At 37.0% G+C, this 95,715-nt stretch carries 86 protein-coding genes and 1 riboswitch (1 of these 87 only partly in view); of the genes, 48 read left to right on the forward strand and 38 right to left on the reverse strand.

Going from position 1 to position 95,715, the window contains the following annotated elements; all coding sequences use genetic code 11:
* From NZ923_05395 to NZ923_05425, 7 genes are all read left to right on the forward strand, one after another.
* Positions 1-1,838, forward strand: the 3' portion of a protein-coding gene (locus NZ923_05395) for a hypothetical protein (GenBank protein MCS7229453.1). The gene continues 1,093 nt to the left of window position 1, outside the view; only the last 1,838 of its 2,931 coding nucleotides appear in the window; its start codon lies beyond the left edge, outside the window; its stop codon occupies positions 1,836-1,838.
* Positions 1,839-1,846: 8 nt separating this feature from the next.
* Entirely contained in the window at positions 1,847-4,891 is a 3,045-nt protein-coding gene (locus tag NZ923_05400) for a BamA/TamA family outer membrane protein (protein MCS7229454.1), read from the forward strand.
* A 21-nt stretch (positions 4,892-4,912) separates the two neighbouring features.
* Positions 4,913-5,767, forward strand: coding sequence for a DUF5683 domain-containing protein (locus NZ923_05405; GenBank protein ID MCS7229455.1), 855 nt, complete (start codon positions 4,913-4,915; stop codon positions 5,765-5,767).
* A 1-nt stretch (position 5,768) separates the two neighbouring features.
* A complete protein-coding gene (locus NZ923_05410) occupies positions 5,769-6,656 on the forward strand; it encodes an alkaline phosphatase family protein (GenBank protein ID MCS7229456.1) in 888 nt (295 codons plus the stop codon).
* A gap of 155 nt (positions 6,657-6,811) precedes the next feature.
* Positions 6,812-9,505 carry a TonB-dependent receptor gene (locus NZ923_05415; GenBank protein ID MCS7229457.1) on the forward strand — a complete coding sequence of 898 codons (2,694 nt, stop codon included), beginning with the start codon at positions 6,812-6,814 and terminating at the stop codon, positions 9,503-9,505.
* 108 nt (positions 9,506-9,613) lie between these two features.
* Positions 9,614-11,203 (forward strand): T9SS type A sorting domain-containing protein, encoded by a 1,590-nt coding sequence (locus tag NZ923_05420; GenBank protein ID MCS7229458.1) that lies wholly within the window; start codon positions 9,614-9,616, stop codon positions 11,201-11,203.
* A gap of 81 nt (positions 11,204-11,284) precedes the next feature.
* Positions 11,285-11,455: a hypothetical protein gene (locus NZ923_05425; protein ID MCS7229459.1), complete on the forward strand. Its 171-nt coding sequence runs from the start codon at positions 11,285-11,287 to the stop codon at positions 11,453-11,455.
* Between the two features lie 8 nt (positions 11,456-11,463).
* Here NZ923_05425 and NZ923_05430 read toward each other — a convergent pair whose 3' ends face one another.
* The 11 genes from NZ923_05430 to rpmE all read right to left on the reverse strand — a co-directional run bounded on the left by NZ923_05430 (position 11,464) and on the right by rpmE (position 23,417).
* On the reverse strand, positions 11,464-12,369 hold the full coding sequence (locus tag NZ923_05430) for an aldo/keto reductase (GenBank protein ID MCS7229460.1): 906 nt from the start codon (positions 12,367-12,369) through the stop codon (positions 11,464-11,466).
* Positions 12,366-12,884: a hypothetical protein gene (locus tag NZ923_05435; GenBank protein ID MCS7229461.1), complete on the reverse strand. Its 519-nt coding sequence runs from the start codon at positions 12,882-12,884 to the stop codon at positions 12,366-12,368. The genes NZ923_05430 and NZ923_05435 overlap by 4 nt, the downstream gene beginning before the upstream one ends.
* Positions 12,885-12,924: 40 nt before the next feature.
* Positions 12,925-14,187 carry an asparagine synthetase B gene (locus tag NZ923_05440; GenBank protein ID MCS7229462.1) on the reverse strand — a complete coding sequence of 421 codons (1,263 nt, stop codon included), beginning with the start codon at positions 14,185-14,187 and terminating at the stop codon, positions 12,925-12,927.
* Positions 14,187-16,010 (reverse strand): tetratricopeptide repeat protein, encoded by a 1,824-nt coding sequence (locus NZ923_05445; GenBank protein ID MCS7229463.1) that lies wholly within the window; start codon positions 16,008-16,010, stop codon positions 14,187-14,189. The genes NZ923_05440 and NZ923_05445 overlap by 1 nt, the downstream gene beginning before the upstream one ends.
* Positions 16,011-16,013: 3 nt before the next feature.
* A complete protein-coding gene (locus NZ923_05450; GenBank protein MCS7229464.1) occupies positions 16,014-18,266 on the reverse strand; it encodes a PBP1A family penicillin-binding protein in 2,253 nt (750 codons plus the stop codon).
* On the reverse strand, positions 18,235-18,993 hold the full coding sequence (locus NZ923_05455; protein MCS7229465.1) for a UDP-2,3-diacylglucosamine diphosphatase: 759 nt from the start codon (positions 18,991-18,993) through the stop codon (positions 18,235-18,237). The genes NZ923_05450 and NZ923_05455 overlap by 32 nt, the downstream gene beginning before the upstream one ends.
* Positions 18,994-19,048: 55 nt before the next feature.
* Positions 19,049-19,957, reverse strand: coding sequence for a bifunctional methylenetetrahydrofolate dehydrogenase/methenyltetrahydrofolate cyclohydrolase FolD (gene folD, locus NZ923_05460; protein MCS7229466.1), 909 nt, complete (start codon positions 19,955-19,957; stop codon positions 19,049-19,051).
* Positions 19,920-20,774 (reverse strand): TIGR00282 family metallophosphoesterase, encoded by an 855-nt coding sequence (locus NZ923_05465; GenBank protein MCS7229467.1) that lies wholly within the window; start codon positions 20,772-20,774, stop codon positions 19,920-19,922. The genes folD and NZ923_05465 overlap by 38 nt, the downstream gene beginning before the upstream one ends.
* A gap of 188 nt (positions 20,775-20,962) precedes the next feature.
* Positions 20,963-22,282: a GlmU family protein gene (locus tag NZ923_05470; protein ID MCS7229468.1), complete on the reverse strand. Its 1,320-nt coding sequence runs from the start codon at positions 22,280-22,282 to the stop codon at positions 20,963-20,965.
* Positions 22,283-22,298: 16 nt separating this feature from the next.
* The gene (gene nagB, locus NZ923_05475; protein ID MCS7229469.1) at positions 22,299-23,081 is read right to left on the reverse strand and encodes a glucosamine-6-phosphate deaminase; all 783 of its coding nucleotides are present in this window, start codon (positions 23,079-23,081) and stop codon (positions 22,299-22,301) included.
* Positions 23,082-23,192: 111 nt separating this feature from the next.
* Positions 23,193-23,417 (reverse strand): 50S ribosomal protein L31, encoded by a 225-nt coding sequence (gene rpmE, locus NZ923_05480; protein ID MCS7229470.1) that lies wholly within the window; start codon positions 23,415-23,417, stop codon positions 23,193-23,195.
* A gap of 178 nt (positions 23,418-23,595) precedes the next feature.
* On the opposite strand from rpmE, the gene NZ923_05485 reads away from it, so the two are divergent.
* A complete protein-coding gene (locus tag NZ923_05485) occupies positions 23,596-24,057 on the forward strand; it encodes an SRPBCC family protein (protein ID MCS7229471.1) in 462 nt (153 codons plus the stop codon).
* 35 nt (positions 24,058-24,092) lie between these two features.
* Here NZ923_05485 and NZ923_05490 read toward each other — a convergent pair whose 3' ends face one another.
* From NZ923_05490 to murA, 5 genes are read right to left on the reverse strand one after another with little or no spacing between them, the layout of a single operon-like run.
* Positions 24,093-25,382, reverse strand: coding sequence for an efflux RND transporter periplasmic adaptor subunit (locus tag NZ923_05490; protein ID MCS7229472.1), 1,290 nt, complete (start codon positions 25,380-25,382; stop codon positions 24,093-24,095).
* A gap of 6 nt (positions 25,383-25,388) precedes the next feature.
* A complete protein-coding gene (locus NZ923_05495) occupies positions 25,389-25,745 on the reverse strand; it encodes a hypothetical protein (GenBank protein MCS7229473.1) in 357 nt (118 codons plus the stop codon).
* Positions 25,742-26,194, reverse strand: coding sequence for a zf-HC2 domain-containing protein (locus NZ923_05500; GenBank protein MCS7229474.1), 453 nt, complete (start codon positions 26,192-26,194; stop codon positions 25,742-25,744). The genes NZ923_05495 and NZ923_05500 overlap by 4 nt, the downstream gene beginning before the upstream one ends.
* The gene (locus NZ923_05505; GenBank protein ID MCS7229475.1) at positions 26,191-26,772 is read right to left on the reverse strand and encodes a sigma-70 family RNA polymerase sigma factor; all 582 of its coding nucleotides are present in this window, start codon (positions 26,770-26,772) and stop codon (positions 26,191-26,193) included. The genes NZ923_05500 and NZ923_05505 overlap by 4 nt, the downstream gene beginning before the upstream one ends.
* Before the next feature lie 38 nt (positions 26,773-26,810).
* Positions 26,811-28,073, reverse strand: a complete 1,263-nt coding sequence (murA, locus tag NZ923_05510) for a UDP-N-acetylglucosamine 1-carboxyvinyltransferase (GenBank protein MCS7229476.1) — start codon at positions 28,071-28,073, stop codon at positions 26,811-26,813.
* 135 nt (positions 28,074-28,208) lie between these two features.
* Here murA and NZ923_05515 point away from each other — a divergent pair, with 135 nt between their 5' ends.
* The 22 genes from NZ923_05515 to NZ923_05620 all read left to right on the forward strand — a co-directional run bounded on the left by NZ923_05515 (position 28,209) and on the right by NZ923_05620 (position 54,288).
* The gene (locus NZ923_05515) at positions 28,209-30,935 is read left to right on the forward strand and encodes a TIGR03960 family B12-binding radical SAM protein (GenBank protein ID MCS7229477.1); all 2,727 of its coding nucleotides are present in this window, start codon (positions 28,209-28,211) and stop codon (positions 30,933-30,935) included.
* Positions 30,877-32,523, forward strand: coding sequence for an Rne/Rng family ribonuclease (locus NZ923_05520; GenBank protein MCS7229478.1), 1,647 nt, complete (start codon positions 30,877-30,879; stop codon positions 32,521-32,523). Before NZ923_05515 ends, NZ923_05520 begins: the two co-directional genes overlap by 59 nt.
* Before the next feature lie 13 nt (positions 32,524-32,536).
* Positions 32,537-33,208 carry a fructose-6-phosphate aldolase gene (gene fsa / locus NZ923_05525; protein MCS7229479.1) on the forward strand — a complete coding sequence of 224 codons (672 nt, stop codon included), beginning with the start codon at positions 32,537-32,539 and terminating at the stop codon, positions 33,206-33,208.
* Between the two features lie 22 nt (positions 33,209-33,230).
* Entirely contained in the window at positions 33,231-34,322 is a 1,092-nt protein-coding gene (gene gcvT, locus NZ923_05530) for a glycine cleavage system aminomethyltransferase GcvT (protein MCS7229480.1), read from the forward strand.
* A gap of 13 nt (positions 34,323-34,335) precedes the next feature.
* Positions 34,336-35,073 (forward strand): 2-phosphosulfolactate phosphatase, encoded by a 738-nt coding sequence (locus NZ923_05535; GenBank protein MCS7229481.1) that lies wholly within the window; start codon positions 34,336-34,338, stop codon positions 35,071-35,073.
* Between the two features lie 118 nt (positions 35,074-35,191).
* Positions 35,192-35,884, forward strand: coding sequence for a tetratricopeptide repeat protein (locus NZ923_05540; GenBank protein ID MCS7229482.1), 693 nt, complete (start codon positions 35,192-35,194; stop codon positions 35,882-35,884).
* Between the two features lie 155 nt (positions 35,885-36,039).
* Positions 36,040-36,351, forward strand: coding sequence for a hypothetical protein (locus tag NZ923_05545; protein ID MCS7229483.1), 312 nt, complete (start codon positions 36,040-36,042; stop codon positions 36,349-36,351).
* A gap of 273 nt (positions 36,352-36,624) precedes the next feature.
* The gene (locus tag NZ923_05550; GenBank protein MCS7229484.1) at positions 36,625-37,074 is read left to right on the forward strand and encodes a hypothetical protein; all 450 of its coding nucleotides are present in this window, start codon (positions 36,625-36,627) and stop codon (positions 37,072-37,074) included.
* A 153-nt stretch (positions 37,075-37,227) separates the two neighbouring features.
* A complete protein-coding gene (locus NZ923_05555) occupies positions 37,228-38,535 on the forward strand; it encodes a type II secretion system F family protein (GenBank protein MCS7229485.1) in 1,308 nt (435 codons plus the stop codon).
* Positions 38,536-38,559: 24 nt separating this feature from the next.
* Positions 38,560-40,347, forward strand: coding sequence for an ATPase, T2SS/T4P/T4SS family (locus NZ923_05560; GenBank protein MCS7229486.1), 1,788 nt, complete (start codon positions 38,560-38,562; stop codon positions 40,345-40,347).
* A 19-nt stretch (positions 40,348-40,366) separates the two neighbouring features.
* Positions 40,367-40,918 carry a hypothetical protein gene (locus NZ923_05565; GenBank protein MCS7229487.1) on the forward strand — a complete coding sequence of 184 codons (552 nt, stop codon included), beginning with the start codon at positions 40,367-40,369 and terminating at the stop codon, positions 40,916-40,918.
* Between the two features lie 13 nt (positions 40,919-40,931).
* The gene (locus tag NZ923_05570) at positions 40,932-41,624 is read left to right on the forward strand and encodes a hypothetical protein (GenBank protein MCS7229488.1); all 693 of its coding nucleotides are present in this window, start codon (positions 40,932-40,934) and stop codon (positions 41,622-41,624) included.
* 14 nt (positions 41,625-41,638) lie between these two features.
* Positions 41,639-42,991 carry a DUF4900 domain-containing protein gene (locus NZ923_05575; GenBank protein ID MCS7229489.1) on the forward strand — a complete coding sequence of 451 codons (1,353 nt, stop codon included), beginning with the start codon at positions 41,639-41,641 and terminating at the stop codon, positions 42,989-42,991.
* A gap of 24 nt (positions 42,992-43,015) precedes the next feature.
* Positions 43,016-44,260 (forward strand): PilT/PilU family type 4a pilus ATPase, encoded by a 1,245-nt coding sequence (locus tag NZ923_05580; protein MCS7229490.1) that lies wholly within the window; start codon positions 43,016-43,018, stop codon positions 44,258-44,260.
* 30 nt (positions 44,261-44,290) lie between these two features.
* Positions 44,291-45,892 (forward strand): hypothetical protein, encoded by a 1,602-nt coding sequence (locus NZ923_05585; protein MCS7229491.1) that lies wholly within the window; start codon positions 44,291-44,293, stop codon positions 45,890-45,892.
* Positions 45,893-45,906: 14 nt separating this feature from the next.
* Positions 45,907-46,788, forward strand: coding sequence for a hypothetical protein (locus NZ923_05590; GenBank protein ID MCS7229492.1), 882 nt, complete (start codon positions 45,907-45,909; stop codon positions 46,786-46,788).
* Between the two features lie 12 nt (positions 46,789-46,800).
* Positions 46,801-48,027 carry a type II and III secretion system protein gene (locus NZ923_05595; GenBank protein ID MCS7229493.1) on the forward strand — a complete coding sequence of 409 codons (1,227 nt, stop codon included), beginning with the start codon at positions 46,801-46,803 and terminating at the stop codon, positions 48,025-48,027.
* A gap of 14 nt (positions 48,028-48,041) precedes the next feature.
* Positions 48,042-49,418: an Ig-like domain-containing protein gene (locus tag NZ923_05600; GenBank protein MCS7229494.1), complete on the forward strand. Its 1,377-nt coding sequence runs from the start codon at positions 48,042-48,044 to the stop codon at positions 49,416-49,418.
* Between the two features lie 30 nt (positions 49,419-49,448).
* Positions 49,449-49,817: a response regulator gene (locus tag NZ923_05605; GenBank protein MCS7229495.1), complete on the forward strand. Its 369-nt coding sequence runs from the start codon at positions 49,449-49,451 to the stop codon at positions 49,815-49,817.
* Between the two features lie 97 nt (positions 49,818-49,914).
* Positions 49,915-50,661: an NAD-dependent deacylase gene (locus NZ923_05610; protein ID MCS7229496.1), complete on the forward strand. Its 747-nt coding sequence runs from the start codon at positions 49,915-49,917 to the stop codon at positions 50,659-50,661.
* A gap of 54 nt (positions 50,662-50,715) precedes the next feature.
* A riboswitch (cobalamin riboswitch) is annotated at positions 50,716-50,930 on the forward strand.
* 131 nt (positions 50,931-51,061) lie between these two features.
* Positions 51,062-53,245: a TonB-dependent receptor gene (locus NZ923_05615; GenBank protein MCS7229497.1), complete on the forward strand. Its 2,184-nt coding sequence runs from the start codon at positions 51,062-51,064 to the stop codon at positions 53,243-53,245.
* A complete protein-coding gene (locus NZ923_05620; protein MCS7229498.1) occupies positions 53,242-54,288 on the forward strand; it encodes a YncE family protein in 1,047 nt (348 codons plus the stop codon). Before NZ923_05615 ends, NZ923_05620 begins: the two co-directional genes overlap by 4 nt.
* 31 nt (positions 54,289-54,319) lie before the next feature.
* On the opposite strand, the gene NZ923_05625 is transcribed toward NZ923_05620, so the two are convergent.
* Both NZ923_05625 and NZ923_05630 read right to left on the reverse strand, forming a co-directional pair.
* Positions 54,320-55,099, reverse strand: a complete 780-nt coding sequence (locus NZ923_05625) for an enoyl-CoA hydratase-related protein (GenBank protein ID MCS7229499.1) — start codon at positions 55,097-55,099, stop codon at positions 54,320-54,322.
* 25 nt (positions 55,100-55,124) lie between these two features.
* Positions 55,125-56,198: a glucose-1-phosphate thymidylyltransferase gene (locus NZ923_05630; protein MCS7229500.1), complete on the reverse strand. Its 1,074-nt coding sequence runs from the start codon at positions 56,196-56,198 to the stop codon at positions 55,125-55,127.
* A gap of 233 nt (positions 56,199-56,431) precedes the next feature.
* Between NZ923_05630 and NZ923_05635 the strand changes: the two genes are divergently transcribed.
* The 4 genes from NZ923_05635 (at position 56,432) to NZ923_05650 (ending at position 60,167) form a co-directional block, all read left to right on the forward strand.
* The gene (locus NZ923_05635; GenBank protein MCS7229501.1) at positions 56,432-57,259 is read left to right on the forward strand and encodes an ABC transporter ATP-binding protein; all 828 of its coding nucleotides are present in this window, start codon (positions 56,432-56,434) and stop codon (positions 57,257-57,259) included.
* The gene (locus NZ923_05640) at positions 57,256-58,362 is read left to right on the forward strand and encodes a leucine dehydrogenase (protein ID MCS7229502.1); all 1,107 of its coding nucleotides are present in this window, start codon (positions 57,256-57,258) and stop codon (positions 58,360-58,362) included. Before NZ923_05635 ends, NZ923_05640 begins: the two co-directional genes overlap by 4 nt.
* Positions 58,363-58,455: 93 nt before the next feature.
* A complete protein-coding gene (nusB, locus tag NZ923_05645; protein ID MCS7229503.1) occupies positions 58,456-58,929 on the forward strand; it encodes a transcription antitermination factor NusB in 474 nt (157 codons plus the stop codon).
* 2 nt (positions 58,930-58,931) lie between these two features.
* Complete coding sequence (locus NZ923_05650) at positions 58,932-60,167, forward strand: MFS transporter (GenBank protein ID MCS7229504.1); 1,236 nt, start codon at positions 58,932-58,934, stop codon at positions 60,165-60,167.
* Positions 60,168-60,210: 43 nt separating this feature from the next.
* On the opposite strand, the gene purM is transcribed toward NZ923_05650, so the two are convergent.
* The 5 genes from purM to NZ923_05675 form a co-directional block, all read right to left on the reverse strand.
* On the reverse strand, positions 60,211-61,218 hold the full coding sequence (purM, locus tag NZ923_05655) for a phosphoribosylformylglycinamidine cyclo-ligase (protein MCS7229505.1): 1,008 nt from the start codon (positions 61,216-61,218) through the stop codon (positions 60,211-60,213).
* Positions 61,219-61,275: 57 nt separating this feature from the next.
* Positions 61,276-61,563 (reverse strand): ferredoxin family protein, encoded by a 288-nt coding sequence (locus tag NZ923_05660; GenBank protein ID MCS7229506.1) that lies wholly within the window; start codon positions 61,561-61,563, stop codon positions 61,276-61,278.
* An 81-nt stretch (positions 61,564-61,644) separates the two neighbouring features.
* Entirely contained in the window at positions 61,645-62,676 is a 1,032-nt protein-coding gene (locus NZ923_05665) for a spermidine/putrescine ABC transporter substrate-binding protein (GenBank protein ID MCS7229507.1), read from the reverse strand.
* Entirely contained in the window at positions 62,673-63,422 is a 750-nt protein-coding gene (locus NZ923_05670) for an ABC transporter permease (GenBank protein MCS7229508.1), read from the reverse strand. The genes NZ923_05665 and NZ923_05670 overlap by 4 nt, the downstream gene beginning before the upstream one ends.
* Positions 63,423-63,436: 14 nt before the next feature.
* A complete protein-coding gene (locus NZ923_05675) occupies positions 63,437-63,772 on the reverse strand; it encodes a divalent-cation tolerance protein CutA (GenBank protein ID MCS7229509.1) in 336 nt (111 codons plus the stop codon).
* A gap of 163 nt (positions 63,773-63,935) precedes the next feature.
* On the opposite strand from NZ923_05675, the gene gap reads away from it, so the two are divergent.
* From gap to NZ923_05745, 14 genes are all read left to right on the forward strand, one after another.
* The gene (gene gap / locus NZ923_05680; GenBank protein MCS7229510.1) at positions 63,936-64,949 is read left to right on the forward strand and encodes a type I glyceraldehyde-3-phosphate dehydrogenase; all 1,014 of its coding nucleotides are present in this window, start codon (positions 63,936-63,938) and stop codon (positions 64,947-64,949) included.
* 82 nt (positions 64,950-65,031) lie between these two features.
* A complete protein-coding gene (locus NZ923_05685; protein MCS7229511.1) occupies positions 65,032-65,748 on the forward strand; it encodes a hypothetical protein in 717 nt (238 codons plus the stop codon).
* A gap of 16 nt (positions 65,749-65,764) precedes the next feature.
* Positions 65,765-66,955, forward strand: a complete 1,191-nt coding sequence (locus NZ923_05690; GenBank protein ID MCS7229512.1) for a phosphoglycerate kinase — start codon at positions 65,765-65,767, stop codon at positions 66,953-66,955.
* Between the two features lie 135 nt (positions 66,956-67,090).
* The gene (locus tag NZ923_05695; protein MCS7229513.1) at positions 67,091-67,936 is read left to right on the forward strand and encodes a rhomboid family intramembrane serine protease; all 846 of its coding nucleotides are present in this window, start codon (positions 67,091-67,093) and stop codon (positions 67,934-67,936) included.
* A gap of 24 nt (positions 67,937-67,960) precedes the next feature.
* Positions 67,961-69,025, forward strand: a complete 1,065-nt coding sequence (gene ispG, locus NZ923_05700) for a flavodoxin-dependent (E)-4-hydroxy-3-methylbut-2-enyl-diphosphate synthase (protein MCS7229514.1) — start codon at positions 67,961-67,963, stop codon at positions 69,023-69,025.
* Between the two features lie 101 nt (positions 69,026-69,126).
* Complete coding sequence (locus NZ923_05705; GenBank protein ID MCS7229515.1) at positions 69,127-71,094, forward strand: 2-oxoacid:acceptor oxidoreductase family protein; 1,968 nt, start codon at positions 69,127-69,129, stop codon at positions 71,092-71,094.
* Positions 71,095-71,114: 20 nt separating this feature from the next.
* Positions 71,115-72,722, forward strand: a complete 1,608-nt coding sequence (locus NZ923_05710) for a thiamine pyrophosphate-dependent enzyme (GenBank protein ID MCS7229516.1) — start codon at positions 71,115-71,117, stop codon at positions 72,720-72,722.
* A gap of 99 nt (positions 72,723-72,821) precedes the next feature.
* Positions 72,822-74,552, forward strand: a complete 1,731-nt coding sequence (locus tag NZ923_05715) for a diguanylate cyclase (protein MCS7229517.1) — start codon at positions 72,822-72,824, stop codon at positions 74,550-74,552.
* Positions 74,553-74,572: 20 nt separating this feature from the next.
* On the forward strand, positions 74,573-74,776 hold the full coding sequence (locus NZ923_05720; protein ID MCS7229518.1) for a hypothetical protein: 204 nt from the start codon (positions 74,573-74,575) through the stop codon (positions 74,774-74,776).
* A 67-nt stretch (positions 74,777-74,843) separates the two neighbouring features.
* Positions 74,844-75,116, forward strand: coding sequence for a EutN/CcmL family microcompartment protein (locus NZ923_05725; protein MCS7229519.1), 273 nt, complete (start codon positions 74,844-74,846; stop codon positions 75,114-75,116).
* 19 nt (positions 75,117-75,135) lie between these two features.
* Positions 75,136-75,405 (forward strand): EutN/CcmL family microcompartment protein, encoded by a 270-nt coding sequence (locus tag NZ923_05730; GenBank protein ID MCS7229520.1) that lies wholly within the window; start codon positions 75,136-75,138, stop codon positions 75,403-75,405.
* A gap of 27 nt (positions 75,406-75,432) precedes the next feature.
* Positions 75,433-76,290, forward strand: a complete 858-nt coding sequence (locus NZ923_05735; GenBank protein ID MCS7229521.1) for an RNA polymerase sigma factor RpoD/SigA — start codon at positions 75,433-75,435, stop codon at positions 76,288-76,290.
* Between the two features lie 100 nt (positions 76,291-76,390).
* On the forward strand, positions 76,391-76,909 hold the full coding sequence (locus NZ923_05740; GenBank protein ID MCS7229522.1) for a C40 family peptidase: 519 nt from the start codon (positions 76,391-76,393) through the stop codon (positions 76,907-76,909).
* The gene (locus NZ923_05745; GenBank protein MCS7229523.1) at positions 76,906-77,694 is read left to right on the forward strand and encodes an ABC transporter ATP-binding protein; all 789 of its coding nucleotides are present in this window, start codon (positions 76,906-76,908) and stop codon (positions 77,692-77,694) included. Before NZ923_05740 ends, NZ923_05745 begins: the two co-directional genes overlap by 4 nt.
* Before the next feature lie 8 nt (positions 77,695-77,702).
* Here the strand turns inward: NZ923_05745 and NZ923_05750 are convergent, their stop codons facing one another.
* The 15 genes from NZ923_05750 to ruvB all read right to left on the reverse strand — a co-directional run bounded on the left by NZ923_05750 (position 77,703) and on the right by ruvB (position 95,240).
* Entirely contained in the window at positions 77,703-78,488 is a 786-nt protein-coding gene (locus NZ923_05750) for a biotin--[acetyl-CoA-carboxylase] ligase (GenBank protein MCS7229524.1), read from the reverse strand.
* A gap of 15 nt (positions 78,489-78,503) precedes the next feature.
* Positions 78,504-80,672: a CHASE2 domain-containing protein gene (locus NZ923_05755; protein MCS7229525.1), complete on the reverse strand. Its 2,169-nt coding sequence runs from the start codon at positions 80,670-80,672 to the stop codon at positions 78,504-78,506.
* A gap of 81 nt (positions 80,673-80,753) precedes the next feature.
* Entirely contained in the window at positions 80,754-83,306 is a 2,553-nt protein-coding gene (locus NZ923_05760) for a tetratricopeptide repeat protein (protein ID MCS7229526.1), read from the reverse strand.
* 130 nt (positions 83,307-83,436) lie between these two features.
* Positions 83,437-83,835, reverse strand: coding sequence for a transcriptional repressor (locus NZ923_05765; protein MCS7229527.1), 399 nt, complete (start codon positions 83,833-83,835; stop codon positions 83,437-83,439).
* 20 nt (positions 83,836-83,855) lie between these two features.
* Positions 83,856-84,446 (reverse strand): DUF3501 family protein, encoded by a 591-nt coding sequence (locus NZ923_05770; protein MCS7229528.1) that lies wholly within the window; start codon positions 84,444-84,446, stop codon positions 83,856-83,858.
* Positions 84,447-84,510: 64 nt separating this feature from the next.
* Positions 84,511-84,984, reverse strand: a complete 474-nt coding sequence (locus NZ923_05775) for a DNA starvation/stationary phase protection protein (GenBank protein MCS7229529.1) — start codon at positions 84,982-84,984, stop codon at positions 84,511-84,513.
* A 16-nt stretch (positions 84,985-85,000) separates the two neighbouring features.
* Positions 85,001-86,284, reverse strand: a complete 1,284-nt coding sequence (locus NZ923_05780; protein MCS7229530.1) for an anaerobic glycerol-3-phosphate dehydrogenase subunit C — start codon at positions 86,282-86,284, stop codon at positions 85,001-85,003.
* A gap of 77 nt (positions 86,285-86,361) precedes the next feature.
* On the reverse strand, positions 86,362-86,799 hold the full coding sequence (locus NZ923_05785) for a rubrerythrin family protein (protein ID MCS7229531.1): 438 nt from the start codon (positions 86,797-86,799) through the stop codon (positions 86,362-86,364).
* Between the two features lie 152 nt (positions 86,800-86,951).
* Positions 86,952-89,633, reverse strand: coding sequence for an aconitate hydratase AcnA (gene acnA / locus NZ923_05790; protein ID MCS7229532.1), 2,682 nt, complete (start codon positions 89,631-89,633; stop codon positions 86,952-86,954).
* Positions 89,634-89,765: 132 nt separating this feature from the next.
* Complete coding sequence (locus tag NZ923_05795) at positions 89,766-90,755, reverse strand: D-glycerate dehydrogenase (protein ID MCS7229533.1); 990 nt, start codon at positions 90,753-90,755, stop codon at positions 89,766-89,768.
* A gap of 26 nt (positions 90,756-90,781) precedes the next feature.
* Complete coding sequence (locus tag NZ923_05800; GenBank protein ID MCS7229534.1) at positions 90,782-91,345, reverse strand: macro domain-containing protein; 564 nt, start codon at positions 91,343-91,345, stop codon at positions 90,782-90,784.
* A gap of 101 nt (positions 91,346-91,446) precedes the next feature.
* Positions 91,447-92,076: a DNA-3-methyladenine glycosylase gene (locus NZ923_05805; GenBank protein ID MCS7229535.1), complete on the reverse strand. Its 630-nt coding sequence runs from the start codon at positions 92,074-92,076 to the stop codon at positions 91,447-91,449.
* Positions 92,077-92,081: 5 nt separating this feature from the next.
* Positions 92,082-93,698, reverse strand: a complete 1,617-nt coding sequence (locus NZ923_05810; GenBank protein MCS7229536.1) for an acetaldehyde dehydrogenase (acetylating) — start codon at positions 93,696-93,698, stop codon at positions 92,082-92,084.
* A 33-nt stretch (positions 93,699-93,731) separates the two neighbouring features.
* The gene (locus NZ923_05815; protein ID MCS7229537.1) at positions 93,732-94,178 is read right to left on the reverse strand and encodes a DNA-binding protein; all 447 of its coding nucleotides are present in this window, start codon (positions 94,176-94,178) and stop codon (positions 93,732-93,734) included.
* A gap of 15 nt (positions 94,179-94,193) precedes the next feature.
* Positions 94,194-95,240, reverse strand: a complete 1,047-nt coding sequence (gene ruvB, locus NZ923_05820; protein ID MCS7229538.1) for a Holliday junction branch migration DNA helicase RuvB — start codon at positions 95,238-95,240, stop codon at positions 94,194-94,196.
* Positions 95,241-95,715 lie beyond the last annotated feature (475 nt).

A 95,715-nucleotide genomic window follows, 5' to 3' on the forward strand; every position in this document is an offset into this window, starting at 1 on the left:
ATTCTGTCTACGGTGTTTTGATTGATGTTGACGAGCCAGATTGGGCTTTGCCTGGTTCGGGAATTTTAATCTGGTATATTGACGAAAATGTGATTGATGAAAATTTGAAAACAAATTCAATCAATAATGATGTGAAACGGCTTGGCGTGAAGCTCGTTGAAGCAGATGGACCACAGGTGATTTTTGGCGATGAGATCGGCTGGGAATTTGATATGTGGTTCCGTGGAAATTCGGCACCTACTTATAGAAACGAATTTTCCATAAGCGCATACCCTTGGAATCCAACCAACAATTTATCAAACTTCAATTTTAAAATTTACGATTTCAGCTTGCCATCACCTCTAATGACATTTAAACTTGGGATATCTGATTCACTAATTCTTTCAACTTCAACCTTTCCAAAACGAGCACCTGGATTATCGGAAAGATCTTTTATTACAATTGCAAACATAGCTAACGATTCTCAAAGTGAGATAATTTTAAACTCAGCATCTGGAATTTTTGCTTTCAATTTTAATGGGGCATCTTTAACATTAAACGAAAGTGGATATTACTCAAACATTAAAAGCGATTTCGCTTGTGCTGTGTTTGATGTTGAGGGTGATGGAATTGGGGATGTGATAGGAATTGATGGTAGAAGAGTTTATGCTCTCAGGACAAATGATTTTAATTTTGACGGTTTCGCTGATGTCGTGTGGAGCTTTAGCAACGAGGTTTCAATTTCAACGCCACCTGCGATTTTTCAAAATAAAATAGCTTTTGGTGATAGCAGTGGAAATCTTGTCATTTTAAACAAAAATGGGACATTAAATAAGAAAATAAAAATAGCGGATGATCTGATCGTTTCTTTAATTGTAAGCGATTCAATGTGGGTTGCGGTTTCAAAACGGAAAATAAAGACGGAAATGAACGAATGGAACTTCAATGTTAATTTTATCTCTTCTGCTGGAATTGATCTGAAAAGAAATGGTCTGATTGAAATAGTCGTAGGTTTTTCTGAAAGCGGAGATGTAATCATACTTAATACGGTGACCGGTGAAGTTAGACAAGCGAAAGTTCATCCTTTGCCAAGAACTTACAGTAGCCCAGCGATCGCCGATCTAAATCTTGATGGTTTTCCTGATATTGTTATAACTTCTGGAAATAAAATTTGGGCTTTTAATCACTTTGGATCAACGCTTGTAAACTTTCCGATAGAGGTTAAAAATGTAAGCAGTTTATCATCTCCTGTTATTGTTAATTTCGTTGGTGATACTTTACCAGAGATAATCGTTGGAACCGATGTGGGATTGATTTATGCTTTTGATGTATATGGCAAGGTAGTTTCTATGTTTCCAATTTCTATAAGTAATTCGTGTCTTTCATCCCCGGCAGTTTATTATGAAAGCAACATAGTTTATTTACTTGCCCCAAGTATAGATGGATATCTTTATGCGTGGATTGTGAAGCCTAATACATATTCAGTCAACATCTTGTGGTCAAGCTATTTGCGCGACGAAAAACATTCAAACTATTCTTCAAAGTCTTTTGAGTTAACTTCATTTCCTTCTATGAAAATTCTTGATGATAAAGTAGTTTACAACTGGCCGAACCCAGTTTATGATGATTTCACTCATATTCGTGTTAAAACATTTAGGGACGCAAGAGTAAACATCAAGATTTTTGATGTCGCTGGTTTTAAAGTTGATGAGATCAACACGAGCGTAAGCGCAAACTTTGAATCAGACATAAAGTGGAGTGTAAAAAATGTTCAGCCGGGCATTTACTATGCAAGAGTTGAAGCAATCGCCGATGGAAGAAGCGAGGTAAAAATAATAAAAATTGCAGTGGTGAGATGAAATTTTTTGTGAAGATAAATTTACTGTTGTTATTTTGTTTTATCACTATCTCTTCATTTGCGCAAGATGAGGAATACATTCATCCTGAACTTGAATGGTACACTATTGAAACAGAACATTTTCTAATTCATTTTCATAAAGGAGCGGAGAGAACCGCTAAAGTCGTTGCAAAAATTGCTGAAGAAATATATGAACCGATAACCTCACTCTATGAGCATAAGCCAGATCAAAAAGTTAACATAATCATAAAGGACTATGACGATTTCTCAAACGGCGTGACTTATTTTTATGACAATAGAATTGAAATATGGGCAAGTGCTCTTGACTTTGAGCTTCGGGGTGTACATAACTGGTTAAGGGATGTTGTCACTCATGAGTTCACTCACAACATTCAAATGCAAGTTGCGATGAAGTTTGGCAGAAGAATTCCAGCGGTTTACTTTCAATGGCTTGGCTATGAAAAGGAAAATAGACCTGATGTGCTTTATGGTTTCCCAAATGTAATTGTATCTCATCCGATTGCTGGGATAAATGTCCCTGCATGGTTTGCTGAAGGAACTGCTCAATTTAATCATCCCGACTTAAATTATGACTACTGGGATACGCATAGAGATATGATCTTGAGAATGCAAGTTGTTGATAATAAACTTTTATCCTGGGATGATTTAAATTATTTTGGAAAGACAAGCTTGGGAAATGAATCGGTCTATAATTCGGGCTTTTCCTTGGTTGAATTCATCGCTAAAAATTACGGCGTTGATAAACTTAAAGAGATCTCAACGAACTTGAAATCTCCACTTCGCTTGACTATTGATCAAGCTGTGAAGAAATCGCTTGGGATAGACGGTGTTGAACTTTATAACCTTTGGAAGGAACATATCAAGGAAAAATATAGAAATCAGATTGAAGCAATTGGGGAAAAAGTTGAAGGAAGAATTATCATAAGCGAGGGTTTTGCTAATTTTTATCCTAAGTTCTCTGCCAGTGGTAAAATCGTGGCGTATGTTTCAAATAAGGGAAGTGACTATTTTTCTCCTTCCGCAATTTACATTTATAATCTTGAAACCGGAAAAGAGGAGAAGCTTATCAGCGGGGTTTCATCATCCATCGCTTGGTCTTCGGATGGTAAGAAGATTTTTTATTCAAAAAAGACGAGAAGAAATAAAAATTGGCGAAGTTTGTATGATATTTTTGTTTACGACTTTGAGCTAAAAAAAGAAAAAAGGTTAACATACGGATTTAGAGCAAATAATCCTGCTGTTTCACCGGATGGAAGAACGATCGCATTTGTTCTCTATTCGGATGGAACTGCGAACATAGGGATCGCAAAGATTGATGAACCAGCAAAGGTGAAAATGTTAACTGAATTTAAAAACGGAGAACAGATCTATAACCTCTGTTTTTCTCCAGATGGAAAGAAAATTTTATTTGACTACTCACTTAAAAACAATCGCGACATCGGTATTATTGACATTGAAACGCTTGAGTTTAAACCAATTATCGCAACGAGAAGTGATGAGAGAAATCCAACTTTTTCTGAAAATGGGATGAAAATTTACTTTTCTTCCGATAGAAGCGGTATTTTTAACATTTATGAATTTGATGTTTTAACTGGGGAAACTTATCAAGTTACGAATGTCATCGGTGGGGCTTTCATGCCGAGCGTAAGAGATGGCAAATTGGTCTATTCAATTTACACTTCGGATGGCTTTAAAATTGCGTATTTTCAAAAGATAGAGAGAATTAAACCTCTGAAAGATGTAAATTTGCTCGCCTACGAAAATAATCTTGGGGAAATTTCACAAATTTCAAATTCAAATGAATATGATGATACGATTCTGCCAGAGTTTGAGATCAAAGAATATAAAAATGTTTACACTTCACTTTCATTTTATCCTGTTTTTCGGTTTGATAACTACAACCGGCATGAAAAGGGGATAGATCATTTGAAATTTGGGCTTTACACATATTCAACTGATGTGGTTGGTAAGTATAGTTTCTTCGCAGGTGCACTTGTGAATAGAAAACTTGAGCGTGATTTGTTTTTGCAGCTTGAGTTTAACGATAAATTTCCAATTCTTTATCAACTTGGACTTAAACCTAAATTTTCTGTTGAAGCATATAATGTGACGAGAAGAACGAAATTTATCCTTGAACTTGGGCTGAATTTAATTCCAGTTGATGTAATTTATCACTTAACAGAAGTTGATCTCTCTTTTAGTTGGAAAATTTTTCTGCCGTCTTTGAACTTGCGAAGCGGATTCACATTTTCAAGATATTCCGCTGAAATAAAAAGCTTCGTCATACCAGAGACGAAAGCACATGTCCCGTCCTCCGATGATGTGTATTTTATAGGTCGCGTTTTCTATTTGGATTTTCTCTTTAAAAGCATAAAGCCACGGGTCAACGCAGATATAAATCCAGTTGGTAGAAAAATTAATCTGCGTTTGAATTATGAACTTAACAAATTAAATCCTGATGGAACTTACGAATTTAAAGACGGGATTCTCGTCCCGGTCTATAAGAGGTTTAATTTTTTGAGATTTGAGGTCGGTTGGAATGAGTATTTAAGCCTGCCTTTCAAGAATCACACATTAGGTCTTGTGGTAAGATATGGAACTATCTTAGGAAGACCTGTCAATGAGTTTTTCAATTTTTATGGTGGTGGATTAATCGGGATGCGTGGATATTCATTTTATTCTCTCGGTGGGAATGAGATCTTCACAGCAAAATTAGTTTACAGATTTCCGATCGTTGATAATTTCTCACATCAAATTTTACACTTCGGTTTTCAAAGGGTTTATGCTGGAGTGTTTTTTGATTTTGGAAATGCCTGGGATGAAAGAGCGCGCTTAAAGGATTTCAAAAGAGACGCAGGAATTGAATTAAGAATTGATGGAAACTCTTTTTATCTTTTCCCGATGAAAATTTTTGCAAGCGTTGCTTATGGTTTTGATAAGTTTGATAAAACCATAAGCAAGGTTAAATATAATTTCGGTCGTGAGGTTAGATTTTATTTTGGCGTCGTTTTTGATTTTGATTCAATTGAATAAAAATCAAAGATTGTTTAGAGCATGGCTAAAAAGTTAGTTTTTTTGCTTATCATTTTCATTTGCGCTGTGTATTCGCAGGAAATAGAACTTACAACTGGTCAACTTGGGCTTGATTTTTCTGTTTTTTCATACAAAGGCGAAGATAAATTGGAGCAAAAAAGATATTCACCTCTGAAGGCGGGATTGATGTCTGCTTTGGTGCCAGGAAGTGGAGAGTTCTACACGAAAAGTTATCTTAAATCAGCCTTATTTTTCACCGCGGAGGTAGTTTTATGGGTTGTCTATTTCAACTATACGAAAAAAGGGGATGAGCAAACGCGATGGTATAGGCAATACGCCGATGAAAATTGGAGCGTGGTTGATTATGCATTATGGATGAACGAATGGATGAGAAGATATGGTGGACAAGATGCGCCGATGATTTCAATAAATCCAAATGAAAATTTAAAACCTTGGCAAAGAGTTGATTGGTCAAGATTGAACGAGGCAGAAAGATATATAAGCATTCGCGCAGGTGGATTCTCACATACGCTTCCATCCTATGGCGAACAACAATACTATGAATTGATTGGAAAATATCATCAATATTCACCTGGCTGGAATGATTTTGATCGGAATTTCGTACCGAGAGATGTTTCTGAACTAAAACCAACTCCAAAGTTTAAATTTTATTCACGGGAAAGAGGAAAAGCAAATGATTTTTATTCAGTTGCAAGTATATCTGCTTTCGTTATAGTTGCGAATCATATTTTAAGTGCAGTTGATGCGTCAATGACAGCGATATTGAAAAATCGTGAGTTGAGCTCTAATTTAGGTTTTGAGTATAATTTGGATATCGGATTGATCGCAAAATTAAAATTAAGTTTTGAGTTTTAAAATGTCTGTTGCTCTTTTATTTTTTGATGGAATAGGCATAGGTGAGAACGATCCGGAGAAAAATCCGTTTGCGAGATTTAGATCAAAATTCTTTCGTGCGTTTACGAATGAAGATAATCACACAGCAGAATATGACGGCATAATTGTTCCAACTGATGCAACTATGAACATCACAGGCTATCCACAGAGTGCAACTGGGCAGACGACAATTTTCACTGGTGTAAACGCGTCCGAGATAATGCAAGGACATATTAACGGCTTTCCGACGCCTACTTTGAGAAAGATTCTTCTATCAGAAAGTATATTTTTGAAGCTAAAGAAACTTGGCAAAAGAGTGACATTTGCGAATGCTTACTCAAGACATTATTTTGAACTTCGTGGGGAAAAGCTTTCAGCTTCCACTTACGCTGTCTTGGCTTCGCAAGTTCCATTTAGATGGTATGATATTGAATTAAAAGAAGGCAAAGCAGTGCCAGCTGATTTAACAGGGGAATTTATGAAAAAGTTTTATCCGGATGTTAAAATAATAACTCCTGAAGAATCTGGAAAAATAATCGCAAGATTGATTGACGAATATGATTTTGTTATGTATGAATTCCCATTCACGGATGAAGCAGGACATAATCAGGATTTTGAACTTGCTTTGGAATATATCAGCAGAATTGAACGATTTCTTGATTCGCTGTTAACAACACTTGACCTGTGCAAACATCTTGTGATATTGACGAGCGACCATGGAAACATTGAGGATCTTTCCGTTAAAACCCACACGCTGAACAAAGTTCCAACCATCATCTGGGGAAAGGGGAAAGAGAAGGTCGCAAGCGAGATAAAATCACTCCTTGATATAACGCCTGCGATAATCAAATATCTCACCGACCGATTTTAGGTCCGCTAGAATTGTTAAAGTTTTGTTAAGTTTTTGCTTTGATTGTGAATTTCAAGGGAAAAAGATTTACAAATTTTTAACATTAATTTCATCTTTACTTTAAACTAGCCGTTTAATTTGGGGGTGAGCATTAAAATAAAGAGCTTGCGCAAATTATGCTTAAAAAGTTATTAATTCTTTCCCTGCTTTTAATAAATCTCCTGCAAAGTCAATATCAGATCTCCGGAAAAGTTTACGATTCAAACACGAATGAACCGCTTGCTGGGGCAAATGTATTTGTGAAGGAATTGAATACTGGAACAACAACAAATTTTGATGGCGAGTTTACGCTCAGGTTAAATACCAGGGGAAAATTCAATTTAAAGATAAGCTATGTTGGTTACAAATCTGTTGACACACTGATAGATCTTAACAGGAGCGGAATAGTGCTAAGCATCGGAATGAAACCTGATGTCGTTAAGCTTGGCGAAGTTGAAGTTAGCGGCTCTGTTGAAAAAAATGGGATTTCTTTGAAAAATTATGTTGCAGCAAAGCAATTGAGCAGAGGGATATTTGACGGATTAAGTTATGAGCAAATTAAATTAACAATTGCCTCAACCTCATCTGAACTCATGAATAAAATCGTTGGGGTTTCAGTAAAGCAGGGGAAATTTGTAAATGTGCGGGGGGTTTATGAAAGATATAATTTAGCTACGCTTAATGGTTCGTTTTTACCAAGCCCGGAACCAGATCAAAAAGCTTTCACATTTGATTTAATCCCAGCTGGTTTAATTCAAGAAGTTAAAGTCATAAAAACATTTTCACCAGAGCTTCCAGGAAACTTTGGAGGTGGAATAGTTGATATTAAAACGATAGAATTTTCCGAAGCGTTATCTAATTCTTTAAATTTGTCAGTTGCAGGAATTCCGGATGCTACTTTCAGAAGGTTCTTTGTTTATGGGATGAACAGATTGAATGCATTTGGACCTTCAAATATAACCACGGGGCTTCCTTCAAGTTTACCTGAAGATTTAAGCAAATTACCGCACGAGCAAAGGATACTCTTTGCGAAAGATATCAAGAACCTCTGGAACAGAAATACATTTTATTATATCCCGAATTTCAGAATGAACTTTTTAAGCATGGGGAAAATTCCGTTTGGCGGATTAAGTTATTCGTTTGGAGTTATATATAGCGGCGAATCATCTAAAAGAAACCTTGAGGTTTATGAGTATGAATGGGATGGCTCAAAACGATTTGAGTATACTGGAGATAGAATTTCGCGGGCATCTCAATTAACGGGATATTTTGATTTGAAAACGAAATTTTCTGAACAGATCGTAGGTTTTAGAGGGATGATCGTTGGTATATACGAAGATGAATCGGCAAATTTAAGAGGTTTTCAGTACACTGATCAATGGGCTGAACAAAATCAAATGTCAATAAAGTTTAATCAAAGAAATCTTTACTTTTGGCAACTGTATGGGGAACATTTATTTGGTGATGTGAAAATTAATTGGCAAGGTTCTACATCATCCATCTTGAACACTGAACCAGATTCAAGACGCCTCGTATATCAGCGAGATATTGATAATCCAAATTCAAGGTTTTCTATTTTGCTTGGACCGCAAGCCAGTTTCAAAAATGGGGGGATTTTGTACTCATATCTTAAAGATAATTTGAATGAGGTCAAAGCAGATGTAAAATTTCCTATTTTGGGTATAGATTTAAGAAGCGGTGTTAATTTCTGGGAGACCAAGCGTAATTTCAAATTCCGATTGATTGGAGTTGTAGTGACTCCGTTTATGAATTATCAAATGTATTATCTGCCACCTGATTCCATATTCTTGCCTGAAAACTTCAAACGAGATGGTTTTTCATTAGATGAATATGTTTCGGGAACAAATAGATATAAGGCTTACGATAGGGTTTTAGCATATTACCTTCTTGCTGAAATACCGTTTAGAATCGGAAATCAAAGATTTAACTTCGCATCTGGCCTTAGAGTTGAAAATTCATCTCAAAACATCTATACGAGAGATTTTACAAATACTAAAGATGAGATAATAATTCGGAAACATTACGAGATCTTCCCATCAGTTGAGTTAAAGTATTCTCCGACGCATATGATAAATGTTAAACTTTCATATAGTCAAACTGTTAACAGACCTGAGTTAAGAGAAATTGCTCCGTTTGCATATTATGACTTCTATTCGCAAACTACAATCGTAGGGAATCCACAGATTCAAAGGGCGTTGATTTTCAACTACGATTTGAGGGCAGAGATTTTCAGCTTGGGTGAGGACATGTTATCCATTGGGGTTTTTCATAAGCATATAAAGTCGCCGATAGAGAAAGTGATAATTACAGGGGTTGCGCTTGGGAAGTTAAGAACATTTATGAATGGTAAATTCGCAAAGGTCTCTGGCCTTGAAGTTGAGTTTATAAAAGATCTAAAATTTTTAAAGGTTGTTGGTAATGTTTCAGTTCTTAAATCAAGTGTTGATGTTGAAAAAACTGAAACAACTGTAGAGCGCAAGGGTAGAAGCCTACAGGGACAGCCCCCGTACCTTGTTAATTTGCTTTTGGTGCACGAAAAGCCAGAATCAAGATTTAGCGCAAGCATATCATATAATCTCACTGGGCCGAGAATTCACGATGTAGCAACTGAATATACCGAAGATATAATTGAAATAGCAAGACATCAAGTTGATTTCAGATTTGGGTATAGACTGAATAGAATAATTAGCCTTAGTTTAAGTGGCAAAAACATCACTGCGTCACCGATCGTATTGAAGCAAGGCAAGGAGATAAATCAAAAGATAACAACAGTAGCAAGCATTTCTTTCGGCGTGAACGTTAAGTTTTAGGCAAAATAAAAATTAAAAACAAAATGGAGAGAACAAAATATGTTGTTACGCTTTAACAGATTGATTGCTTTAATCATATTTAATTTGCTTATTTTTCAGTTAATTGCTATGGCGCAACCGCCGGCAAATGTTGTAGTGATTCAAGGAAGAATTACGAGGGATTCTACACTTACCGCCGATAAGCAATATCTTTTGCGTGGATTTGTTACAGTAGAGCGAGGTGCAACATTAAGAATTGAACCTGGAACAGTTATATATGGTGATAAAGAGACAAAAGGAACATTGATAGTTAAAAGAGGTGGAAAGATAATTGCGAACGGAACAAAGGACAAACCGATAGTATTTACAAGTGCGCAACCTGTTGGAAGGAGGGCAGCAGGTGATTGGGGAGGGATTATAATACTTGGTGAAGCTCCGGTTAATACTCCAACGGGAACTGCAGTAATTGAAGGTGGAATACCACCGGAGGATGGAACATATGGAGGTACAAATCCAGATGATAGCAGTGGAGTTTTTAGATATGTAAGAATTGAATTCCCAGGTATAGCATACACACCTGATAATGAGATAAACGGGTTAACTATGGGTGGTGTTGGTAGGAAAACTTTAATTGAATATGTACAAGTTAGCTTCTCTGGCGATGATGCTTTTGAATGGTTTGGTGGTAATGTGAACGCTAAATATTTAATCTCATACAAAAATCTTGACGATGATTTTGATTCAGACCTTGGTTGGAATGGTAAAGTTCAATTTGCAATTGCCTTGAGAGATCCGGCTATTGCTGATATAAGTGGTAGCAATGGCTTTGAGTCGGATAATGATCCAACTGGTTCATTTAATAATCCCAGAACTTCGCCGATATTTAGCAATGTCACCTTAGTTGGTCCGATGCCGGATACAAACTTTACAGGTTATAATGCTAACTATAGAAGGGGGCTTCACTTAAGACGCGCAACCCTAACAAACTTGTATAACGGTGTTATAATAGGATGGCCAACTGGGATATTTCTTGATGGTTCAGCGGTTGCAAGAGCAGCTCAAAATGATACTCTTCAAATAAGAAATACTGTTATCGCAGGCATAAGAGCAGCAAGCCAAGTTACAACCAATGTTTCTGGTTTTGATGCAAGAGCTTGGTTCTTAACTTCTGGATATGCAAATCGTATTTATCCGATCGTTGATTCAATAAGAATGTGTGCTGCATTTGATCTCGCAAATCCGCGCCCATTGCCCTGTCCCGGATCACCGCTAATTGGAATGGCAAGCTTCGCAAATCCAAGATTACAAGATCCTTTCTTCACGAATGTTAATTGGGTTGGTGCTTTCGGACCAGATGCAGCTCAAAGATGGGACATTGGTTGGACAAATTATGACCCGCAAAATACGGACTATTCAAGATTTCTAAAAGTTTACGAGAAAGTCTCTGATCTTCCTACGCAATTTGAATTGAAGCAAAATTATCCTAATCCATTCAATCCAGAAACAGTGATAGAATTTAGTATTCCAAAGAGTGGTAGGGTAAGCCTTGTAGTTTATAATGCTATAGGTCAAGAAGTCGCAAGGTTAATTGATGAAAATCTTGAATCTGGTTCTTACAAAGTGAAATTTAATGGGGGGAACTTGCCAAGCGGGATTTATATCTACAAGTTAAGCGCTGAGGGAAGATCAATTTCAAGAAAAATGGTTCTTGTTAAATAAAAAATTAATAGGGGCAGGAAAGCACACACATCCTGCCCCACAATTTTAAATTAAGTGAAAACTAAAGAAGGAAATTAAAAAATGGAGCAAAAAATTAGCGTTATTCTCGTGGTAGTGTTTCTTGTCTTAACGCTTGCTTCAGTTTTTCTTTCTGCTGTAAATAAAATTTTCTTACTTCTTGGTCTTTCAATGGGTATTTCAATGCTTTATTCACTGCTTGCGATCATTTCAAGCAGGCAAAGCCAAGAATAAGGTAGATTTTATAAGTTTTTCCACCAAAGTATAGAAGTTGATGTGCTGTTTTTAGTTTTCTCTATAAATCGTTCCATTTCTGATTTAGTCATTGGAACAAAATTTTTAGCAATTTCAACATTTTGCTTTAATTCGTCTATCGTTTTCACTCCGACAATAGCTGTGCTTATTGGAAGAGAAAAAACATATCTTAAACTTTCGGAGACGAAATTCGTAAATCTTCCGTCCGATAAAACTTTCATTGCAATTACGCCGATGTTTTTCCTTTTAGCAATTGGGAAAATTACTTCACCAAAATCATTTAGAAGTTTATCTACGGAGCTCAAGGGGACAAGCACAGTTTCAAAATCAAATCTGTTAAGTGCTTCTTTTATTACTTCAGGTCTTGTATGACCTGTGATTCCGATGTGTTTACAAAGCCCTTCCTCTTTCGCTCTGATCACAGCATATAGAGAACCGTTCTTTGATGTGATTTTGTTAAGTTCGTAAATTGTATTTACAGAATGAATTTGTAGAATATCAACATAGTCGGTTTTTAACCTTTCAATGCTTGTGTTAATTTCGCGCCATGAATCATCTTTATCTCTTTGCAAAGTTTTCGTTGCAAGTATAACTTCATTTCTTCTTGTTTTCATTACCTCTCCAACTTTTTCCTCAGCGTTTCCGTATGTGCTTGCGGTGTCAATATAGTTTATACCAAGATCAATCGCAGTTTCAATAATTTTAACTGCTTGTTTGAAGTTTCTCATCCCTCCTATTTGAGCACAGCCGAGACCAAGGATTGTGACTTCAAGACCTGTTCTGCCAAGTTTCCTTTTTTCTATTTCGGATTTATTATCATTTATCCCGACCAACCCGAGACCGATAATTGATGCGCTTGTTTTCTTAAGAAATTCTCTCCTTGTGAGTTTCATGGCATTATCTCCTTGGATTCTTCAAATTTTAATTCTTCTTCTCCAATTGCTTTTCCAAATACGAAACCTTCGCTATCAAACTTAAGCTCGGCAAGTTGTTTAATCATCTCCTCAATTTTCATTGTTCTATCCTCAAATTTTTCTTCTATTTTGGCAACTCTTTCTTCAAGTAGTGTTATTCTTTTGTCAAGTCGTATGATAATTTCATCAAGTTTCTCAATTCTCTCCTCAAGTAAAGTTATTCTTTGATCAAGCTTTACGATGACTTCCTCAAGCTTTGTGATCCTTTTTTCAAGTTTCTCAATCCTTTCTTCAAGTAGTGTAATTCTTTGATCAAGTTTTACAACAATTTCTTCAGGTCGTGTGAGCCTATCTTCAACAGGCGAAAGGCGTTGTTCCATCTTAACTATCAAATCGCAAAGTAAGTTAAATTCCTTACGGCTAACTTTTATATTTTTAACTCTTTGTTCAATTATTTCATTAATCAGCCTTATGTCCTCGGCAGTTAATCGCATGACTTTTTGAGATTTGGCTTACCAAAAAAATTTTCAATCTTTATGTTTTTAACTTTTTCTTTTTTGCTGCAGGGAATAAGATATTGTTCAAGATCAATCTATAACCAGGCGAGTTTTTATGAAGTGAAAGATCAGTTGGTGGATCACCAACAGCGTGTTGATAATCTTCTGGATCATGACCACCAAGAAATGTGAAGGTTCCACGTCCATAATTACCGTGGATATACTTTACTTCGTCAGTTCCTTCTTTTTCGGCAAGAATGACGACCGATTTTTTTATCAATTTTCTATTAAAAGATGTCGTTTGTCCCATAAAATTGCGAATTACATTAACATGATTTTGAGTTAGCATCGTCGGAACGGGATCATACTTTGCTGAAAATTCAAAAAGTGTGAAATAATCGGTTGATGGATCACGAAGAGGTGGTGGATCGCTTGGAGGAAGATCAATATCGGAATATTCGTATCTGTATGGGTTCATTTCAAGTTTAAAGTTTTCAAAAGCAAGTGTTTTTGAGTAATCAAGTTTTTGTTGACAATCGGGATCTGGAGGATCGCCGTCGTACATGACATCGCAGATGTCTGTATTTTCAGCTGCAAGTGCGATATCAAGCGCATCTGTTGCAGAGCACATAGCAAATACAAAACCACCTGAAGCTATGTATTCCTTAATTCCGCGAGCGACAGCTTTCTTAAGTTCAGAAACTTTTTTAAATCCGAGTCGTTTGGCTTCTCTCTCATACATCATTTGTTCCTCAATATACCATTGTGTTCTTCCAAACGAAGCATAAAACTTCCCATATTGACCAGTGAAATCTTCATGGTGCAGATGTAGCCAATCATACTCATAAACTTTCCCATTTAAAATTTCTTCGTCCCAAATTTTATCATATGGAATTTCTGCATATTCAAGCGCAAGGGTCACGGCATCATCCCAAGGTCTAAAGTTTGGGGGAACATATACGGCAATTTTAGGGGCTTTTTCAAGGCGAACGACATCCATATTGTTATTTTCGTCTTGAATCTGCGCATAGATTTGCATTGCCTCTAAAGATGAGATCACATCAAAAGCAACACCACGAATCCTACATTCGTTTGCGATCACATCGTGATAATCCATCATAAATGAACCACCACGATAATTTAAAAGCCAATCAACATCAACACCATGCTTTAGCGCGAAATATGCTATGCCATATGCTTTGAGATGGTCGGTTTGTTTTAAATCCATATATATCAAAATTTTGTCCTGTCCAGATAAAAATTGGTAAAGAAAAACGATCAAGATCAAAATCTTTCGCATCATTGTATCTCGCCTCTTAATTCTCTAATTCTTTTTCTCGCTTCGCTCACAAATATAGAATTTGGAAATTTTGAAATAAGTTTCGTGTATGAGTTAATTGCGAGATCGGGCTTTCCAAGTTTCTGATAAATCAATCCCATTTCCATCAATGCGTCGTCTGTGTAAATGCTTTCAGGATATTCGTTCATCAAAACCTCAATGTATTTCAACGCTTCGTCAAGTTTTTTTATAGATTGATATGTTTTTGAAATCGTAAAAATGGCATCGTCACTTATTTGACAATTTTTACATTTTGATATTATGCTTTCAAGGATGGAAATTGCTTCACCAAATTTCTTCTGTCTTATTTTTAATTCAGCTATCGCAAACATTTTGAGATATTCGTCGGCGGGGAAGCGATTTGATTGAATCTTCATCATAAGTTCAATAGCGTCGTTTGAAAAGTCAGATGAAGTAGATTTTGAAACTTCTTCAAGAGTTTTGATTGCGGAATTAAAATTTCCATCGTAATAGTCAAGTTGAGCAAGCAAAAATTTAACTCTGAGGGTATCCTGAAAGTTTTTGATTTTTAACAAGTGAAGATATTTCTCTCTTGCTAAATTTAAGTCGCCTTTCAAAGTAAATATCTCGCCGAGCTTTAATATCGCATCTTTGCCGATGTAGAGCATGAATTTTTTTTCAATCTCTTCAAAATATCTCTGGGCTTGGTCAAGGTCAAAATAAATGTCAAGCTTTATAAGCCCGAGGCGAAACAAAGAATTGGCCTCATACTTAGTTCCAGCGTATTCGTTTGAAATCTTAATGTATTCGTTTTCAACTTTTTTTAGTTCAGAGAAGAAAACTGAGTCGGGTTTTTCAAGTGTGGAAAATTTTAATCTAAGCATTTCTTCGTTTGAGCGAACAAATCCAAATTTCGCTTCAGGTAAAATTTTTGAATTGGGATAACTTTCAATTATCGTTGCATAGGCTTTGCTGGCTATATGATAAATTCCTTGACTGAACATATCTTGTGCAAAATTTAGCAAAATCTCACCGTTTGCGAATGTAATTTTATCAAGTTGCTTTTGGACTTCAAGAGCTTTTTGATAATCCTTCGCTTCTATCAAAATCCACGAGTAAAGTTCAACTATACCGATGTTTTGTTTTGAAATTCTCGCTTCAGATTCAAGAATAGGCAAAATTTGTTTTTGAACATCTGCTCTGTCAATGTAGGAGGACATTCTATGTTTAACGCTTGGGATCATGCTTGGTGTCCTTCGTAAAACCTTGATGTATTCTTCCACTGCTTTATCAAATCTCATCGTAAATTCGTAAAGCATTGCTATTTCAAGTGAATATAGTTCGGGGACTCCTGAGATCTTTTGAGCGGTTGCAAGGTATTCAATGGCTTTATCGTAAAGTCGGTTTTGAATCAAATAATCCGCTATCATTCTATAAACTCCTGGATTATTCTTGTAAGTTTTGACGGTTCTATCCCATATTTCAATTGCTTCTTTTTCTTTTCCAGATTTGAAATAAGCATCTCCAAGTTTTCCTCTAATATCAATATCATCTGGATGGGTTGTTAACCATGATTGTGCAAGTTTAATGGCTTTGTCATAATTTTTGGTTTGAATGTTTAAGCGAACGAGGGCTTCAAGGTAAACTCTGTTTTCTGGGTTTTGTGAGTAGAGTTCTTCGTAAATTTTTAAAGCTCTTTCGTATTCACCGCCCCTTTCAAAAGATTGAGCAAGTCGTAATAAATTAAGTTCGCTTTGAGTTTGTGCGATGGCAAAATTAATTATTAAAAACAGGCAAATTGGCTTCAAAAAATTTATCTTCATAACTTAAAACATAATCCTTGGTTTTTGTTCGGAGGTATGGATATCGCATTCCTTCGTCGGGAGGTATTTCCTGATGAAAAGATCTGTTATCTTTTGGGGGCAATATGGAGTGGCAAGTTTTTGAGATTCAGCACAAATAGTTGCAGATACGACATCTGGAGGTTGTTCAAAATCAAGAATTGGCATATTTATCTCTGGATCGTCATAGACATATTTCATAAATCTGCCCCACAAAGGTGCTGCAGCTCTTCCACCTTGACCGAATGTTCCGCCGAAGGTTATTCTTCTATCGTCAAATCCAAGCCATACGCCAGCTACGAGATTTGGAGTATAACCAATAAACCAAGCATCGGCGAAATCTTGAGTTGTTCCAGTTTTGCCAGCGCAAGGTAAATGGAAGAACTGTCTAACTCTTGTTCCAGTTCCTGAATTAACTACATCTTCAAGCATATTTGTGATGATGTAGGCAGTTTCTCTGCTTATGACCTCTTTCTTTTCTGGTTGTGCTTCTTCAATCACATTTCCAAATCTATCTTCAATTCTTAAGATCGCAATCGGCTCAACATAAATACCTTCATTTGCAAAAACTCCGTAAGCTGAGGTAATTTGTAAAGGTATCACTTCAGCTGTTCCAAGGGCGATTGACTCATATGGTGGTATTTCTGTTTTTATTCCCATCCTATGTGCGTAGTCAATTACTTGATCTATTGGAGCGAGTTCTTGTAGAACTCTAACAGCTACGACATTGATTGACATTTTAAGCGCTTCCCTTAAAGTCACCTTTCCTCCGAAAGTACCGTCAAAGTTTGAGGGCGTCCATTTCTCTCCATTTGCCATTATGACCGTGATTGGTTGATTCAAAAGTTGATATGCTGGTGAATATCCATTGTCAATTGCGACTGCGTAGACAAAGGGTTTGAAGGCCGAGCCAGGTTGCCTTTTTATTTGAGTCACATGGTTAAGACCATATTTAAAAACTTCAAAGTTTGAACTACCTACCATTGCTTTTATGTATCCAGTTTGCGGTTCAATTGCAACAAATCCTGCTTGAATTCGTGTTGTTTCCCTTTTAACCGAATCAACGAACGCTTTATTGTTAAGTAACTCGTGATAAATTTTACTTTTTTCTTCAGGATTTGCTTCAACATATCTTGGATCTTGCTTTATTGCCTTGTCAAGAACTGCGTTCAAAAGCTCTTTGTCCCATTTCCACGCTTTATCAAATTCTTTTTGTAATTCTTCAAGTTGTTCTTTTACTGCTCTTATTGCGTATCTTTGCATTCGTGCATCAAGTGTTGTGTAAACAACGAGGCCATCTTTGTAGATGTTAAATCCATATTTTTCGGCTTTCCTGTGAAGAATAAATCTTATGTATTCAAGAAAATGGGGGGCAATTCCAGAATAAATATATTCACGACCGCGATTGAGGTTGAGTGGTTCTTTTCTGGCTTTCTCATATTCTTCTTCAGTTATAAAACCAGTGACGAGCATATTTTTCAAGACGACATCGCGAATTTTTATAGCTCTGTCTGGATATTCAAACGGATTATATCTTGCAGGTGATCTTAACATTCCAACTAATAAAGCGCATTCAGCGAGTGTTAATTCACTTGGGCTTTTGCCGAAATAGATGAACGAGGCAGATTCAACTCCATATGCGCTCATTCCAAAATAAGCAATGTTAAGGTACATCTCAAGGATTTCTTCCTTTGTATAAGTTCTCTCAATTTGAATTGCTGTTATCGCTTCACGAATTTTTCTTGTAAGCGAAAGCTCTTGTGAAAGATAAAGATTTCTGGCAAGCTGTTGAGTAATTGTGCTCGCACCCTCGCGAATTCTCAAACTTAAAATGTTCTTCACCATTGCTTTTATAATTCTATCTAAATCAATTCCCCAGTGTTTGTAAAATTTTCTATCCTCAGTTGCTATTAAAGCGTTTATCAAATTTTTAGGTATGCTATCTATCGGAGTGTAAGATCTTTGTTTGATGTAAAATTGTCCGAGGAGTTCTCCGTCGTATGAATAAACCTTTGTCGCGAGCTCTGGAGTTGGATTTTCAAGCTGCTGAAGCGATGGTAGACCTAAAACCAAATAGATAACATATGCGACAAATAAAACTGCAACTGAAATTAAAATTATTCTTTTTATCTTCTCACGCCGTTTCAATTTCTCAAGTATCGTTTTTCTGTAATCAGGATCGTTGAAATATCGCTCCTTGTCAATTTCACTTTTGAAGTAATCTCTGAACTTCCTCATTTGCGAAGTTCCATTTTTTTATTTCAAACTCTTCCGAAAAAACTCCGTAAGTGAAGTTCCACAGCCAGTCGCCGGTGTTGATATAAAATCCATTTCCGATCTTTAAAACAGCAGGTTTATGCAAATGTCCCATCACAACATAATCAAAACCTTCTTTAATTTTCTCTGTTGCGAATTCAATTATATCTTTTTCGTCGTTCTTTGAATCCCTATTGATTGAATATTCTCTGCTTTTTCTTGATGAAGCGCTAGCAAGCCAGAGCCCAAAATCAGGATGAAGTAGAGAAAACAAAGCGATGTTTGTCTTGTTGCGCAAAATCTTTTTGAGAATTTTATATCCCTTATCGCTTTTTGAAAGCCCATCGCCGTGAACTATGTAAAATTTCTTCCCGTTGATTTCAATTTTCAATTCATCTTTGAAAATTTTTATGCCTATTTCCGATTCAAAATAATCGCGAACCCAGAAATCATGATTCCCGAGCACATAAAAGATTTCCACTCCATTATCGGAAAGTTCAGCGAGTTTTCCAAGTGTTCTTGTAAAACCCTTTGGCACAGCAAGTTTATATTCAAACCAGACATCAAAAAAATCACCCAAGATAAAAAGTTTTTGTGCGGTTTCGCCAACGAGATTAAGAAAACGAACAAGCTCTATTTCTTTTGCACGATTAGATTCCTTGCTTCCATGCCCAAGATGAACATCAGATATAAAAAATGCTTTTTCCAAATGAAGAACCAAATTTTGTTTGTGTTAAATTTAATCTTCCGGATTTACCGTTAAATCAAGTGAAACTTTCAACTCCTTTGAACTTAACTTGATTCATTGTTGCTTTTAGGGTATTTTTCATAAGCATTGCGATCGTCATAGGACCGACTCCGCCAGGCACTGGGGTTATAGCTCCGGCAACTTCGTAAGCTGATTCAAAATGGACATCTCCGACGAGTTTATAACCTTTTTCAGAGGTTGGATCGTCAACACGATTAACGCCGACATCAATGACAACGGCTCCAGGTTTTATCATATCGCCTTTTATGAACTCTGGGCTTCCCATTGCAGCTATTAAAATATCGGCCTGTTTTGTGAAATAAGAAATATCTTTTGTCCCTGTATGACACACTGTGACAGTGGCATTTGCCCATTCTTTCTTTTGGATCAAGATATTTGCAATTGGTTTACCGACTATATTGCTTCTTCCAACTACTACAACATGTTTTCCGGCAGGATTAATTCCACTTCTTTTCAAAAGTTCTTGAATTCCCGCCGGGGTGCAGGGAAGATAAGTGTCTAAACCTATCACAAGTTTTCCGACATTTACAGGATGAAATCCGTCAACATCTTTGATTGGATCAATCGTTTGTAAAATTTTTTGCTCGTTAATATGCGATGGAAGCGGAAGTTGGACTAAAATTCCATGGATTTTAGGATCAGAATTTAAAGCGTTAATTTTTTCAATTACTTCGTTTTCAGGTGTTTCTGATGGAAGTTTTAGAGTTATAGAATAGAAGCCAAGTTCCTCGCAAGCTTTTCCTTTCATTTTCACATAGACCTGGGATGCTGGATTATCACCGACGAGTATGAAAGCAAGCCCCGGGATGACGCCGGTTTCATTGAAAAGTGCTTCTGCTTGTTGTTTGACTTCTTGTTTGATCTCTTCAGAGATTTTCTTCCCATTGATTATTTGTGCTGGCATTTTGGAGTGCTCCTTCGTTTATTGTTCTATTAAATTCGGGGTAAATTATATTCTCAATTCGTAGCGCTTTCCCAGTTTGAGAATCAACAGTGAGAAAAACGGCTGAAAATTTTACATCGTTTTGCGCAACTTCATACTTGTGTGGTGTTTGATAAAGAAATCTCAAAATTGATGCTCTTTTTTCCATCCCGATTACAGAATCATAAGGGCCTGTCATCCCGATGTCGGTTATATATCCAGTTCCATTAGGTAAGATTCGCGCGTCAGCAGTTGGAATGTGGGTATGCGTTCCGAGCACAGCGCTAACTCTTCCATCAAGATACCAACCCATAGCCATTTTTTCAGCAGTGGCATCTGCGTGCATATCAACGATTATAACTTTTGTCTCTTTTGTTATTTTAGCAAGAGCCATTTCCATTGCTCTAAAAGGACAATCAATGGGGTAAAGAAAAACTCTTCCTTGAAGATTGACAACAGCAACTTTACCTTTTCCATTTTGAAGTTTATAAATAACATAGCCTTTACCGTAAGTTCCTTTGGGATAATTCAGCGGTCTTAAGATGTTTGGTTCGTTTATGAGATAATCCTTTACTTGTTGTAATTTGTCCCAGACATGATTTCCGGTTGTTATTACATTTACACCAGCTTGAAAAAGGCGTTGAGCTGTTTCTGGTGTTATACCTTTTCCGTCAGCAAGATTTTCACCATTTGCAACGCAAAAATCTATTTTATATTCTTTCTTGAAGTTCGGTAGTAGCATTTCAACAATTCTTAAACCTGGTTCGCCAACAACATCTCCAATGAAAAGAATGTTTATTTCCATGATGCGAGAGCGGATGAATTTGTTTTTAAACATAAATAATATAGCAAAACGAGATCTTAAATAAAAGCGCCGGGGCGAAAGATGTTTACGCGCGGGTGGTGTGAAGTTTAAAATTTTTGTTTTTGGAAAGGTGGGAGATTATCAAAATTAAAAAGCCCGGCTTAAACCGGGCTTTAGAAAGATTAATCTTTTACTCCGTTTTTATCTCTTTCTTCCTGTGTTAGTTCAAAAACTTTTCTAAAAAGTTTCTCGTCAATCTCGGTAAACTGAATTTTCCTCCTTGCCATTACTCTTTTTGCAACTTCTATTGCTTTATCAATTCTGTATGTCACGAATCCATCTTCAGCTCCGCCCCAGGAGAACGAAGGAACAAATTTCGGTGGAAGCCCAGCACCATAGATATTGCAACTTACCCCGACGACAGTCCCGGTGTTGAACATAGTGTTTATTCCACTCTTTGAGTGATCTCCCATTGTTAAGCCAACGAACATAGAACCGCTATCTACAAGTTCACCATCAATATAAACTTTGACATTACCATAGTCATTTTTTAAATCGCTGTTGTTTGTATCGGCCCCAATGTTAACCCAAGTTCCGAGGTATGAATGTCCTATAAATCCTTCATGTTGTTTGTTTGAATATGCGTGAATTATAGATGCCTCAACTTCACCACCGACTTTACAAACAGGACCGATGCTTGTATTTTCATAAATTTTTGCTGAAACTTTTATCAAACTATCATCCCCAATATACGCTGGTCCCTCAATTACAGCGTTTGGAAGGATCTTTACATTTTTACCGATGTATATCGGTCCGTTTTCGGCATCAAGCACGACGCCCGGCTTTATCTTTGCTCCTTCTTCAATATGAATGAAATGTTCATTTAAAAGGTGAGCACCGTCATAAACCTTACCTAATTTCTTCGCCTTTCCTTCGGTTAGTATATTGAAATCAATCAAAATTTGCTCACCGTTATTATTTACAAGTTCCCAAGGATAGGTTATTAGCTTAACATTTGTCTCAATTTTTTCAAATCCATCAAGGTCAGAATTTGAAAAAGGTTTGCCGAATTTACTTTTAAATTTTTGCAAATTTTCGCCCGTTGCCCAGAACGCGACGACTTCACCATCTTTGACAAAAGCGATGTCTTTTCCGTTATATTTGAACTTATCTGCAAGATGTGGCTCCGCTAAAACTCTGCCATTTATGAATAAAACTTGATCAACTCCAGAGGGAATTTCATTGACATAAAAGTTTGGATAATCTCTTTTTAGAAGATCGGTTAAATAATCCCGTGCGTGTAGAATTACGGTTGGACTTGAAAAACTTCTTATAATTTTGTCTTTCAACAAAGTAATGCCACAACGAAGCTCATATACAGGGCGAAAGTATACGAGAGGTAGAAGTTTTCTGTATTTTTCATCTTCAAATATGCAGATATTCATCGCTGTATTTTCTAAATTAGTTTTTGATAGAAAGGGGACTGCTTCATCGTGAAGCAATCCCCGCTTAAAAAATTTATCCGTAATAGACGAATTCAGCTGAGAGCTTTGAAGCAGCTTTTTTATCAAGAATTATAATTGCCTTTCTATGCATTTGCAACATTGAAGCAGGGCACATTGCAGTGACGGGTCCTTCAACCGCTGCTTTTACTGCGTCTGCTTTGCCTTCGCCACTTGCAAGCAAAATCACTTCTTTAGCTTCCATTATCGTTCCAATTCCCATAGTTATCGCATACTTTGGAACTTCATCTATACTTTTGAAAAATCTTGAATTATCTTGTCTTGTTTTTTCTGTTAAGGTTTTAATTCTTGTCCTTGAACCGAGCGATGAACCTGGCTCATTGAAAGCGATATGTCCATTTGCTCCGATGCCAAGAATTTGTAAATCAATTCCTCCAAACTTCTTTATCTGCTCTTCATACCATTGGCAGTACGCTTCAACTTTCGGGTCAGTTTCATATGGACTAATTTTCAAATCGCCAAACATTCCTTGGGGGATATGAACATTTGCTGGATTGATATTGATATGTTTGAATAAATTCTCCCACATAAAATAATGGTAGCTCTGGTCGTGTTCAGGTGGCAATCCGATATATTCATCAAGGTTAAAAGTTACAACCTTTGAAAAATCAAGTCCTTCTTCTTTGTGCATTCTTATAAGTTCTTTGTAAAGTCCAAGTGGTGTGCTACCAGTTGCAAGCCCGAGGACAAGATTTGGCTTCTTGCGAATTCTGTCAGCAACGATTTTTGCAGCTTCCTTACTCATTGCGTCGTAATCTTCCTTTACGATTACAAGCATTTTAATTTTCCTCCGTTTTAGTTTTTGATTTTTATGTTTAAAAGATTGCTTATATACAAAAAAAGGGAGGCGAATGCCCTCCCTTTTTATAAATTTAGCTAAAAATCAGGGCTATTCGCCTTTGTTTTCTTGATAGTGCTTTGCATAGCGTCTCATAAAGCGCTCAACTCTACCAGCGGTGTCAACGAGTTTCTGCTTTCCTGTAAAAAACGGATGACAATTTGAACAAATCTCAACTTTGATAACTCCACCAACTGTTGATCTTGTTTCAAAAGTGTTTCCGCAAACGCACGCAATCACTGCCTTCTTATAAGGCGGATGAATTCCTTTTTTCATCTTGATCTCCTTGTGTTGTTTATTTTTTCGCTTTTAAATATAATCAAAATGTCATTTAAAGACAAGGAAAATGCCCTCAAATTCAGTGAATTTTTCAAAATCGCATTTTTCCCAAAAAATTATTTGCTTTTTATTGATCAAAAAATTATAAATTTTCGCAAAAAAGCATTTAAAACCGATGAAAATTTTCAAATTTGAAACACAGCAGTTAATTCCTGCATCAATTGATGTGGTGTGGGATTTCTTTTCAAATCCAAGAAATTTGAAAATCATTACGCCTCCTTATATGCGTTTTGACATTCTAAACGAGATTCCAGATGAGATGGAAGAAGGTATGATAATTATTTACACGGTTAGCCCTTTGTTTAACATTCCAATGCGATGGGTGACTGAGATAACTTATGTTGAGCCGAAAGTATTTTTCGTTGATGAACAACGCTTCGGTCCGTATAAGTTTTGGCATCATAAACATAAATTTTTCCCAGTTGAAGGTGGAACTTTGATGATTGATTTAGTTCATTATATGCTACCAGTGCCTTTGATTGATGGAATTTTAAATAAATTGTTAATCGCGCCTCGGATCAGGGAAATTTTTGAATTTAGGAGAAACAAAATAAAAGAAATTTTCGGTGAAAAATAAAAAAGGGCAGGTGTTAAACCTGCCCTGTTAAGTAATTAAAATGGTGTCCTTCCTCTAAACTGGAAAGGTTGGGGTGTTTGAGGATTGTTTACAGTAGTGGTTGGAAATGCATAACCTGTTATTATTTCGTCGCCTTCTTTTAAATTTCCACCAACTATTTCAGTATAATTTCCATCTGTTATGCCAGTTCTTACGAATACTGGTTTTGGATTTTTATTTTCATCAAGAACCCATATAGTTGCTCTGTTTCCGCCGGGGAAGCCACCACCGAAGCGTGGTCCACCTTGTCCCTGTTGTGCTTGTCCGAAAAAGCCAGGTCCACCACCTTCTTGTTGTCTCCTTTTCATAAACTCTTCTCTTCTTCTTTGCATTTCTTCCATCGCTTTTGCAAAGCGTTTATCCTCGGGATCTGGTTTAAATCTTAAAGCTTGATTTGGAATTCTCAAAACATTTTCGCGCTTATCTATCAAAATCCTAACATTTGCAGTCATTCCCGGTCGCAGTTTTAAATCGTTATTATCAACATCTATAATCACGGCGTAGTTTATCACATTTTGAACATTAATAGGTTGCAACCGAACTTGTGCAACTCTTCCGACGAAAGTTTCCTCTGGATAAGCATCAACAGTGAAAAGGACAGTTTGCCCAGGTTTGACTTTTCCGATATCAGCTTCATCAACATTTGCTTCAACTCTCATTTTTCTTAAGTCATTTGCAATCGTGAAAAGGGTTGGAGCTTGCAAACTTGCAGCGACAGTTTGTCCAACATCAACATTTCTTGATATTACGATTCCATCTATAGGTGAATAAATTGTTGAATACTTTAAATTTACTCTTGCTCTTTCAAGTTGGGCTTCTGCAGATTTTAGTTGTGCAAGTGCCGTTTCATAATTTGTTAACGCTTGATCATAATCTGCTTGTGAGACAAGGTTTTTCGCAAAAAGCTCTTTTATCCTGCTTAAATCACGCTGTGCTTGATTTACTTGTGCCCTTGCTCTTTCAACCTGAGCTTCAGCATCTTTGACTTGCGCTGCAAGAAAAGTTGAATCAAGTTGTGCAATTATTTGTCCTTTTTTCACGACATCGTTGAAATCAACATATATCTTTGCAATTGTCCCTGATACCTGCGTCCCGACTTGAACGAGAGTAACAGGATTTAATGTCCCGGTTGTGGTCACATATACTTCAATTGTGCCAACATCTGCTTTTGCTGTTTTAAGTTGAAGGTTTCCTGACTTTCTGTTGTTAAGATAAAATGCAACAGCAAGCCCAGCCACAATTAAGACCAAAACTATTATTAAAACACGAATGAGTTTCTTCTTCATCTTTTATTACCTCCGTCCATTTTTTTCTGTTTCTTTTATCATCTTTTCAAATTCATTAATTTGTTCTGGCGTTAAAATTGCTCTTATTGAATCGCGAAGTGCACTTTTAAGAGAATCAAATTTGGGACGAAATTCTCTACTTAAGTTCTTGAATTCCCTTTGCGACCAACTTAAAATAGAATCAAGGCGAACCTGTTGCTCTTGGTTTAGCTTCAATCGTTCAATGAGCTCTTTTCTATATTCTTTTAGTCCTCTCCTTGGATGATGTTTCAATAGAAAAGTTCTATCCACCAAGATTCCGAGACCAAAACCAATTAAGATGCATACTATTACAAGAATTATCGCCTTGGTTTTACTGCTCATTTTTTCCCTCCATTTGATAATGTTAGTTCAAGAACATCGTCTTTGCTTAAATTCTCACCAGATGATATAACTTTTTGAACTGATGGTGTTTCGTTCAATATCGCTTCGTCAATTTTAGGAGAAGTCCTTACAGACATGATCTCAAATCCAATTAAAATTAGAAAAACTATTATCAAGGCGATCGCCAGTTCTTTTGAAAATCCAATTACATAATCCCACAATGTTTGTTGTGTGCTTCTTTCCTTGAGTTTTGCCTGTACTCTTGTGAATAAATACGGGGAAACTTCAATAATTTCTTCTTTTAGGGATTCGCGAACGAGATCATGAAGCTTAACAAGTTGAGAGCACTCTTGACATATCTTTATGTGTTCTTCAATCATTTCAATGTTGTTTTTTAACTCGCCATCAATATATTCGGAAACGAGCTTTTTAATTTTACCGTGCCTCATTTTAGAACTTCCCTATATTCTTTTAAATGTTCTGCCAAAAGTTTTCTTGCTCTAAAAATTCTTGACTTTACAGTTCCAACACTTACCTTAAGTATTTTCGCAATTTCTTCGTATGATAAATCCTCAAACTCTCTGAGAATTATCGCAGTTTTGTATTCCATTGGAAGTTTTGAGATTGCTTTTTCAATAATTTCTCTTAGTTCTTTTTGTTCAACGATTTTTTCAACCTGCGAATGAGATGGCTCTGCTTTTGGATTTTGGCTCAATACATCCGATAGAGAATAAGTCCTTGAGCGTTGTCTTTTTCTTATTTCATCAATACAGATATTAACTGTGATCCTGTAAATCCATGTATAAAAAGCCGAGCCAAATTTATAATCCTTTATTGACTCAATTACTCTCATAAACACATCCTGAGTTAGATCTTCAACAACGCTTGCATCACCTATAATTTTAAAGACCAAATTTGCGACTCTGTTTTGATACTTCTTCACAATAAACTCAAATGCCTTTTCGTCGCCGTCCCTTGCTCGTTTAATGACTTCTACTTCATCAATTTGTTCAAACTGCTCTTTCATTTTCTGAAATTATGACGATTAAGTTTGTTTAAAGTTCCTCAAAATTCGTCCGTTTCTTCTCTCCAGATTTGCGCTCCGAGTTGTTGGAGTTTTTTCTCAATCCGTTCATATCCTCTGTCAATGTGATAGATTCGTAAAATTTCCGTTTTTCCTTCAGCGACAAGACCGGCAAGTATCAGCGAGGCGCTCGCACGCAGGTCGGTTGACATCACCTTTGCTCCCTTTAGTTTTTCCACGCCTCTTACAATTGCTACATTTTCATTAACTTCAATATCTGCACCAAGCCTAACAAGCTCTGGGACATGCTTAAATCTGTCGTAGAAGATCGTCTCCGTTATAATGGATGTTCCTTTCGCAATTGACATAAGGGCTGTCCACTGGGCTTGCATATCCGTAGGGAAGCCCGGATATTCAGCTGTTGTGACATCAACGGGTTTAATTTCATCAGGTGCTTCAAGTTCAACGAAATCGTCTCCAATTTTTAGATGACATCCTGCGTTTTCAAGTTTAAAGAGAACAGCTTCAAAATGGGACGGATTACATTTTTCTATTCTTATTTTTCCGCCTGTTATTGCTCCAGCTATGAGGAAAGTTCCTGCTTCAATCCTATCGGGTATCGTTACAATGTCGGCTGGATGAAGTTGGTCAACACCTTCAATTTCAATTTTATCTGTTCCAAGTCCATTTATTTTTGCTCCCATTGAATTTAAAAATTCACCAAGTTGAACAATTTCAGGTTCCTTCGCTGCGTTTTCAATTATAGTTGTTCCTTTCGCAAGGACTGAAGCCATCATTATGTTTCCAGTAGCGCCGACACTTGGCTTGTCAAAATGTATTCTGGCGCCGTGTAACTGTTTAGCTTTGGCAACAATATAACCAGCATCAAGCTCAACTTCTGCACCAAGTTTTTTGATACCTTCAATATGAAGATCAACAGGTCTTGGTCCCCAAGCACAACCACCAGGTAAAGAAACACGAGCATAACCAAATCTCCCAACAAGTGGACCAAGGACATAAATAGACGCTCTCATTTTTTTGACGAGTTCATAAGGTGCTTCAAATTTTGATATGTTTTCTGTGTTGATAGTTAAAATGTGATTTTCAAATTTAACATCAACTCCCATTTCGGTGAGAACTTGGCTCATTGTTTTTACATCTCTAAGGTCAGGAGTGTTATAAATTCTGTAGGTTCCGCTTGCGAGGATCGTTGCTGGCATTAGTGCGAGAACTGAATTTTTAGCTCCACTGATTTCTACAGTCCCAGAAAGTTTTTGCCCTCCGATAATTACGAATTTTTCCATTTTCGCTTTTACCTTAATTTTGCACTTTTCTTAAATTTCAAAAAATAAAGTCAAAAACAAAATTTTGCAATCTTTACATTTTTTTAGTATTTTTGATACAAGGCAAGGGAAACGGAAATTAAAGCGATTGACAATATGGCAAATTTTGAATATAGATTACTTGAAGAAATTAAGTCAAAAATAGACCAAAAAATTCTTCCATTCGTTGATAAGCCGGGAAGATATATTGGAAATGAGTTTAATATCATAGTTAAGCCAGATGCAGAGGTAAGAATTGCGTTGTGTTTCCCGGATGTCTATGAAATAGGGATGTCTTATATTGGATTTAAAATTTTGTATAACATCGTGAACAAAATACCGTGGGCAAGCGCCGAAAGGGTTTACGCTCCTTGGGTAGATGCAGAAGAAATTATGCGAAAGGAAGGTATTCCTTTATTTTCCTTGGAAACAAAAAGACCTTTAAAACTTTTTGATGTCATTGGCTTTACGTTCCAATATGAGCTTCATTATACTAACATCTTGAACATGCTTAATTTGGGGAATGTCCCAATTTTCGCAAAAGATAGAACTGATGAAGATCCAATAGTTATCGCAGGTGGGCCGGTTGCCTGCAATCCTGAACCAATGTCTGCTTTCATTGATGCATTTTTGCTCGGTGATGGGGAGAACCTTTTACCTGCTTTCCTTGAAATCGTCCGTAAAATGAAAAAAGAAGGTGCGAAAAGAGATGAAATTTTATTAACAGCATCAAAAACCTTGCAAGGAGTGTATGTTCCAAAATTTTATGAACCAGTTTATGAAAATGGCAAGATAAAAAGTATAAAAAAACTTGTTGATGATGTACCTCTTCCAATCAAACGAAATGTCATCCCGGAATTAAAGCCAGAGTATTATCCAGATAAACCTGTTGTTCCGTTGATTGAAGTTGTCCACGACAGATTTCAGCTTGAAATAATGCGGGGTTGCACTCAAGGTTGTCGGTTCTGCAACGCAGGAATGATTTACAGACCTGTTCGTGAGAGATCCGTTGATGATTTGATTAATGAAACGAGGACAGTTATAGAGAACACTGGTTATGAAGAGATGTCTTTAGTTTCGCTTTCTACATCGGATTATTCGCTGTTGCCTGAGTTAATGAGTAAAAATTATGAACTCATCAAAGAAAAGCATGTCTCCCCAAGTTTTCCATCACTTCGCCCGCAGACATACACGAAGGGAATTGCAAAGTTTGCCCGAGAAGGTGGCGCAAGCGGGTTGACATTTGCTCCAGAAGCTGGGACTGAAAGATTGCGTAGGGTAATAAACAAGCAAAGTTCTGAAGAAGATTTCTATCGTGCAGTTGAAATAGCAATTGAATATGGATGGCGACTTGTTAAACTCTACTTCATGATGGGGCTTCCCACGGAAACCTATGAGGATCTTGACGGAATTTTGAAAATTGCTGAAAATGTAGTGAAAATCGCCAGACAGAAGAAAGTTTATAATATGGAAGTTCATGTCTCTGTATCTCCTTTTTCCCCAAAGCCACACACTCCATTTCAATGGGAAAGACAAAATTCAATTGAAGAATTACTTGACAAGGCGAAATATCTTAGATCAAAGAACAGATACAAAAATATAAAACTTGACATCAGAGATCCAAGGGTTACAACTCTTGAGACGATACTTGGACGTGGCGATAGAAGGATTTCAAATGTAATTTACTCAGCTTGGAAAAAAGGAGCTAAGTTTGATGCGTGGACAGATAAAATGAATTTTGATTTATGGCTTGAGGCGTTGAATGAACATGGTTTTAAGATTGAAGATTTCATCCGTGAATTTGACAAAGATGAAGTTTTTCCGTGGGATCATATTTTCATGGGCGTTTTGAAGAAATTCCTATGGAGGGATAGAGAAAAAGCTTATAAGGAAGCAATGATTCCAGATTGTAGACCTGAGGATATTTGCCATGCGTGTGGAGCTTGTGATTTTAAAACTATAAAAATGTTAATCAGAGAACAAGTAGATAAACCTGACAAGACTGTGCAATATGGCGAAGTTATGAGCATGGGCGAGGATATAATCTGGATTGATAAATCCCAAGAAAATGAAACAAAACAGATTGAAACTTATTTCTACAGAATGAAATACACGAAAGAGGGATATTTAAAATACATCTCGCACCTTGATCTTGTCCGTCTTTTCAATCGTATTTTTAGAAAGTCGGGATTGAAAGTTGCATATACACAAGGTTTTCATCCACATCCCAAGTTTTCTTTTTCTGCTCCGCTTCCGCTTGGTTATTCAAGTTTGTGTGAATTTATTGATTTTGAGCTTGAAGATCATCTTGATGTTGAGGAGATCAAAGATCGTCTTGCTTCAAATCTCCCTGATGGAATGCGTGTGATAGAAATAAAAGAGATTTCAAAACCTAAAGAATCGCTTGACAAGCAAATAAATCTTTTTGAATACAAAATCTATTTCACATCAGAAAAACTTGCAGATCAAATTCAGTCGTTTCTCTCAAAGGATGAAATTTTGATTCACAAGGTAAATCAAAATGGTAAATTGAAAACCTTAAACATTCGCAAATATATCCGAGAAATAAACATAAATAACAACGGTTTTACGCTTCAAATTATTCGCGACAAAGACGGCGTGATGCCACGCGTTGACCTAATTCTTGAAATTCTTTTGGGTTTAAACAAAGAAGAAATCAAAAAATTAAAAATTGAAAGGACAGGTCAATTTATTTGTAAAGATGGGGTCATCTTTGATCCGATTGATTATGAGTTAGTGAAAAACAAAATAGGGGTTTTTAGTTATGAGGAAGGAAATTTATATCAGCACGAGGAAGAAAGAAACACGTATAGCAGTTCTTGAAGATGGTCAAATTGCAGAATTGTTCTTTGAAAATCCCGAACAAGAAAGAATGGTCGGGGATATCTATCTTGGTAAAGTCGCAAGAGTTTTGCCCGGTATAAAAGCAGCTTTTATTAACATCGGACATAAACAAGATGCGTTTCTTCATTTTGCCGATATTGATAAAACCTCAATTGAAGAATACGCTGATCTCCTTGGTGATGACACAAGCGTTGATGAAGTTTCAGAAACCGCCGTTGAAACTGCGGAAGAGAAAGAGTTAGCAGCTTTACAGCCTATTTCTACTTCCAAATCAACCGGGACAACCGAGGTATATGCACCTAAAAAACCTCATCTGTTGAAAAAGGGACAACCGATATTGGTACAAGTCATCAAAGAACCGCTTGGAAGGAAGGGAGCTAGAGTCACGACAAGGATAACTCTTCCCGGAAGATTTCTTGTCCTTATGCCTTTTATGGAGAATAAAATCGGAATATCAAGGAAAATTTTAAATGTCAAGGAAAGGAGAAGATTAAGAAACATAATTAGAGCACTTCTTCCTAATGGATATGGTGTTATCGTTAGAACCGCTGCCGAGGGGAAAGATACTAAAACATTAAGAGGGGAGCTTGAACAGTTGATCGCAACTTGGGAAAAAATAGAAAAAATGATTCCAACGGAGAAGCCACCTGCTTTGCTTTATAAAGATATAAGTGTGACATCAAGCGTAATGCGAGATCTTTTAACTAAAGATGTGGAAAGAGTTGTTGTTGATTCAAAATCTCTCTTCCGTGAGATAGTTGCATATGCAAGGTGGGCAGCGCCTGATGTAGTTGACAAAATTGAACTTGATGAGACGGAAGATATTTTTGAAAAATATGGAATAAACAAGGAAATTGAAAACTCGCTTAGTAGAAAAATTTATCTTCGCGGAGGAGCTTACATCCTGATTGAGCAAACAGAAGCGATGACAGTTATAGATGTAAACACAGGAAAGTATGCACCACGCCAAAATCAAGAACAAGTATCTTTGAGAATCAACCTTGATGCTGCGAAAGAGATAGTAAGACAACTAAGGTTGAGAGACATTGGTGGCTTGATAGTTGTTGATTTCATTGATATGGAAGATGAAAAAAGTAAAAAGAGATTATTTGATGAACTCCGAAAAGAATTCAAAAAAGACAGGGCAAAGGTGACGGTGCTGCCGATGACTGAATTTGGTCTGATCCAAATCACGAGACAAAGGGTAAGACCAAGTGTGTTTGAGAAATTTAGTGAACCTTGTCCTACCTGTGCTGGAACTGGAACGATTTTTCTAAGAGATTTGATACTCAGGAAAATAGAGCGATGGTTCGCAAAATTTAAAGCGATTTCATCTGAAAGGAACATTGTTTTAAAACTTCATCCAACGGTCGCTAAATATATGAAAACAAGTTTGAAAGGAAGATTGAAAATTTTGAAGTTCATTTTGAGATATTTCATTAAAGTGAAAGTTGAAGCAGACCCAACTCTTTCTGTAGAAGAGTTTAAAGTCGTTTCAGCGAAAACAGGCAAGGAATTAACAGACACGGGAGCATATATCGGAATTTCAAAAGAAAACCAAAATTAAATGGAGATTTAAAATGAAAATTTTTCTTGACACCGCAAACATTGATGAAATAAAAGAAGCAGCAAGTTGGGGAATACTTGATGGCGTTACAACTAATCCAAGTTTAATTGCAAAGGAAAAAAGGGATTTTAGGGAAATTCTATACGAAATATGTTCCATCGTTGAAGGCGATATCAGCGCTGAAGTTATATCAACTGACCTTGAAGGCATGATCAAAGAGGCAAGGGAGCTTGCAAGGATTTCTAATAATATCGTCGTGAAAATTCCATTAATAAAGGACGGTTTAAAAGCTGTTAAAATTTTAAGAAATGAAGGTATAAGAACAAATGTGACGCTTTGTTTTTCCCCAACCCAAGCAATTTTAGCAGCGAAAGCAGGAGCTTATTACATTAGCCCATTTGTAGGTCGTCTTGATGATATATCAAGCGATGGAATGAATCTAATCAGGCAGATAGTTCAGATTTACAAAAATTATAATTTTGAAACCAAAGTTCTCGTGGCGAGCGTAAGGCATCCTATGCATGTTGTTGAAGCTGGGCTCATAGGTGCAGATGTTGTCACGATGCCGTTTAAAGTATTAGAACAAATGATAAAACATCCACTTACAGACATTGGCTTGGAAAGATTTCTTGAGGATTGGAGAAAAGCTCAATTAGAGATTGAAAAATTTGAAAAGGTTAAATAAAAACTTAGGAGAATAGCAACAGATGAAACGCACCCCATTTTATGAAATTCATCTTGAACTTGGAGCTAAAATCGCACCTTTTGCTGGCTTTGAGATGCCAATTCAATATGATGGAATTATAAGCGAACATAAGCGAGTCCGTGAGTCTGTGGGTGTTTTTGATGTTTCTCACATGGGTGAGTTTAAAGTAAGTGGAAAGGACGCGTTAAATTTTTTGCAAAGGTTAACGGTTAACGATGTTTCAAAAATTTCTCCTGGAAGAGCACAGTATACAGCGATGTGCTATGAAGATGGAGGTATAGTGGACGATCTTTTAATATATAATCTTGGCGATTCGTATATGGTTGTTGTGAACGCAGCAAACATTGAAAAAGATTTTGAATGGATGAGAGAACATATTCAAGGTGATGTAACTCTTGAAAACATAAGTGATAAAGTTGCGCTTTTAGCTGTTCAAGGTCCGAAATCTCTTTTAACACTACAAAAATTGACAGATGTTGATTTAACGCAGATAAAGTATTATCATTTCGTTAAAGGAAAACTTGCTGGGGTTGAGATGATAATTTCAAGGACTGGTTACACTGGGGAGCTTGGTTTTGAACTTTATTTTGATGCCGATCCGGAACTTTGCAGAAAGGTTTGGAATGCGATCATGGAATCTGGCAAAGAATTTAACATTGGTCCCGTAGGTCTTGGTGCAAGAGATACCCTTAGAACTGAAATGGGATATATGCTTTATGGGAACGATATTGATCAAACTACAAATCCACTTGAAGCTGGCTTGGATTGGATTGTAAAATTTGACAAAGGTGATTTTATAGGTAAAGAGAATTTGCTTAAAATTAAAACCGAGGGAGTAAAGAGAAAACTTGTTGGGTTCGTAAGTGATGATAAGATTCCACCAAGACACGGTTATGAAATTTATAAAGATGGAGAGAAAGTTGGTCATGTTACGAGTGGGACTTTCTCGCCAATCCTTGAAAAGGGGATTGGAATGGGATATGTTGATGTTAAATTTTCAAACTTGGGTGAGAAAATAATAATTAACGCCCGTGGTAAGGAATTAACAGCGGTTATTGTAAATCTCCCATTCGTTCCAAATAGAGCAAAATAAAAGCAGGGGACAGATGAATATTGATTTGTTTTTCACACCTTTACAGGTTCAAGATGAATTGGGGCTACAGAATAAAACAGTAATAGTTGTTGATGTTTTAAGGGCTTCAACTACTATAGCGACAGCTTTGAAAAATGGCGCAAGAGCGATAATTCCAGTTGCAACTGTTGAAAACGCCGTGAAATATGCCTCAACTCTTGAACCAAGCTCTTTTCTCTTATGCGGAGAAAGAGGTGGTAAAATAATTGATGGATTTGATCTTGGAAATTCCCCGTTTGAATACACCGAAGATAAGGTTAAAGGTAAAACATTAATCTACGCAAGCACAAATGGCTCCGTTGCCATAACCAAGACAAAGTACGCGAAACATTCCATAATCGCTGGATTCGTGAATATATCAGAAGTTGTGAAGTTTGTAAATGAAAATAGCGATGATATCCTAATTCTTTGTTCAGGAAAGTTAAATCGTTTTTGTATTGAAGATACAGTTTGTGGAGGGATGATTGCTTTCATGCTTATAAATGGAAAATCAAAGAAGAAATTCAACCTTAGCGATTCCGTCCTTGCCTCTATTAAGCTTTACAAATCTTATCGCAAAAATCTTTTAAAGATGCTGAAAGAAAGTGAGCATGGTAGGTTTTTAATTGAACTTGATTTTGAAGAAGATTTAAAGGTAGCAGCAGGTGTTGATACCATCCCAATTTTACCAATTTATTCTGATGGTGTAATAAAACAATATACCAAGGAGTAAAAAGTTTAATTTGGAATTTGAAATCGCGTCGCCAGGGAAATCTTTTGTTTTGTTGATCAAATTTTGCATATTTATGGCAAGTAGGAATTAACGAAAACTAATCAAAAATATTAAAGTTATGCTTAAGCCGAGGAAAAAGATAAAAAAACAGGAGCTGAAGGAAGACAAACTTGTTCTAACTTATTACAAAGCCCGTGAATTTGTGGAGAAGAATAAAAAGGTTTTGAGTTATGTTGTAATCGGTATAATAGTTCTTGTCGCAGGTGTAATCATTTACCGAAATAACCTTAGAGCCGAAAATGAAAGAGCAGAGATGCTTTTTTCAAAAATCATAAACTACTATGACAATGGGGACTACAAAACTGCAATTGATGGGATTCCACAGCGTAATATACAAGGATTAAAATATATCGTTGAAAATTACGGTGGCACTGAAGCAGGTGAAATCGCAACATATTATCTTGCAAATGCTTATTATATGCTTGGCGATTATGACAATGCTCTGAAGTATTTCAAAAAATATGATGGGGATGATAAGCTTTTACTTTCCGCATCCCTTGCTGGAATTGCATCAATTTATGAGATAAAGGAGGATTATAAAAAGGCAGGGGAGTATTTTGAGAAGGCAGCGCAAAAGTTCAGAGAAAATATACTTATTCCAGAATATCTTTATAATGCGGGAAGAAACTATAAGCTTGCTGGTGAAAGGGAAAAAGCACTACGCTTATTTGAGAGGATAAAAAAAGAATATTCAAACTTTGCAAAAATTCGCGATGTTGAAATTTACATCGCATCATTGAAAAATGAATGAATTAAAAATTTAAAGGTAAGAAATTTGTGGAGTTGATATCAAAAATTTCCTATTTCATTCACATTATATCTGCCATACTGATTGGTGTTTCCGCTTTTGGTTTTCCTACCGTTGAGTCATTTTTTAGAAGTGAGAACAGTTTGATCTTGCATAAATTGTCTATTAAATTTTCAGATTTCGCTCGGAATGGTGGAATTTTATCTTTAATTACAGGAATTTACAACTGGATACTTATTGGCGATGTTCGTTGGTGGTTAATCGCTAAGATAGTTTTATTCTTATGGTTTGTGGTTTCTGGCATTTTCGTGGGCGTGAAATATATTGCAAAGCGTGAGGAGCTTTTGCTTGCAAATCAAGTTTCTGTAGAAGAAGTAGCAAAGGTAAGCAAAGCAATTGCGTATTACTCATATATAAATCTTGTGGTGTTCTTAGTAATAGTTTTCCTTGCCGTGTTTAAACCATTTTAGTGTAATGAAATGTTGCAATTATGTTTTGTAAAAATTTCATAGTTAGTGAAAAAAGGTAAAAGTATGAGGTTGTTTGCTTTCTGATTTTTAATGGATTTTTAGATTGTGATTTGTGGCATAGAATTTATAAACTTGTTGTTGAAACACTTGACTTTTACGAAATATAAGTTTATTTTTGTTTAGAAGTTAGTTCTTTGATTATGGTTTTGTTTGTTTAAACCTTTTCGTTTTCTCAAAAATACACCAAAAAACAAACTTTAGGAGGTAATTACTATGGGTCAACAGCAACTTTTACTCATCGTTCTTGGCGTCATCATAGTTGGAATTGCAATTGCAGTTGGAATTTCAATGTTCAAGAGCAGTGCGGTTGACGCCAACAGAAGCGCAATTGCAGGTGATCTTGCAAATCTTGCTGCAAAAGCTCAGAGATATTACAGAACCCCCGTTGAGCTTGGTGGAGGTGGGAATTCATTTGCTAATTTTGCTTTAAGCCCACTTGATACTGGAAATGCTAATGGTAGTTACAGAGTGGAGATATTAACAGGTGATCAAAAAATAGTTATTCATGCTCTTGGAAAGGAAAGGATTGGGGCTAATTTTGTTGCAGCTATTGATTGTGTAGATGCTGATAGAAGTAGAATTTATCAAGGTATTGCGTCTGGATTGCAAACGACCGACGCAAATAGAGGTTATGGAACCTTACAAGGTTGGACACCTCAATAAAATTTAGCTCCTCCTAAAAATTCCTCCTAAGAGGGGGATGCTTTTATAAGCGTCCCCCTGGTTAAAATTTTATTTTATTAAGGAGGTGAGAAAAATTTGCCTGATTATCGCTTTGAGGGTGTAACATTGACGGGGCGCCCCGTTCAGGGAATAGTGTCTGCCGATAGTCTTGCTGAAGCAAAGAAAAAAATTAAGCAACTTGCAGAGCAGAGAAAATTTAAGGTAACGAAGATTCAAAAGCGAAAAACTTTTATTTATAAAGTTCAACGAGATAGTGAAAAGCCAATTACTGGTGAACAAAGGGCTTTTACGAAAGAAGAAGTAAAGCAAGCACTTGAAAAACTTGGATATAAAGTTGTAAATATTCAACCTAAAGTTCTTGATTTTAAATTTAAACCACCTGAAACTGAAATAGTTACATTTGTTCGTGTCAGCGCTGATTTGTTAAGAGAAAAACTTCCTTATAATGAAGTCCTTCAATTGCTTATAAACGATGTTCAGCATCCGACGCTTAGAGAGGCGTTGAGGGAAATAAACAATGATCTTCGTCAAGGTAAGGACAGCGAAGAAGCGTTCTTAAAGCAGGAAAAAGTTTTGGGTAAATTCACGGCAAGAATGCTTGGGCTTGCTTCAAAAAGCGGAAATATGGCGGAGATTTACGAGAGCACCGCAAAATTTCTTGAGAGGAATGCTGAATTTAAGAAGAATCTTAAAAGTGCTTTGATAATGCCTATTTTCACATTGATCGTTTTGTTTATTGCTGTTATTTTCTATGTTGCATATATTTTTCCAGAGACAGCAGAACTTTTCCTTAAACTTGGAACTGAACTTCCACCAATGACAGCAGCTACATTAGAGCTAAGCCGATTCTTGCTTGATAACATGACTTATATTTTCTTTGGGTCAGCTTTATTGACTTTTGCTTTTATTTATTTCATTAGAACTCCTAAAGGACAGTTTTTGCGTGATAAGTATATTATAAAAATTCCTGTTCTTGGACCTTTGATTCACAAAACAACTATTGAAATTTTTTGTAGAGTTTTCTATGCTCTTTATGCAGGATCGGGGGAAAACATAGAGGCTATTCGCCTTGCAGCTGAAGCATGTGGTAATAAGTATATGGAACATCAGATAAAAACAATAGCAATACCGATGATGTTAAGTCAAGGTAAGGGACTCGTAGAAGCATTTGAAGCAACGGGGGTTTTCACAAAAACAGCACTTGCAAGATTTCATTCTGGGGCGGAAACAGGAACCGTTAAACAAACAGCACTTCAAATTGCAAATTATTACGAAAAAGAAACAGTTTATAAACTTAAAAACGCGGTTGATTTTATTCAGCTTATGATTGCGATGATAATTATGATCGTCATGACCTTGCTTACGCTTATATCTTCCGAAACGGCAATGGTTAAACCGAAGACGCCATATACGATGATACTTCCATTTCAAAGTTTTTAAAAATTTTCACGAGGTGATGTAAAAATGACGGTTGGTGTAGACATTACGGATAAACTTGGTTATACGCTTTTAAAGAAAGGAATAATTGATTATGAAACACTTGAGCGAGCTTTGAAGATCAAAGAGCAAGAAGATTCAAAGACGAGAAGAAGTTTGGCTCAAATTCTTGTGTTTGATTTTGGAGTTGATCATGACAGTGTGTTTAAAGAAGTTGCAAACCTTTATGGGTTCAGGGAGATCTATCTTGCGGATGAAAATATTGATAAAAACAGAATTGACTTTATAAGGAAGCTCATTGAGCCTTTGCCGCAAGCATTGAAAGATCAAATGAGAGAGGAAAAAATCTTACCATTGAAAAATGACGAACAAAGACCAGATAAACTTATTTTAATATCTGCCGATCCAACGAGTAGGAGCATACCTCTTATTGCTAGGTCTCTTGGGGCTAAGAGATATGAAGTGTGTTATGTGAGATTAAAAGATATACAAAATTTGTTTGATAAAGTTTTCCCGCCGGAGAATGAGTTTTTAAAAGTTCTTGAAAATTCAAAAATTGAAATAACCGAGGATGAGCTTGAAGAGGAAACGCTTGATGAAGCAGCAATTGAAGCTGAAATAAATAAAAGTATGCTTGTTAATCTCGTTGAGGGAATGCTTGTTGAGGCAGTTAGAAAAGGCGCAAGCGATATTCATATAATTCCGAAGGATTCAAGGACCACCGAAATTCACTTTAGAATAGATGGAAAGTTAAGATTATGGCATGTTCAGGACGGTATAAGACCTGAAGCAATTGCTGCGGTTGTCAAAGATAGATCAAAAAATGTTGATAGATTTGAGCGTGAAATGGCGCAAGATGGTTTTATTCAGAGGAAAGTTGATGGGCATATGATAAGATATAGAGTTTCTGTGCTTCCGATCGTCGGGAAGGAGTTTCAGTATAAGTTTGAAAGCATTGTAATCCGAGTTCTTGATGATAGAAAAGTTATAACTGATCTTGACAAGCTCGGATTCCAAGGTAAAGCAAAAGAGTTCTTTATCAAGGCAATTTCAAAGCCACAAGGAATGGTTATTGTAACTGGTCCAACTGGAAGTGGAAAATCAACAACATTAATGGCAGCATTACATTATATTATTAAACCAGAAATAAATGTTTTAACAGTTGAAGATCCTGTTGAATATATAATTCCGGGTGCAAGGCAGTTGAAGATTGGTCCAAAAATGAATTTTGAGCAAGCATTAAGAGCTATCTTGCGTCACGATCCTGATGTCGTTATGGTTGGTGAAATAAGAGATAAGGAAACAGCGGAAATCGCTATAAAGCTTGCAAACACGGGGCACTTGACATTTTCAACCCTTCATACTAATGATGCACCAAGCGCAATATCAAGATTGTATAAAATGGGAATTGAAACATTTCTCATTGCTTATGCTATAAATATCATAATTGCTCAAAGATTAATACGAAAGCTTTGCGAGAAATGCAAGCGTCCTATAGAAGATTTGGATCCTGCTGTTCCTTTGAGTTTAGGATTTACAGAGGAAGAAATTAAAAATACTGTTTTCTATGAAGCCGTTGGATGCGATCAGTGTCATGGTGGATATAAAGGAAGAGTCGCAATTCATGAAGCGCTTTATTTTACAAAGGAAATAAGAAGACTGATCTTTAAAACGGGTAGGGATATTGATGAAGAAGCTATAAGAGAACAAGCAATCAAAGATGGAATGCTGACATTACGCGCAGCTGGAAGAGAAAGAATTAAACAAGGAGTCACAACGCTTGAGGAAGTAGCTCATGCAACAACGGAAGATTAATAAAATTTGAATAAGTTTTATGGGCACAGGACAAACATTAATAACAATTTTGGCGCTGGCTCTTCTTTCGCTTGCGGTTTTGAATATAAATCGTGGGCTTTCAAGTCATGATGTCTCACTAGCTCAAAATAGATATCGTCTTGAAGCACTATCAATCGCAACTTCATATATTGAGCAAGCATCACAATATTACTTTGATGAAGCCGTCGCAGATACAAATAACACTGCCAAAACAGATCCAAACACATTTTCGGCTACGCTTGGACTTGATGCTGATGATACAACAGCAATGGGGATGATAGAAATTGATGATTTTGACGACTATAACAGTATAACTCGCATAGATACAGGAAAAAGCAGCGTGATTTATAAAGTATTTTTCAAAGTTAATTATGTTGATCTATCTGGCAATAGAGTCGTGCCTGTTTCATATAAGACATTTCATAAACAGATGACAGTTTTTGTGATGGATAATTACGATCCACCTTTAATTTACAGAGAGACAGCGCTTGGAAAAGTGAGGGATACTGTTAAAATTAGCTTCGTTTATAGTTATTGGTTCTATAATTAAAATTTTAATTTCTATGGCCTCAATTCTTGATTACATAATGGCAACTGTCATCGGTGGAGTTATTTTACTTATTACGATTGTTGTCACTGACACCACAACCCGCGATTTTGCCAATTATAATTCCGATGCCATTACTCAAATAAATCTTGCGAATATGTCCAGCATAATTGAATACGATTTGAGAAAAATGGGGTATGGGGTTCCAGAAGGGAATCGTATTCTTTTTATAGCCCGTCCTAATCATCTTAAGTTTATAGCTCATTTGAATCGTGAGTTTGACTACTTCGGGCATGTAATACCGCATAGAGATAACATTGCTGATACAATTGAGTATATTATAACTCTTGCTGAAAAAATTGATTATGGCGACACAAGTTTGTTTATTTATAAAATCACGAGAATATTAAAGGTCACTGGTGAAGGAGTTCGTTCAACAGACATTGGAAGAATCGGGAATGGACAAGTTTTTAGATACCTTGATCAAATAGGTAATCCAGTTGATCCAGGAAGTGAGTTAGTTGCGTCAAAGATGGTTGAGGTTACTTTAACAGCCTTTAATCCTCGTGTTGTGTTATCACCTGAACTTGTGCGTAAGGAGGTTTCTGGCATTAAGGATCGGGAGTTTAGAAAGAAAGAGTTGAGACGATTACTGCGTACATCCTTCTGGCGACAGACACGGCTTGTTTCAAAGAATTTAAGAAGATAAGGAGGGGAAGAGATATGTTTGGAAAAACATCACTGTTAATACTCATTGGGTTTATCACAGCGTTTTCAATTTATCAACTTCGCTTAACTCGTGCTGTAATTTCTGCAACTGATAGTTTTAATTATTATTATGCGAAAACCTTGGTTCATGAAACAGCTGTAAGTGCAATGAATATCGGGGTAAGTAGAGTTTGGAAGGATGGAACGATAAATACAACCTTTAATGTCGTAATGAACAATTGCACAGCTGTGGTTAGAATTCATCCTGTTATACCTGATTCAATTGTTAGATTAAGTGTTAAAGCAAGAGGATATGCATTTGTAGATACATATTATGCTAAATATAGAAGACCATACCAAATTGAGGATTCAGCGTTTGCATATTTTGTATATTCAAGTGCTCCTGTGACACCAGCTTCAAGATATTTTTGGTATACTGGAACAGAATTTTATGCTGGAGCTCCTGTTTACTGGATAGATGGTGATACAGTTTGGGGTCCTGTTCATACTAATGGTGTTTTACATACATATGGCTCACCTGTTTTTTATGACAAAGTTACTGCATATTCTGGAATAAATCCACAACCGACCTCTAACAGAAATAAAGCAAAATTCTATGGTGGATGGGAAGTTGGTATATATGCTGAAATTCCATCCGATATGAACAGGACTAAAACAGCAGCAATAAATGGTGGTGGAGTTATTAACCAAGCAACTTATTTTAAATTTTTGCCTGATGGCAGAGTTGTAAGAAGAAGAATAACTGGATGGACACAACAATGGATCGGAAGCTCAAGTTATAGAAGACAGCGATCAGTACCGCAATTAGCTGCACCTGATACGATTAGTATTTCACAGTTAAGCTCAACAGGTGTTATTTGGGTTAGAGGTGAAGTTGTTGTAGAAGGCACTCTAAATGGTCAATTAACTATCTTAGCTGATGGAAATATAAGAATATGGGATGATATAAGATATGCAAGTGATCCGAATGTTAATCCGAATTCTGATGATTTTCTTGGGCTCGTCTCATATCAAAATGTCATAATAGCTGATAGCGATCCAAATCAAAACGATGTCGTTATTCAAGCGGCTATCATGGCGTACAATGGTGGTTCCAATGACCGCAGTTTTATAGCTGAAAACTGGGATAAGAGGCCACCTTCTGGAGCTATTTATTTAACGGGAAGCATATGTCAAGAGCAAAGGGGACCGGTGGGACGATTCGCTGGAGCTAGTGGAATAATTCAAAATGGTTTTAGTAAAAGATATAGATATGATCCAAGGTTTAGAGATAAAGCACCGCCGTATTATCCGCTTGTAAGCTACCCAGGTATACGACAATTAAGGTTAGTTTCATGGTGGGAATGAAAATAAAACTTTTAAGTTAACCCTATGCCAGTAAATCCGCAAATTATTAAAGAGGCGAAAGAATTGTTGAGTTCGCTTGCTAGTAAAGTTCCAGTTACACTTTTTAGTGTAGAGAAACAAATGTATATCGGTGATGAGCTAATAAGAAAGATGTCGGAAAATCAGAAACTTATCTTGAGAGATTTGATAAATATGTTTCTTTTGAGAATGAGAGAACTTGAGGCATCTGATATAGATTTTGGGGGGTGGGGTTCCAGGAAAATGGTTTGGCTTAGAATTCACGGCGCCAAAAAACCAATACCAGAATTTGGAACTTATGAAACTGACGAGTTTAACATTTTGATACAAAGCTTGCTTATGGAAAGACAAAGGCAATACCTTTACGAGAATAGAAATCTTGATTTTTCATACACATTTAAAGATCAGAATGGAACAATTTATCGTTATCGTGCGGATGCTTATTTTGAACTTGATGATCTTGCTTTAAATATGAGGGCGATAAATACTCAAATACGACCTTATGAAAGTTATGGATTTCATCCGAATGTTACTAAAGTTTTAAGTTTGCAATATACAAAAGAGGGATTAATTCTCGTTACGGGGATAACAGGTTCTGGTAAAAGCACCACGCTTGATGCTATAGTTGATCTTAACAACAGGACTGTTGAAGGACATATTATTATAATTGCCTCGCCAGTTGAATATGTTCACGAATCAAAGCGTTGTATAATTCGCCATAGAGAAGTTGGTAGAGATACTATGTCGTTTAAACAGGGAACGATAGAAGCGTTGCGTCAAGATCCTGACATAATTATAATTGGGGAGATGAGGGATCCAGATACAATCATGGCTGCACTTGAAGTAGCAGATAGTGGGCATAAAGTTTTATCAACACTTCATACTTCTTCAGCTGTTGAAAGTATTGATAGAATAATTGGAGAAGTTCCACCAATTGAACAAGAAAGAGTTAGAAATAGGTTAGCTGATATTTTAAAATGTGTGATCTCTCAGAAACTTGTCCCAAGTTTAGATGGGAGAAGAGTTCTTGCCAAAGAAGTAATGGTTATGACACCTTCAATAAGATCGGCTATAAAGAACAATAACACTGGTGAAATTTATCAAATGATCGCTGAAGGAGCTGAATATGGGATGATAACGATGGAGCAAGATTTAAGACGACTTTATCTTGAAAGAAAAATTTCGCTTGAAACGGCTATCAATTTTGCAAATAACAAACGAAGAATGCAACAACTTCTACAAGCAGCATAATAATATTCAAACAACAAAATTATTATCGCGATGGCAAGAAAAAAATTTTCTGGAAAAATTGCGGTTGGAATTTTCGTTGATGGTTTATCGCTCCAGGTTGCTTGTCTTGCAAAGTCGGGGAAAAAGATCAAATTTATTGATGCGCAAATAGTTAATCTTGCAACTAAGCTTGAAGCGATTTACACAGGTGCCCAAGTATTAGAACAGATTGAACCGATTTCTGAAACGACCCCTATAGATATAACCTCTGAAGCATCAGCTACTGACCTTCTTCTAACCGAAACAGGAAGAGGAGCTCAAGATAATGCTTCTATTCTTATTGGCGTTTTAAGCAGATATCCGAAGCGGAAGTATAAACTTGCCATCTCAGCACCTGAGCCGTATATATTTTATTCTACTTTTGAATCTAATTGGGGATTGAAGGGAAATAAATTAAAAGAAAAAATTATTGAGCAGATATCAAAAGGAAGGACAGGGGAACCACTTAAATCAGACGCCATCAACTATCTTGAGTTTCCAGATGGTTCTGTTCTTGCTATTGTCCGAGATTCACGAATTACATTGATTGACTTGCTTGATGGTATCAAAAAATCAATCGGTGGAAGAATTCCAAAAATTTCGTTCGTTGAAACACCTGAACTTTCACTGGTTAATTTAGTTAAATTAAACTACAAGTTCCCGCAAAATTCCATTACTGTGATAATTTACATCGGGCATGAGTTTAGTAGATTAATATTTATGAAGGGGAATGATCTTTTCCATATCTCCCCGTTGATAGGTGAAGGCGTTGATTCATACAATATAGCTAATACAATTTATAGCAGATTGATACTTGAACAGGATAGTCTCGGATTGTCGGTTATAAATAATATAATTCTTGCTGGTGAGGCACAAGCCGCTGGTGTTAAGGAAATTCTTACGCAGATGTTTCCTGAAGATGTAAACATTGACTATATTAAGTTTCCGAACTTATCTCCGGATGGCGCAGATCCATTGCTTTTTGAAAGCTTGCCGAGGGTCGCTGTTGCTATCGGTTCAGCTTGGAGAACCCTTGAGATTGATAGAAAAGATCTTTATTCAATTGACCTAACCCCTTTTGAAATTCGCGAAGGTCAAAAGGTTTTTAAACTTGGAATTCTTGGATGGTTGTTCTTAATTCTCATTCCGATTTTAACTTTCCAAATAACCACGAGGATAGCCCAGCTCAACCGAACTCTTTCCGAAACTCAAACGGAACTTCAGAGAAAGAAGTCGGAGCTTGCAGAACTTCAGATATTACAACAGCAAGTAGATATAGCAAGGCAACGGCTTGCTTATTATAAATCTACCTTTGGGGTTTTAGATTCAATGAGAGTTAACACAGATATTTGGAGCAGTTTTTTGCAAAAGATTGCAACTGAAGCTCAAAATGTTGGGAGAATTTGGATCACTGACATAAGTGCATCTGATCCAAGAACAATAACTATAAAAGGATATTCTCTTTATAGAAATAGAATTCCAAGATTCTCAAATGCTATTGGTAATGCGACATTGATGCAGGTCCAAGTTCAAGAGATAAGAGGTAGAACAGTATATCAATTTGAGATAAAGGCAAGCATCACTCCTGAAATAGCAAAAACAGCAAAAAAATAAAGTTTTAATCTAAAGTGCCATACAAAACAAGAAATACGCTAATACTTCTCACTTTCCTTGTGATAATCCTTGCTGTTGGTGGATATTTTATTCTTTATCATTTCCCAAAGGAAATCAAAGAAGTTAAAGCTGAAATTCAAAGAGTTGATCAACAGATAAATGCCCTTTCAGGTTTGCAAATTGAACTTTACAATTTGCAGAAACAAATAAAAGAAGAACAGGAAAAACTCGCACAGCTTGATAAACAAATAGTCCCAGATGTCACGCCGGCTATGACATACTCTTATCTAAATTCAATTTTAAACTACGCCGGTTTTGTAAAGTTTGATATGCTTTATATGGGAAGCAAAAAAGCCCAGAAATATGCATATAACATTTACGATATAAAAGGTGAAGCATCTTTTGATAATATTTACAAGTTCATTTGGTATCTTGAACGCGGACCTCAAATTTATAGAATAGCACGCTTTGACCTTCGTGGAGTAGAAACAAGAGATGAGGAGACGAAGCAGTTTTCAATCGTCGTTCCATTTCAGATGGAAATACACGCGCTTTATGCTGATGTTAAGGATTTGCCACCTATAAAAAGAACGCTTGAAGATGTCGTCGTTGCCGAGGTCAAAAATCCATTTATACCTTACATTTACAGGGAGTTGCCACCGAATACAAGAGGATTGCTTGAAGTTGAAAGGGCTGATTTAAAAGCGGTTATTCCGGGAAGAGCTTTTATAGCTGATCATACTGGGAAAATTCATGTTCTAAAAGAAGGAGACGAGGTTTATCTTGGTTATGTCACAAAAATTGATATTGAGAAAAATCAAGTTGAATTCACACTTAACAAAGCGGGCATCGTTGAAAAGTTTGTCTTGAAGTTAAGGTTTGAACAACAAAAATAATAGAGAGGTGAGATGGGACGAAAAATAATTTTTTTATTACTTTTCATTCAAATTTTATCGGGTTTAGCTCTTTCACAAATTGGAGGGCGTCCGAGAGAATTAAGAAGAGCGTATGTGGCACCTGAGGAAATAGTTTCAATGTCAAGAACGATGCCTTTTAATCAGGCGCTTCAAATTTTTAACGACATTAGTAAAAAGTTTCTTGGCAAAGTTATAATTGACCCTGAGACGAGGATAAGCCCTATTGGAGTTGATATTGATAAGATGCATTGGCTTGACGCATTTGAATTGATCCTAAGAGCGAATAAACTATGGTATGAGGAGTATGCAGATTATATAAAAATAGTTCCACTTGCTGAAGTTACAGGACCACCAACCCCTACTGCTCCAACTGAGGAAGAAAAGGCAAAGATACATTTTGAAAGTCGTGAGGTGATGATTTCAGCCGTATTTTTTGAGGCGGACGCATCAAAATTAAAGCAATATGGTTTTAGTTGGGATTTCTTTCGTGGCAGGGGAGTGAACATAGGTGTTACAATGTCAGCTGCCGAAGGAAAAACGGGTTTGCTTACGATTGATGTTAATAATCCTGACATTGATTTTGGAAATTTGGTTGCGATTTTCAAAGCCCTTGAATCTCAACAAATTGGTGAGGTTGTTGCAAATCCAAGGATCACAGTTAGATCAGGGGAACAAGGACAAATTCAAGTTGGAAGCGACATTTCCGTTACAGTTAGAGATTTTGCTGGAAACGCAATTACGCAGTTTTTTTCAACTGGTTCAATTATTAGGGTAAAACCAGAGGTTATAAAATTTGATACTGTTTATTTTATTGTCCTTGAACTTAACATTGAAAGAAGCAATGTCGCAGGCGTAGCGCCACAAATAACAATAAATAAATCTTCAGCACAAACGAAAATTTTACTTCTTGATGGAGAGGAAACAATAATTGGCGGTCTTTACATAAATGAGGAAAGAGTAACTCGTGAAGGAGTCCCAATACTTAAAGATTTACCTTGGTGGTTTTTTGGATTAAGGTATTTATTTGGGTTTGATGTTAAAACAGTTGCAAAGAAGGAGTTGATAATACTTTTAAAAGCTGAGATTTTACCGACACTTGCTGAAAGGTTAAGGGAAAGATCTCTAAAAGTTGGTGAACGTCCGATGTTAAAACAAAGCAGAGAAGAATTACTAAAGGCACTTGAAAATTATAAAAAGCAGTTGAAACCTGAAAAATAAACTTGGGTCTCGTGATGAGAAAAGTATTGATTTTTTCCATATTGGTTTTTTTGCTTTTTTCTGGATGTAAAAAAGCAGTTGAGCCAGAAGAAGAGAAACAGCAAAAAACCGTTGTTTTAAACGGACGAGTGCTTGAAGAAGCAACAAATGCTCCGATTAGAAATGCTGTCGTGCGAATTCTTGGCATAACCCCAGCGCTTATAACATATACAGATTCATTAGGAAGATACCAATTTAATTTTCAAATTGAGGTTGAAACTGAACTTCAAATTGTAGCGTTCAAAGAAGGTTATGAACCTGACACAAGTAAGGTATTAGCTCTTCCGGGAAGAAAGGTTGATGTTCCAGTTTTAATGTTAAAAAGAGTTGTTTCAGAAGTTCCAACAAGCGGTGAGCCAGCAAGTATTGTTCTTGTTTCACAATCAGCGAAAAACATAGGTGTAAAAGGAAGTGGTTCTGTTGAGACCGCTCAACTTGTTTTTGAAGTTCAAGATTCAAGTGGGAAACCCGTTGACCTTGCTCATTCGGTTGAAGTTAGCTTCAGGATTGGTTCAGGACCAGGTGGCGGTGAATTTGTTCATCCCCCAAGAGCTAGAACTGATAGCAAGGGACGTGTGACGGCTAATGTTGTAAGTGGAACAAGAGCAGGTGTTGTTCAAATTGTTGCTGAAGCTGTCTCTGGAACAAGGACAATAAGATCATTACCAGTGGTGATTGTAATTCATGGTGGGCTACCGGATTCAGCTCATTTCAGCATCGCTCCAGACAAGTTGAATTTTCCTGGCTATAACATTTTCGGATTAACTAATAGGATAACAGCTTATGTTGGAGATAAATATGGAAATCCAGTCAAACCCGGAACCGCAGTGTATTTTACAACGACTGGAGGGATAATTGAAGGTTCAGTTTTGACAGATAACAGAGGACAGGGCAGTGTTAACTTAATTTCAGCTGAGCCAAGACCTGTTCATCCAGTCCTCGGTCCAGGTTACGCAGTTGTAACTGCAACAACAGCTGATGAAAATCAACGAACAATAAAAGCTGAAACTATAGTTCTTTTCTCAGGGATACCTCAAGTGACAGTCACACCTTCAACATTTAGTATCCCGAACCTTGGGTCCCAGATTTTTAATTATACTGTGAGCGATCAAAATGGAAATCCATTAGCAGGTGGGACCACGATAAAAGTTTCTATTGATGGTAAAGATATAAAAGCGTTAGGAGATCTTGATATAACTTTGCCAGATACCAGAGATAGAAGTTGGACAAGGTTTTCATTTGCAATTCAAGATACAACTGGCGATGATACACCGCGCCCTGTTTTGATTCGTATTTCTACAACTGGACCAAATGGGTCTGCAACTGTTAATATCTCAGGAACGGTAAGATAAAACAAAATAAAAAATGGAGGCGGATTAAAGATGCCAGAGAAATCAAGGGTCCTCGTTGTTGATGACGAAGAGGCATTGAGATATTTGTTAAGTACGGAACTTGCCGCTGAAGGTTATGAGGTTGAAACTGCTGGCGACGGAGATGAGGCAATTGAAGCGATAAAAAGCAAAGATTATGATGTCGTCCTTTTAGATATTAAAATGCCGAGGGTTGATGGGTTTGAAGTGCTAAGGTTTATAAAACAGAATAAGCCAGAAATTAAAGTTATAATGCTGACCGCATATGCTGATGTGAAAAATGCAATTGAAGCTTTAAAACTTGGTGCTTCTGACTTTGTTAGCAAACCTTATGATCTTGAAGATATTTTAACTTCAATTAATCGTGCTCTCGGAAGATGAGCTAACCAGCTGAACTTCCCCCCTGGCCGATCTTGCTTGGGATGTATCCCAAGAAGATCGGTTTTTTTATTTTCAAAATTTAAAAACAATAATTGCGATGTTTTCTGAAAAACTGATTCAAAAGCTAAAATCTGCAAAATCAGTCGTTGTCCTTACTGGAGCTGGTATCTCTGCCGAAAGCGGGGTTCCAACTTTCAGAGGACAGGAAGGTTTGTGGAAAAAATTCAAGCCAGAAGAACTTGCAACTTTTGATGCTTTCATTCGTAATCCTGAACTCGTCTGGGAATGGTATAATTACAGAAGGAAACTCATTTTGGAAGTTAAGCCAAATCCAGGGCATTATGCACTTGTTGAACTTGAGAACATATTGCCAAACTTTACGCTTATAACTCAGAATGTTGATAACCTTCATCGCAGAGCCGGAAGTAAAAATGTAATTGAGCTTCACGGAAACATTGAAAAAAATTACTGCATTAAATGCGGCAAAAGATACGATGATGTAAATCTTGCGCTTGAGATGAAGGTACCAAAGTGCGAGTGTGGTGGGTTGATAAGACCTGATGTTGTTTGGTTTGGTGAGATGCTTCCAATTGATGCTTGGGATAAAGCTGAAGAATCCGCATCAAATTGTGATGTTTTCTTCTCAATTGGAACATCAGGAGTTGTTTATCCAGCCGCTTCACTTCCTCAAATTGCGAAAAGAAGTGGTGCATATACTGTTGAAATCAACATAGAACGAACTGATTTATCTTGGTTTATGGATGAGGTGATAATTGGAAAATCGGGTGAAGTTCTACCAGAACTTGTTAAGAAATTAAAGGAAAAAAGTGAGGAATCGGTTTGATTTGATTTTTAATTTTGCTGTGCTTATATTTTGCAAAGAAAGTTAAGTTTGTTCTTTAACATTTGGGATTCTGGTCCCCTTGTCTTGCAAGGGGTTAAAAGGGAAGTCCGGTGAAAGTCCGGCGCTGCCCCGCAACTGTGATCCCGAGACAATCAAACTTCGGCAATGCGCCTGCTGGCGCTAAAGCCACTGTCTCTTGTCAAGAGATGGGAAGGCGAGCCGAAGTTTTCGGGAAAGCCAGGAGACCTGCCAGAATCCCTGCGAATCCAAAACCTCCGAGGGGAGGTTGAGGATTCAAAAACAACTAAAAAGTTTTTGATCTTCATCAAACCCAACCTTCTCTCGGTTTCTTTCTGAGAGTTGGTTGGGTTTTTTGTTTTAAAATTAAAGTTTTTGAACTATGCGTTCCGTTTTATTTCTCCTAATGCTATCGGCGCTTTTTGAAAATCTTTTGGGACAAGAGTTGACTTTAACAGGTTATGTGTTTGATGAAAACAAGAACCCTATTGTTAATGCCAGTATTGAGTTAACACAAGGCAATTTCCGCAGTGGAGCGATAACTGATTCGCTCGGAGTTTTTAGGTTAAAAGTCAAACCAGGCAAAGTTAAAATTTCTGTAAAACATCTTTCATTTAAAGAACTTGATGAAATTCTATATGTTTACGCAGATACTTCCATATTCTTGCAGATGACAAACCGTGTGATAAAGTTTGATGAAATTACCATCTCGGCTACGCGGTATCAGAGCAACATCTCCAAGGTTTCAAATTTTGTGGAAATCATAGATAGTGAAACTTTTCAAATAACCTCATACACCTCAATCGCCGATATATTGAAAAGAGCAACATCGGTCTATGTTAGAGATTATGGGGGGACACCATCCACATTGAAAACAATTTCCCTTCGCGGGACTGGTTCTGAGCATACTGTGTTTCTTCTGAATGGGATCAGAATCTCAAGCTATCAAAATGGGGTTCTTGATCTGAGTTTGGTTCCTCTTGATGTTATAGAAAGAATTGAGATCATTCATTCCAATTTATCATCACTTTATGGGGCTGATGCAATTGGTGGAGTTGTTAACATTATCACAAAAACGAAAAGCGATGATGTCGGCGTTAATTTCGGTTTTGATTCCTTCGGCTTGAGAAAATTTAACGCAAGGGTTTCTGGCGGAATTGGGAATTTATCTTATCTTTCTTCATTCTCACGAACTTACGGCTCTGGAAATTTTAGCTATAAGTATAGGTTTGGGAAGGAGTATATAACATTGAGAAGAAAAAATTCGCATTTTAGCAACTCAGACATATATTTTGTTCTCTCAAATCAAAGTTTATCTATCTCAGCATTTTATGTTCGCTCCAATCGTGGAATTCCAGCTCAAGTTACGAAGTTTGATCCAACGAGCACAGCATGGCAATTTGATGAAGATTTAAATGTTTCAATTTCAACTTTGAAAACATTTGCGAACTTGGTTTTAAAAGCAACAGCGATGTTCAAAAGTTCATATCAAAGATATGTTAACAACGATTTGATCATAGCTGGCTCTGGGATTGATAGCTATTTGCGAAATTTGTTTTATTCAGCGGTTTTGAATTCAATTTTTAAATTTGGTTCTGACTTTATTGTGTCCTCCGGTATTGAAACATCTTTTGGAATTGGGGAGGGAAATTCGTTTCAGAAGGCAAGGAGATTAAATCTTGCTGTTTTCTTAACTGGTGAGAAGGAATTCAAAATGCCTGTCTTGCCAACCTTTAGAATTTATCCAATGTTAAGAAACGATTATTTTTCAGATTTTGGAAACAGATTCGTTTATAAATTTGGTGTTAACTTTGAAACATTACGGAAACCTTCTTTAAATGTGAAGTTTAGTTATGGCACAAGCTTCAGGGCTCCAACTTTCAACGATCTTTATTGGCATGGCGCAGGAAATAGGGAATTAAAACCAGAGAAGTCAAAAGGCTATGATGTTGGCTTTATAATGATCGCGAATTTAAAATCAAATATCATTAGGGAGACAAGATTTGAAGTTGCTTTCTTTGATCTTAACATTGACGATAGAATCGTTTGGTTGCCATCTAAAGAAAATCAAAGCATATGGAGACCGATAAACATTGATCGGGTTAGATCAACCGGCTTTCAAATTTCAGGCGAAGTGAACCTGTTTAAATCTTTCCTTGTATCCGGTAATTTTTCCGCAGTCAGAAGCATTCGCGTAAACAAGCGAAGGGACGACGATGCAACTCATAACAAGTTTCTTATTTACATTCCGACATCAAGTGGAAACATTAGAGCTGAATTAAACTTTGATAAAATCTTTTTCGTGCTCTATGGAAATTATGTTGGAATAAGATACACGACAGAGATGAACGATAGATGGTTGCAACCTTACTTCGTCGTTGATTTCACGACTGGGTTGAACCTGCAAACTCGGTTTGTTAACAGCAAACTTAAAATAACTGTGAAAAACATCTTCAACGAGAATTATGAAACGATGGTTGGATATCCAATGCCTTTGAGAAGTTTTATGTTTGAAATTTCTGCACTAATAAACAGCAACAAAAACAAAAAGGATCAAGAAAAATGAAAAAAATCAAAATCATCTTTGCTCTTTTCTTAACAGTTCTACTGATTTACAGCGGCTGTAAGAAAAGCGAGCCAGTTACATCTGATGTTCCTGTCTTGAGAGGCGTCTATGTTTTGAACGAAGGTAACTTTGGAAGAAATAATTCAACATTGAGCTATTATGTTCCTGATTCAAACATTGTTTATGAAGATGTCTTTTCGCGGGTCAATGGAAGGGGGCTCGGCGATACTGGGAATGACATCGTGATTAGCGGTGATGGAAGCAAAGCATACATAGTTGTAAATAACTCTGATAAAATAGAGGTTATTGAGACGAGGACACATAGATCTCTTGCAACGATTTTGCTTTCGCAAGCAAGCCCTTACAAAATTGCATTGCATGGTAACAGGGGATATGTTACAAATTTATACAGAGGTGCGGTGTCTGTAATTGACTTAACAACGAATAGAGTTGTGGTTGATACGATAAAAGTTGGAAGTAATCCAACTGGAATCGTTGCCTTTGGCAACAAAGTTTATGTCGCAAATTCAGGGTTTGGAAATGGAAGAACTGTTTCAGTAATTGATCCATCAACGAACAGAGTTATTAAAACAATAAATGTGGGGGATGGTCCAGATGCTTTTGCTGTTGATCAATTAGGAAGATTGTGGGTTTTGTGTTATGGTTCCTATGGTGATTGGCAAAATCCAAATGATGATACGGATGGGAAATTATTTGCAATTAATGTTAGCGCTGATGTCGTTGTTGATTCAATTGTAATCGGTGGGCATCCATCGCGACTTTTAATCGTTGGTGATTTCGCTTATACAATTAAAAACGGAAACATAGTTAGGATAAACTTGAGAACGAAAGAGAAAAATGAGACCTTTATCCGTGGGAATTTCTATTCAATTGGGTTTGATCCGTTAAATAGACATTTATATTGTTCAGATGCCAAAGATTTCGTTCAAAAGGGAGAGGTTTATATTTATGATTTGAATGGTGCGTTTATTAAAAAGTTTCAGGCAGGAATAATACCGAGTTCATTTGCATTTGCGTATTGATTTTTTTCGGGGGCGGATGCCCCCGAAGAGTTTATTTGTTTTTAAAAACGGGTTTTCTCTTTTCAAGGAAAGCGGAAGTTCCTTCTTTAAAATCTTCAGTTCCACAGCATATCCCAAATAGAGTTGCCTCAAGGTGAAGTCCATCGCTGAGAGTTGTTTCATATGCCATGTTCACTGCTTTAATCCCCATGCGGACTGCGATTTGTGGTTTTGATGCGAGAGTTTTTGCAAGCTCTTCCGCTTCTTTTAAAAGTTCTGATTGTGGAACGACTTTGTTGACAAGCCCCATTTCATAAGCTTCCTTTGCGGTGAACCTTTTACCTGTTAAAACAAGTTCCATTGCTTTTGTTTTCCCAATAAGCCGGGTTAATCTTTGTGTTCCACCATATCCGGGGATGATTCCAAGGTCAATTTCTGGCTGACCAAAGACAGCGTTTTCGGAGGCAATTCTGAAATGGCAAGCCCAAGCTAGTTCGCTTCCTCCACCGAGAGCATAGCCGTTAACTGCAGCGATTACAGGTTTACCTAAGTTTTCAATTAAATTAAAAACTTCTTGCCCTCTTTCAGCAAATTCGCGCCCAGATACGGCATCAAGTTTATTAAGTTCTGCTATATCTGCCCCTGCCACAAACGCTTTTTCACCAGAGCCGGTTATTATGACGACATAAATATCATTATCGTTTTTAATTTTTGTGAACACATCTTTCAATTCAAGCATGGTTTGATTGTTAAGAGCGTTCAACTTTTCGGGTCTGTTAATTGTTACAAATGCGATATGGTCTTTTACTTCAAATAAGATGTTTTGATACATTTCTCCCTCCTAATTCTTTTTATTTTTACCAAGCAATTTCAACTCTTGATTGATCGCCGAGCATAAATTTGTGAACTCGGGGTTTTCCAGTTGCTTCAACTATTTCAACATCGTTTCCAAGCAAACTGCTTTCAATTCTAATCCCGACATTCAAAATTTTACAGTTTTTCATAATTATGCTGTATTCAACTTCGCTGTTTAGAATCAATGTGTTTTCATCAATGGATGTATACGGACCGATGTAGCTTCCTTCTATCACACAATTTTTTCCTATTATTGCTGGACCTCGTATGATGCTATTTTTTATTTTTGCGCCATTTTGAAGTATAACTTTACCTTCAATCTTGGTGTGTTGGTCAAGTTCAACATCTTCTTCAATCCTTGGTTCAAGTGAATCAAGCACGAGGCGATTTGCTTCAAGCAGATCTTCTGGCTTTCCTGTATCTTTCCACCATCCGGTGATCTCCGCAAATCCGATCTTATAGCCTTTTTCAATCAAGTAAGTATGTGCATCTGAAATTTCAAGCTCTCCGCGCCAACTTGGTTTTATGTTCTTAACAGCTTCAAAAATTGAACTATCATAAAAATAAATTCCAGCGACTGCGTAATTGCTCTTTGGAACTTTGGGCTTTTCTTCAATTCTAATTATTTTGCCATCAACTATTTCAGGTACGCCAAATCTTTGTGGATCTTTTACCTTCGCAAGTGTTAAAAAGCAATTATATTCATTTTTTTCAAATTCCTCAACAAATTTTTTTATGCCTCCGACAAACATATTATCACCGAGATAAAAAACGAACTTATCAGATTTGATGAAATCCTCAGCTATCATCACAACATGGGCGAGTCCGAGTGGCGCTTCTTGTGGTATATATGTTATCTTAACACCCCATTTGCTTCCGTCGCCAATTGCTTTCGGGACTTCATCGCTATCTGCGTTGTAGACAATTCCAATTTCTTTTATTCCAGCTTCTGAAATTGTTTCAATGGCATAGTGAAGCATTGGTTTATTTGCTATCGGAATGAGGTGTTTATTTTGTGTATGGGTGAGTGGTCTTAACCTCGTCCCCCTTCCACCACTTGCTATAAGTGCCTTCATTTTCCACCGATTTTGTTTTTGATGTTAATTTCTTGGGTTTGCTAAAATTTAAGAAAAGTTGAAGTATTTATCAATTAAGTTGGGATCCAAGCTCATCGCAGAATAATTTTAAACGCATCGTCTTAAACTTTGTGATGAGGGGAATGTTTGAGGCAAGTAATTTGAAGCATAATTGCAAAATTATCTTTTTTTGGTTAAATTTCCAGTGAAATTTTATAACGAACATTGAAATTATGATTGTTAAGGTCAGCGACATATGCTTTAGTTATAAGCATAAGCCCGTTCTTAAAAATATAAGTTTTGAGGTCGCCCAAGGTGAGTTTGTAAGTTTGATCGGTCCAAATGGCTCGGGGAAGACAACACTCCTAAAAATTCTCATTCGCCTTCTTTTGCCAAATAAGGGAGAAGTGCTAATTTTTAACAAGAATATAAATTCGTATTCGCTGAAAGATTTAGCAAGGATAATCGGATTTGTTCCACAAGATAACTTCTTTGCATTTCCCTACACTGTGCTGGAAGTCGTGTTGATGGGGAGAACACCATATCTTAATGGAATTGGTTTTGAAACAAATGAAGATATTGAAATAGCACTTGAGGTAATGGAATTGACAAATATAAAAAATCTCGCCGATAAACCTATAACCTCTTTATCGTTTGGGGAAAGGCAAATGGTTTTGATTGCCCGAGCCCTTGCTCAACAACCACAAATTATATTACTTGACGAACCGAACGCACATCTTGACATTTCTCATCAAATTGAAACATTCTCGCTTCTAAAAACGCTTGCGATGGAAAAAAATGTGACAGTTATCGCAGTTTCGCACGATTTGAACCTTATTGCATCATATAGCGATAGAGTTATACTTTTATCAAATGGAGAAATTTACGCGATGGGGAAACCTGATATCGTTTTAAGTGAAGATAATATAAAAAATGTTTATAATGCAGATGTCCTTGTTGACATAAATCCAGCTACTGCAAAACCGAGAATCACTCTCTTGCCAGATAAAATTGGGCAGTTCATAGATAAATTAAAAAACCAAAAGGAGCGAAAAAGATGAACGCTTTTGAACTTATCCAGAAGCACGGGCATGAACAAGTTGTATATTGTTATGATGATTCAACTGGCTTAAAAGCAATAATTGCAATTCATAATACTGTTCTCGGACCTGGTCTTGGTGGAGTTAGGATGTGGAAATATGAAAACGAAGAAGAGGCACTTCTTGATGTCCTTCGCCTTTCAAAAGCAATGACATATAAAGCAGCAGTTGCGGGTCTTAATCTCGGTGGCGGGAAGGCAGTTATAATAGGTGATCCGCAAACACAAAGAAATGAAGCGCTTTTCAGAGCATTCGGAAGATTTGTGCAAAGCTTGGGTGGTAGATATATAACCGCTGAAGATGTCGGAACCGACGAAAAAGTTATGGAATGGATTTTCGCTGAAACAAAATTTGTCACGGGTATTCCTGAATCGCTTGGAGGAAGCGGGAATCCAGCACCAGTTACAGCTTATGGAGTTTATGTTGGAATAAAAGCTTGTGTTAAAGAGGTTTATGGAAACGAAACGCTCGCTGGAAAGAAAATCGCAATACAAGGAGCTGGACAAGTTGGAAGATTTTTATGTCAGCATCTTGCAAAAGACGGAGCAAAGATTTACATAACTGACATAATTCCCGAAAAAGTTAAACAATGTGTTAATGAGTGCAACGCTGAGTTTGTTGAGCCGGAAAAGATTTATGATGTTGATGCCGATATTTTTGCCCCTTGCGCACTCGGTGGAATAGTAAACGATGAAACGATACCTCGTTTTAAATTTAAAATCATCGCGGGAGGAGCAAACAATCAATTGCTTGATGAAGATAAACACGCAAAAATGCTCATGGAGCGAGGAATTCTCTACGCACCTGACTATGTAATAAACGCAGGAGGATTGATAAATGTCGGAAGAGAAGTTGAAGGTTATAGCAAGGAACACGCAATGAGGAAAGCGGAAGGAATTTATGACACCTTGATGAAGGTTTTTGAAATCTCAAAGAAGGAAAATATCCCAACACATGTGGCTTCAGCAAGGCTTGCTGAGGAAAGAATCATGAGCGCTTTAAGAATCAAAAAAATTTCGCTTGATACCACGAAAGCATCACTTGAAAAACGATATCACAGGTAAACTTGAACCCGCTCCTTCTTTGGGAGCGGGCTTTTAAAATCATAAAAAGGAGTGCGTATAGAAAAAGAATTACCAAATAGCGAGTATGAAGAAGTGTCCTTCAAGCGCAGACTAATTCGCGAAAGAGTTTTGCAAATGCTTTATGCTTATGAGATTTCTGGAAATTCTCCCGAATTCATACTTTCTGATCTATTTTCTGATTTTCAATCTGATAAGGAAAGCTACGAGTTCGGTAAGAGCTTGTTCTTAAGCGTCATAGAGAATATTGATGAGATTGATAGAATAATCGCAAGCAAGATAAAAAATTGGGAAATTGAACGGCTCGCTTTAATTGACAAGATAGCTCTGCGTATAGGTGTTTGTGAATTGAAATATTTTCCTGAAATTCCACCGAAAGTATCCATAAACGAAGCAATTGAGCTTGCGAAGAAATTTAGCACGGAAAGAAGCGGAAAATTCGTCAACGGCGTCCTTGATGCAATTTACAACGAACTTAGAGAAACAGGGCAACTTAATAAATACGGAAGGGGACTGATTGACAAGAGTTTGAGAAAAGAAAGGGATTGAAAGTGGGAAAAAGGTTCAAAATTTTCATCTGGACTCTTTTTGACTTCGCAAATACATCCTTTTCTGTTTTAATTTTAACGACTGCGTATTCGGTTTATTTTCGGGAGATTGTAACCGGAAATTCCGAGATTGGGGATTTTCTCTGGGGACTTGCTTTCAGCATTTCAATGCTAATTGTGGCTTTCATATCTCCGTTTCTCGGGGCAATTGCAGATTATAGTTCAAATAAAAAATTTTTTCTATTTGTTTTCACATATCTTTGCATTATTTCAACAGGTTTAATGTTTTTCGTTGAGCGCGGTGATGTTCTTTTGGGGATGATTTTATTGATATTCGCTAATATCGGGTTTGAAGCGGGGCTTGTTTTTTATGACGCATTTCTCCCAGAGATAACCAGTGAGAGAAGCTACGGAAGGGTTTCTGGATATGGTTTTGCGATGGGATATATTGGTTCGTTCATATCTTTGCTTATCGCTTTCCCGTTTCTAAAAGGAGAATTCACACCTGAAAACTTGATCAATGTAAGATTAAGTTTCGTTATAACATCGCTTTTTTTCTTGCTTTTTTCACTTCCATTTTTCATAGTGATAAAGGAAAGGAAAGCGAGCTCGCCTGGAAAAATATCTTACTTTAAAATTGGAATTGAGCGAGTTAAAGCGACATTTCAGAACGCAGCGAGATATAAAAACATTGGGCGATTTTTGCTTTCGTATTTTATCTATGCTGATGGAATAAATACTGTGATAATATTTGCTTCAATTTTCGCACGACTTACCCTTAATTTTTCACTTGTGGAGATATTAACATTTTTTCTTTCCGTTCAATCAACCGCTGTACTTGGATCTGTGATATTCGGTATAATTGCAGATAGCATCGGGCAGAAAAAGACACTAAGTATAACTCTTTTAATGTGGATCGCAACTGCAGTAGGAGCGTATTTTTGCAACGATAAGACAAGTTTTTATATAATCGGATTTATAGCTGGAGCTGCCATGGGTTCTTCGCAATCAACGAGCAGAAGCTTGATGTCAAAAATAATTCCACCTGAAAAGAAAACCGAGTTTTTCGGATTTTATTCATTTTTTGGAAAATCCTCCGCAATACTTGGTCCACTTGTCTTTGGGTTCGTTTCATCAATTACGGGAAGCCAAAGAATAGCAGTTATATCAGTTGCTCTTTTCTTCATCGTTGGTTTAATCCTTCTACAAAGAGTAAAGGAAGAAAAATTCAGCGGTTAATCGTGATACGATTTAAAGCGTTGGGGATTAATGTCATTTTTCATTATGACGAAGAAAGTGTGCTTATTTCGCCAATTATGAACGGGTTCTCTCCAATTGATCTTAGCTCATTTACAATTTTATCTGCATCGTTTTTATCAACGATTAGAATCAAACCTACACCGAGATTAAATGTCCGGCGCATATCTTCCTCTGGGACATCTCCAAGTTTTTGGATGAGATTAAAAATTGGCGGTCTTTCCCAAGAATTCCAATCAATTTTGATAGTTAATTCTTTCGGGACAACTCTTTTCGTGTTTCCGATGATACCGCCACCTGTTATATGCGACATTGCGTGGATTTCAAATTTTTCAAGAAGTTTTGAAATGGGCTTAAGATATGAACGGTGAATTTTAAGAAGTTCTTCCGCAAGGGTACTGTTAAGTTCAGGAATGAATTCATCTAATTTGAATTTTTCAAGCAAGACAGCCCTTGCAAGTGAGTATCCATTTGTGTGAAGTCCTGTAGATGGAAGTGCGACAAGAATATCTCCGTTTTTAACTTTGTCTCCTTTGATTATTTTTTCTTTTTCAACGATACCGACGATTGTTCCAGCAAGGTCGTATTCGCCTTCGGAATAGAAATTAGGCATTTCTGCAGTTTCCCCGCCGATTAAAGCACAGTTGTTTTCTTCGCAAGCCTTTGCGAGCCCATAAATTACTTGTTCGGCTACTTGAATGTTTAATTTTCCAGTCGCGAAATAGTCAAGAAAGAAAAGAGGTTTCGCACCGCATACAAGGATATCGTTCACGCAGTGATTTACAAGGTCTTGTCCAACAGTGTCATGTTTGTTTGTAAGAAAAGCAATTTTAAGTTTCGTGCCAACTCCATCGGTGCTTGAAACGAGAACTGGATGTTTATATTCTTCAAACTTTGCATCATAAAAAGCGCCGAACAAACCAATATCGGTCAAAACTCTTTGATTGAAAGTTTTTCTAACTAATGGTTTTATTTTTTCCACTAAAGATTCAGCAGAGTCAATATCTACTCCAACGCTTTTGTAAGTTTTCATAGTTTTGGAAATTTATTTTAAAGCAAAAAGCCCGACCTGATGGTCGGGCTTTGAAAATTACAGTCCAAATCTTTCGTAATTAATTCGTATATACTGTTGCCATTTTTCTGGGACCTCAGCTTCTGGGAAGATTGCTTCAACTGGACATTCTGGTTGGCAAGCACCGCAATCAATGCATTCTTGTGGATGGATATAAAGCTGCATCTTCTTTTCACGCATCTCTTTCAAATGCTCTTCATTCGTAATATCATAACCTTCTGGACCGTAGATACAATTGACAGGACAAACTTGGACGCAGGCGGTGTCACAGACACCGACGCAGGGTTCAGCAATAATGTACGCCATTGAGGTTCTCCTGATTTTGTTTTTAAGTTGACAAGCAAAATTTAAGAATAAAAAAGTTTCAGAAAATTGACTTTTGTCAAATTACCGCGATTTTATTTCTGTCCAAAACCTATCAAGAAGTTTTGTAACAGGGCCGAGGTCTTTCATCAACTCAAAATTTTTTAGAGTTTCTTCATCAGGATATCTTTTATTTGTTAGATATTTTGGATCAATAAGTTTTTTTGCTGAATCATTCACGGTAGCATAGCCAGAAAATTCACTTACTCTTGCGCTGACCTCTGGCTTGAGAAGGAAGTTGATAAAGACATGTGCGTTTTCAATGTTTTTTGCTGATTTTGGAATTGCGAGGTTATCAATCCATAATGTTCCGCCTTCTCTTGGAAGAACATAGACTATATTTGAGTCATATTCCGAAGCCTTAACAAGTTGCCCACTCCATCCGTGAGCGATCCATACATCGGCTGATAAAATCGCTTGATCAAAGCCAGAGCTATTGTATTGTTTAACTAAATTTTTCTGTTGCATTAAAAGTTCTTTCGCTTTTATAAGAATTGCCGTATCATTCTCATTGATTGAATGTCCAAGAAGTTTTAACGCAACTGCGAAGCACTCACGCATATCATCAAGCATTAAAATTTTATCTTTATATTTTTCATCAAAAAGGACCTTCCACGACTCTGGCAGATTACCAAGTTTATCTTTTCTATACGCAAAGCCAGTTGTCCCCCAGAAAAATGGAATTGTGAACCTGTTCTGTGGATCGTATTCAAGATTTAAAAATCGTGGATTTATATTTTTTATGTTTGGTATTTTGCTTTTGTCTATTTCTTGTAAAAGATTTTGATGAATGAGTATTTGAGCCATGTAATCGGATGGCATGACGACATCATACTGGCTGACGCCAGTTTGTAGTTTTTCAAGCAACACCTCGTTTGAATCGTAAGTGTCAAGATTGATTTTAATTCCTGTTGTCTTTTCAAATTCATCTATAACATCTTGCGGTAGATAATCCGACCAAATATAGATGTTGACCACCTTTTCATTTTTTGCACAAGATGAAAGGGCAAGCGAAAAAATTAGCAAAAATCCCACAAATAAAATTTTATCCTTCATTTTGACATCAGCAATTTTTGTGATAAAATTATCGCTGTAGTAGTGGTTATTAATATGATCGTTGAGATTGCGTTTATCTCCGGTGTCACATTTGTTTTTAACATTGAGTAAATTTGAAGTGGCAATGTTGTTGAGCCAACACCAGCAACGAAAGATGTGATAAGATAATCATCAATTGAGAGCGTAAATACGATGAGGGAAGATGAAACTATCGCAGGAAAAAGAAGCGGAAGTGTGACTCTCTTGAAAACTTCAAATTCGTTTGCCCCGAGATCAAGCGCCGATTCCTCAATTTCCTTTTCAATGTTTTGTAATCTTGCTAAGACGATCAAAACGACATACGAAATGCTGAAAACAATATGAGCAATTATGACGGTCGTGAATCCAAGCGTGATCTTTATGAAGCCAAAAAAGCTTAGCAATGCTCCAGCAAGGACAATTTCAGGAATTATGATCGGAAGATAAATCAAGATTTTAAAACTTTCCTTCAATTTGAAGTCAAGTTTTTTCAATCCAACAGCTCCAAGCGTCCCAAATATGGTTGAAATCAAAGTTGATGCAAAAGCAATAAGCAAACTATTTTTCAAGGAATTGAGTAAAACCTTGTTATTGAATAGATTCACATACCACTGAAATGTGAAACCCTCCCAGATCGTCGTCCACTTTGATTTGTTGAACGATAAAACGATCAAAACAAAAATTGGGAGATATAGAAAAGCATAAACGCTTAATGTGTAAATTTTCATAAGTAAATTGCCTTTCACTTTTCTTTTTCGGTCTGTTTTACTGTTTCATCAATCCAGTTGAGATATGACTCAGAGCCATCAATAATTGGAAGCGCTATGATTTCAGGGACAGTATATTTGTGCATTTCTTTTACTCGCTTTACAAGTTCCGGGAAGACATCCTTTTTCGTTTTGATGATAATAAGTGATTCAAAGTCGTCTTCAATTTTGTTTTGCCAAAAGTAAATTGAATTTACTCTTTCTATGATATTACAGCAAGCGGCAAGTTTTTCTTCAACGAGTGTTTTTGATATCTTTCGCGCTTCTATCACATTTGGTGTGGTTATAAGGACGACGATGTAATTTGTCATAGTTCCACAAGCCAAGTTTTTGCTTTTAAGATATAAAGTTGAAGCGAGAAGTTCAAGCTTTTTAAATTTTGCGGATTTTTACCGGCAAAATAGTTGTTTTTTAAACACTTCATGTTTAAATTTAAATGAGTTAAAAAATAAAAAAATTAAGTTCGGAGGAAAAATGACAGTCAGAGTCGCAATCAATGGATTTGGAAGAATTGGACGACTTGTATTCAGAGCTGCAGTCCAGAATAATGTAGATGCTCTTGAGTTCGTCGCAATAAACGATATTACAGACACAAAAACTCTTGCGCACCTTTTAAAATATGACTCAATTCATCGTCGTTTTCCTGGAACCGTTGAGTATACCGATAGCGAGTTAATTGTGAATGGCAAAAAAATTAAGGTTCTCGCCGTTAAAGATCCAAGCCAATTGCCTTGGAAAGATTTGGGGGTTGATATTGTAATTGAATCAACAGGAGTTTTTACCAAGAAAGCTGATGCTGAAAAACACATTCAAGCTGGAGCGAAAAAAGTCATAATCACAGCACCTGCAGATGGAGTGGAGAAAACGATCGTCATTGGAGTAAATGATCACATTTTAACTCCTGATGATACGATCGTTTCAAACGCGTCCTGCACAACGAATTGCCTTGCTCCAATGGTTAAGGTTTTGCACGATAATTTCAAGGTTAGAAAAGGTTTAATGACGACGGTTCATGCTTATACAAATGATCAACGAGTTCTTGACCTACCACACAAAGATTTAAGAAGGGCAAGAGCAGCGGGGATGTCAATAATTCCGACGACAACAGGTGCTGCTAAATCAGTTGGCAAGGTTATTCCAGATTTAAATGGGAAACTTCATGGCTTTGCCCTTCGCGTGCCAGTTCCAGATGGCTCCGTTACCGATTTCGTAGCTGAACTTGATAGGGAAGTCACAGTTGAAGAAGTAAATAAAGCATTTAAAGAAGCAAGCGAGACATATTTGAAAGGAATTCTTGAATACACAGAAGATGAGATCGTTTCAAGCGATATAATTGGAAATCCGCACTCCTGTATTTTTGATGCTAAATCAACAATGGTCATGGGCGGAAATCTTGTTAAAGTCATCGGATGGTATGATAATGAGTGGGGTTATTCTGTCAGGGTCGTTGATCTTGCGTTGAAGATGGCTAGCATGATGAGAGATTAATTCTTTGTTCAAAGCCCACTCCCAGATTATCTTGGGAGTGGGTCGTGATTGTTTAAAATCCCATAAACTAAGGAGATTTGTAATGCTTTTCATTTTAATTTTTCTGATTGTAAGCTCCACATTTTCGCAGAACGCAAATGATGTGATCAATAAAGCAATTCAAGCTGTTGAAGCTAACGATAAAAAAATTGAAACTCTTTCCGGTGAATTTAAACTTAAGGTTTTGATGAATTACGACATGACCGTGAGAAAAGGAAATTATGAATTTTTGTATGATGTTAAGTTTGAGAATGGCGAAATAAAGGAAAGGAAATTGGTATCAATTCCTGAAAAAGCTGATTCGCAGAGCATAGCCGTTGCGAAACGAATTGAGCGAGTAAGGCAAGGTGAAAATTTGAAAATCAAAAATCTCGTCTTCCCATTCATCAGATGGACGGAAAACTCATCGGATAGGAAAATAAATTTCAAACTGAAAGGAAGCGAAAAACTCAACGGTAAGGATTGTTATGTGATAACTGTTGATTTTAAAGTTAAAAACGACAGCATAAGCTCCAATGGCGATGGAAAAATCTGGGTTGAAAAAGATAGCCACTTCCCAATTAGATGTGAATACGATGTAACATATGAGTCAAAACGAGCGGGTAAAAATCAAAGCAAACAATTTCTTGATATCGCAGACCACGGGGATTTTTACCTTCCAATCAGAAATGAAATTCAGTTTTTCCCAAGAGTTTTGTTACTAAAACTTGGAACCGTTAAAATAGTTTACGAAACAAACAAGTTCACATTCAAAAAATAAAAGAAGCAATAACAACATGAAAAAGGTAACAATTGATGACCTTAACCTTAAAGGAAAAAGAGTCCTTGTAAGAGTTGATTTCAATGTCCCAATTGAAAATGGAAAAGTTTCAGATGATACAAGAATAAGAGAAGCACTTCCGACAATAAGAAAAATTATTTCAGAAGGCGGGAAGGCGATTTTAATGAGCCATCTTGGAAGACCGAAGGGGATTGATCCAAAATATAGTTTGAAACCAGTTGCGGAGCATCTTTCAAGTTTGTTAGGTATGTCGGTGAAATTTGCACCTGATTGCGTTGGAGAAGAGGTTAAGAAAATGGTTGATGAGATGAAGGAAGGCGAAGTGCTTTTACTTGAAAATGTAAGATTTCATCCTGAGGAGGAAAAAAACGATGAAAATTTTGCGCGGGAGCTTGCTTTAATCGCGGATGTTTATATAAATGATGCATTTGGAAGTGCACACAGAGCACATGCTTCAACGGAAGGAGTTGCAAGGTTTGTTAAGGAAACGGCGGTTGGTTATCTGATGCAAAAAGAGGTAGAATATCTTTCCAAGGCGATTTCAAATCCAGAGAAGCCATATGTTGCAATTCTTGGTGGAGCAAAGGTTTCGGATAAGATCCAGGTGATCAAAAATTTGATGGATAAAGTTGATGCTTTTTTGATTGGTGGAGGAATGGCGAACACATTTTTGAAAGCTAAAGGTTATGAAGTTGGAAAATCACTTGTTGAAGAAGATAAACTTGAACTTGCTAAAGAAATTTTAAGCGAAGCGGAGAAAAGAAATGTTAAGTTTGTTCTGCCTGTTGATTGCGTTATCGCAGATAAGTTTGCAAACGATGCGAATTTTGAAACTGTCCCTGTTGATAAAGTCAAACCCGATTGGATGATACTTGATATTGGACTGGAAACGATTAAGGCATTTTATGAGGTTCTTAAAGAAGCAAAAACTGTCGTATGGAACGGTCCGATGGGAGTTTTTGAGTTTGATAATTTTGCAAAAGGAACTTTTGAAATAGCCAAGTTTCTCGCTGAGATAACGCAAAAAGGTGCGGTGACGATAGTTGGAGGTGGGGATTCAGCTTCTGCGATCGCAAAAGCAGGACTTTCTGATAAAGTTTCGCATGTCTCAACTGGCGGTGGAGCATCGCTTGAATTTCTTGAAGGGAAAGTTTTACCCGGAATAGCTGCGATAAAGGATAAGTAATCAATAGATTTTGTTCTCACTCTTTTGTGCTATCAAATTCGCAACGCCCTTGATCTTTGGGGCTCGCCTGGGAATTATTTTTAATTTTGCAAATAGCGTTATATATTTTAGCAAAATATAAAATTGAGTGCATAGATGAGTTATAGGTATTACAGACCAAGCCTCTTCGGCGGTTTTAGATTTTTTCCGCCGGCGATAAAATATTTTATCATTATAAATGTCATTGTTTACCTTCTGCTTGTGATATTTGGATTGAATTTTAGAGTTGCTGGTGTTCCGCTTTATCTTTATGTTTATAGATATTTCGCTCTAAATCCAGTTGGCGATGGATTTCAGATATGGCAGTTAATAACTTATATGTTTATCCATGATCCCAAGGGGATCTTTCACATTCTTTTCAACATGCTGATGCTGTGGATGTTTGGAACTGAGATAGAGAACCTCTGGGGAACGAGAAGATTTTTAGTTTATTACTTTACATCTGGAATTGGCGCTGGAATTGCTCATTTAATTTTCGCGCCGCTTTTTGGGCAAATAGGTCCTGTTGTTGGAGCTTCAGGTGCTATTTATGGAGTTATGATCGCGTTTGCGGTGATGTTTCCAGATAGATATATCTTCCTTTATTTTTTGATTCCGATTCCAGCGAGAATTTTCGTTGCGATCCTTGTATTTTTTGATTTGATAATGGGTGTTTTCGGAAGCGACGGAGTAGCACACTTTGCTCATCTTGGAGGTGCAGTTGTTGGATTTGTGTATATAAAATTAATGTATGCTGGATTTGATTTAAGGCGATTTATTCCAAGCATAAAACTTCCGAGATTTAAAAGTAAAACAAGAAAAAAGTATCTTCTCGTTGACGATGAGATAATCACGCAAGAACAAATTGATGCGATACTTGACAAAATAAGTCAGTATGGCTATGATAGTTTGACCGAGCGCGAGAAGAAAATTCTTTACGAGGCAAGCAAAAAATTGCGTTAAAACAAAAGGAAACAACTTTTTATGATAAATAGAAGAAAATCCCGAAAAATTTATGTTGGAAATGTTCCAGTTGGTGGAGATGCACCGATTTCAGTTCAATCAATGACGAAGACGAAAACGGAAGATGTAAAAGCAACGCTTAAACAAATTTATCAGCTTGCTGAAGCAGGTTGTGATATTGTTCGTGTTGCAGTTCCAGACAAAGAGGCAGCTGAAGCGTTGCCTGAAATTGTTAAAGGTTCCCCGATCCCTGTCGTTGCTGATATCCATTTCAACCATATCTTTGCCTTAAAAGCGATAGAAGCTGGCGTTGCAAAAGTTAGAATAAATCCCGGAAACATAGGTTCAAAGGAAAGAATTAAGCAGGTTTTAAAAGCGGCGAAAGAAAGAGGCATTCCAATTAGAATTGGTGTTAATTCTGGTTCGCTTGAGAAAGATTTGTTAGATAAATACGGTTATCCGACGGCTGAAGCACTTTTTGAAAGCGCAATGCGTCATGTTGAAATATGTGAAGAATTTGGATTTTCGGATATAATCATCTCTGTTAAATCAACGGATGTTCGCTTGATGATAGAAGCAAATAGATTGGTAGCAAGTAGAACTGACTATCCACTTCATCTTGGTGTAACTGAAGCTGGACCGTTTTTCAGTGGGACAATAAAATCAGCCGTTGGCATAGGGACATTGCTTGCAGAGGGTATTGGAGATACAATAAGAGTGTCTTTGACTGATGATCCAATCAAAGAAGTTGAAGTCGGTAGAGAAATTTTGCGCTCGCTCGGGCTGGCTACGAGAAATGTTGAAATAATTGCTTGTCCAACTTGTGGACGTCTTGAAGTTGATCTTTTCAAGATCGTAAATGAACTTCAAGAGAAGTTGAAAAATATTAAGAAACCAGTCAAAGTTGCTATTCTTGGATGTGTCGTGAACGGTCCAGGTGAGGCAAGCGAAGCTGATATAGGCGTTGCATGTGGCAAAGGAGTAGGGATATTATACCGAAATGGTGAAGTTGTAAAAAGAGTTAAAGAGCAGGAAATTGTTCAGGCGGTTATTGAAGAAGTTGAAAAGTTTAATCCAGACGGGAGATAATTTTGAAGTTTTGGATTTAGTTGATTATATTTAAACTTGTTTCTGAAAGATTTTTTAATCTGTGGGCTTTTGTAATCAAAAATTAATCAAGGTTAGAAAAAATGTCAGAGAATAAATTCCCATTCCCTGGAATTCCAACGACATCTGATGGAGCTGGAGCAGTCGTATGGGTTGAAACACACATAAGTCAAGGTGCTTGTGCATATCCTATAACATCTTCAACCACAATGGGACAGGGCTTTCAGGCGGAAGTTGCAAACGGAAAAAGAAATCTTTGGGGTGAAAAACTTTTCTTCTTTGAACCTGAATCGGAACATAGCTCAGCTTCCGTTTGCGAAGGATTTGCAGCAGCTGGAGGAAGAATAACCAACTTTACTTCAGGACAAGGATTGATTTTAATGAAAGAAGTTCTCTACACAATAGCAGGAAAAAGATTGCCTGTCGTGTTTCATATCGGTGCGAGAGCTCTTACTTCGCATTCTTTAAATGTACACGCCGGGCATGACGATGTTATGGGAGTCGCTGATTGTGGATGGGGAATAATTTTTGCAAGAAATGTCCAAGAAGTTGCGGATCTGACCTTAATAGCACATCGTGCGGCTGAAAACTCTGAAACTCCATTTATGATGGTGCAAGATGGTTTTCTTACCACACACACAATTGAGAATGTCCTTTTACCTGAGCCAGAATTAATGAAGCAGTTTATTGAGGATCCGAATAAAAAACTTAAAAATTTAATGAATCCATACTTCCCGTTGATGACGGGTGTCGTCCAAAATCAGGACAGTTATATGAAAGGTAAAATCGCTCAAAGATATTATTATGAGAAAGTTCCCGGTGCAATAAAAGAGGCGATGGAAACATATTACAAGTTAACAGGGCGGAAATACGATTTCATAGATCCATACAAAGTTGAAGATGCGGAATATGTTGTGGTTGGTATGGGGACATTTATGGAAACAGCGATGGCAACGGTTGATTACTTAAGAGAAGTAGAAGGGTTGAAGGTTGGAGCTTTGACTGTAACTGTTTTTGCTCCATTCCCAGGTAAGGAAATAGTAAATGCATTAAAACATGTTAAGGCGTTCGCAGTTCTTGAAAGAATGGATAATCCATTGGCGCAATCAAATCCGCTTACAATGGCAATAAAAGCTTCTTTCGCAGATGCATTTATCGGTTCAAAAGGTTATCCGAAGATAGATAGAATACCGAGAATTTTCTCAGGATCTGGTGGACTTGGAAGCAGGGATGTTAGACCCGGCGATTTCATCGCTATTTTCAAGAATATGATGAGAAATGATGGCAAAGAGAAAGAATTTTTCGTCGTTGGAATAAAACATGAACTTGCGCTTGAGAGAGAATATGATCCAGATGTTAGACCAACTGGGGCTTTTTCAATGCGTGGTCATTCGGTCGGAGGTTATGGCTCTGTCACGACAAATAAGATCATAGCAACCTTGCTTGAAGACATATTCAAGCTTCAAGTGCAAGCATATCCAAAGTATGGCTCCGAAAAGAAAGGATTACCAACGACTTATTATCTAACAGCAGCGAAAGAAAAAATAAGAACTCATTGCGAACTTACTCATGTTGAATTCGTTCCGATGAACGATGTTAACGCTTTCAACCTTGGTAATCCACTCGCTGGATTGAGGGAAGGTGGAATGATCTTTATTCAAAGTGATAAAACCAATCCAGAAGATGTTTGGCTTGAAATTCCATCATATGCTAAAAAAATCATCAAGGACAAGAAAATAAAAGTTTATTTCCTTGATACTGTTAAGATAGCTCGTGAGGTCGCACCAACACCAGATTTAGAGCAAAGAATGCAGGGAATCGTTTTGCTTGGAATCTTTTTGAGAGTTACGCCATTTAAAGAACAATATGGATTGAATGAAGAAGAATTGTTTAAAGGTGTTGAAAAATCAGTCAGGAAGTATTTTGGTAAGCGTGGAGAAAATGTCGTTCAAGCAAATATTGAAGCAGTGAGGCGTGGATACTATGAAGTTATGGAAATTCCAAGAGAACTAATTGAAGCAACTGAGGTAAAAGCAGAATTTGAAATTTAAACAAAATTCGGGAGCTACAAATGGAAGATAGAGAAAAAAATCTTCAGTTTGAAATAAATCCAACGAACGGAGAAGAAGCATACAAAGACATTATTGATATTCAATATTTTAACGAGGTCGTTGTTGGAGCCTACAATAAAGGAATAGCTGAGGAAGAGTTGCCTGCGGATATTTATACTGCAAGAAGTTTTATACCAGCTGGGACTGGAGCTTTGAGAGATTTCAGTTATATTGCTCCAGAAATACCGCTTTTTAATGCTGACAATTGTGTTGGATGTATGGAATGCGTAACGGAATGCCCAGATACCGCAATACTTGGTAAAGTTGTCCCAGAATCAAAACTTGAAGAGGAACTTCAAAAAATTCAAGATCCAGTTAAAAGGGAGCATTTTCGTAAGCAGTTTGCTAAAACAACCAAATACTATGATGTGCCAAAGAAGAAGGGAATTGAACCGGGCTTGTTTATGATAGCTATTGATCCAACAAAATGCAAAGGTTGCGCTGAATGTGTAGCAGCTTGTGGAGACCACAACGCCTTGCAAATGATTAAAAAGACAAATGAAAACTTAAAAGTATATAAAGAAACCTTCAACTTTTACAGCAAACTTCCTGAAACACCTAAGGAATATATTCAAGACAAGGTCTTGGCTGATATGATGCTTGCTGGTAGATCGCTTCTCTATGTTGGTGGAGCAGGTTCATGCATGGGTTGTGGTGAAGCAACAGCTATAAGAATGATGTTAGCTGCAACAGGTTTCGTGTACGGACCTGAAAACATTGGAATCGTTGCTGCGACTGGATGCAACACTGTTTATTCTTCAACATATCCATATAATCCATTTAGAGTACCTTGGATAAATTCGCTTTTTGAGAATGCCCCTGCTCTTGCGATAGGTATAAGAGCGAGATGGGATCAAATTGGTTGGAAACATAAAAGATTGTGGGTCATAGGTGGAGATGGCGCAATGTATGATATAGGTTTTCAATCGCTTTCAAGAATGCTTGCATCAGGAATGGATATTAAAGTCCTTGTTTTAGATACCCAAGTTTACTCAAATACAGGGGGACAATCTTCCACTTCAAGCTACCTTGGTCAAGATACCAAGCTTTCAGCATATGGCAAAGAAATTAAAGGCAAACCCGAAAGAAGAAAAGAACTCGCTCAAATTGTGATGATGCATCCAGATGTTTTTGTTGCTCAAACAACAGCAGCGCATATAAATCACTTCTATCGTTCTATTCTCTCTGCAAATGAATATCCAGGTCCGGCTGTGGTCATAGTTTATACGACTTGCCAACCAGAACATGGAGTTGGGGATGATATGGCAATGCATCAAGCTAAACTAGCTGTTGAATCAAGAGCTTTTCCACTTTTAATCTACGATCCAAGAAAAGGAGAGACGATAAGAGAAAGATTAAGTTTACAAGGTAACCCGGCTCCAAAAGATGATTGGTATGTGCATCCAAAGACAGGTGAAGTAATTGATTTTATTTATTTCGCAAGAACTGAAGGAAGATTTGCGAAGCATTTTGATAAAGATGGAAATCCCGATGAAATTCTATTGCAAGCTCAGGAAGATAGATTGAAAAACTGGCGACTGCTCCAAGAACTTGCGGGATTGAGATAGGCAATATCAAGGTCAAAATTATTAGGGCTTAGATTTGATTTTTTGAGGTAATTGAGTTAATTTTTAACAAAATTTTTACCTCATTATACGAGTGGTGAGATGAACAGGGAGGATAACAATCCCGCAAAATTTGTGATCTTGATTGTATTTATGTTAACACTTGTTTTTTTGATCGTTGCAATTGATAATAAAACAGCAAGGTTTGCGCTCGGCTTGACTTTGTTAATTACCTTAACTTTGTTTCTAACCCTGATGCTTCTAATTAAAAGAAAAAAACTTTACGATAAAGAGGAAAAATCTCACAGAGAAAGATCAACATTCCACTCGGTGGACGAAGGATTTGTAATTAAGAAACCCGATCATAAATTGAATCAAACAGGTGAAAAATTAAGCCCGAGAGAAGAATTTAGAGAACTTTTACGAAAGATTTTGTTGCTCATTAAAAATAATATCGTAGCTGACTCTGTCGCTTTTTATTGGGCTAATGAAGATAAAAAACAAATGGTTTTAGAAGAAGGTATAACGGATCTCGGATTCAGTTTCATTAAAAGATATGGTTGGGATGACGATGCTTTAAGTTTGGTTGTGAAAACTGGCGTGCCTAAGGTGATTGGTGATATAAATTCATCTGCAAGTGAAGATGTTATAAAATATCAAAATCCCAAGGTAGGTAGCAGATCTCTTTTGGTTCATCCAGTTTCGTATAGAAATAAAATTGTTGGCGTTGTTCTTTTAGATTCCCGTCAGACGCAAACATTTAGTGATGACGATGTAACAAATCTCTCTCTTTTTTCTGAATTGATCACAGGTTTAATTGAGAATTATAGCACGAAACTTGATCTTTACTATAAAGCAAAAATTCTTGAAGTTGTTAGCGGATTTGAGGCAAACAAAACTGAGGGATTGTTTTCTAAAATCCAAAACTTTGCAATAAAGGTTTTAGATTGTTCTGCCGTCGCGATCGTGCAATTTGAAGGTGAAAAGTGGGTCGTCGCGTTTGAATATTCTAAACTTGGGAAATATATAGATGTTGGAACAGAGATCAAGATTGAAGGAACACTCGTTGGAGAGGTTATATCAAGCGGGATGCCTAAAATAATTCCCTCAACCAGGACATATGGAAAGGTTTTTAGATTCACTGACACTGAGAAAATTACACTTGAATCGTCAATTGCTGTTGTCCCGATAAGGTATGGAAGAAAGTGTTATGGAGCGATAGTTTTTGAGCATCCGAAGCAAAACTTTTTCTCATCATACAGTGATATAGAGAAAATTGAGGAACTTGCCACTGTAGTTGGAATGTTGTTTGAAAATCAGAATCTTAACGATCTCGTGGAAAATTATTTTACCTATGACGAGGAAACGCTTTTAATGAAGAAAAACTATTTTTATTCTCGCCTTGACGACGAAATTGAGCGGAAGATAAAACATGGAGGAGAACTTTCTCTTGTTTTAATATGTGTTGATAACATTGATTATGTTAGATCAACCTATGGTGAGGAATCCGCTGAAGTTGTCTTGCCATATGTCGCAAATATCATCCGTGAACATTTGAATCGTTATGAACTTGCAGGAAAACTTGACGAAAATCTTATTGGCGTAGCGCTTGTTGAAACTGGAGCAGATAATGCTTATATATGGGCGGAGAAACTAAGAAAAGTTATATCTAATCGGGAAATAAAATTTAACGACAAAAGCTTTAGCGTGACTATAACTGCTGGTCTCTCGGCATGGGATGGAGAAAAAAATGCTGAGGAATTTGTTGAAAAAGTGAGGAAAAATCTACTGAAAGTCATTCAATCTAGTGAAAATGTTGTAAGAGTTTTTTAAAAACAAAATTCATAGGCGAAATGGCAAAGAAAGTAGCTTCATTTGCTGACAAAGTAGCAAAAGATGCTAAGAAGGTTATTGAAACATGCCCAAAATGTAGCGCTCCAATTCAAATAGCACAACTTGTTGTCTCCAAAAGAAGCGAGGAAACAGGAAACTGGCGTTACAGCAAAAGATCTGTAAAAATCTGCAAGTGTAATGAGAAAGAGGTATATGCAATGTAAGGAACTGGAACATTTTTTAGAAAAGATAAGTTATTATATCTTTGAACAATAAAATTCAGGTGGAAGGATGATATTGGGCAAAGTGGTTGGAACGGTATGGGCAACGAGAAAGGATGAAAGCTTGACAGGTTTGAAATTTCAAATTGTAAAGCATGTTGACCTTGATTACAATGTTAAGGACAATTTTTTGATAGCTGTTGATAGTGTTGGTGCCGGGGTTGGTGAAATTGTCCTAGTTGCAACTGGTAGTTCAGCTAGGCTTACTGCGGTTACGAAAAATAAACCAGTTGATGCGGTGATAATGGCTATCGTTGATAAACTTGATGTTGTCGCCGATTAAAATTTATCGGGGATCTTGTATGTTTATTGCGAAAGTTATAGGAACCGTGTGGTCAACTATTAAAGATAAAAGCTTGCAGGGATATAAATTGCAGATAATTCAACCTTTAAACGCAAAAGGTGAGAAGGTTGGGAATCCAATCATGGCTGTAGATACGATAGGTGCTGGTCCGGGAGAAATTGTGATGTATATAACCGCTCGAGAAGCAGTTATACCAATGAGTGTTAAAGAAGCACCTGTTGATGCTTCAATTGTTGGAATAGTTGAGAAAATAGATTTATTTCAATAAAAACAAAATCTAAAGCAAATCACAAGTATGGTGAGAATCACCAAAACAATTACAAATCGTGAGAGTATTTCAATTGACAAGTATCTCCAGGAGATAGGAAAATATGAACTTCTTACACCCGAGGAAGAAATTGAACTTGCCAGAAGAGCAAAGCAAGGTGACGAAAAAGCGCTTGAAAGGTTAATCCAAGCAAATCTTCGCTTCGTCGTTAGTGTCGCGAAACAATATCAAAATCAAGGTCTTCCTCTTGTGGATCTTATAAATGAAGGAAACCTTGGGCTCATAAAAGCAGCAAAGAGATTTGATGAAACAAGAGGCTTTAAATTTATTTCTTATGCGGTTTGGTGGATAAGACAATCAATTTTACAAGCACTTGCAGAACAGTCAAGAATAGTACGTTTGCCTTTGAATAGGGTTGGAGCTTTGAATAAAATTGGCAAAAAACTTAGCCAACTTGAACAAGAATTTGAACGAGAACCAAGCGCAAACGAGATCGCAGAAGAACTTGACATGAGCGTTTATGAAGTTGCTGATACGCTGAAAATTTCAGGAAGACATATATCAATGGACGCACCATTTGTTCAAGGTGAAGATAATAAACTTCTTGACATTATGCCTAATGAAAGCGATCCGATGCCAGACCATGGACTTATGTATGAATCATTGAAAAAAGACATTGAAGAAGCACTTAGCACGCTTGATCCAAGAGAGAGGGAAGTTGTTAAACTTTATTTTGGAATCGGATATGACCATCCCCTTACACTTGAAGAAATAGGTGAAAAATTTAAACTCACCCGTGAAAGAGTAAGACAAATTAAAGAGAAAGCCATCCGAAAACTCAGACATCATTCCAGAAGCAAAGTTCTCAGATCTTATCTCGGCTGATTTTGTTTGCTTAATCCCGACCTCTTAACGGTCGGGATTTTTTGTTTTTAAAAACAAAATATGTAGGGAAGTGAAAATTTTTATTTTCATTTGTTTCCTTATGCTTTCCTGTTCTTCAACAGCAAGGTATTCAACTGCCGAGATCCAAGAGGTTTCAGAGGATATCATAATAAAGGAAATTGAAAAAGAAGATGATGTTGAGGTTAATTCAAGCAGTGTTTCCAGTTTATCTTATTCGGAAATTCAAAAAGCAATAGTTCGTGAGATTTTAAATTATATTGGGATACCATACAAAAAAGGTGGGGATGGAAATAATGGCATTGATTGTTCTGCGTTTGTGATGATTGTCTTTAAAAATGTTTTTGGAGTCGTGTTGCCGAGGTCATCTTTTGAACAATTTAAACTCGGTAAGATGGTAAAAAGCATTGACTCTTTAAAAGTTGGTGATCTTTTATTTTTTAACACCACTGGAAGAACAGCTTCTCATGTTGGAATTTATATTGGCAATGGTTTGTTTGCTCACGCAAGCGTAAAGGAAGGAGTAACCGTCTCTTCAATTTACAGCACATATTACCGAAAAAGGTTCAACGGTGCTAAAAGAATAATTGAGGTAAATTGATACTGAATGTTGAAAATCTCTCAACTTATTTTTTCCTTGAGGATAAAACGATAAAAGCTGTTGACAGTGTATCTTTTGAAATTCACGAAGGTGAAATAGTTGCACTTGTCGGTGAATCAGGTAGCGGAAAAAGCGTCACTGCTCTTTCAATTGTTAGACTGATAGAACCTCCAGGGAAAATTGTAAGTGGTAAGGTTCTGTGGAGAAATAGGATTGATATTTTGAGCATAAGTAATGCGGAACTCAAAAATATAAGGGGTAAAGAAATTAGCGTAATTTTCCAAGATGTTACAAATTCTTTAAATCCAGTTTTAACTGTCGGCAAGCAAGTTAGAGAGGTATTTGAAATCAAAATGGGAATCAATAGAAAAAGTGCAAAATTAAAAGTTATTGAACTTTTTGAAAAGATAGGTATAAGTGAGCCTGAAAAGGTTTATGATTTTTATCCGCATCAGCTTTCAGGGGGATTAAGACAGAGGATTCTAATAGCGATGGCTTTTGCTCCAAAGCCAAAGCTCATTATTGCAGATGAACCAACCTCATTTGTTGATGCTGTGACGCAGATACAAATTCTTGAATTAATCAAATCTCTTCAAGTTGAAAATAGAACATCAATTCTTCTAATAACTCATAATTTTGGCGTTGTAAGTGAGATAGCAAATCGTGTTTATATAATGCATAGAGGTAAAATTATTGAAGAAGGGTTTACATTTGAGGTTTTATCAAAGCCAAAGCATCCATATACACGAAATTTAATTGAGTCAGCGAGGTTTTTGTCGTTTTGAGATGTAAATTATTTAACCACGGTGACATCGCCAGAAGATAATTTGATTTTTCTTAAATTTTCGTCCTCAAGCACTAAAAATCCCAACTCGTCAATGTCAATCACTCTCCCAGTTACGGTTTTTCCAGATTGTATTACCGTGATTTTTTCTCCGATCATTTTACATCTACTTTTCCATTTTTGAATGACCGCTGAAAAATCTCTATTCTTGTTAAGCTCATCATAATCAATCTCAATCTGGCCAAGTATATCTTTAAGTAATTCAACTCTATCGTAAATTTTTCCTGTTGATAGATACAACGAAGTTGCATATTCTTGGATTTCCTTTGGAAATTCGCTTTGATTTACATTTATCCCGATACCAAGAATGATAAAATCGCTTTTTTCAACTGTTATTGATGCTTCCATCAAGATTCCACAGAATTTTTTATTGTCTATTAAAAGGTCGTTAGGCCATTTCGTAGTGATTTTGAGATTTGCGTGTTTTTCAATTGCTGATGCTATTGAATTTGCAAATAGGAAGGGAAAGATAGAGAATCTTTCCAATGGGATTTGAGGTCGTAAGATAATTGACATCAGTATGTTTTTTCCTGGCTCTGCTTTCCATATTCTTCCAAATCTCCCACGCCCATGCGATTGATAGTCGGCAATTACGATAGTGCCTTCTGGTTCATCTTTCTCTGCAATTTTTTTCGCGTAATCCATTGTTGATTTTATGCTTTTAAAGAAAAAAATTCTTCTGCCGAAAATTTTCGTCTCAAGGTTTTGAGAGATATTCTTTTCGTTAAATTCCATAAACGGGTGTAAAAATTACTTGGTTTGTAATATGAATACTCCAGTCCAGTTGAGCGGAGGTGGCGTTTCTTTGAAATGTAGACAGCGTTGGATGTATAATTTACAGGTATAGTCATTTGGATTAACTTCAAGCGCTTGTGTGAATTTTTCTATTGCCTTATCCCATTCCATTGCTCGGTAAAGCTCAAGGCCTGCGTTATATATTTCAATAAATCTCTTCATGTTTTCCGGCAAGTTATCATTTGCTAATCCGATTAGCTCATAGACTCTCACTGGCTCCGTTTTACCTTTCACAACAAGAAGATCAAGTTCTCGGACAATAAATTTGTCTTTAACTTTGTTATAGGTTGCTTCACCTATCATAATACTTGTTCCGTATTCCTTATTTGCTCCCTCAAGTCGCGATGCAAGGTTTACATCATCACCAACCACTGTGTAATTAAATTTAACTTTTGAGCCCATGTTTCCGATAATTACTCTTCCGGTGTTAATTCCAATCCTCATTTTTATCTCGGGTCTTTTAAGTTTTCTCCATTTTTCTCGCAGCTCCTTTAATTTTTCTTGCATTTCAAGAGCTGTGATGCAAGCGTTGTAGGCGTGATTTTCATCGGGTACAGGAGCACCCCAGAAAGCCATTATGGCGTCGCCGATATATTTATCTATGGTCCCTTTGTTTTTGAATATGATAAGCGATAGCTCGTCAAGTAGCTCGTTTAAGAGCGTGACTAATTCGTGCGGTGTTAATTTCTCACTCATTGACGTAAAACCTTGAATATCGCTAAACATAATCGTAAGCTCTCTTTCCTCACCTCCCAACGCCATAAGTTCCGGATTTTCAATTAGCTTTTCAACGACCGATGCATCAACATACTTTTCAAACATGCTTTTTATTTGTTGCTTCTGCTTGTTCTCTCTAAATGTTAGAAAGCTGACGGATGATATATAACAAAGCAAAATGCTTAAAGTTGGTTCGGCATTGTAAAACCATCTCAAAAGCTGAGTAAAAGATAAAAATGAAAACGCAAAATAACCGACCAAAATCGCAACTGTCAAGATTAAACTATTGTGAAATTTCGTTATAAATCCCGAAATGCCAACTATCATGGTCAAAACTATCATTATTAAAATTTGAACTCGCCAACTAACAGGTCTTATGAAGTTTTGTGAGACGATCGTATTGAAAACATTAGCATGAATGAAAACATTTGGAGCTTTTTCTGAGAAAGGATTTGGTCCGAGGTCACCAAGGGAGCGAGCTGTTGGTCCGATTATCACAATAGCATTTTTGAATTGGGAAAGAAATTCTTTATCTCCCTTCAAACCTGCTTCAATTACCTTATAAAGAGAAACTTGTCTAAAAATTGTATCAGGACCGGCATAATTTACAAAAAGTTCTGATTTTAAACTTGTTGGTATTTGAAAGCCTTCAAAATCGTAAACGACCTCATTTCTTTTTACTACGATGTTAACTTTTTTATAGTCAATTCCGAGATATTCAAAAGCTAAAACCGCTCCGAGCGATGGATAAATTTTTCCAGCATACTCAACGAAAAGCGGAACACGCCTTTGAACGCCGTCAAATGGATCAGGTAAAATTGCAACATGTCCGATTCCAGATGAAACCTCAACAAGTTCATCAAAAGATTTTCCCGCAAATGTAACCGAACGATGAAAATATCTTTTTAATTCAGGTTGAATTGAAACGCCCCATTGATTTACTTTATAGTGAACCAAGCTATCAATGTAGAAGTCAATTTCATCATCACTTATTCCAGATGGGCGATATGGTCCAACCGCGAGAAAAACATTTGAATGTGCAGCAGAATAAACAAGAAGATTATTAAAATTTTCATCAGCTTGCTTGTTGAGGAAAAGGTCTATACCAATTGCTTTTGCACCAGCTTCGGTCAAATAATAAATTGCTTGTGCAGTGATATTATGTGGGATAGGATAACCAAAATCAATAAGTTCTCTTTCGTCAATTTTAACGATAATTAAATTTGGGTTTGGAAGAATTGAACCGCGCGCCTTGAACATCATATCAAGCGATTTGTATTCAAGCGCCTTGAAGATATCGCCAAATATGTCTGTTTTAAAAAACAGAATGCTTAAAATGATTGAAATAGTTGCAAAGAGAATACCGAAGGGGGCATATTGAATTCTTTTCTTCTGAAGAAACCTCATCACTTTTTCGTTGAATTTTGAAAATCAATCTATCTAAAAATTTAAACCTGACAGCTCAAAACTCAAAATTAAAAACGGTGATTAAAACTTCCAGTAAAGCAAAGCTTTAACTGTTTGAAGTTGCGTTGGGTCTGCTCCTCGTCTACCTCCAAATACAAAGACATTTTGACCTTTTTCAAAAATTTCTTCCCTTTTATATTCTTTTCCCTTTTTCGTCTGTTGTGTTGCTGTTTTTGATGCTTCTTCAATTAATTTTTTCAATTCTTGCTTTGAAACTTGTTTCTTTGATGCGTCCTTCTTTTCAGCTGCCACTTCTCCGAGTTCTCTTAATATATCTTCAATGCCAAGTATCTCATAGGCTTTTTGTGGTGAATCAAATTTGGATATAGCAAGCTCAAAAAATTGTTTTGCCGTTTCAGTATCGTCATTAAGATAGAGTAAAAGCCCAATGTTTAAATACACGCCTCCATCATTTGGATCAAGCTCGGTGCTCTTTTTGTAAAACTCAAACGCCTTCTGGGCTTCGTTTTTAAGAAAGTAGATATTTCCAAGAGAATTATATGTGACAGCATTTGAAAACTTTGCGATAAATTTTTCAGCCTCATCATATTTATCAAATAACACGAAGATCCGCGCAAGTTTATTCATTGAAATCTCATCGCCCTTATTAGCAAGGGACCTTACAACATCATTGAGCGTTTGTTTATATATTTCAGTAAATTTGGCGATGTCATTTTGTGTATTTGATGCAACAGCAGAGATATTTGGTTTTGCTTGAGGTTTTGAAAGTCCTTCCACATTTACCGGTGGAAAGTTCTTCCATCCTTTATGTATATCAATTATATAAACATTTCCCGATTTAGTTATCCCTGCCTTTGGATCGGATGTGACTTTATTGCTTCCACCAAGCTTGTAATATTGTTCGGCTCCAGTTTTCCAAGCCGTTGCAAATGGTTCATTTATGAGTGTCGTTTCAATTGGGATCCATACGCTACCATTATAAATTATGTAATCATAAGGGTTAAAGCTAACAAGATAAGCATTTTTCTGTGGTATGCCTGTGTCAAACATTAAGAATATATGATCGGATGTTAAAATAAAAGCGCTACTTATACCAATGCTTTCTAATAGGGAAGCGAGTAAAATTGCATGATCATCGCAATCACCAGTTTTGTAATAAAGAAGTTCTCTGGGGAAGTAAACATTGTCAAGTATCTCGTTGCCTGCAACTTTCCAAGGATCGGTTACATATTTTATTCCATATGTGCGGACGGCGTTATAAATAACCATAGCATTGAATATATTTCTCGGTAAATCAGGATTTTGTAAATTTACTGAACCGAGAACAACTCTTGCAAACTCCTTTACAACTTCGTCGCTTGGTGTTACAAATGAAGAAACAGATTCAGGAATTCTCCAAGAGATCGCGTTTCGGTTGTAAATTATAACAGGTTTAGACAAACTTCTCTCTTGGACTTTTCCAGCGACAGTGTAACTAATCTTTGCCTGTGCTTGCGAGGTTAGGTTTTCGCTTAATTTTAGAAGTGCTGAAATGTCAAGCGTTACAGGAACCGAAATTTGTTGTTTTGAATTTGGTTTCACACTCTGGACAACAACCTCGCTTGGTATTTTCATAAAGTCAGGAATTAAAACTGATACTTTCACATTGCGTATTTCACTTCTTGATGAATTCTCAATTGTTATTTGACCAATTGGATTATATGCGTAAAAATTATATTGAGATGGAAATATCGGGAGAATTGAGAAATCAGTTATATCAAGGAATGCCTCGCCGATCGCTGTCTTTGCTTCAGTTTCTTTTTCTGGTGGGGATAGGGTTATTCTCTTTGGGGTAAGTTTAACAAGTTTTAATTTCCCGTAATCCGCAAGCTCTTTTCTGAATTGACTTTCGCCAGAAATGAGAGCATCAAAAACTAAAACATTGGTATCAAAAAATTTATATTTCAAGGCTTTGATAGATGGAACAGATTTTTGGAGTTCAGATTCAATTTGAAGAGCTTTATCTTGGGAAATACCGTAGATGGCGATTTCAATCTTTTTAACTTGTTCCTCTTCTTTTAATCTTTCTTTAATTTTCGCTACGACATTTTTTGAAACTTTGCTTGCAAGTGATCTAAAAAGGGAATTAACAGCGCCCCTTTTATCTTGGGCAAATTTTCTGTCGCTTGCTGTAATTGAAGCAATAAGCTCACCTGTATCAGTATAGATGACTTTAATATCAACTTGTCCTGTATATTTATGCTGTTTTACATCGTAGAACTCTGATTCGCCTCCATATTCTGCTGTTGCATAACCGAGGATTATAATTTCAGCGCCGAAACGATTTTCATATTCCCTTGCTTTTTCAGGATTCCCTTGAACTTGCTGGAGTTCACTTGCTCTTATATTTGAAAAAATTTGGTGATCAATAATTTTGAAACCTTCTTTCAAAAGTTCGTTTTCAATGTTTGAGGCAATTGTCCTTGTTCCTGTGAAGTTTCCATCAACTATTTCATCAATCACGACCATGACTTCCGGTTGTGTCAAGCGCTTGACTGCTCTTTCAAGATCTTGTGAAATAAGTGAAGAGATAAATGAGATGAAAAGGATTATGGCGAATGAAAATTTTTTCATAATTTGAACCTTCCATTAGTTTTTATCCACCATAATTTTAATGAATTCAAGAACAAATATCAAGCCCCCAACCTAAATTTGTGCTTTAGGTCAAAATAAAAAAGGCGACCTTTCGGTCGCCCTTTATTGTTTAGTTCTTTTCGCTACTGTGACATCTATCGCAAATTCCAAAAATATCAATCTTCACAAATTTAATTTCAAAGTCCTTTCCTGCAAGATAGGATTCAATATTTAATCCAACACCATAAGCAGGTAGATCATAAACGGAGTTACATTTCAAACAGATGAAATGATGATGCGGTTCAAGGTTAGCATCGTATCTTGCGCTTGACGAACCTTGTATCGTTACTTCGCGAATCAATCCCTCATCTTTGAGAAGATTCAAATTTCTATACACAGTCCCGAGGCTTATATTAGGTATCACCTTTCTAACCTGATCATATATCCAGTCAGCGGTTGGATGAATATCAGTGCTTTGGAGGATTCTCAAAATCGCCTCTCTTTGCTTGCTTCCTCTACGACTAGCCATTTGAATACCTCCAAAAAATTTTAATTTGATTCAAAATCCTTGATCATTTCTTTTCTCGTCTCATCTCCTACAATTGCTGAGGCTTTGTAATTCGGATGATCAACAACTATCTTGATTTCATTATCAAAATTTTTTAGATCCTCAATTTGCTCCGGTGTAAATTTAAATTTCACAAAATGAACTGCGCTTATTCTATTCTCTTTACTGTGTCCTTCTTCAAATTCGGCGTAAATTTTGTGCTTGTCACCTATTTGTAGATAGACATGATTACCTCTGTCAAGCCCTATAAAGCTATCAAGCACAGGGCGCAAAAGCTGAGGATCATCAACTTCAATGAATAGGGTTGCGCTAAGCTCGTTCTTTTCAGGTATTAAATCATTATAAGTGTCAACTTCAAATTTAATTTCGTTGTCATCAACCATTCTTTCCGCTCGCATCATTTCCTGAATTTGAAATAACACTGTATCCCTGTTCTCAAACACGATGGATATTCTGTTGCCAACCTCAACTCTGCGCCTTTTCTTTAGATCAATGATATAATTTCTGAAATCGTTTCTGATCTTTTCGTATTCGTATATGTTCTTTACCTCGGAATATTCAATTTTTTTCATCTGCGGTATTTTTATTTTGTTTTTAAAAAGGCGGGGGCTTTGAAAAGCCCCTGCGGTTAAAAATTTACGATAAGAAGGCTCTTAACATCCAAGCTGTTTTCTCGTGTTCTTCCATTAGCTCTGTTAGAAAGTCGGCAGTTCCGATGTCTTGATATTTTTCTGCTATCGTTGTTATATCGTTTCTTAAATTTCTAATGATGGTTTCGTAATCGTTCAATAAGTTAGCGATCATAGTTTTAGCGTCAGGATATTCACCTGGATGTTCTTTTAAGCGTGTGAGTTCAAGAAATTCTTTTAATGTTGCAATTGTGTTTCCACCTAATGTGCGAATTCTTTCAGCGATATCGTCAATATATTCGTTTAGTTCTTCGTATAATTTTTGGAAAAATTTATGAAGTTCATAGAATTGTGTTCCTATGACATTCCAATGATAATTTCTTGCTTTCGTATAAAGCACATATTCGTCGGCAAGTAAGGTGCTTAAGATTTTAACAACGCCTTCAAGGTTTTGTTCCGTTATTCCAATATTGGGCTTCATGGCTTTTTCCTTTGTTTTATTTTTTATTTTCATTTAAACCGTATGCGTTATAAAGTATTTGAATTGGATGCAAACCTTTTTTCCCAGTCCCTTTCTCAATTTGCAATTGTGCAAGAGTACAATCGGATGAAACAACAACTTGAGCTTCAGTTCCATTTTGATTTATTTTGTCAAAAATAGGTTTCCCAACTTTTAAAGACATTTCAAAAAACTCTTTTTTCATACTCCAAGTTCCGTCATGGCCAGAACAACGTTGGATCATTTCAACTTCTGTCCCCGGTATCAGCTCAAGCAGATCTCTTGATTTATAGCCAATGTTTTGTGCCTTGAGATGGCAAGGGAGATGATAAATGATCTTGCCTTGAGGGTTCTTGAAATCAGTTTTTAATTTTCCTTCCTTGTGAAGTTTCATTAGATATTCGGAAATATCATATGTGTGTTGAGCAATTAACTTAGCATCTTCATCATCTGGAAGAAGCATCGTGTATTCTTGTTTTAGCATATAGCTACAGGTAGGTGCTGGTATCACGATATCATAACCTTGTTTGACATAGTTGATAAGTGATTTAACATTAAACTTTGCATTTTTGATAGCTGAATCAATATCTCCGCCATCAAGAAATGGCATCCCACAACATTTTTGTTCAGGGACGATGACTTCAATATCGTTATGTTCAAGGACCTTTACAATTGCTTTTCCAAGTTCAGGTTCGTTGTAATTAACGGTGCAGGTGTAGAATAAGACAACTTTAGCGGTTTTTTCTTCTTTTTTTCCATTTTGTTTTGAGTATTTCTTGAACCATTTTTCAAATGTCTCACTATGATATTCGGGCAAGTTTCTTTCTCTGTGAATTCCAAGTGTTTTTTCCATTAAAACTCTGCTTATCTTAAGACGATTTGCTAAATTAATTAAACCTGCAAATTTGCTCCCAAGTTTTCCAATTAAATCTGCTTGTCCAAGAATTTTATCGCGTAAAGGAATTCCTTCTTTTTTAGCCCTCACTGCTTTTGCTCTTAGCATCAATCTCGGGAAATCAAGTTCGTAGTGGTGCGGTGGGGTATAAGGGCACTTCGGAAAACAAAGCTTGCAATCATAGCAAAGTTCAACGACTCTGTAATAATCTTGTTTTTTAAGGTCATCAAGGTTGTCGGTTTCATCAATTTTTTGAAATAAAAACTCAAAAGATGGACAAAGGTTATAGCAAAGTCGGCATCCATTACAGATATCAAAGATGCGATACATTTCTTTAAAGAGAGCTTCTTCATCCCAAAATTTGGGGTCTTTTAAATCAAAAACCATGTGCTTAAACCTTTGTTTGTTTTTTTATAAAAAAATTAAAAAACCGGGGCAATGCCCCGGGGAACAAAATGTAAAGATTACTTGCCGCCAGTCAAGCTCTCAAGAGCTTTTTGGAATCTTGTTGCGTGGGATTTTTCAGCACGAGCAAGTGTTTCAAACCACTCTGCAATATCATCAAATCCCTCCTCACGAGCAGTTCTTGCGAAACCTGGATACATTTCAGTGAACTCATAAGTCTCACCAGCAATTGCTGATTTGAGGTTGGAGATCGTATCACCAACTGGTTCGCCAGTAACCGGATCGCCAGCTCCGTATTGTCTCAAGAAATCAAAGTGTCCGAAAGCATGCCCAGTTTCACCTTCTGCAGTATCTCTGAAAACGCCTGCAATGTCAGGATAACCTTCAATGTCTGCTTGACGGGCAAAGTAGAGATAACGACGATTTGCTTGGGATTCCCCAGCAAAACCGTGCTTGAGATTTTCAAGCGTTTTGGTTCCTGCAAGTGATTTTGGCATAGCTGACTCCTCATTTTTTTGTTTTTAATGATAATGATTACTATTTGCATTTATAATATACAACTTTAAAAGCAATTTGTCAAGTTTTTGAGGATTAGAATTTATTAATCAAAGAACGGGGGCTTTAACAAAGCCCCTCGTTTTATGGAAATTTATTTTGAATTTTTAAGAAGTTTGCGAAGAACGGTTTGCATTATCCCACCGTTAGAGTAGTATTCAACTTCAACAGGGGTATCAAGGCGAGCTATGACCTCAAAAGTTTTAGTAGTGCCGTCGGGTAACTTAGCTGTAACCTTTAGCATTTTACGAGGATAAAGGTTTTCAGATATACCTTCAATTGTAAATTCTTCAAATCCACTTAATCCAAGGGTTTCACGGTTCTCTCCATCTTTGAATTGAAGTGGTAAAACGCCCATACCAACTAAATTGCTTCTGTGTATCCTCTCAAAGCTTTCAGCGATAACTGCTTTAACTCCAAGTAAATATGTTCCCTTTGCAGCCCAGTCACGCGAGCTTCCAGTTCCGTATTCTTTTCCAGCAATTATTATTAGCGGGCGATTTTCTTGTTTATAGCGCATCGCAGCGTCGTAAATGAACATCTTTTCGCCGGTTGGAACATGCACAGTCAAACCACCTTCTACGCCAGGAAGCATCAGATTTTTTATTCTAACATTTCCAAAGGTTCCGCGCATCATAACTTCATGAGCTCCTCTCCTTGCACCAAAAGTGTTGAATTCAGATTTTGGGACGCCTCTTTCAATTAAGTATTTACCAGCGGGACTATTTTCGGAAATTGAGCCAGCTGGTGATATATGGTCTGTGGTGATTGAATCACCGAAAACAGCAAGACAATATGCGTTTACAATGTCCTTTGGTGGTTCAGGTTCTAATGTTAAGTTTTCAAAGAAGGGTGGATTTTGAATATAAGTTGAATTTGGATCCCATTCAAAAAGTTCGCTTTCTGTAATTGGGATTTCTTTCCAGTATTCGTTTCCTTCAAAGACATCTGCATATTTTTTCTTGAAAAGCTTTGAGTTGAGAACTTGATTAATTGTTTCTTTGATTTCGCCTTGGCTTGGCCAAATATCTTTCAAAAATACAGGATTTCCATTAGGATCGTAGCCAATAGGTTCGCTGTTGAAATCAATATCAATTTTTCCAGCTATTGCATATGCGACGACAAGTATTGGCGATGCTAAATAATTTGCCTTCACAAGTGGGTGTACTCGTGCCTCAAAATTTCTGTTTCCGCTCAGTACAGCACAAACGATCAAATTATTTTCCGTGATTGCTTTTGAAACCGGTTCTGGCAAAGGACCGCTGTTTCCGATGCAAGTTGTACATCCGTAACCAACGAGATGAAATCCGAGAGATTCAAGATATGGCATCAAACCAGCTTGCTTTAGATATTCAGTTACAACTCTTGAGCCAGGCGCCAAGCTGGTCTTTACATATGGTTTAGTCGTTAGTCCTTTTTCAACGGCTTTTTTCGCAAGTAGTCCAGCACCAATTAAAACTGTTGGATTTGATGTATTCGTGCACGATGTTATCGCAGAGATTACAACAGAACCATGAGAGAGTTCCGCTTTTTGATTGCGGATTAAAATTTCAATAGTTTTTCCTGCTTCTCCGTTAACTTTATAATTTTCTTTCAACGCTTTTTCAAAATGTGTCTTTACATCGCGCAGTAAAACTTTGTCTTGTGGACGGCTTGGACCAGCAAGCGTTGGTTCAATCTGGCTCATATCAATTTCAACTACATCGGTATATTCTGGTTCGGGGGAATCATCATATCTAAAAAGGTATTGTTCCTTTGCGTAAGCTTCAACTATCGGAGCTAGTTTTTCACGCCCTGTTAATTTCAGATAATTAATTGTTTCATCGTCTATTGGGAAGAAACCGCAAGTTGCGCCATATTCAGGTGCCATGTTAGCTATTGTAGCCCTATCAGCGACGGAAAGTTTTGATACGCCAGGTCCGAAAAACTCAACGAATTTCTCAACTACTCCTTTTTTGCGAAGGACATTTGTGATTGTTAAAACAAGGTCTGTTGCTGTTGCTCCTTCCGGAAGTTCACCTGTTAATTTTACTCCAATTACTTCGGGGATGGTTATATAGTATGGTTGACCGAGCATCACAGCTTCTGCTTCTATCCCACCGACGCCCCAACCGAGAACACCTATCCCATTTATCATTGTAGTGTGTGAATCTGTGCCAACAAGTGTATCTGGAAAAGCAAATCCATTTTCCGTTTGCACGACCTTTGATAGATATTCAAGATTTACTTGGTGAATTATTCCAGTTCCTGGTGGAACAACTCTGAAATTCTTAAATGCTTTTTGTGCCCATTTTAGAAGGACATATCTTTCTTTGTTAAGTTCAAATTCACGCTTAACATTCCAATCAAAAGCGTATGATGTCCCGAAGAAATCAACTTGAACGGAATGGTCAATCACAAGGTCAACAGGTTTTAGAGGGTTTATGATCTTGGGGTCTTTGCCAAGTCGTTTCACAGCGTCTCTCATTGATGCAAGGTCAACAATGCATGGGACACCTGTGAAATCCTGCAAAAGCACTCTTGCTGGCATAAAGGGAATTTCACGAAGTGGTGGCTTGGGTTGCCATGAAGCGATGGCTTTAAGGTCGTCCTCGGTTACAAGATAGTTATCGCAATTGCGAAGTATGTTCTCAACGAGGACTCTTATTGAATAGGGAAGTTTTGAGATATTTGCAAGCCCTTGTTCTTCCAGCCAAGAGAGTTTAAAAATTTTTATCTTTTTCCTTCCGACTTCAATCGTTGAAATCGCGTCTTTGAAAGGGTGTGCGTTGTTCATTTTGATATTTCATATTTTGTTTAATTTACAATGTTTCGCCTCCTGCAATCAGGATGAAAAAAGCGAATCTAATTTTATCTTTTCTCCGTGATAAATTAAGCAAAAGAGCAAAAATTTCAAAAGGGCTAAATTTCACCTCATAGATTTTAAAACCTCTGAATTCACAACATTTGCTGGTATTTTCCCTGACAAAACCTTAACAATGCTTTCAGCAGCCATTATTGCCATTTTAGTTCTTGCTTCAAATGTCGCACTTCCGATGTGTGGAGTTAAAACAACATTATCAAGCTTTAGCAATTCATCAGGGACAAATGGTTCTTGTTCAAATACATCAAGACCAGCACCGGCTATCCTTTTGGTTTTGAGCGCTTTTATCAAAGCTTTTTCATCAACCACCTCACCTCGTGATGTGTTTATTAGGTAAGATGTTTTCTTCATCAGTTTTATTTCTCTTTCTCCGATTAGATGTTTCGTTTGGGGAGTCAATGGGACATGAATTGTGATTATGTCGGAATTTTTGAGCAATGTATCAAGTGAAACTTTTTTAGCACCTACTTCTTCTTCAAGTGTTTCGTTTTTGTTTGTGTTGTAGTATAAAACTTTCATTTTGAAGCCCTTTGCTCTTAATCCGACGGCTGTCCCAATTCTGCCAGCGCCGATTATTCCGAGCGTTTTGCCAGCTAGTTCAGTTCCAAGCAAAAGTGTAGGAGACCATCCTTTAAATTTTTTCTTTCTTACGAACTTGTCTGCTTCAATTATTCGTCTTGTCACGGCAAGTATGAGAGCCCAAGTAAGGTCGGCGGTCGCATCTGTTAAAACTCCAGGGGTGTTTGTCACAATTATTCCTCTCTTGGTTGCTTCGTCAATGTCAATGTTATTAAATCCGACTGCGTAGTTTGAAATGATTTTGCATTTGTCCATATTTGCTATGACCTTGGCATCTATTCTGTCGCTTAAAAGGCAAAGGACCGCGTCAACGCCACGAACTGCTTTGAGAAGTTCTTCATAAGTTAGGTTTCTGTCTTTAGTGTTAACTATGATGTTCTTGAAGTGTTTTTTCAGAATTTGAATTCCTATTTCTGGAATTTGCCTGGTGACGAGAACTGTGTAATCTTTTTTCATAGGACAGAGTTTGTTTGTTTTAAATTTTATACACTTTGAAATTTTTGTTGAAACTCGGAGACGAAGGCGTTCAAAGTTGGCTCGTCAAAGAGGCAAAAGCGTATCTCTTCTATTGTCGTGTGCGGGTTTTGTTCAAGAAATTTTACTGCTGTGTCAATTAAAATTTTTGCGCATCTTTCTTTTGGAAATCCAAATATTCCAGCACTTATTGCGGGGATGGAGATTGATTTTAGCTTTTTTTCATCCGCTATTTTTAAACTTGATAAAACAGCGCTTCGTAATTTTTCATCTTCTTGGTTATCTCCGCCTTTCCAGACAGGTCCGACTGCGTGGATGACGAACTTCGCTGGCAGTTTTCCTGCCGTTGTGATTGCTGCGCTTCCGGTTGGAACATAGCCGATTTTGTCGCTTTCCTCTTGAATAACATAACCACCTTTTTTAACTATTGCACCGGCAACTCCAGCACCATGTTTTAGATATTCATTTGCTGCGTTTACAATTGCGTCAACATTTTCTTCAGTGATATCGCCGTGGACTATACGAATTATTTTATCGTTGATTTTTGTTTCAAGCAAAACTTTGTTTGGCATGGCGTGTTTTGGAGTTTTGTTTTTCATTTGTTCACATTGAAATTTCAAGAGCGATCGTTAAAATGTGTTAAGATTTACAACGATTTTGGGCAGGGAACGGGTCAGATATTTATTGCAAATTTTGTTTTTGAAACGAATGGATTTCCAGCGATTAAAAATCTCCATTTTTTGTCAAGCCCTCGTTTGATGCCAATTCGTGGGGTTTTTAAAATTTTGAATTTTTCATCGTTCGTTGTGGAGATTATAAAAATTTCATCGTCAAGCAAGGAAGCGCCGTTTAATTTTTTGTCAATTTGAAACGCTTGACAAAACTTTGCTGGTCCGTTTGTTAAGTTATAAATATCACTTGTTTTGCGAAATTTCTTCATGATTTCAATTCCGACGATGGGCTCAACGGCACGAATTAACACAGCTGCAGGAAAACCTTCTCTTTCCGTTACAACATTAAAACAATAATGCATTCCATAAGTGAAGTAAACATAAGCATGGCCACCGGGGAGATACATTATCTTGTTTCTCGGTGTGATTCCTCCGTAGGCGTGGCAAGCGGGATCTTTTTCACCTATGTAAGCTTCGGTTTCAACTATTTTGCCAGCTAAAATTTTATCCCCAAGTCGTCTTACGATTATTTTACCAAGGAGTTCACGCGCAACTTCAAGCGTCGGTTTTAGATAGAAATCTTGATTTAACTTTTTCCCCACAAGGAGATTTAGTTCAGCCGGGTTCGGCATCGTCTTCATCTGTTGTATAATTGCGATTGAAATTCTTTTATTATTCTTTCAATTTGTTCTTCTGTGATGCCGGAGCCGTAAATTTTTGTTTCTTTTATGTTGCGAGTTAAATCAGTTTTTGTCCCAGTCCATATCGGTGGGTTGCCAGCTTTTAATTTTATTCGTTCGTCAATTTCTTCAATTATGTTTTTCGCGTCCGTTGTTTGTGATGAAAATCTTTTCGTTTCGGATGGCTGTATTCGGTTTCCTTCAATATCGTGAATTGGTAGAAGTTCATAGGCAAGTCGTTTTATCTGGATCAGATGTCTTGCGGTGAGGTTTTCGGAGATGATTGAATGTCCAAGCGTTCCAGGTCCAAGCGTCATAGAAGGGTCAAGGCCTGTGGTATAACCTACGGCGCCAAGCGCGGCTACCGTGTTCACTAAAACTCTGAATGCGGGTTTTTCAAGTGCAAATTTTGTAATTATATCTGGATCGCTTGAGTGAATAACCATTGTATGGCCAAGTCCTCCGAATTCAAGAAGTTCAATACATTTGTGGCAACCTTCTCTCCATCCGTCAACCGTATAGAAAGCAAGAATTGGGGAAAGTTTTTCAACCGATAGAGGATATTGTTTACCAACTCCTTCAAGTTCAGCAATTAACACGGTTGTTTGTTCTGGAACTGAAAATCCTGCTTTATGTGCTATATAAGCTGCGGGTTTTCCGACGATTTCTGGATTTATTCCGCCTTGCGGTGTTAAGATAATTTTTTCAAGTTTTGATTTTTCATCTGGATTGCAAAAATAAGCGCCTCTTCTTTTGAATTCGTAAATTACTTGTTCTCTTATCGGTGAATCGCAAACGACAGCGTTTTCAGCTGAGCAAAGTGTTCCATAATCAAATGTCTTGCCGAAGATTATATCTGCGACTGCTTTTTTTATGTTCGCTGTCCTTTCAATGAAAGCGGGTACATTTCCAGAGCCAACGCCATAAGCAGGTTTTCCGATGCTGTAAACCATCTTAACCATTTGGGTGCTTCCTGTTGCAAGAATAAGCGAAACATCACGATGTTTGAGCAATTCCATAGTTCCTTCAATTGTGACTTCGGTCATGCACTGAAACAAATTCCTTGGAGCTCCTGCTTTTTCAGCTGCGCTTTGCATAATTTGAATTGCTTCGTAAGTGCATTTGATAGCTCTGGGATGGGGGCTTACTACAAGTGCGTTTCTCGTTTTAGCAGAAATCAAAGCTTTAAACATCGCAGTTGAAGTTGGGTTGGTCGTCGGAATAAGCGCAGCTATAACTCCCATCGGCTCGGCGATCTCAACAACTCGTTTGGATCTGTCATAGTTTATAACTCCGACGGTTTTTAGATTCTTTATTGATTCGTAGGTAAATTTAGTCGCAAATTCGTTTTTTAATTTTTTATCTTCCCATTTTCCAATGCCAGTTTCTTCAACCGCAAGCTTGGCAAGTCGTTCAGATGCTTCATAACCGGCTTCGTACATAGCTTTTACAATTTTGTCAACTTGTTCTTGGGAATAGTTTTTATACTCAAGGAAAGCATCCTTTGCTTTTGCGATAAGCTCACGAGCCTGTTGGATTGAAATTAAATCCTTGTCTTTTATTTGAATTGACATTTTTGAATTGTTTTTGTTTTCGTGGTGAATTTTCTATTCCATTAGGATTGAAGCTGGATGCCACAAGTTTAATCCGCTTTCTTCGTCGTAAACTCTTTCAAGCGGTTCACCTTCAAATTCTTCAATTATCAACTCACAAGCGAAAACCTCCGTGCCGATCATCAAATGTCCACCGAAACATTTCCCCTGGTTATCTGCAAGCACAATGTGACAATGAACAAATGGCTGACCGTTTAGCACGCTTACATTCCCGATGCAAGCTACTATCTCCATTTCGTTGTCAAATTCAATGTTGTGATATTTTTTCTCAATTTGATCGTAGAAAGCTATAACTGCTTTTTTCACAGCTCCAATTGCCGTGATTTTGCCAATTCTAATGTTTTCTTCTTTACAGATTTTTGTTATGCTTTCAAGCAGGTCAGCACCTTGTGGAAGGCGACCGATGTAAGTCCTACGCAGTGAGTATTGTTTTCTTGACATTAAATTTCTCCAGATTTAGTTATCAAATAAACCTGGTTGTTTGTCTGATCTTGTTTTTATAAGTCCGAAATGTTTATAAGCAAGTTCAGTTGCGACTCTTCCGCGCGGGGTTCTTTTCAGAAATCCCTCTTGGATTAGATATGGCTCGTAAACTTCTTCAATAGTTCCTTCTTCTTCACCTACTGCGACGGCGATTGTTCCAATCCCAACTGGACCGCCGTTGTATTTTTCAATGATTGTTAAAAGTATCCTTTTGTCCATATCGTCAAGACCGTGTTCATCAACATCAAGCGCTTTTAAAGCGTATTCAGCGACCTCTTTAGTTATGACTCCGCCGTATTGAGATAAATTTTCATCTGCTTGAGCGAAGTCCCTTGCTCTTTTTAGTAATCTATTTGCAATTCTTGGTGTCCCTCTTGATCTTCTTGCGATTTCATATGCTCCTTCTTCTGTGATTTGTATTTGTAAAATTTTAGCGGAGCGTTTGATTATTTTTAGCAATTCTTCGGGTGTATAGTAATCAAGTCGTGCGCTGATTCCGAAGCGAGCTCTAAGCGGTGCGGTAAGCAATCCAGCTCTTGTGGTTGCACCAACGAGTGTGAATCTTGAAAGATTTAATTTGACGCTTCTTGCATTCGGTCCTGTGTCAATAACTATGTCAATTTTGAAATCTTCCATCGCTGAGTAAAGATATTCTTCCACCACTGGGCTTAAACGATGTATTTCGTCAATGAAAAGAACTTCTCTATCTCCGAGCGTTGTCAAAATCCCTGCAAGGTCTCCGGGTTTTTCAATCACAGGGCCAGAGGTCACCTTTATTCCGACGCCAAGTTCATTTGCAATTATGTATGCAAGCGTTGTCTTACCAAGCCCTGGAGGACCTGTCAAAAGCACATGGTCAAGTGGCTCGCCTCTCATTTTCGCAGCTTGTATAAAAACTTTTAAATTATTTACAATCTTCTCTTGCCCAACGAAATCATCAAATCGCAGGGGTCTAAGCTGTTGATCAACCTCAAGATCAATTTCAAGTTTTTCAGGATTTGTGTAGCCTAACTTCGCCATAAAGGTTTGAAGCGAATTTTTTGTTTAATTTAAAAACATTTGAAAAGAATGTCAACTTGAAATTTGAAACAAAAATGTGGCTTTGGGGTTGAAATTAGGACTTTGTGTTTTGAATAGGTGAGAAAAACAAACAAATTCGGTAAGTTATACGCGTGATATGTTGATAAAATTTGTAAAGAAGGTTACGCTTGAATCGTGAGGCGTTTGATGAGAGAACTGAGAATGTGCTTGTGGCGATAAATCAGCGCTTTGACGCACTTTACTTTGACTTGAAAAGGTGATTCCTTGTGTGCTGATAAAGAATTTTTTTGACGATGCAATTTTTTGCAGTTTCCTCTTGACAAAGGGGTTTTAATTTTTTATATTACCTGCGAGACCGATGACAAAGAGTAGCAGGTTTCTAATTGTGTGGGCTTTGTTGATTGTTTTTTTGCGAAAGGGAGGAGAAAAAGTGGGAAAGCGTTAAAAATTAAAA

Origin of the sequence: Candidatus Kryptonium sp. (assembly GCA_025060635.1) — a bacterium.
Classification (GTDB): Bacteria; Bacteroidota; Ignavibacteria; order Kryptoniales; family Kryptoniaceae; genus Kryptonium.

Bases quoted from the DNA above. Each gene is read 5' to 3' on its own strand.
- NZ923_05750 (MCS7229524.1), bottom strand. From the start codon at position 78,488: ATGGAATTTAACGAAAAGAATATCTCTCAAAACCTTGAGACGAAAATT.
- purM (MCS7229505.1), bottom strand. From the start codon at position 61,218: ATGAAAACTTACAAAAGCGTTGGAGTAGATATTGACTCTGCTGAATCT.
- NZ923_05580 (MCS7229490.1), top strand. From the start codon at position 43,016: ATGCCAGTAAATCCGCAAATTATTAAAGAGGCGAAAGAATTGTTGAGT.
- NZ923_05665 (MCS7229507.1), bottom strand. From the start codon at position 62,676: ATGAAGGATAAAATTTTATTTGTGGGATTTTTGCTAATTTTTTCGCTT.
- NZ923_05430 (MCS7229460.1), bottom strand. From the start codon at position 12,369: ATGAAACTCACAAGGAGAGAATTTCTTAAGAAAACAAGCGCATCAATT.
- NZ923_05500 (MCS7229474.1), bottom strand. From the start codon at position 26,194: ATGAGGCACGGTAAAATTAAAAAGCTCGTTTCCGAATATATTGATGGC.
- NZ923_05660 (MCS7229506.1), bottom strand. From the start codon at position 61,563: ATGGCGTACATTATTGCTGAACCCTGCGTCGGTGTCTGTGACACCGCC.
- NZ923_05535 (MCS7229481.1), top strand. From the start codon at position 34,336: ATGAATATTGATTTGTTTTTCACACCTTTACAGGTTCAAGATGAATTG.
- NZ923_05735 (MCS7229521.1), top strand. From the start codon at position 75,433: ATGGTGAGAATCACCAAAACAATTACAAATCGTGAGAGTATTTCAATT.
- NZ923_05550 (MCS7229484.1), top strand. From the start codon at position 36,625: ATGGGTCAACAGCAACTTTTACTCATCGTTCTTGGCGTCATCATAGTT.
- NZ923_05425 (MCS7229459.1), top strand. From the start codon at position 11,285: ATGGAGCAAAAAATTAGCGTTATTCTCGTGGTAGTGTTTCTTGTCTTA.
- NZ923_05440 (MCS7229462.1), bottom strand. From the start codon at position 14,187: ATGCGAAAGATTTTGATCTTGATCGTTTTTCTTTACCAATTTTTATCT.
- NZ923_05415 (MCS7229457.1), top strand. From the start codon at position 6,812: ATGCTTAAAAAGTTATTAATTCTTTCCCTGCTTTTAATAAATCTCCTG.
- NZ923_05585 (MCS7229491.1), top strand. From the start codon at position 44,291: ATGGCAAGAAAAAAATTTTCTGGAAAAATTGCGGTTGGAATTTTCGTT.
- gap (MCS7229510.1), top strand. From the start codon at position 63,936: ATGACAGTCAGAGTCGCAATCAATGGATTTGGAAGAATTGGACGACTT.
- NZ923_05705 (MCS7229515.1), top strand. From the start codon at position 69,127: ATGTCAGAGAATAAATTCCCATTCCCTGGAATTCCAACGACATCTGAT.
- murA (MCS7229476.1), bottom strand. From the start codon at position 28,073: ATGGAAAAATTCGTAATTATCGGAGGGCAAAAACTTTCTGGGACTGTA.
- NZ923_05565 (MCS7229487.1), top strand. From the start codon at position 40,367: ATGGGCACAGGACAAACATTAATAACAATTTTGGCGCTGGCTCTTCTT.
- rpmE (MCS7229470.1), bottom strand. From the start codon at position 23,417: ATGAAAAAAGGAATTCATCCGCCTTATAAGAAGGCAGTGATTGCGTGC.
- NZ923_05810 (MCS7229536.1), bottom strand. From the start codon at position 93,698: ATGTCAATTCAAATAAAAGACAAGGATTTAATTTCAATCCAACAGGCT.
- NZ923_05815 (MCS7229537.1), bottom strand. From the start codon at position 94,178: ATGTCAAGAAAACAATACTCACTGCGTAGGACTTACATCGGTCGCCTT.
- NZ923_05435 (MCS7229461.1), bottom strand. From the start codon at position 12,884: ATGCGATTAACTGCCGAGGACATAAGGCTGATTAATGAAATAATTGAA.
- NZ923_05405 (MCS7229455.1), top strand. From the start codon at position 4,913: ATGGCTAAAAAGTTAGTTTTTTTGCTTATCATTTTCATTTGCGCTGTG.
- NZ923_05515 (MCS7229477.1), top strand. From the start codon at position 28,209: ATGGCAAATTTTGAATATAGATTACTTGAAGAAATTAAGTCAAAAATA.
- NZ923_05505 (MCS7229475.1), bottom strand. From the start codon at position 26,772: ATGAAAGAGCAGTTTGAACAAATTGATGAAGTAGAAGTCATTAAACGA.
- NZ923_05540 (MCS7229482.1), top strand. From the start codon at position 35,192: ATGCTTAAGCCGAGGAAAAAGATAAAAAAACAGGAGCTGAAGGAAGAC.
- NZ923_05675 (MCS7229509.1), bottom strand. From the start codon at position 63,772: ATGACAAATTACATCGTCGTCCTTATAACCACACCAAATGTGATAGAA.
- NZ923_05520 (MCS7229478.1), top strand. From the start codon at position 30,877: ATGAGGAAGGAAATTTATATCAGCACGAGGAAGAAAGAAACACGTATA.
- NZ923_05780 (MCS7229530.1), bottom strand. From the start codon at position 86,284: ATGGTTTTTGATTTAAAAGACCCCAAATTTTGGGATGAAGAAGCTCTC.
- NZ923_05575 (MCS7229489.1), top strand. From the start codon at position 41,639: ATGTTTGGAAAAACATCACTGTTAATACTCATTGGGTTTATCACAGCG.
- NZ923_05755 (MCS7229525.1), bottom strand. From the start codon at position 80,672: ATGAGGTTTCTTCAGAAGAAAAGAATTCAATATGCCCCCTTCGGTATT.
- NZ923_05640 (MCS7229502.1), top strand. From the start codon at position 57,256: ATGAACGCTTTTGAACTTATCCAGAAGCACGGGCATGAACAAGTTGTA.
- NZ923_05485 (MCS7229471.1), top strand. From the start codon at position 23,596: ATGAAAATTTTCAAATTTGAAACACAGCAGTTAATTCCTGCATCAATT.
- NZ923_05600 (MCS7229494.1), top strand. From the start codon at position 48,042: ATGAGAAAAGTATTGATTTTTTCCATATTGGTTTTTTTGCTTTTTTCT.
- NZ923_05615 (MCS7229497.1), top strand. From the start codon at position 51,062: ATGCGTTCCGTTTTATTTCTCCTAATGCTATCGGCGCTTTTTGAAAAT.
- NZ923_05410 (MCS7229456.1), top strand. From the start codon at position 5,769: ATGTCTGTTGCTCTTTTATTTTTTGATGGAATAGGCATAGGTGAGAAC.
- NZ923_05725 (MCS7229519.1), top strand. From the start codon at position 74,844: ATGATATTGGGCAAAGTGGTTGGAACGGTATGGGCAACGAGAAAGGAT.
- NZ923_05715 (MCS7229517.1), top strand. From the start codon at position 72,822: ATGAACAGGGAGGATAACAATCCCGCAAAATTTGTGATCTTGATTGTA.
- NZ923_05740 (MCS7229522.1), top strand. From the start codon at position 76,391: ATGCTTTCCTGTTCTTCAACAGCAAGGTATTCAACTGCCGAGATCCAA.
- gcvT (MCS7229480.1), top strand. From the start codon at position 33,231: ATGAAACGCACCCCATTTTATGAAATTCATCTTGAACTTGGAGCTAAA.
- fsa (MCS7229479.1), top strand. From the start codon at position 32,537: ATGAAAATTTTTCTTGACACCGCAAACATTGATGAAATAAAAGAAGCA.
- NZ923_05800 (MCS7229534.1), bottom strand. From the start codon at position 91,345: ATGCCAAACAAAGTTTTGCTTGAAACAAAAATCAACGATAAAATAATT.
- NZ923_05710 (MCS7229516.1), top strand. From the start codon at position 71,115: ATGGAAGATAGAGAAAAAAATCTTCAGTTTGAAATAAATCCAACGAAC.
- NZ923_05760 (MCS7229526.1), bottom strand. From the start codon at position 83,306: ATGAAAAAATTTTCATTCGCCATAATCCTTTTCATCTCATTTATCTCT.
- NZ923_05690 (MCS7229512.1), top strand. From the start codon at position 65,765: ATGAAAAAGGTAACAATTGATGACCTTAACCTTAAAGGAAAAAGAGTC.
- NZ923_05695 (MCS7229513.1), top strand. From the start codon at position 67,091: ATGAGTTATAGGTATTACAGACCAAGCCTCTTCGGCGGTTTTAGATTT.
- NZ923_05620 (MCS7229498.1), top strand. From the start codon at position 53,242: ATGAAAAAAATCAAAATCATCTTTGCTCTTTTCTTAACAGTTCTACTG.
- NZ923_05560 (MCS7229486.1), top strand. From the start codon at position 38,560: ATGACGGTTGGTGTAGACATTACGGATAAACTTGGTTATACGCTTTTA.
- NZ923_05775 (MCS7229529.1), bottom strand. From the start codon at position 84,984: ATGAAGCCCAATATTGGAATAACGGAACAAAACCTTGAAGGCGTTGTT.
- NZ923_05770 (MCS7229528.1), bottom strand. From the start codon at position 84,446: ATGAAAAAAATTGAATATTCCGAGGTAAAGAACATATACGAATACGAA.
- NZ923_05625 (MCS7229499.1), bottom strand. From the start codon at position 55,099: ATGTATCAAAACATCTTATTTGAAGTAAAAGACCATATCGCATTTGTA.
- NZ923_05595 (MCS7229493.1), top strand. From the start codon at position 46,801: ATGGGACGAAAAATAATTTTTTTATTACTTTTCATTCAAATTTTATCG.
- NZ923_05450 (MCS7229464.1), bottom strand. From the start codon at position 18,266: ATGAGGAAGTTCAGAGATTACTTCAAAAGTGAAATTGACAAGGAGCGA.
- acnA (MCS7229532.1), bottom strand. From the start codon at position 89,633: ATGAACAACGCACACCCTTTCAAAGACGCGATTTCAACGATTGAAGTC.
- NZ923_05670 (MCS7229508.1), bottom strand. From the start codon at position 63,422: ATGAAAATTTACACATTAAGCGTTTATGCTTTTCTATATCTCCCAATT.
- NZ923_05605 (MCS7229495.1), top strand. From the start codon at position 49,449: ATGCCAGAGAAATCAAGGGTCCTCGTTGTTGATGACGAAGAGGCATTG.
- ruvB (MCS7229538.1), bottom strand. From the start codon at position 95,240: ATGGCGAAGTTAGGCTACACAAATCCTGAAAAACTTGAAATTGATCTT.
- NZ923_05720 (MCS7229518.1), top strand. From the start codon at position 74,573: ATGGCAAAGAAAGTAGCTTCATTTGCTGACAAAGTAGCAAAAGATGCT.
- NZ923_05765 (MCS7229527.1), bottom strand. From the start codon at position 83,835: ATGGCTAGTCGTAGAGGAAGCAAGCAAAGAGAGGCGATTTTGAGAATC.
- NZ923_05785 (MCS7229531.1), bottom strand. From the start codon at position 86,799: ATGCCAAAATCACTTGCAGGAACCAAAACGCTTGAAAATCTCAAGCAC.
- NZ923_05685 (MCS7229511.1), top strand. From the start codon at position 65,032: ATGCTTTTCATTTTAATTTTTCTGATTGTAAGCTCCACATTTTCGCAG.
- NZ923_05610 (MCS7229496.1), top strand. From the start codon at position 49,915: ATGTTTTCTGAAAAACTGATTCAAAAGCTAAAATCTGCAAAATCAGTC.
- NZ923_05570 (MCS7229488.1), top strand. From the start codon at position 40,932: ATGGCCTCAATTCTTGATTACATAATGGCAACTGTCATCGGTGGAGTT.
- nagB (MCS7229469.1), bottom strand. From the start codon at position 23,081: ATGCTTGTAATCGTAAAGGAAGATTACGACGCAATGAGTAAGGAAGCT.
- NZ923_05730 (MCS7229520.1), top strand. From the start codon at position 75,136: ATGTTTATTGCGAAAGTTATAGGAACCGTGTGGTCAACTATTAAAGAT.
- NZ923_05795 (MCS7229533.1), bottom strand. From the start codon at position 90,755: ATGAAAAAAGATTACACAGTTCTCGTCACCAGGCAAATTCCAGAAATA.
- NZ923_05420 (MCS7229458.1), top strand. From the start codon at position 9,614: ATGGCGCAACCGCCGGCAAATGTTGTAGTGATTCAAGGAAGAATTACG.
- NZ923_05495 (MCS7229473.1), bottom strand. From the start codon at position 25,745: ATGAGCAGTAAAACCAAGGCGATAATTCTTGTAATAGTATGCATCTTA.
- NZ923_05805 (MCS7229535.1), bottom strand. From the start codon at position 92,076: ATGCCGAACCCGGCTGAACTAAATCTCCTTGTGGGGAAAAAGTTAAAT.
- NZ923_05490 (MCS7229472.1), bottom strand. From the start codon at position 25,382: ATGAAGAAGAAACTCATTCGTGTTTTAATAATAGTTTTGGTCTTAATT.
- folD (MCS7229466.1), bottom strand. From the start codon at position 19,957: ATGCCAGCACAAATAATCAATGGGAAGAAAATCTCTGAAGAGATCAAA.
- NZ923_05635 (MCS7229501.1), top strand. From the start codon at position 56,432: ATGATTGTTAAGGTCAGCGACATATGCTTTAGTTATAAGCATAAGCCC.
- NZ923_05445 (MCS7229463.1), bottom strand. From the start codon at position 16,010: ATGAAGATAAATTTTTTGAAGCCAATTTGCCTGTTTTTAATAATTAAT.
- NZ923_05630 (MCS7229500.1), bottom strand. From the start codon at position 56,198: ATGAAGGCACTTATAGCAAGTGGTGGAAGGGGGACGAGGTTAAGACCA.